Genomic DNA, 113,314 nt, shown 5'->3' on the forward strand with positions numbered 1-113,314 from the left:
GTCCGGAAATATCCAGCGCATCGGATGGTTCACCGAGAACACCCAGCGACCGCCCGGCCGCAACACCCGCGCAACCTCGCGCATCAACAGTTCGGAGTCCGCGACGAACGGGACCGCGCCGAAGGATGAACACGCCAGATCGAAGGATTCATCGGCGAATGGCAATGCCTCCGCCCCCGCCTGCACCAATGGCACCCGCGGGCCGCCGCGCGCCATCGCAGCGAGTCCGCGCGTGAGCATCCCCATGGACAGGTCGAGCCCGACCGGCTGCGCCCCCTGCCCGGCCAACCAGCGCGAACAGGGTGCGGATCCGCATCCGATCTCCAGGATCCGCTTACCCGCGACCTCGCCCAGGAAATGCATGTCGCCCTCATGCAAGCCCTCCGGGCACCAGATGAATTCGCCCTCGGGGGAGTCGACGCCGAGAAAGTCGGCGTGGGTTTCGTGATACTGGTCGGCATCGGCGTCCCACCAGCGCCGACTGGCCTGCTGACTGCCGGCCGAGCCGATTCTGGTCCGCGCGGTCGCAGTGGTCCCGAGCAGCGCATTTGCCTGCGCATGGCGATCTTCCGACACGCCGTCAGACTATCCCGGCGTGGCGTCGGGACCGGTTTGCCCGGCCGGACCAAGGTCGCGTACGCTGAACGCGCGAGTGTCTTGGGTACTGCCCGTACCGGTGCCACTGCAGTAACAATCTGCGGGGGCAACTGTACAGAAAGTAACGCCAACACCCGTGCTGGGTTTCACAAGCGTTTGCGTGCGGTACGTTCATTATGTCCGTCACGTCGCGTCATCGCGGTGAGATCGCAGCGTACCGAAAGTTCCAATGTCCGCAACCGACCACAATCCGTCCGGAGCAAACCGACATATGCCCACCACCGTCACCTCGCCGCAGGTAGCCGTCAACGATATCGGCTCCGCCGAGGACTTCCTCGCCGCCATCGACGCCACGATCAAGTACTTCAACGACGGCGACATCGTCGAAGGAACCATCGTCAAGGTCGATCGCGACGAGGTCCTGCTCGACATCGGTTACAAGACCGAAGGCGTCATCCCCTCTCGCGAACTCTCCATCAAGCACGATGTCGACCCCAACGAGGTCGTTTCCGTGGGCGATGAGGTCGAGGCTCTTGTTCTCACCAAGGAGGACAAAGAAGGCCGCCTGATCCTGTCGAAGAAGCGGGCGCAGTACGAGCGGGCGTGGGGCACCATCGAGGAGCTCAAGGAGAAGGACGAGGCCGTCAAGGGCACCGTCATCGAGGTCGTCAAGGGCGGTCTGATCCTGGACATCGGTCTGCGCGGCTTCCTCCCGGCCTCCCTGGTCGAGATGCGCCGGGTCCGCGACCTCCAGCCGTACGTCGGCAAGGAGATCGAGGCCAAGATCATCGAGCTGGACAAGAACCGCAACAATGTGGTCCTGTCCCGCCGCGCCTGGCTCGAGCAGACCCAGTCCGAGGTTCGCAGCGAGTTCCTGCACCAGCTGCAGAAGGGCCAGGTCCGCAAGGGCGTGGTCTCCTCGATCGTCAACTTCGGCGCGTTCGTCGATCTCGGTGGCGTCGACGGTCTGGTGCACGTCTCCGAGCTGTCCTGGAAGCACATCGACCACCCGTCCGAGGTTGTCGAGGTCGGCAACGAGGTCACCGTCGAGGTCCTCGACGTCGACCTGGACCGCGAGCGGGTTTCGCTGTCGCTCAAGGCGACCCAGGAAGACCCGTGGCGTCAGTTCGCCCGTACCCACGCGATCGGCCAGATCGTGCCGGGCAAGGTCACCAAGCTGGTTCCGTTCGGTGCGTTCGTGCGCGTCGAAGAGGGCATCGAGGGCCTGGTGCACATCTCCGAGCTGGCCGAGCGCCACGTGGAGGTCCCGGACCAGGTTGTCGCGGTCGGCGACGACGCGATGGTCAAGGTCATCGACATCGACCTGGAGCGTCGCCGGATCTCGCTGTCGCTGAAGCAGGCGAACGAGGACTACCACGCCGAGTTCGACCCGTCGAAGTACGGCATGGCCGACAGCTACGACGACCAGGGCAACTACATCTTCCCCGAGGGCTTCGACCCCGACACCAACGAGTGGCTCGAGGGCTTCGACAAGCAGCGCGAAGAGTGGGAAGGCCGCTACGCCGAGGCGGAGCGTCGCCACAAGATGCACACCGCGCAGATGGAGAAGATGGCGGCCGACGCTGCGGCCGAGGCCGCGAACGGCGGCGGCGCGTCGGGCAACTACTCCTCCGAGAGTGGTTCGCAGGCGTCCTCCGGCCAGGCCGAGTCCTCCGGCGGTTCGCTCGCCAGCGACGCCCAGCTCGCGGCCCTGCGTGAGAAGCTCTCCGGCAACGCCTGATTCTCGGGGACACCTGATTCAACAGCGCAGTAGCGAAGGCCCCGGTCCGATCGGACCGGGGCCTTTGTCTTGCTCGCGGGAGCGAGCGCGTTGGTTGTGCGTCAACTGAATTCGCCGGGTAGTTCACCGGATTCGCCGGTAGTGTGCCCGGACATGGGGAGCAATCCGGGCAAGAACGATTATCTCGACCAAGTGGTGGCGCAGCAGGCGGCGCTGGAGGGGGATCTGCGCACGCGCAAGTCGGTCGCACCCGCGCAAGCGTTCGCCGGGGCACCGGCGGCGCCGGGCGGTCCGGTGTCGCGCGGCGCGATCGCCAAGCGAGCAGATCGAGTCGGACCGACACCGCAGGGCAGTGCACCCGGCCCGGTGGAGGTTCGGGTCGCTGGATTTTGGCGCTGGCAAACGGTTTTGGTGCCGCCCAATGCCTTTGTGGTGCACACGCGCCGGGGTCGCGGCGAACCGCTGCACATCGGACTCGGGGTTTCGTTCCGCTTCAACCCCGCGACGGATTCGTATCTCGTCGTGCCGGGCGCGATGCAGACGATACTCATCAACGCCTACTGCATCTGCAGTGAACTGCAGGGCGTGCTGGTGCAGGGCTATGTGCAGTGGATCATCGAGGATTTCGCCACCGCCTATCGCAAGCTGGACTTCTCTGATGCCGAAGATCCCATGCGACTGGTCAACATTCAGCTGCGCGAGCAGGCCGAGGCGGCCATCAAGGACAAGGTCTCCACGATGGGAGTGCGCGATGTGCTCAGCGATAAGCAGCCGATCATCGAGGAGTTGACCGCACGGCTGCGGGCCGTTGCCGAGGGCAGCGCCGATCGTAGCTCCGGCGCGGACAGCGACCGTGGGCTCGGTCTGCGCATCGTCACGGTGCAGATCAAAGAGGCGGTGGTCAGCTCATCGACACTGTGGGAGAACCTGCAGAAGCCGTACCGCAGTGCGCAGAATCAGATTGCCCGGCTCGCGGAACTCGCTGCGCAGGAAGTACTTTCGGCGCGCGAAACCGAAGCGAATCGGGTCGCCGAAGAGCGCGGGATCGAGAACGAACGCGAACTGGCCGAACTGCGCGCCCGCAACGAGGCCGCACGATTCGACCGCGAGACGGCGGAACGGTTGCGGCGCACCACCCATGAGCACGACAACGAGCGCGCGGTCGCCGATCTCGCACAAGAGACCGCGTTGCGCGCGCTGCGTCTGGAGCGCGAGCAGCATGCCGAGCGGGCCGAAAATCTGCGCAGGAAGCTGGAATTGCGACAGCTCGAACTCGATGGCGAAATCGCCGTCGCGGCAAGGCGTTCGCGCGCGGCACACGACGACGCGCTGCTGGATCTGGAACGCGACCGGATTCGGATCGATAACACCAATCAGCGCTCCGCGTCGGCCACGCAAGCGCAACTGGTCGATTCACTGCCCCAGATCGTCGCGCAGTTGCCGACGCCCGCTGAACTGAAGACCTATCAGTTGGGCGGCGACCTGTCCGGACTGTCCGCGCTCATCGGCCAATTGACGCGTGTCCTCGAGACCTGGTCGGGGGGACGACCCGTCCCCGAGACGAGCAGGCCCCAACTCGACGAGTAGGACTGCGCCGCACATGGTCTCAACTACCCGCGGGATCGGGCGTCGACAGTGAGCGCCACGCCGATCGGAATCGCTTCGTACGACGTCGGCTCCCGCAGGCCCGGCGTCGCATACGGGAAATTGCTTCACTGACTAGTCGGACAATTGACCAACTTCGCCGGGAGGCGTGATCGACTTCGCGGTAGGGTGCATGCGAACATTCGGCACCCGGCTCGACCTAGCCCGTCGGACCTGGCCACGGAGAAAGTGAACACCACGCATGTGCGCAGCGAGTCCGTTCAGTGGTCTCAACCGTAGGCAGTTCCTGGCGAAGGCCGCCGCGGCAGGAGCGGTGGGCGCATTGGCGTCCTGGGCCGATCCGATCATCGAACGCGCCTATGCCGCCGATCCGGCCGGCACCGGCGGCCTCGGCGATATCGAGCACTTCGTGCTGCTCATGCAGGAAAACCGTTCCTTCGACCACTATTTCGGCACCATGTCCGGCGTGCGCGGCTTCGGCGAGGGTGCCAAGGCGTGGCAGCAGTACGGGTGGATGCCCGGTGTCGGTCCGACCCCGGACGGCTTCGTGAATCCGTTCCGCCTCGACACCACCCGTGGCACGACCCTTGACGGTGAATGCATCAACGATCCGGACCACAGCTGGGGCGGTATGCACCGGGCCTGGAACGGCGGCGCCAACGACCAGTGGATGCCGATGTCCATTGCCAGTGTCGGCCCCGCCAACGCCCCCGCAGCCATGGGCTACTACCTGCGCGAGGACATTCCGATCCACCACGAACTCGCGGATGCGTTCACCATCTGTGACAACTACCACTGCTCGGTCCTGGGCCCGACGGACCCGAACCGGCTGTACTGGATCAGCGCCACCATCGACCCGGACGGCGTAGCCGGTGGGCCCCTGCTGGAGACGCCCACGCTGATCCCACAGCACGTCTACAGCTGGCGGACCTACCCGGAGAACCTCTCCGAGGCGGGCGTCAGCTGGAAGGTCTACAACAATCGCGATGCGGGCCCGCTGTCCTCGGTGATTCTGGACGGCATGCTCGGCTGTTTCACCCAATCCTCGGATCCGAGTTGCGAATTGGCTCGGCGCGGTCTTGCGCCGGTGTATCCCAACGACTTTCAGACCGATGTCGCCAACGACACGCTGCCCGCCGTGTCCTGGGTGATTCCGTCGTTGATCAACTGCGAACATCCCGCGTTGCCCGCGGCGTTCGGCGCATACGGCATCGTGCAATTGCTCGATATCCTCACCTCCAATCCGAAGGTGTGGGAGAAGACCGCGCTGATCATCAGCTACGACGAGAATGGTGGCTTCTTCGACCACGTCGCGCCGCCGACCGCGCCCGCGGGCACACCGGGCGAATTCGTCACCGTGCCACTGGATCGGGTGAAGGCGTCGAACGGTATCGCGGGTCCGATCGGTTTGGGCTACCGTGTTCCCGGCCTGGTGATTTCGCCGTACAGCCGCGGCGGGCTGGTCGCCTCGGAGACCTTCGATCACACCTCCCAGCTGCGGTTGCTGGAGACCCGCTTCGGCGTGGAGGTGCCGAATCTGACGCGGTGGCGACGTAGCGTCACCGGCGATATGACCTCGGCCTTCGATTTCGGCTCGAACCCGGATGCGGCGAAGCCGGTCCTGAGTGATCCGAAGCCGAAGAAGGATGCCGCGATCGCCCAGTGCGGCCCGAATATCGCACTGGGCGCCGCAAACTCGGGTGTTCCGTATCCGGTGCCGCCCAACCAGATGCCGACCCAGCAATCAGGCTCCCGGCGCCGTCCGAGTGGCATCGTGCGGGGCTAGGCGGTGGCCTCGCCTGCGCTCGTCCAAGCGCAAGGGACTAGTGACGGACGAAGTCCGGCTGCGCCCGATTAGGTCGCGGGTATTCTTGCCCTGATGTCCGAGTCCGCCGTCGAGTTCACCGGGACCACCTGGGAACGCAGGAAGATCGAGGCGATGAGCCGCATCCAGCGTGTCGCGCTGGATCTGTTCGATGCGCACGGGTATCGCAATGTGACGGTGGAGCGGGTTGCGGCGGCGGCCGGGGTGTCGCCGAGTTCGGTGTACCGGTACTTCGGCACCAAGGAGATGCTCGTTCTCTACGACGAGGCCGATCCGCGGGTACTCGATGTGCTGCGGACGGTCGGCGGCGGCGATACCGTCGAACCGGCCGAGCTCATCCGCGTCGCGCGTTTGATCGTGCCGGTGCTGATCGAATCGCTGCTGACCGCCGAATCGGAGCGACGGATCCGCAGGCGGCTGCGGTATGTCGCGACGATCCCGGAGATCAAGGACGGGCAGACCAGGCAGATGCGGGATATGGCCGACCGATTCCGGGTGCTGTTCGCCGAACGGATCGGCCGCGGTGATCGATCGCGACACCGTTCAGCATCGGCAGCCCGACCACCGACAGCGCGCACAGCGAGATCATCACGATGAATCCCGAGGCCAGAATGGTGCGGCCGGTCGTATCGATCGCCGCGCCCACGGCCGCCGCGATGGCCTGCGTCGATCGTCGATCGCGCACTCCGTGCCGGGTCGACTCCTCGTTGAATCGGCTCACGATGAACATCGCGTAGTCGATCGCGGTGCCGGTGGCGATCATCGTGGCCACCGAGAGGACCAGCGAATCGAAGGTCAGAAAGGTAGTCAGGCCGAAGAGGACGCCCACGGCCACCGCGATGCCCGCCGCCGTGACCGTAATGGGCAGGGTGGCCGCGACCACCGCACCGAGGGCCAGCACCAGCACCGCGGTCGCCACGGGCAGGCCGAGGGCCTCGGCGCGTTGCATATCGGCGGTCTCGATTTCGATGAGATCGGCCTGTGCGGGCGCGAACCCGGTGATCATGACCTCGACGCCCGAGCCCGAAGGGGCAGCCAATTCGGACTTCATCTAAGGAGGCTCGCGCATAAAGTGCAAGCGACTGTCAGGAAGTCTCGGGTGGTGACGGCAGCACGAAGTGACCCAACCCCTGATGGGGCTGGGTCACCGGAAGTTTATGGCCGGATAGGCGGCTGAAATCAGCTGGCGGTCGCAGGCGCCCAGTACGCGGTCGCGGCAGCGGAGCGTTTTCGCATGGCCGCGAAGCTGTGCCGGGCGGGGCTGATCAAAGCGGTGAACCACGAGCGGCGGTGCTCGGCGAGCGCGGCCGCTACGGCGGGGTGCTTGATGCAGTGCATGCCCCCCGCCTTACCCAGGCGGTGGCGACCCGCCCGGTTGATTTTGGTGCCCAATGATGTTCCTTTGCTTGCGGGTGCTGGCCTGGATCGCCACGGCGAAGATTAGTCGAACGAAAGTGTTCGGCACAGTATTTTGCACGAGTAATTGCCTCGGCGTGTCGGAAAGTTGTGGTCCGGGGGCGGGAATCGACCGGAAATGTTGCGAGATGGTCTCGGCCTAGTCACGGATCGGGCAAATGGTGTTTCAGATGGTGGAATGTGCGGCGCGAGTGGGTAATCCGGCCAATTGGGTGGATTGCGCGCGCAGGGGGTTGCGTTCGGCGTGACATCGCGGATGCGAGACTGGTCGAATGTTGCGGATCGGCCTCACCGGAGGCATGGGAGCGGGCAAGTCGACGGTGGCGCGGATTCTCGCCGAGCTCGGCGCGGTGATCATCGATTCCGATGTGATCGCCAGGGAGGTCGTCGAGCCGGGTACCGAGGGCCTCACGGCGTTGGTGGCGGCGTTCGGCCCCGACATCCTCGCCGCCGACGGCAGTCTGGACCGGCCGGCGCTGGCGGCCAAGGCATTCGGAAACGACGAAGCCCGCGCCACGTTGAATTCCATTGTCCATCCATTGGTCGGTAAACGAACCACGGAATTGATTTCCGCCGCGCCATCGGATGCGATTCTCGTTCAAGATATTCCACTTCTGGTGGAAAACGGTCTCGCGCCGCTGATGAATCTCGTATTGATCGTCGATGTGCCCGCAGAAACTCGGATACGGCGATTGGTGGAATTCCGAAACGTTTCCGAAACGGATGCACGGGCGCGTATTTCGGCGCAGGCCACCGATGAACAGCGCCACGCCGTCGCGGATGTGCTGTTGGACAATAGCGGTGAACCGGGGGCTATTGATCCGGTTGTTCGGCAGTTGTGGAAGCAACGGTTGGTGCCGTTCGAGGAGAACTTACGCACGGCGACACCGGCGCGGCGCAAGGAGCTGCGCGTCGTGCCCGCGAATCCGGAGTGGGCGGCACAGGCGCAGCGGCTCATCGCCCGGCTGTGGGTGGCGTGTGGTCCGGCGGCATCGCGAATCGACCACATCGGCTCGACCGCGGTGCCGGAATTGCCCGCCAAGGATGTGATCGATGTGCAGATCACCGTCGCGGATCTGGCGGCCGCCGACGGGCTGCGAGATGCGTTGGGGGCGGCCGGTTTTCCGGTACGGCCCGATATCACCGCCGATAATCCGAAGCCGACGGCGGCGGATCCGGCGGGCGGCGATACGGCATTGTGGGCCAAGCGGTTTCACCAGAGTGCCGATCCGGGGCGGTTGGCGAATGTACATATCCGGGTGGCGGGGTCGCCGGGGCAGGAGTTCGCGCTGCTGTTCCGGGACTGGCTGATTGCCGATGCGGCGGTGCGCGCGGAGTATCTGGAGGTCAAGCTCGAGGCTGAGGCCAAGGCGGCCGGGCTGACCGGTGCGGCGGCGACGCTGGCGTATCTGGATGTGAAGGAACCATGGTTCGACGCTGCCTACCCGCGGGCAGCCGCCTGGCGCGGCAGCGTCGAACGCTGAGCGGCGGTACTACAGCCAGGTCAGGGTGATGTCCAGGGTGGCGAGCCAGCGATCGAGCGAGTAGCCGTTGGCGGCGATGCCATCGATCGCGATGGACGCGTGTTCGATGGCGGCCTGGGCTTCGCGGAGGGTGATGAATCCTGCGGTGTGCGCGGCGAGTAACTCGTCCACGTCGAGCAGTTCGAGCTCGCGCCCCGACCGCACCACGATATCGAGGTAGTGGTCCACCGACTTCCACTTCTTCGGATCGACCTGGGTGAATTGGCCGAGGTCGAGGTAGTAGTCCTGATCGCGTTGGTGCGAGGGGTGATAGTGGAAGATCGTCACCCGAATGGAAAGCCCGGGCAGTAGCCACGATTCGATGTAATGGAACTGCGGATGGTCCGAGGTGCGCGCCATGTACAGGCCCCACGGCTCGGTCCGGTAGCGCTCGACCGGCCGGACGAAGCCCTTCGGGTCCGTGTTGGTCAGGTCCGCGAGATTGAAGTACTCGACCTTGGGCCTGTGCACGTCCACTGATGGTGCCTGTGTCATGCAAATAGAATCTACCGCCGCTGCCGCGCCGTCGAGTGGTACGGCAGCGGTTGGGCAGATCGTCCGGCGGATCGGCTACATCCAGGTCAGTGTGATCTCCTTGGTGGCAAGCCAGGGCTCGACCTCGTGTCCGTGCGCGGCCAAGCCCTCCATCGCCTTGGTCGCCCGGTCCAGCGCGTGATGCGCATGCGTCGAATCGATCAGACCGGCCGAATGGGCGGCCAGCAGATCGTCCACCCCACGCAATTCGGCCGCGCGGGAGTGGCGCACCGCGATCTCGAGGTACTGATCCATCGACTTCCAGCGCTTGGGCTCGATCCGGGTGTACTCGCCGACATGCAGGCAATAGTCCAGGTCGCGGTGATGTCCGGGCTGGTAGTGCACGATCGTCACCCGCAACCAGAGTTCGGGCAGCAGCCAGGTCTCCATATATTGGATCCGTGGACCACCGACGGTGCGTGCCACGTACAGGCCCCACGGCTCGACGTGCACGCGGTCGATCGGGCGCACGAAACCCTTGGGATCGGTCATGGTCAGCTCGGCGATATTGAAATGTTCGATCTTCGGTCTTAGCTGGGTGGTAGTCATCGGCGATCCCGGTGCGGCGGTGGTGGTGGTTGGCTGGATCAGGGGCGCGACCCCCCGGAAGTCACGCGCAACGTAACCGGCGATACCGGTCACAGCGGGCGCGGCGGCAAGCAATGGAATCAGAGCGCTCATGGCCTCATCCTCATGTCCGACAACCAAATCAGGCTACACCTGCTGCGGCCGGTTCGCCGATGCTCAGAAAACGCCGAATCTCGTTGCGACAACGGACATTAATGTCCGTTTACCTGCCCTATAGGACAGGTAACAGATTGCGCATCAGCCCTGGTGCGGGATGGTGCGTCAGATCGCGAAAGGATACGCCGATCGTAATCCGGTGACGAGCCCCTTCGGCGGCGGATCCGCCGGGCCGCAGAATCTGTCGGTGCCTGCGCCTAGGCTGGTGACCATGGCATTCGCAACCGAAATCCCGGCGGAAGGCTACGAGGACCGGGGCACCCCGCTGGCGCATTCGGAGTTCCGGCCGGTCGGGGAGATCGAGCGGGCCGATGCGCAGTTCCAGGTCGTCAGCGATCACCAGCCGGCCGGTGATCAGCCCGCGGCCATTGCTGAACTCGAGCGTCGCATCAATGCGGGCGAGCGTGACGTGGTGCTGCTCGGCGCGACCGGCACCGGTAAATCGGCCACCACCGCCTGGCTGATCGAGCGGCTGCAGCGGCCGACGCTGGTGATGGCGCCGAATAAGACTCTCGCCGCGCAGCTAGCCAATGAGCTGCGAGAGATGTTGCCCAACAACGCCGTCGAGTACTTCGTCTCGTACTACGACTACTACCAACCCGAGGCCTACATCGCGCAGACCGATACCTATATCGAGAAGGACAGCTCGATCAACGACGATGTCGAGCGGCTGCGGCATTCGGCCACCTCGAGTCTGCTCTCGCGTCGCGATGTCGTGGTGGTCGCGTCGGTGTCGTGCATCTACGGCCTCGGTACACCGCAGTCGTATCTGGATCGGTCGGTGCAACTGGATGTCGGCACCGAAATCGATCGCGACGCATTCCTGCGGCTGCTGGTCGACGTGCAATACACCCGCAACGACATGTCCTTCACCCGCGGTTCGTTCCGGGTGCGCGGTGACACCGTCGAGATCATCCCGTCCTACGAGGAACTCGCGGTGCGCATCGAATTCTTCGGCGACGAGATCGAGGCGCTGTACTACCTGCATCCGCTCACCGGCGATGTGGTGCGGCAGGTCGATACCGTCCGGATCTTCCCGGCCACGCACTATGTCGCGGGTCCGGAGCGGATGGAGCGTGCGGTTCGCGATATCGAGAAAGAACTCGAGGAGCGGCTGGCAGAACTGGATCGCCAGGGCAAACTGTTGGAGGCGCAGCGGCTGCGTATGCGCACGCAGTACGACCTCGAGATGATCCGCCAGGTCGGATTCTGCTCGGGTATCGAGAACTACTCGCGCCATATCGACGGGCGTGCGGCGGGGTCCGCACCCGCCACGCTGCTGGATTACTTCCCGGAGGATTTCCTGCTCGTCATCGACGAGTCGCACAACACCGTCCCGCAGATCGGCGGCATGTACGAGGGCGATATGTCGCGCAAGCGCAACCTGGTCGAGTACGGGTTCCGGCTGCCGTCGGCGATCGACAACCGCCCGCTGACGTGGGAGGAGTTCGCCGGTCGGATCGGGCAGACGGTGTACCTCTCGGCCACGCCAGGTCCATACGAGCTCGGCCAGGCGGGCGGCGAGGTCGTCGAGCAGGTCATCCGGCCGACCGGGCTCGTCGACCCGAAGGTCGTGGTCAAGCCGACCAAGGGGCAAATCGACGATTTGATCCATGAGATCCGCCAGCGCACCGAGCGCGACGAACGGGTGCTGGTCACCACGCTCACGAAGAAGATGTCCGAGGATCTGACCGATTACCTGCTCGGACTCGGCGTCCGGGTGCGGTATCTGCACTCGGAAATCGATACGCTGCGCCGGGTCGAGCTGCTGCGGCAGTTGCGGCTCGGTGAGTACGACGTGCTCGTTGGCATCAACCTGCTCCGCGAGGGCCTCGACCTGCCCGAGGTATCGCTGGTGGCGATCCTGGACGCGGATAAGGAGGGTTTTCTGCGCAGCACTACCGCACTCATCCAGACCATCGGTCGTGCCGCCCGCAATGTGTCCGGCGAGGTGCACATGTACGCGGACAAGGTCACCGCGTCGATGCAGTTCGCCATCGACGAGACCGAACGCCGCCGGGCCAAGCAGGTCGCCTACAACGAATCGATGGGTATCGACCCACAGCCGCTGCGCAAGAAGATCGCCGACATTCTGGATCAGGTGTATCAGGAGGCCGATGACAGCGAGGTTGCCGTCGGCGGCTCTGGTCGCAACGCCAGCCGCGGCCGCCGCGCCCAGGGCGAGCCGGGGCGGGCGGTGAGCGCGGGGGTGTACGAGGGCCGGGACGTCAAGTCCATGCCGCGGGCCGAATTGGCCGATCTGGTCAAGGAACTCACCGCGCAGATGATGAATGCGGCCCGCGAGTTGCAGTTCGAATTGGCCGGTCGGCTGCGGGACGAGATCGCGGATCTGAAGAAGGAACTGCGCGGGATGGATGCCGCGGGGTTGAGTTGAGCGGCGGCGTCTTTCGACGCCGCCGGGCTCGGCATGGCTCAGCTCTGGGTGGCCATCCATTCGTTGACGCGGCGCTCGGCCTCTTCGCGCGAGACATTCTCGACCTTGGTCAGCACCGCCCAGCGGTGGCCGAAGGGGTCGAGGACGACGCCGAAGCGGTCACCGGTTACGAAGGTCTGCGGCTCCTCCGCACTGCGGGCGCCGTTTTCGATGGCCCGCTTGACGACCGCGTCGACATCGGGGCAGTAGTGCACGATCGAGGTGTGCACCCATTCGCCATTGGGAGCCAGGACATTGTTGTCCGGAATGGGCATGCCCAGTTGCAGTGTCGAGTCGCCGATCTTCAGTTCGGCGTGTGCGGGCTGACCGTCGGGGAGATCATTGCGGCTGATCACCTCGGCCTCGAAGACGTTGGTATAGAACTCGATTGCCTTATTGCCGTCGGGAACGGCCAGGAAGCAGGTGATGGAGTGGTAGCCGTCGGCGATGGGATTCACGGTGTTCGCTGTTTCGCTCATACCGATAAGCCTCGTCGAGCGCGGCGAGATGGTCTTGTAAGAAAGCGACAGCCGTGACCGGCGCAGCCGACGGGCCGGTCGCGGTGCCCGCGCTCGACAATGTGAAGGGCATTCTGCATCCCGACGAGCAGGCCAGACATCGCTCGTTGGCGCGGTTGTCGGCCGGGCCTGAGGTCGGAGGGTTCGTCGAGTGGTATTGGTCGGTGCGCTGGGATCTGACCGGTCGGCCGTCGTACTACGCCGAGGTGCTGCCGTTTCCGTGCGTGAATGTCACCTTCGAACGCAGCGAAACCCGCACCGGCGGTTTCGTCAACGGCGTCTGCACCACAAAGTTCGTCCGGGAGCTCAGCGGTATGGGGGAGACCTTCGGCGCACGCTTTCGCGCCGGTGGATTCGGTGCGTTCACCGGACTGGATGTCGGTGCGTTCCGGGACACCGCCGTGCCGCTCACGGACGTGCTGCCCGAGGCGGCCGGCCTGGCCGACCGCGTTTTGGCCGAATGCTCGGATATCAAGCGCCGCAGCATAATCGAGGAGTTCCTCATCGGCCGAAAGGCTGCGGCAGATCCCAACTACCGACTGGTGCTGCGCATCGTCACCGCTATGGAACAGGACCAAGAACTGACCAGGGTCGATCAGGTCACCGATCGGTTCGATATCCCGATCCGCACATTACAGCGGATGTTCCGGCGCTATGTCGGTGCCGGACCGAAATGGGTGCTGCGCCGATACCGGCTCCAGGACGGAGCCGATCTACTCGCACGCGGGCGCATCGAAGATCTCGCCGCACTGGCCACCGAGCTGGGTTATTTCGATCAAGCGCATTTCTCGCGTGAGTTCACGGCGGAAGTCGGAATGGCTCCACTGGAATACGCCAAGAATTCGCTACGCTTCCGTAACGAGGTGACTTCGAAGGTCGTCCCGACCAGAATGTAGTTTGCAGGTCCGCTCGCGTTCGACCCATTCGAGCACGAATCGGAATCGGCCCTCCACATCGGCGAATGAGGAGTTCGTGATGGATGTCTTGGTCTTGATAGGGCGAGTACTTTTCGTGGTGTTGTTCTTCAGTTCCGCGTTCGGGCATTTCACGCAGACCGACGCGATGACCGATTATGCGCGGAGTCGCGGCCTGCCGCAGCCGCGGGTCGCGGTGCTGGCCGGTGGCGTCGTTCTCGCGGTCGGCGGCCTCAGCGTGCTGCTCGGCGTGTGGGCCGACCTCGGGGCACTGCTACTGGTGATCATGCTGGTGCCGACGGCATTCCTGATGCACCAGTTCTGGAAGGAGACCGATCCGCAGGCCCAACAGGGCGAGATGATCCATTTCAACAAGGATCTCGCGCTCGCCGGCGCCGCGCTGATGTTGTTCGCCTTCTTCGCACATGTCGACGAACTCGGATTGACGATCACCGGACCGCTTTTCACCGGCCTGTAGGTACGACCGGACTTGTGCTGATCGCGCCGATATTGTGAGCCGTATAGACGCCGTCGGCTTTTTCGGGTCGACGGAGCTCCATCCCGGTAACTGTGGAACCGGGTGGATGGCGTCGGCCCGGCCGGGTACGTTCTTACCGGTCCCGGTCGGGCCGGCATTGCCAGCGTATAGCGGCCACGGTCGGGTATATGTGATGAATATCCCAGGGGGACAAGAACGCTCGCGCCGGTTGTGATGGATCACAAGTCGCGGACCCGGAAATTAGATCCGCCCAGGTCGCAAAGGTCCTGCGGCATTCGCCGCATCAACCTGTGTCGGTAAACCCTGAACGCCCGCAGTGTGATGTGTTGCGATTTCTGCTATTTCCGGCCGATTTGCCGCTATGGTCGACCCCAGTCGCCGCGCTGGTGCCACGACTCCACGTGGCACCGGCGCAGGCACCCGACACCACATAGTTGGAGGAGAAATGACCGCCTACCGGACCATTGTCGTCGGTACCGATGGCTCGGACTCGTCGTACGTCGCCGTCGACAAGGCCGCTTCGCTGGCCGCGGCCGCGGGTGCGACCCTGGTCGTCGCCTGCGCGTACTACCCGACCGACGATCGCGATGTGGCTGCTGCCGCCGATGTGCTCAAGGACGAGGCCTACCAGGTGCGCGGCTCCGCGCCCACCAACGAGATCCTGCGCGCCGCCCGCGACCGCGCGACCGCCGAAGGCGCCGAGGAGATCGTCGAGCGCGCGATCGTCGGTGAGCCCGTCGAATCGCTGCTTGCGCTCGTCAAGGAGGTCGAGGCCGATCTGCTGGTCGTCGGTAACCGCGGCCTGAACACCCTGGCCGGCCGGTTGCTGGGTTCGGTGCCTTCGGATGTGGCGCGCAAGTCCCGCTCCGATGTGCTGATCGTGCACACCGTCAGGTAAGCAGTAAAGCCGAAACGACAGCCGCACATTCCCAGGAATGTGCGGCTGTCGTCGTCAATCCAGTCCGCTGAGCACCGGCGGCAGGTCGCCGGTGTGCACCACACCGAGTCGCTGGGTCGCTCGGGTCAGTGCCACGTACAGGTCGTTCATCCCACGCGGCGATTCGTCGAGGATCCCCTGGGGTTCCACCAGATAGACCGCGTCGAATTCCAGGCCCTTGACATCGTGGACCGTGAGCACCCGGACGGATTCGCCCGCCAACTCGACGAAGTCCGCGACCATCTCATGCGGTGTGATGACGGCCGTGGTGCCGGGGCTGGTCTCCGCGGCTACCAATTGCGCTACCGCACTGCGTAATTCGCTCGCATCGACGGCATGGGCGCGGGGCCGCACACTCGTCTCCCGCACCGACCGCGGCACCGACGCGGCCGGATCGATCTCGGCGAGCACGTCCGCCGCGACCGCCATGATCTCCGCCGGGGTCCGGTAGTTCACGGTCAACTCGGTGAGCTTCCACCGTTGTGCCACATAGGGTTCCAGCATCCGCTGCCAGGACGAGGCACCCGCCGGATCGCCGGTCTGCGCGACATCGCCGACCACCGTGACCCACCGGTTCGGTATGCGGCGCATCACCATTCGCCAGGCCATCTCCGAAAGTTCCTGCGCCTCATCGACGATCACATGGCCGTAGGTCCAATTGCGGTCACCCGCCGCGCGTTCCGCGGTGGTCTGCCGGTTGCGCACATCCTGACGTTCGGCCAGCTGGCTGGCGTCGATCAGGTCGTAGGCCATCAGGATCTCCGGATCGAGGTCGTCCTCGAGATCCTGTGGTGCGGAACCGGTCAGGATGTCGAGCGCGTCCTGCGCCTCGGCCAATTGAGCCCGCCAGCGACGGCGGGCGCGTTCGCGTTCCTCGGTATCGTCGATGCCGAGCAGTTCGGCTAGTTCGTCCAGCAGCGGTGCGTCCGGCGCGCTGAATTCGCCGTTGTCCGAGCGCGCGAGTTCGGCTCGGTCGGCCGGATCCAGACTGCTCGCGGCCCGATCGAGTCGCTTCGGATCGGCCAGCAGATCCGCGAGCACCTCCTGCGGCGACAGGATCGGCCAGAGCTTGCCGATGGCCGCCTGGATCCCCGGATCGGCACGCATTTCGTCCCGGATCTCGGCGAGATCCGTTCGGCTGAGCAGACTTTCCTTACCCGCCCCGTCGGCTGCGCCTCCTGCCATCCCCCGGTGGCCGCCGGACAGATCCGCGCCCATGGTCTGGGCCAGTTGTTCGGTGAGCGCGTCGATGACCGAGGAGGCGAAGATCGGCCGGGCCAGATTGTGCGGGCGCCGCGAGGAGCGGGCCCGGCCGCGCGCCTTGGTGGCGATCTTGCGATCGAGTGTGACCGGATAGCCGTCGAAGGCAAGCCTGATCGGCTCGGACGGCACTTCTTGACGGTCGCGCACCGCCTGCTTGAGGACCTCCAGCATGGCCAGCGAGCCCTTGACCTCACCGGCGCGCAGCGAATCCTCGCGGGTGGCCTTCACTCCCGGGTACAGATCGCCGATGGTGGACAGCAGCACGCCGGTCTCACCGAGCGATGGCAGCACCTGACCGATGTAATCGAGGAAGGTGGCATTCGGGCCGATGATCAGCACACCGCTCTTGGCCAACTGCTGACGGTAGGTGTAGAGCAGGTATGCCGCGCGGTGCAGGGCGACGGCGGTCTTGCCGGTGCCCGGACCGCCCTGGACCACCAGCACGCTCTTGTGCTCGGAGCGAATGATCGCGTCTTGCTCGCTCTGGATGGTCTCGACGATGTCGTTCATATGGCCGGTGCGCGCCGCATTGAGCGCCGAGAGCAGTGCGCTCTCGCTGCCGACCCCGCCCGCGTCATCGGTCACACCGGCAGTCCGAGCGGCGTCGAGGTCCAGGTATTCGTCATTGATGGCAGTGACCCGCCGATTGCGGGACCGGATATGTCGGCGCCGGATCACCCCGTCCGGGGCGGCAGTCGTCGCGAGATAGAACGGACGGGCCAGGGGCGCGCGCCAATCCAGCAGCAGCGTCTCGTAATCGTCCTTCTCGTCGAGGATGCCGAGCCTGCCGATGTAGCGGTATTCGTCTTCTTGGCCGCTAGCGACTGCTTGCGGGTCGCTCGAAGCGGTACTGCCGTCGAGGTCGATGCGGCCGAAACACAGGCCGTGTTCGGCGGCGTCGTATTTGGCCAGATCCTCGGAATAGAGCTGGCTGAAGGATTCGCGTTCGGTGCGGGCCTGCGGGGTGCCACCGGTTTCCAGCAGGACGGTGCGCAGCCGTTTCGTGGCGTATTCGCGCATATCGTCGAGTCGTTCATAGAGCACGGACAGGTAGGCCTGCTCCAGGTCGATCTCGCGGTTCCGCTCGGGTGTGCCGTCGTGCGCGGCACGATCCTGAGTGAGGCGGTCGGGCAAACTGAACTCCTTGTCACCGCGATGAGCCGGTGCACACGCAGGTCACGGTGCACGCGAACGCCATTGAAAACAGAGTTGTCGAGTCTACTGCTGGTTCGGCGGGCTCGCTGTAACCGCAGGTAGCGGGTCCGTGGCCAAGACCGGCGTGAAATGTTGGACGATGGGGAACGGTTCGTAGAAGTGATGCAGCAGTTGCTTCCAGCGCTGATATCCGGCGGACCCGCGGAAGCCATCGACATGGTCGCTCAACTGTTCCCATCCCACCAGCAGCAAATAGGTGTCGGGCGCCTCGACGCACCGTGACAGCGACAGCGAGCGGAAGCCCGGCATACTCTCGATGATCGGCCTGGCCTCGGCAAACGCGGCCTCGAAGGCCGCCGCTTCGGCGGGGCGGACGGGCAACAGCGCGTGTTCGATGATCATGGGAAAACCTTCAGGAAGCGTGCGTGTTATTCGGTCTGCGGCCCAGGCCGGTGCCTTCCCGGTGTCCGGTCGGCTTGGCGCGGTACATCGCCAGATCGGCGTCGTGCAGCACCGCCTCGGGCGTCCGGTGGTCGCCCTCTACGAGTTCGGTCACGCCGATCGAGGCGTTCACCTCGATCCGGTGCCCGCGCGCGATGATCGGCTCGGCCATGGTCGAGCGCAGCCGCTCGACCAGCGAGTCGAGATCGAGGCGGCGGGTCCGGCCGGACAGCAGCACCAGGAATTCGTCGCCGCCGAGCCGGCCGACCAGATCGGTGCCGCGCAGTGCGCGCTGCAACCGCTGGGCCACGATCTGCAGCACGGTATCGCCGATCGCGTGGCCGAGGGTGTCGTTGATCGCCTTGAAGCCGTCCATGTCGATGAACAACACTGTCGTGACCGGCAGATCCTCGCTGGCGGCCAGCGCATTGGCGAGCTGGGACAGGATCAGCGAGCGGTTGGCCAGTCCGGTCAGCGAATCGTGCGTGGCCTGGAACTCCAATTGCCTTCGACTGGCCCGGAATTCGGTGATGTCGGCGAAGGAGGACACCGCGGGTGAATCCGGATCGCCCGGATTGAGCAGCCGCGAACTGCCGGAGAGCCAGCGGCGCTGGCCGTCGTGGCGGTCGACGCCGAAGATGTATCCGGTGATCGTTTCGCCGGTCGCCAGGGTGCGTGCGACCGGATGTCGGCTCGGCGGCAGTGGCTGGGCATTGGCGTCGAGCAGGATCAGCGGCAGTTCGTCGATGGTGGCGCCGATGAGTTCGCCGGTGCGTTCGTCGGTGCCGAAGATCCGCACTGCCGCGGGATTGGCCGATTCGATGCGGCCGTTCCGGTCGATCACCACCACCCCCTCCTCCAACTGCGAGACCACCGTGGTGAAGTGCTGTTCGGCCCGGCGCTGCGCGGCCTCGGCGGCGCGCTGAGCGGTGAGATCGTGGATGACCACCTGATAGGCGAGATGGTCGTGCCATGCGGTGAGCACCGAAACCGTCTCGACCGGGACGATCTCGCCGTCGACCCGGATCAGCTTCATTTCGGTGGGCTCGGAGGCAGCGCCCGCAATGGTCAGCTGGCTGATGCGATCCACCATGCTGGGCACCGAATCGGGATGGACGAACCGGGTCAGCGGCTGGCCGATCACCTCGTCGGCGCTGTCGGCGGCCAGCATGCGGGCGGTGGCCTGGTTGGCGTAGACGACGGTGCCGCGCTCGTGCACGACGATCCCGTCCGGGGTGTGTTCGACCAAGGACCGGTAGCGCTGGGCCAGCTGCTCGGCGTCGACTGCATTGTCCTGATCCACTGGAACCCCCGATCATCGACCCAATCATGGCCATTGGAACATGGGATTATTCTGGTCTCGACGTGTACAAGATCACACCGTCGACGCTATTGCTTCGCGCACAGTCCGGGCACTCCATCTCCCGCTATCTGGTGATCATTACAGAACCCGGATTTGTGAACATTTCTCGAGCCGAACGTCGCTTCGGCCCCGGGAGCCGGTGAAGGAGCGATGCCATGCCGGGTACCAACCCGAACAGTGAAAAGCACCATCAAGATCATATGACGATCGCCGGGATCGGTGCGGTCAGCGGGTACGGCTGGGGTCGGGAGTTGCTCTGGCAGGGACTGCTGAGCGGGAAATCCGCAGCCTCGCTACAACCAGGCTACGGCTTCGGCCGCGATGAGCACGCCTGGGTTTCGCTGATTCCCGATGGCGGTGATCCCATGGTGAGCACCAGCGTCTACGGGCGTGCCATGCAGGAGGCGGGTCGCGAGGCGATCGCCGACGCGTCCGCGCGTGGTTGGCGACCGGGCCGCACCGTCGGCCTGCTGCACGCCATCGTGCTCGGCGACGTCGCCAATTGGCGCGACTTCTATCTGATCGATGAGGGGCACCGGCGCTCGCGCGACTACATGCGACTATTGCCCTCCACACCGATCTCGGTACTACAGCAGGAATTCGGCTTCCACGGGCCATCGATGAATGTCTCGGCGGCGTGCAGTTCGGCGAATGTCGCGCTGATCACCGCCAAACTCTGGCTGCAGTGCGGTGTTGCCGATGACGTGATCTGCGTCGCCACCGATATGTCGGCCACCCCCGAAATGCTCGAACACTTCGTCCGGCTCGGCGCCGCGGTCGGCGATGCCGAACCACTGGCCGCCTGCCGCCCCTTTCAGGAGGGCAGCCGCGGTTTCAGCATGGGTGAGGCGTCGGTCGCCTTCGTCCTCACGCGCTCGGTCGAGCGGCCCTATGCCGCGGTGCTCGGCGGCGGTATGACCAATGACGCCTATCACGTGGTTTCGGTCGATCCCGGGCACACTCAGATCTTCGACTGTGCACGCCGCGCGCTCGCGGACGCTGCTATCGCCCCTGCGGACGTGCGGTATTTCAACGCGCACGGCACCGGCACCAGGCAGTGCGATGTGGCCGAGCGGGATCTGCTGCGGCGGATGTTCGACGACCGGCCGCACGTCTATTCGATCAAGCCGCTGGCCGGGCACTGCCAGGGCGCGGCGGCCGGTGTCGAGGTGGCCGCGGCGGCACTGGCCTACGACCGCGGCATCGTGCCCGCCGCACCGATCGTCGCACCCGCCTACGAGCGACTATTGGACGGGCCGACGCCCTTCGAGGGCGGGATCACGGTCAAGCTGTCACTCGGCATGGGCGGCAATAATTCGATGGTCGTGCTCGGTCCTGTCGATTGAGCTCACTTACGGAAGCGGCACCGACCAGGATAATTTCGTGCCCGGCATGTCCTCTGTTTCGTGCATACCCGCCACCGCGGGTCCGATGGTGAACTGCCCATCCGACTTATCGGCCCGCTGCTCCAGATTCCGCAATCCGCTGCGGATCACGTGATTCGGGATGCCCCAGCCGTCATCGGTGACCACGATGGTCAGATCATCGGCCACGCTGATCTCCACCGAGACGGTCGCCGCGCCGGAATGCCGCACCGCATTACTCACCGCCTCGCGCACCACCGCCTCCGCGTGATCGGCCAATTCGGCCTCCAGCACCGACAGTGGTCCGGTCACCTGCACGGTGGCCCGCAGCTGCGAATCGGTGGTCTGCTGGCGCACCGCATCCTCGATCCGCTGCTGCAATTCGATGCCGCCGCCATTGCCGCCGTGCAGATCGAAGATGGAGGTGCGGATCTCCTGGACCACCTCCTGCAGATCATTGATGACCGTCGAAAGGTGTTGGCGCACTTCGGGTACCTCGGCGCGCGGTACCGCGCTCTGCAGGGTGAGTCCGATGGCGAACAGCCGCTGGATCACATGGTCGTGCAGGTCGCGGGCGATGCGGTCGCGGTCGGCGAGGATATCGAGTTCGCGCATTCTGCGCTGGGTTTCGGCCAGCTGCATGGCCAGCGCGGCCTGGTCGGTGAAGGCGTTGGTCAGCTCGACGAGTTCGTCCGGGTAGGGCGGTGAGCCGACGGGACGCACCGTGACCAGCGTGCCGAGCGTGGCATCGGGTGTGCACAGCGGCAGGATCAGCGCGGGCCCGACATCGTGCAGCGGGACGCCGAGGTCGATCAGGGCGGCATCGTCGAAGCGCAGCGGTGTGCGGCGGGTGAAGGCCTCGCCGAGTGCGGTCCCGTCGGCGTCCACGATCAGTCCGTCGAATCCGCTACCCGGACCGGACCATTGGGTAATGACGAGTTCGGAGACCGCGGCGAGTTGGAGTTGCGGTACCGCGGTGCTGGCGAGAAACGATTGATGCGAGCCGGTCAGGGTGCGCGCATGGTCGACGACATGGGCGAGCACCAGATCGGGTTCGGTGCCCGCGAGGAATTCGGTGGCGATATCGCGGGTGGCCTCGATCCAGGCCTGTCTGGTGCGCGCCGATTCGTAGAGCCTGGCGTTGTCGACTGCGATACCGGCCGCGGCCGCCAGCGCCTGCACGAGTACGTCGTCGTCCTCGGTGAACGGCTGACCATTGGCCTTCTCGGTCAGATAGAGACTGCCGAAGACCTCGTCGCGAATGCGCACCGGGACGCCGAGGAAGGTGTGCATCGGCGGGTGGTGTTCCGGAAACCCCACGGACGCAGGGTGTTTCGAGAGTTCGTCGAGGCGCAGCGGTTTGGGTTGGGTGAACACCTCGCCGAGTACGCCGTGTCCGGCGGGAAGTCGGCCGATGCGCTTCCGGATGGTGTCGTCCATGCCCTCGTCGAGGAACTGGGTGACCTGCTGCTCGTGCCCGCGCACGGCCAGCGCGCCGTAGCGGGCGTCGACCAGGCTGGTGGCGGTGTGCACGATGGCGCGCAGCGTTTCATCGAGGTCGAGGCCGGAGGTGACGGTCAGCATCGCCTCGACCAAGCCGTCCATCCGGTCGCGTGAATCGATGATCAGCTCGACGCGTTCCTTGACCTCCGACAGCAGCTCCCGGAGCCGAAGTTGCGACAGCGTGTCGCGTACCGAATAGAGGCCGCTGCCCAACTCTTCGGTCATGACGGCATCCTGTTCTGGCAGGCGCGTAACAGCGCCTACGCCAGTCTAGTTGGTCGATCGAGGACTTTCGGCCCTGTTCGCGATGGCGTAGCGGTGATGGCATGGTCGCACACCGGGAATAGAAAGTAGGGTTGTCCTATGAATTCGCCGTTGCGTTCCTCGGAGCTGTGGGCCACTGCCGCCGACCCCGAACTTGCCGTGACCACCCGGGGTGCGGTGCCGCCCGCGGATGTGACCAGGGCGGTGCGGGGGATCGGCCGCGTACTGCGCAGGCACCACCTCGACGCGGCGGCACGGGTGCGGGTGACCGCGCCGGTGGATTCGGACGAACCCACGTTGGTACAGGCCAATATTCGCATACATGACACCCCGACCCGGGTGCAGGTCACCGGTCCGCGCGGCTTCGCGGTGACCTTCGCGGTGGAACGGCTGGACCGGCAGATCGCCCGGCTGGCGACCAAACAGTCACGCGAGTGGCCCGATCCGGCGCGTCCGCCCCTGGCCAGGGTCACCGAACCGCGCCCGATCGTGCGGAGGAAGCACTGCGCGTTGCTGACCGGTACGCCCGCTGAGGCGTTGGCGGTGATGGATACGATGGATTACGACTCGTACCTGTTCAGCGATGCCGAAACCGGTGAGGATGCCGTGGTGAGCTGGGCGGATCCGCTCGGCGTCCGGCTCACCAGGCAGCGCACCACACAGCCGCCGCAGGCTCCGGCGCAGCGGCCGCTCACGGTGAATTCCCTACCCCTGATCATGGATTCGGATCCGGCGCCGGTCCTGATCGAGGAGGCGGCGGTGACCCGGCTGTGCCGCAAGGGGCTGCCGTTCCTGTTCTTCACCGATGCCGACAGCGGCCGCGGCCGCCTGCTGTACCGCCGCTACGACGGGGATCTCACCATCGTCGTTCCGGTCGAAATCCGCTAGCTCTCACGCAGTTTGGAGGCCAGCACCGCGGCTTGGGTGCGCCGTTCCATGCCGAGTTTGGCCAAAAGCCGGGAGACGTAATTCTTGACGGTCTTCTCCGCCAGGAACATTCGCGCCGCGATTTGTCGATTGGTCAATCCCTCGCCGAGCAGTGCGAGTAGTCGGCGTTCCTGTTCGGTGAGGCCGGCCAGCGGCCCGTCTTTTTCGGTGCTGGAACGTAGCCGGGCCTTGAGTGCGGCGGCCGCGCGGTTATCCAATAGCGAACGTCCGGCGCCGACCTGTTTGATCGCCGCGGCCAATTCCATGCCCTTGATGTTCTTGACGACATAGCCGCCCGCGCCCGCCAATATCGCGTCCAACATGGCGTGTTCATCGGTGTAGGACGTCAGGATGAGGCAATGCAAATCGTCGATTTCGGCGAGCAGGTCGCGGCAAAGTTCGATGCCGTTGCCGTCGGGAAGTCGGACGTCCAGTACAGCGACATCGGGTCGCAGGGCGTGAATGCCCGCCATGGCGTCGGCGACATCGCCGGCCTGGCCGATCACGGTGAGTTCCGGATCGCTCTCCAACAGGTCGACAAGACCGCGCCGGACGATCTCGTGGTCGTCGACGAGGAACACTGTGATCACGCGACCTCCTGTGCGGTGCAGGGGATCTCGTGCGCCCCGGCGTTTGGTCCTACCCGACAAGGTATCCCTCGGAGGGCCGCATCGGTATGTCGGGAACGACAATTTCGAGTAATGGCGACTCGAATTCACCGACGAGCGCTATCGAAACACCGAGAGAAACCGACCGCTTGAATGGCATTGTGCGAATCAAGGTTCCAGGTATGCTGAGGCCGAAGTCATTCATAGCGGTCTTTGGCAGCGCGGCCTTGGAGGGCCCCATGCATAGGTATGTCGAACAATGACATATTCAGCGACGCTCGATTTCGGCAATATTTTCGGTACGCCGCGGAGCTGTCCCGATTGTGGTTCGCATGCTATCGGCACCTTCGTCGACCACCGGGACGCCCTGTTCCGGTGCCGAGAATGCGGCGTGCAATGGCGCTTCGCGCACGGCCGCGCCATTCGGGAGTTCCCCGCTATCGATCCCCAGCCGGGACCCGAAGAAGCGTGGACGTGTCCATGAAGATCGGGCTGATCGTGCCGCCGTGAGTGCCCGCACCGGTGGCTACATCGTCCTCGTCGGCCGGATGAATGCGGAGAACGGGTGCATCGGGCAGTCCGGATGGCCCGGCTGGCGCGCCGAAAACTGGTGATGATCACCAAGATCCGCGAACCGGAGCAGTGGCGCTACTACACTGAGCAGGTGCGTCCACTGATCGGAGCCGACGACCCCGAACCTCGCGAGGAGCCACTGGCGCCTCGGGTAGAGCTGGTGCGGTTCGGCGATGCGCCGGACCGGATCGCCACCATCGATCGCCGGGTCCGCCACCAGACCGCGCAGCGCCGGTTCGACCGGCCGCGGATGGCTCGCGACCACGACCGGCCGTATCGACGCATCCTGACCGGTGAGCGGACGACCCGGGCCATGCTGCCCACGCCGGTCGCTTGACGAGCCCCTGGGGTGACGGCACCGATCCCGGGGCGCCACGAGCGATCGCCGGGGTCACCTTGGTCGAGGGCTCGACCTTCTGCATCAGCGAGGACGGCGGTGTCATCAGCCCGAATCGTGCCGAGGGATTGTTCGTGCGCGATACCAGGGTGCTGTCGCGGTGGCGGCTGACCGTCGACGGGTTGGCGCCGCAACCGCTCACCGTCCAGCACACCGAGCCCTACAGCGCGACGCTGCTGGCCAGGACGCCGCCGCGGCCCGGCCGCGCCGACAGCACGGCACTGGTGACCGTCGCGCGGTATGTCGGCGACGGTATGCGCGAGGACGTGACCGTCCGCAATCTCTCCGGTGCGGCGATCAGCTGTGTGGTCGTGCTGGAACTCGATGCCGATTTCGCCGATCTGTTCGAGGTGAAGGAGGGGCGGATCGGCGACAGCGTGGTGGTCACCAAGAGCAAGTCGACGGCGGGCACGGTCGAGATCAGCCGCACCGATCTGCCGCTGACGGTGACGGTGACCGCCGCGGGGGCGACTGCGGTCGATCGCGAATTGCGGTGGCAGGTCGATCTGCCCGGTCGCGGGGAATGGTCGGTGTGCATCCAGTACCAGCCGACGCTCGGCTCGGTGGTGACGCCGCGACATCAGTGCGGGAATCCGATCTCGCACAGTGCGCCCGCCCTGCGGATGCGCGAATGGTACGAGAATTCGCCGTCGGTGCAGACCGACGATCAGACGCTCGCCGCGGTCTTGCGGCGCGCCGTCGTCGATCTCGGCGCACTGCGCATCTTCGATCCGGGTCATCCCGAGCGGGCGGTGGTCGCCGCGGGCGCGCCGTGGTTCATGGCGCTGTTCGGGCGGGACTCGCTACTCACCTCGTGGATGGTGTTGCCGCTGGACCGGCGACTGGCCGTCGGCACGCTGCAGAGTCTGGCGGGTCTGCAGGGCAGCGAGGTGCGCGCCATCACCGAGGAGGAGCCGGGGAAGATACCGCATGAGGTGCGGTTCGGGCGGGCGGCGACATCGCTGCTGGGCGGTGACACCGTGTACTACGGAACCGCCGATGCCACACCGCTTTTCGTGATGTTGCTCGGTGAGTTGCATCGGTGGGGACTGGATGCCGAGACCAGGGACGAACTGCTGCCGCATGCGGATCGGGCGCTGGAGTGGATCGAACACTTCGGTGACTCGGACGGCGACGGATTCGTCGAGTATCAGCGCGCGGCCGAGCACGGTTTGGCGAATCAGGGGTGGAAGGACTCCTGGGACGGGGTGAACTTCGCCGACGGCAGACTGCCCGAGGCGCCGATCGCGCTGGCCGAGGTGCAGGGATATGTGTACGCCGCGTATGTGGCGCGGGCGGCGCTCGCGGCCGATGTGGGCGATCACCCGACCGCGGATCGGTTCCGCGTCAAGGCGGCCGCATTGAAGCAAGCGTTCAACAAGGCGTTCTGGTTGCCTGAGCACGGTTGGTTCGCAATCGGTCTGGACGGGGACAAGCGTCCGATCGACGCGCTGACCTCGAATATCGGGCACTGCCTGTGGACCGGGATCATCGACGAGGACAAGGCGCGGTCGGTCGCGGACCACCTGCTTTCACCGGAGATGTTCAGCGGATGGGGTATCCGCACCTTGGCCACCAACATGGGTGCCTACAACCCGGTCAGCTATCACAACGGATCGGTGTGGCCGCACGACAACGCGATCTGCGCCGCCGGACTGATGCGCTACGGCTTCACCGAACACGCCAATCGTGTGATCGACGGGGTGCTCGACGCGTCCACCCGCTTCGGCTATCGACTGCCCGAGCTGTTCAGCGGTTTCGACCGCGCGGAATTCGACGCGCCGGTGCCGTATCCGACCTCCTGCTCACCGCAGGCGTGGGCGTCGGCGGCGCCGCTGCTTTTCATGCGGAGCATGTTGCGGTTGGAGCCGGGCACCGGGTCGGCGTCGGTCGCGCCCGCGGTGCCGGATCGGTACCTGCCCCTGCGGGTGAGCGGGGTCCGGGTGGGGTCGGATGTGCTCACCGTCACCGTGGACAATGGGGGTTGGCAGCTCAGCGGATTGGCTGGAAAGCTGCGTCGATCCGACTCCTGACCTGGACCGATGACCGGGGAACCCGGCGTGCGACGAAACTTGTCGGTGGGTCGGCCTAGCATGGCGCTGGGGGTATCACGTCTGTTGGACCGACACGATCGAGAAGGGACACCTGGTGGCGGAACGCCTCACTGTGCGCGGAGCTCGGGAGCACAATCTCAAGAGCATCGACCTCGATCTGCCCCGCGACAGTCTCATCGTGTTCACCGGTCTATCCGGTTCGGGCAAGTCCAGCCTCGCCTTCGACACGATCTTCGCCGAGGGGCAGCGCCGCTATGTCGAATCGCTGTCGGCCTACGCGCGCCAGTTCCTCGGGCAGATGGACAAGCCGGACGTCGACTTCATCGAGGGACTTTCGCCTGCCGTTTCGATCGATCAGAAGTCGACCAACCGCAACCCCCGGTCGACGGTCGGCACCATCACCGAGGTCTACGACTACCTGCGTCTGCTGTATGCGCGCGCGGGTACGCCGCACTGCCCGGTCTGCGGTGAGCTGATCGCCAAGCAGAGTCCGCAGCAGATCGTGGATCAGGTGCTCGCCATGGAGGAGGGCATCAAATTCCAGGTGCTCGCGCCGGTGGTGCGCACCCGCAAGGGCGAATTCGTCGATCTGTTCGACCAATTGAACAGCCAGGGCTATTCGCGCGTCCGGGTCGACGGGGTGGTGTATCCGCTCACCGATCCACCGAAGCTGAAGAAGCAGGAGAAGCACGACGTCGAGGTCGTAGTGGACCGGCTCCAGGTGAAGCCGAGTTCCAAACAGCGCCTTACCGATTCGATCGAGACCGCCCTGCGGCTGGCCGACGGCATCGTGGTACTGGACTTCGTCGACCGCGACGAGCACGCCCACGACCGGGAGCGCCGGTTCTCCGAACGCCTGGCCTGCCCCAACGGCCACCCTCTCGATATCGAGGATCTCGAACCGCGCTCGTTCTCGTTCAACTCGCCCTATGGTGCGTGCCCGGACTGCACCGGACTCGGCATCCGCAAGGAGGTCGATCCGGATCTGGTGGTGCCAGATCCCGAATTGAGCCTGGCCGAGGGCGCGATCGCACCGTGGTCGCGCGGACAGACCGCGGAATACTTCACCCGGCTGCTGTCGGGTCTGGCCGAATCCATCGGGTTCTCCATGGATACGCCGTGGCACGACCTACCGCCGAAGGCACGCAAGGCGGTGCTGGAGGGCAGTTCGGATCAGGTGCACGTCTCCTACACCAACCGGTACGGCCGGAAGCGTTCGTATTACGCCGATTTCGAGGGCGTGATGCCGTTCTTGCAGCGGCGCATGGAGAGCACTGAATCCGAGCAGATGAAGGAGCATTACGACGGGTACATGCGTGATGTGCCGTGCCCGGTGTGCAACGGTGCTCGGCTGCGTCCGGAAATTCTGGCCGTCACCATCGCCTCGGGCGGTGAGAAGAAGTCCATCGCCGATGTGAGCGAATTGTCGATCGGTGACTGCTCGGCATTCCTGAATGCCTTGACGCTGGGGGAGCGGGAGACCGCCATTGCCGGGCAGGTGCTCAAGGAAGTGCAGGCGCGCCTCGGCTTCCTGCTGGATGTCGGACTGGAGTATCTGAGCCTGTCACGGGCCGCGGCGACGCTGTCCGGCGGTGAGGCACAGCGCATCCGGCTGGCGACCCAGATCGGATCCGGGCTGGTCGGGGTGCTGTATGTGCTCGACGAACCGTCGATCGGTCTGCACCAGCGCGACAACCGGCGGCTCATCGAAACGCTGACGCGGCTGCGGAATCTCGGCAATACGCTGATCGTGGTCGAACACGACGAGGACACCATTCGGGCCTCGGACTGGGTGGTCGATATCGGTCCGCTGGCGGGTGAGCACGGTGGTGAAGTCGTGCACAGCGGTCCGTATCAGGAACTGCTGACCGACCCGAAATCGCTGACCGGCGCATATCTTTCGGGCCGCGAGCGCATCGAGGTGCCGATGGTGCGGCGGCCGGTGAGCAAGAAGCGCCAGCTCACCGTGGTCGGTGCGAACGAGCACAACCTGCGCAGTATCGATGTCAGCTTCCCGCTCGGCGTGCTCACCGCAGTCACCGGTGTTTCCGGTTCCGGTAAGTCCACGCTGGTCAACGACATTCTGGCGACCGTGCTCGCGAACAAGCTGAACGGTGCGCGGCAGGTGCCGGGCCGGCACACCCGGATCAACGGCCTCGACCATCTGGACAAGCTCGTACAGGTGGACCAGTCGCCGATCGGCCGGACGCCACGCTCGAATCCGGCCACCTACACCGGCGTATTCGACAAGATCCGGACCCTGTTCGCGGCCACCACCGAGGCGAAGGTGCGTGGCTACCAGCCCGGCCGGTTCTCGTTCAATGTCAAGGGCGGCCGCTGCGAAGCATGCTCGGGTGACGGCACTTTGAAGATCGAGATGAACTTCCTGCCGGATGTGTATGTCCCGTGCGAGGTCTGCCACGGCGCCCGGTACAACCGGGAGACGCTCGAGGTGCACTACAAAGGCAAGACCATTGCCGAGGTGCTCGATATGTCGATCGAGGAGGCCGCGGGGTTCTTCGAGCCGGTCACCTCGATCCACCGTTACCTCAAGACCCTGGTCGACGTCGGCCTGGGCTATGTGCGACTCGGCCAGAGTGCGCCGACCCTCTCCGGTGGTGAGGCGCAGCGCGTCAAACTGGCGGCTGAACTGCAAAAGCGCTCCACCGGACGCACCGTCTACATCCTCGACGAGCCGACCACCGGCCTGCACTTCGAGGACATCCGCAAGCTGCTGCTCGTCATCAACGGTTTGGTGGACAAGGGCAATACGGTCATCGTCATCGAACACAATCTGGATGTCATCAAGACCTCCGATTGGGTGGTCGATATGGGTCCCGAGGGCGGCTCCGGCGGCGGCACGGTCGTCGCCGAAGGCGCCCCGGAAGATGTTGCGGCAGTGGGCGACAGCTACACCGGCCAGTTCCTGAAGGAAGTCCTTGCACTGCCCGCCGCGACCAAGCCCAAGGCTCCGGCCAAGAAGGCGGCGGCGAAGAAGGCCCCGGCGAAGAAGGCGGCGAACAATTCGTCGGCCACCAACGCGACGGCGACCAAGATTCCGGCACCGAATGCCGCCGCCGCGAAGCGCGCATCGCGGAAGGCCGCCGCGCTCCGCTGATCCTGTTCGCACACCGCTTGTCTCGCCCGACACCGGCTACTCGGTGTCGGGCAAGACAACGGGTGCGGGCTCGGTTCCTGGGCCGACGCTCTGCGAGCTTGTCTTCCAGCCAAGCGACCAGCCAAAAGAGGACGAAAGCTCCTGCGGTCGCATGCATGAGGATCGCCGGGCCCGCGAAGCCTGTCTAGGCCGAGCGGTTCGCGATGGTGTGGATCAGTTCGGCGAGTTCCTTGTACCGGGACCACATCGGCCAATGGCCGGTGGGCAGATCGATGTATTCGGCGTCGATCTTGGCCAACTCGGCGAACAGTGGTTCCTGACCCGCGTCGCGCAGTTGTTTGACCAGGTCCGCGGTGATGCTGTTGCAGATCACCGTCGTCGGGATGGCAAGGCGCGCAGGGGAATCGCTCAGTCGCAGCGGAGCGGCAGCGACTCCGGCGGGTTCGGAAACGGCACGCTCGCGGAACCGGGCCAGGGACACCTCGTCCAGTCCGGTGAGGCTATTGCCGTCGGCCTCCAACTGATCCCAATCCGGCAGCGCGAGTTCGCGAACGGTCGCATCCAGTGCGGAATTGAGGATGAAGCCATTCGGTAGCGGAGCGGCGTCGACATAAATGCCGCGGCTGAAGTGTTCCGGGGCGATATCGGTGGCGAGATAGGCGGCCGCCGCACCGCCCGAGTGCGCGACGACCACCACCGCTTCATCCGGGGCGATTTCGTCGAGGATGGCCTGCGCCTGCATTTCCAGGGTCGCGCCGAGCCGGTCGTCATCGTCCGGGTCGAGTCCGGGCAGGGTCAGCGCCAACACATCGTCCCCCCGGCCGCGCAGATCGGCCGCGACGTCGTCCCATGCCCACGCGCCGAGCCAGAATCCAGGGATCAGAAGTATCCGTGCCATTCAGTGAGCATCGCATGCCGAGACCCGCGAAACCCAAATCCCCAGCCGTTTGCCGGGTCACCGAGATATCCAGGCGCGCAAAGCGTTTCATTGTTCATAAGATGAACTAAGAGCTGCCCGCGAAACTGTTCCGTGATAGCTGTCCTGTCCGGGTCTAGGTTTCGGTGTTCGGGGTTAGTTTTCGTGGGTGGTTGCGGAGTTCGGACATAGCTTTCGGGTTCTGAAGACGGGGGATGGGGTTGGCTGGCCCACTGCCCACTGCCCACTGCCCGCTCAGGTCGGGGATGGGTGTGGTGCCCGACGACGCGTCAGCGCCGCCCCACGACGGACTCGACGTCCGGGGCGGCAGGGAAGTGGCCCTGCGGCCAACGTGCTCGAGTTGACGGTGGTCGAACGCGTGCGCATCACTGCACCATTCTCCGGCTCGACGCCCACGGCCGTGTAGGTCGGCAACTTGACGAAGCTCAACCCGACGTGCACACTGCTCTCATTGGAGAGCGACGCTCTCGGAGACTCGCGGGAGACGGACATGCAGGAAGTCTGGAAATGGGCCAACCTCACGCTGGCATTCGGGATGGAGTTGGTTGCGCTCGGGGCGCTGGGACTGTGGGGCTGGAAGACCGCCACTGCGACTCCGGTCAAGCTCGTGTTGGCTGTGGGCGTGCCACTCCTCGCGGCGCTGGCCTGGGGCCTCTTCGCGGCGCCGCATGCGACATTCGACAACCCACTGCTCGCGGTCGTCACCAAGGTCGTGGTTTTCGGCAGCGCTGCGGTCGGACTGTGGGCCGTGGGCTACCGAGCGGTCGCGGTCGTCTTCGTCGCCGTCCTGGTAGCGAATCTGCTGGCGATCAGGTTTGGGCACCTGACCTCGTGAGCACGCCGCGAGTTCAGGAGATCTTTGCGGGAGGGGTGCGGTGACAAGCGCGGAACCCAAGCCTCGCCGCTCCGCCAGCGCCGTCGACGATGCCCTGTCAGGAGTTCCGGGCGGCGCCGAACCACCGCGACAGTGCTTCCCGCAGTCGGTCCTTATCGCCACCGGACTCGCCTGCCCAGGCTACGTATCCGTCCGGCCTGATCAGCAGCGCGTCTGCGGGGGCTTCGGGGCTGGTCGCGATAACCGTGTCGATCCGGTCGCGCCAGCGCTCGGCGGTGTCGGCGAAGCCGTTGTCGTCGGCGAGTACGAGTAGCACCGGCCGGGCCTGGTGGAGCAGCTCGGCGACGCGCACCTGTCGGGCTTCGGTTTCGATGGTGAGTTCGGGGACCAGGCGTCCGGCCAGGGGGTGTGGGTCGCCGAGGTCGTAGTGGACGTCGGAGCCGGCGAGCAGATGAGCCATATGGGCGGCGTTGGACGGGGTTTCGAGTAGTTCGGTGAAGAGTTTGCGCAGGGCGGTGATCTCCGGGCCGGGGGCCATCAGGGCGAGTTGGGACAGCGAGTGCATCATGACGCGCTCGCCGACGGGATAGCGCTCGGACTGGTAAGTGTCGAGCAATCCCGTTGGTGCCCAACCATTCACGTGCGCGGCGAGTTTCCAGCCGAGATTGGCTACGTCCTGCATGCCCAGATTGAGGCCGGGGCCGCCCATCGCGGAGTGCACGTGTGCGGCATCGCCGACGAGGAAGACGGCGCCGTCACGATAGCGTTCGGCCTGCCGGGTGTTCTGGCCGATAATCCGGCGCAGTGCGTGCGGTCCCGGACCGTGTGGCGGTTGGATCGGCACGTCCACGCCGAGCACCCGCCGCACGCTGTCGCGCAGTTCCGCCACCGTCATCTCCACATTATCGGGCACGGCTTCGGTGTCGAATTCGATGGTGGCGACCATCGGCCGGCCGGATTCGAGCTCGGCGAAGACGAAGCCGCCGCGCTCGAAGCGATTGTGCCCGAACGGAAGTCGGCCGAAGCTGGGAATCTCGAAGCCGCGGTCCTCGGTCCGCAGCTCCTCCGGCAGGCTCACATGCGCCATCCGGGTGACCTTGTCCTCGAATGTGCTTCCGGGAAAGTCGATTCCAGTGCGCTTGCGGACCACGCTCTTGCCGCCGTCCGCCCCGACCAGGAAGGTCGTGTCGATGTCGTAGTCGCCGTCTGGACCGGTCACCGACACCGTGACACCACCATCGTGCTGCACCAGCTCGGTCAGCTCATGTCCCCACCGGATCTCCGCGCCCAGCTCGACCGCCCGTTTCTCCAACAGGCGCACCAACTTCGGCTGCGGGAGCAGCAGCATGTACATCGGATTGTCCCGCAGTTGCGCGAACGACATCGGAATGCCGCTGAAGGCGTAGCCGGGCATGGCCCGAGGTGCACCGGGCTCGCCGCCGAATTCGTGATACAGACCGCGCATATCGAGTAGCCGAATCACCTGGCCGACAAGGCCGTTCGCTTTCGGCTCGGCACTGGGTTCGCTGAGTTTCTCCAGCACGATCGGATGAACTCCGGCCAGCGCGAGTTCACAGGCGAGCATGAGACCGTTCGGCCCGGCGCCGGAAATAATAACGTCGACAGAGTTTTCGGGCATGACTGATAGACCCCTTATTCCATTGTGTGATTTGTGGCGTGTCAGTCGGTCGCGGGCATCGGAAGACCGGCGGCCACGTCATCGATGGCCTGCCGCAAGAGGGTCGTGATCAACACCGGCGGATCCGCATGGATATAGGCTTCGGTCGTGGCCTGATAGATGGCGCCGAGCACCCCGGCGACCAGGCGTGGGTACAGGTCGTGCACCGGATCGGTGCCGGTGCGTTCGGCGATAACTTCGACCCAGTCGTCGAATACGCTCCTGGACAACGCGATTCGCGTCTCCGGCGCGTCCAGTAGTTCACGGATCATCGCGAGTTGTTCCGGGCGCGGCGGTGCGAGTCCGGCGCCGTCGGCCTCCAGCGGTTCGACGGCGGCCGCGAGGATCGCGTCCCACAGCGGTTCGTCGGCGGGCCGCGCGCGGAAGACGGCGAGGCTGCGCTTGATCCGCTCGATCTGCCGATAGACCAGCGCCTCGTGTTTGCCGGTGAAGTAATTGTTGAAGGTGCGCACGGATACGCCCGCGCGGGCGGCGATGTCGTCCCTGGTGATATTCCCGAGGCCGCGGGCGAAGGCCAGCTCCAGCGCGGCGTCGCTCAACGCTTGGCGCGTATCGCGCTTCTTCCGTTCACGAAGGCCGAGTTGTTCGTCCGACATGGCATAAGCCTAGCCGGAATCTTGCTCGCCGGGCAATGTTTCCCGATGGGCAATTTTTGCCAGAACTCAGTAGACCGGGCCGGTGTACTTCTCGCCCGGACCCTTGCCCGGCTCGTCCGGATGCGCCGAGGACTCACGGAAGGCGAGCTGCAACGACTTCAGGCCGTCGCGATACGGACCGGCATGCGGACCGAAGTATTCGATGGACGAGGTGACCAACCCCGCGAGCGCGGTGATCAGGCGGCGTGCCTCGTCCAGGTCGCGACGCGGACTGTTCTCCGGATCCTCGTCGGCGAGTCCGAGCTTCTCCGCCGCCGCGCTCATCAGCATCATCGCGGCGCGGCTGATGATCTCGACTGCGGGGATGTCGGCCAACTCGCGGACGTCGGTCGCGTCGGATGCCTCGTCACTCATAGCCACGAGGATGGCATCGTGGTGGGCGGGCGCGGTCGCCGGGCGGGGCGATTCGGCGATAGCGAGTGGGAATGTTAGACTTTCCGCTGACGACCGCCCCGGGCTTGCTCGGGGCTGATAAGTGGAGCCCGACTCCCACCGTTGCCGACGAGCGATCGTACTGGTTAAACGGTCCGGTCACCCGCCCTTTCGAGGCGGGTTTCTTGTGCGGGGATCTCTCAGGGGATCATCGGACAAGGTCGACGCGAGCTTGCTCGTGCTCGAAGGCCGGTCGACTCGGGCCTCGTTGCGGAATACCGCACCGGGGCTTTTGTGTTGAAAAGGGGTTGCCGTTATTGCGTGCGGTCGTCTGACGACACCGCTTGACCTAGGAGGCCCCATCAGCACTGAGACCCGCATCAACGATCGCATCCGCGTTCCCGAGGTCCGACTTATCGGACCGGGTGGTGAACAGGTTGGGATCGTGCGTGTTGAAGATGCACTACGCGTCGCCCTCGAGGCGGATCTCGACTTGGTCGAGGTCGCGCCGGATGCCCGTCCACCGGTCTGCAAGATCATGGACTACGGCAAGTTCAAGTACGAGACGGCGCAGAAGGCGCGCGAGTCTCGCAAGAACCAGGTGCAGACCGTGATCAAGGAGCAGAAGCTCCGTCCCAAGATCGACGACCACGACTATGAGACCAAGAAGCGCAACGTTGTTCGCTTCCTCGAGGCCGGCTCGAAGGTCAAGGTGACGATCATGTTCCGCGGTCGTGAGCAGTCGCGCCCCGAATTGGGCTTCCGGCTGCTGCAGCGTCTGGCCTCCGACGTCGCCGAATTGGGTTTCGTCGAGACCTCCGCCAAGCAGGACGGTCGCAATATGACCATGGTCCTCGCGCCGCATAAGGGTGCGAAGACGCGGGTGAAGGCGCAGGAGGATTCGCGGGCACCGCGTCCCGCTGCCACCGAAGCGCCTGCCGCTCCCGCACCTGCCGCGGGCGCACCGGCCGCCGAACAGGCCGCGCCGGCCGAACCGCAGTAATACCGATCAGAAAACCGGTGGTCCGACGCGGACCACCGGTACGAGACAGATAGAGGAATCCATGCCGAAGATGAAGAGCCACAGCGGCGCCTCGAAGCGATTCAAGGTTTCGGGCCGTGGCAAGCTGCTGCGTCAGCAGGCGAACCGTCGCCACCTGCTCGAGCACAAGTCCACCCGCCGGACTCGTCGTCTGGACGGCACGGAGGCCGTCGCGTCTGTTGACGTCCCTCGCGTCAAGCGCCTCCTGGGTCTCTGAGACCGCCGGCGACCACTGATAGATAGGTCGCTCGAATAGGCCAGCCCCGCGCGACCGGGATTCCGGACGCCGACCACCGACAAACATCCGGGCGCCACGCACGCGCCCCCTAGATCGACAAAGGACTGACCCATGGCACGCGTCAAGAGGGCCGTCAACGCTCAGAAGAAGCGCCGTTCCGTTCTCGAGGCTTCCAAGGGCTACCGCGGCCAGCGCTCGCGGCTGTACCGCAAGGCCAAGGAACAGCAGCTGCACTCGCTCACCTACGCCTACCGGGACCGCCGGGCGCGCAAGGGTGACTTCCGCAAGCTGTGGATCGCCCGCATCAACGCCGCGGCGCGCCTCAACGACATCACCTACAACCGCTTCATCCAGGGCCTGAAGGCCGCCGGTGTCGAGGTGGACCGCAAGATCCTGGCCGAGCTCGCCGTCTCCGACGCCGAGGCGTTCGCCGGTCTGGTCGCCGTCGCCAAGGCCGCTCTCCCGCAGGACGTCAACGCACCGGCCGCCTGATCCGCACCTGCGTGACGACACAGCATTCGGAACGACCCGTAGATGCGCTCTCCGAGCACAATCCGCGGGTCGTTTCCGCTGTCAAGCTCCAGCGCGCCGCGCAGCGCCGCAAGACCGGGCAGTTTCTGGCCGAGGGCGCGAATTCCGTTGCGGCGGCGCTGGAAGCCGGTCGGGTGCGCGAGCTGTTCTACTCGATGCACGCCGCGGTTCGGGAGAATCAGCTGATCGCCGGGGCCGCCGCCGCGGGCGTGCGCACCACGTTGGTGAGTGAGCGCGCCGCCGAACACCTCGGTGAAACCGTGACCGCGCCGGGGCTTGTCGCGGTGTGCGACCTGATCGATGTGCCGCTGGCGGACGTACTGGCCGAACGGCCGACACTGCTCGCCGTGCCAGTCGAGATCGCCGAGCCCGGCAATGCGGGCACTCTCATTCGAGTCGCCGATGCGGTGGGCGCGAATGGCGTTGTGCTGGCAGGGGATGCGGTCGATCCGCACAACGGCAAATGCGTCCGCGCGAGTGCGGGCAGTCTGTTCCATGTGCCGATCGCGCGGCATCGCGATATCGGCGAGGTGCTCGATGCCGTTGCGGCAGCGGGCATTACGGTTTTGGCGACCGCAGCTAAGGGGGAGGTCGATTTGGACGAGGCTGACGAATTGTTAGCCGGTCCGGTGGCGTGGCTGTTCGGTAATGAGGCGCACGGTCTGGATCCGTCGGTCGCCATCCGGGCCGACCACCGAGTGCGCATCCCGATCCACGGCCGCGCCGAGAGTCTCAACCTCGCCGCCGCGGCAGCTATCTGCCTGTACGCCAGCGCTCGGGTCCAGCACACGAAATAGGTCGGGCGCGAACCCACAGCGGAACGCTCCGGCCGGGGCTCGTACTCAGCGTGCCTGTACTTCCTCCCCTCGACTCGGCGATACACACAGCGGTTGGGCGAACCATCACACGGGGCCCAACCGAAGTCAGCGACGGTCACCAGATATCGGTCCATACGGGCCGTTTGGGAATGTCGAACAATGCGGAATTCTTGTGGACCACAACGGCAACCGAGGAGCCGACGCTCAGCCGCTCGGCCAGTGCTCGCGCTTTGACCTCGCGGAATTGAGGGTAGAGGTACTGCTTCTGCACGCGGGCATCCGCACCCGAGTCCGGGTGCGGGAACTGGACTGCGACCCGCACCCGCCACAAATCGAAGTTGAGCGTGCCCGAACGGTACTTGTATCGCAGATCCGACTCGACCACCAGCGCGGACATCGCGATCCCGGCCCGCCGCAGGTAATTCCGGCGCAGCCGCCATGCGGCGGCTAGCACGAGCATCCACGCACCTATGCCCAGCAGTACGCTCACCGGAAGAAACAGCGCCATGGCGACTTGCGAACCGGTCCACCGGGCTATCGCGGCACCCAGGTTCAGCGCGCCCGCCATGAAGGCCACCGCGGCTACCGCGACACCCAGCGTCCACACCAGCGACATCGGGCCGATCATTTTCCGAGACCGCCCCATACCAACTCCTCGAGCAACCGGCAGTAAGCCACCGAATCGAAGAAGTACCACACTACGGCGTAGGCCGCGTTGGCGCGCGTGGCTTTCATGCGCTCGTCCGATCCGGCAACTGCCATATAGAAGCTAAAACCCCTTGTGGGTCTTCGCTATTCACTTCCGCGCCACTTCTGATTGGGCTTACGCTGGGACACCTGCACCGGCCAGCACACAGCCCACACCAACACCGCCAACGGCACACCAGCCGCCAGCACCAGCCCGGCCGTGCTCCAACTCATCGTCCTCGCCTCCCCGACGAGAACGCGGTCCATCGAGCGAAAGACATTCGCGGAGCAACAGTTTCGACATCCGCAACACACATCACCGCATGCAACATCAGCACATCCATGTGCAGCGGCGACGGCATGATCACCGCATCCACATCCGCACCCCGAACCTGGTCGACCAGCGGCACCAGCGTGATGTCCGGCGGCCACACCAGCGCGTAGCCGAGCCGCCGCGCCAGCCGCCGCACCTGCGCCGCATCCCATTCCGGCATTCCGGTGACCACCGGGTCTATCCAACCCAGCGCGGTCGGACGCGGCCTCATCGCTGCCTTGCATCGCGGGGTGCGGCCGTCTGTGTGAGCCGTGCGGCGAGCGCCGCGGCATCCGCACCGGGGTCGGTCAGCCCATCCAGTACATCCAGCAAGGTCTGCATGTCGGGGCCGGGCGCCGCCGGTAGCTTGGGATCAACGAAATAGCGACAGTCCAGCCGCTCGGCGTGACAACGAGTCTCGATCACGCGCTCCGGCCCATTGGTCCGTTCGAGGCGGACGGCTTTCGGCCTTCTCTCGTAAGCATCGGCGGATGTGGATCGCCACGGCGTGTACTGCTGGCAGACGTCCATGTCCGGGCTCATTCCGTGCTGTTCCTCCTGATCGCGTATTGGTAAGCACCGCCGCCGAAGAGCAGTCGCCACCGGCCGGGCGGTTTGGCTGAATGGTCGATATGCCGATGCGAACACGGCATCATCCCGGCGGCGGAGCTGCGACGAACCATTGGTATGCCCGTGCCGGGGATGCGGCCCCCGGCTCCGGGACGACTGTGTGGGCACAGGCTGATTCGCCCATTCGCGGGGACCGCGTCCGCGAACCGTTCGACCACATCGGCTGGTGCGCCGCTGTAGACGGCCGGTCGACCGATGAACGGATCCGATTGCGGCAGGGCCGAATCGCGGTCCACCGCTCGAGATCGGCGGCGGTTCGGGTCTTCGGTGGTCACCGGCCATCCTGACCGGTGTTCTCCGCGCCCGGATCGGCGTGGAGTTCCCCACGGCATAGACCAGCCGCACTCCGTAAAGCAGGGTAGTGAGCACGACGATCAGAGCGGGCATTGGACAGCACCCCTCGGTTGTCCGGTTTCGGAGATCTGTTGTCAGGCAGAGGGTCTGGTACAGGTCGGGCAGTCAGCGGGCGAATCGGTGGGGTGCGGATGTCCCGTCTCGATCAGGCGTGTCCAACAGCCGCGCAACATCTCACACGTCCCTACCGTGCAGTCGGCGTGTAGATCGCGGGAGATCTCCCGATGCATCTGCGCCGGTGCCATCGCCTGGCTCGGATACCGGTGGTCGATGGGATCGGCGGCCATATCAGAACCCCTGGTGCGGAACATCGGCCGGGACCAACCGCCCGGCCTCGATCAGCCGTTTCTTTGCCTGCGCCTTGACCGGGCACATCGACGCAGCGCAGTCCAGATGGGCCTGCATCACCGCGTGGGCGTATTCGATTGTCATCACGGGTAATTCGCTGTGGTTCGTTACGGGCAAGCCATGCATACGGAGACTCCGAAACGTGGGTGTGATTGTCTGGAATGCCCGGTAGCCGAGGCCGAAACTGCCTGCGCGACACAGTGATTCACTGAGACGGTGGGTGCATCCCGGCTACCGGGGTGATTTCAGTAGTACGCTCCAAGGCACGCTTTGGAAGATGTCTATCTGCGATTCGCTGAACTTATTCCCGCACTTCCAGAGTGCCTTTCATAACCATTCCAAAATGCACACCAACGACTAGTGAGGCTACGTAATGACCGGTTCGGCTGTACCGCGTCGGATGTTGGGCCGTCAGTTGAAGAGGCTCCGAGAGGAGTCTGGTGTCTCGCCTACAGCAGCGGCCAAGGCCATCGAGGTGTCGCCGCAGACGCTATGGCGGATGGAGTCGGGCCAACGCGGGCCGAAACTGAAGGAGCTGTACATCGGCGTCCTGTGCAAGATGTACGGCGCTACTGAGGAAGAGAGTACGGCGCTGGCCGGCCTCGTCGCGGAGACGAAGAAGCCGGGCTGGTGGCACAGCTACGGCGATGCGGTTCCGGCTCATTTCGACCTGTTCATCGGGTTGGAGGAGTCCGCGAAGCGGATGACGACCTTCCAGCTGACCCTTGTCCCCGGACTGCTGCAGACACCGGATTATCGGCGGGCGCTCGCTTGGATCGAGTTCCCCGGCCATGCTGCGGCGGCCCTGGAGACACTGATCGAGGTCCACAGTCGACGGCAGTCGAGGTTGCGGGACAGTGCACGCGACTTCGAACTTCGGGTGCTCCTCAGTGAGTCGGTGCTACACCATCAGGTGGGCGGTCCAGCCGTGATGGCGGAACAACTCCGGCATCTCGCCGACGTCGGCCGGTGGTCGAACGTGTCGATCCGAGTGCTCCCTCAGCAGGTGGGAAGCCACCGGGGATTGATCACGGGATCGTTTGTGTTGATGGAATTTCCCGCGCATCCGACATCTCGGCTGACCGAGCCTCCCGTGGTGTATGTGCAGGGCTACACGGGGGCTCTCTACTTGGACCAAGAAGCGGAAATCACGCAGTACCGCACTGCGATCGCACAGATCCAGCAGGTAGCGTTGGATGAAGACACGAGCAGGGAACTGCTACTGAAAGTTGCAAGGGAGTACCAAGCGTGAGCATCGACCTGTCCGGCGCAGCATGGTTCAAGAGCAGCAGGTCAGCCAGCCAGGACACATGCGTGGAAATCGCACACCTCGACGGCGGCATGGTCGGGGTACGGGACTCGAAGGACCCTATGGGCCCGGCTCTTGTGTTCAGTCCCGCCGAGTGGGATGCGTTCACGGCGGGTTTGCAGAGCGGGGGGCTTGAGCTGTCCTGAGTGGCGTGTGCATGTGAAATTATAGGAACCCCAGGTGTGCTGGAGTTCTCCCATTCCCGGAGCTCCACGCCCGCGCGTCGATGACGGTAGGTGGACGTGCATCGGGTTCGCCTGCCGCTGGCGACATCCGACGCAATCTCGGCGTCGCATCCCGCGTCATCGTGCTCTGCGTGCGCGGCCCTGTAGACCCCAGTCTGCAGGATCACCAACGGCTTTGTGTGCTGGCGACCTGGCCAGTACGGTCTAGACGAGGTTATCGGGGGGCGGGGAAGCCGGTCCGGCCCCAGGTCTGGGATGGCACCGGTGCGAGAGGACGAGATGGCCAGCTGGAGTGGTTTGGTCCGAGGTGTGGTTCTCGCTGCCGGGCTGATCATGCTGATTTCGGCGTGCAATTCCGGTGGGGAGTCGAATGGCGATACGAACATTGCGTCGACGACACCGACCATCGCGGCGGATGTGCCAGCGGGTTTCGATGCATGTAAAGACCTCCCGCAGGCTCTCATTCAGTCGGAGAAGCTGAAGAACAAGGGGGCTGACACCACTGATAGGCCCGCCGGCTTCAAGTGGCGCGGCTGCATCTGGGTTCAATCCGGTGGCGACGGATACGCCGCCACGATAGACACCACCAACATCACCTTGGCGATGGTGCGAGCCAACAAAGACTTCGCGGTCGATGAGGAGGTCACTGTGGCCGGGCGGGCGGCACTGACGTCCCACGTCACCGGCCAGGATTCGAAGGCGGACTGCGCAATCAACGTCGACCTGAAAGGCGGCAGCCTCGAGATCAGCGTCGGCAATCCGCCTTCGGCCAAACTGACTGCCTCTCAACACTCTTGTGACATCGCTAAGCATCTCGCGGAGGGGATCGTTCCAGCGATACCGGCTACGCTCTAGGTTTGCATCGACCTCCGGTCGATCCAGGCCGGATGCTCTTGGGGAGGACACGAACTGTGAGCGCCGAATCCACGACACCGTCATCTGCGGGCCCACTGGCCAGCGCGATCAAGGACGCTCAGGACGGCAAGCTGACCGTCAGTTTCAGCAACGAAGTGCGCGTCAACGCCGACGAGTTCGTCTACATCGAACGCGACTGCGAAGCCTTCAAAGAAGAGATCCGGTACCTCCAACGAATCGCGGAAAACATCTCGCGCCGTGAGCACTGGGGTCTCGGCGAGACGACGGATGGTATGACCTCGGCCAGCACGCTGGTGGCTCGCTTTCGCGGTAAGGCCAAGATTGTCAATCCAGCCACGGACTCCAGCAACAATGTCCACGACATTCTGGAACAGCACTACCAGATCGTCGACGACATCCAAAACCTTCACCGCACAATCGCCCAGAAATACGTCGGGCAGGATCAAGAATTCGCCGCTCGCTACAACGAATTGAAGGCGAATGTAGAACCCAGCCAGATCGGTACCCCGACCCAACTAAGCGTAATTTCAGCCCCGGCCGTCGGTGCCTCGAAATGAGTGATTCGTATCATCCAAGGTCGTGCTGGCCAGCACGATCAAGGACGCTCTTCCGATTCAGCGTTCCTTCGGGACCGGCACCGCGATGAATGCATTGTGCGGTATCCAAATCAATGTAGTCGGGCGCGGCCTCATCGCTGCCCAGCGTCGTGGGCTGCGGCTGTCAGTGTAAACACACTCGGGTAGCCGACTTGCGGTAGGCCGGAAGTTCGACCTGCACCGTGGATGACGACGTTGTCGATGGGGGCATGGGCGTCAACTGTTCGACGTGATGGTCATCGTGGTGATCGAAATGCGGCCCGGCGGAACCGATCGTCGACTCCGTGCGTCAGCTGCCGCGCCGGACGAACGGCTGAACACGGCGCTTGGTATACCGTGATCTGATTGCGCCACCCGGCTTCCGCGAGCGACACCGCGATTAGCCGCGCGCCAAGCGCTGGCGGAATTATGACGGCAATCCTGTCTCAGGCCCCGGGCCCATCCTCGACCCACCATGCATCAGATCGCATCTCTTCGGGGACCCGTGGATCTTCCGGACCATCAAGTTCTAGAGCGAAGATACGCTCGAACCACTCACTGCGCAGGCTGGAGGGTAACCGTGCGCCACACCATGGACAGCAGTTCATCACAATACGGCTGTCCTGATCAGGAATGGCAATGTAGTATTCCCGAAATTTTGGATCATATCCGATAGGAATCGAATCATCGGCGAGCCAGGCATCCATTCCTTCGCAGGTATGGCGGAGCCGATTGGTTGACAATTTTACCCCACTTGTATCGTTCGTCCGGGAACTGCAGGCTTGTATATCTTACCGGTGATCGGGTCAATAGAACCCAAATGATTTCCCTTGCTGTCGTACGCTTCTATATCGTTGTGGGTGTAATCCCATTCGTAGTACTCGCGCGCCTTGCCATTTTTGCCGTTGGTTCTGGTTCTTCCCCGGTAAGGCTTGAGATCTTTCCAGACCGGAGATTCACCCGGACCTTGCGGGTTCTCCTTACGCTCGTTCGTATCATCCGGTGTGTCGTCAGCGGCAAATACCGTCATACCAATTATGGCGGCGAGGTTGGTGATGGCTTTGTCGAGGTCGACGGCGGGCAGAGCATGGAAGGCGTCGATGGTGCCGGCGGCGCCGGCTGCGAGGCTGGCGAGGCCGATGATTCGGACCATTTGGCTAGCGCGGTAGGAGGTTTGGATCGCGTTGATGGTGAGGGCAACGTCGGCGTCGATGGCGGCGGCTGCGGCGACGGCGGAGGAGCCGAGGCTGAACAGGAACGCGACTCCGGCGGTGATGGCGATCAGGCTGATCGACAGTTCGAGTGCGTTGATCGCGCTGGCGTTGTCGTTGCCGAGGGCGACGGTCGCGTCGTGATAGTCCTTGACCGGTGCCGCCATCTTCTGAGAGGCGGTGGCGACGGTGTCGGCGCCGGTTTTCAGGGTGGTGAAGTGGTCTTGGAGTAGTTGCCGGTTGGTGGGGTCGTCCATGCCGTCGAACAGGGCCGAGATGGCGGCGATGCGGGCGGCGGCGCCGGTGATGGTGTCGTGGTTGGCGAAGGTGTTCCAGGTGGTGTGGGCTTTGTCGAGTTTGGTGTGGTCGCCGTTGGGGAGTTTGCCGAAGGCGGCGAGGACTTTGGCGATGAGTTTGTCCAGGAACTCTTTGAGGCCGCCGTGGTCGGTGAAGCCGATTCCGTTGTCGCCCACCGAGGACGGGAAGCTGACCTTGTACTCGCCGACCTGGCCTACGTCGGGTCGCGGTGGGGCGGGGTTGCTCTTGTTGGCGGTGCCGTAGTTGTAGCCCGGTGGTGTGCCGGTTCACGTCGGTCTCGTCGGCGGGCCAGTCGAGGGTCACCACGACCGGTTTTCTGACCTTCCTTGGGGGCCATGGCGATACGGTATGGGCCGCTCCAACTCACCCGCGCTTGCGGCCCGGCCCCCAGCAGGCGATCGGCACTGCAGCGACCAGGACCACACAGCCCAGTGCGAACGTTGCCTGCGAAATGCCGTGTATGAAGGCGGCCTCGGCGATCTCACGGAGCGGTTGCGCGGCGGGACCCGAACGATCGGCCAGTTCCAGTGTGGCGGCGAAGGATTCGGAGACGGGGCCGCGAGCCGGCTCGGGTAGGTCGGCGAGCGCGGGCTCGATGCGGGAGCGGTAACCGGCGGCGAGCACACTGCCTGCCACCGCGATACCGATCGCGGCACCCAGTTCACGGGCGGCGTCATTGACCGCGGCCGCGACCCCCTGCTTCGCCTTGGGGGTATCGGCCATGATCAGAGCGGTCGGTGGTGCCATACCGAGTCCGATCCCGACGCTTATGATCAACAGCGGCCAGAGGACGTCGAGATATGTTGCTCCACTGTCCAATCGGCTGGCGGCGAACAGACCTCCGGCGAGAATGACCATGGCCACGGATAGCACTACTCGCGACCCGATCCGATCGGCCAGCCAGGGCGCCACCGCCGAAATCGCAGCGATCGGAACGACCATCGGCCCCATCGCCGAGGCCGCCAGCAGCGCGCTATAGCCCAGCACCAACTGCAGATACTGCACCAACAGCAGGAAGATGCCGAAAATCGCGAAAAACTCGATGGTGATAGACGCGGCGCCGGAACCGAATCCGCGCAGTGCGAGCAGCCGGATATCGAGCAGTGGATGCTCCGCCCGCAATTCGACCAGCACGAATGCCGCCAGCGCCACCGCGGCGCCCGCGAACAGGCCGAGCACACCGACATCGAGCCAGCCTCGCAGCGGTGCCTCGATGGTGCCGACCACGGCCAGTCCGAGCCCCACTGCGACACAAACAGATCCGATCGGATCCAGCGGTGGCCGGTCCACTTCCCGCGACTCCGGCAGGGCGAACGCGAGCACCAGCAGGACCGCTCCGACGCCCGCCAATGTGGCGAAAATCGAGTGCCACGACCACCATCGCAGCAATAGCCCGGACCCGACGATGCCGACCGCACCGGCAGCGCCCGCGACACCCGCCCAGATGCCGACCGCGCGACCGGTGCCCGATGACGGGAAGCTGCCGGTCAGGATCGATAGTGTCGAGGGCATGATCAAGGCTGCGCCCAGCCCCGCGCTCGCGCGTGCCGCGATCAGGACGATCGGGTCCGCCACGAGCAGCGGCAGCGCCGAAGCAACACTGAACACAAGCAAGCCGACGATCAATGCCCGGCGCCGCCCGTACCGATCCCCGAGTGCACCCGCGGGCAGCACCAGACACGCCAGCACCAGGGTGTAACCGTCGACGATCCAGGTCAATTGCGTCTGACTGGCGCCGATATCGACCGCGATACCCGGCAGAGCCGTGTACAGCGCCGCCATGGACGCGACGACCAGCGCGACGGCCAGGCAGGACACCGTCAGCATCCACCACAGTGATCGGGATGATCGCGGTGATTCCAGTATCTCCACCGTGTCCATTCGCACCTCCTAACGGAAAAACGATACTATTGGTATCGCTGCGCTACTATCAGTAGCATACGGTAAGGGCGTTGCGGTAGAATGTGCCTGCCATGCCCGACCAGCCACTCGAAGATCCACGAAAGATACGCTCCCGCAACCGATTACTGGATGCGGCGGCCGAATTGCTACTGTCCGGCGGCATCGAGGCTGTGACCATCGATGCCGTGACGCGCGCCTCGAAGGTCGCCCGCACGACCCTCTATCGCCACTTCGACAGCAGCACCCAATTACTCGCCGCGACCTTCGAGCGACTATTGATGCCGCCCGCCGCCACACCCACTGAGGGCACGCTGCGCACCCGGCTCATCGAATTGCTACACCAGCAGGCCACTTTCATCGATGAGGTGCCGTTGCAGCTCACCATGCTGGCCTGGCTGGCGCTGAGCTCCGCGGCCGCGAACCAGGACTCGGCGGTGGCCGCCCTGCGTCAGCATTTCCTCGAACAACACCGTGCACCATTCGACGAGATCCTCGGAGACCCCGATTTCGCGGCGCAGCTCGGCAACCTCGACCTCGACCTCGCGCCGCTGCAACTCGTCGGGCCGATCCTGACCGCCAAACTCGTCGACCTCAAACGGATCGAATACAGCGATTGCGTTCGCATCGTCGACGACTTCCTGACAGCCAGACAGGCGTCGTGATAGCTGTCGTAGCCATCGGAGATTGTGATGGGTTGGCGTGCAGGGATATTCGAGCACGGCTGGATCGCGCGCCCGGTCGCGGCCGACTTCGATCAGCCCAGTCCCATCGTTGGCTGGAAACCCTTTGGCGCCGCAAGTTCGGTGGGGCCGGTTCAGGGGACGGCCGGTGTGCCGCCCGGGACTACTGGCAGTCCGGCCGCGTGCCAGGCGCGGAAGCCGCCGATGAGGTCGGTTGCTCGGTGCAGGCCGAGTTCGAGTGCGTCCGCGGCGGCGAGGCTCGAGGCGTAACCCTCATTGCAGACCAGTACCACTGGAGTGTTCTCGGTGAGACCGGGCAGCCGATGTGTGCCGGTCGGGTCGAGTCGCCATTCCAGCACTATTCGTTCCACCACGACCGAGCCCGGGATTTCGCCCTCGGCGAGCCGGTTGGCGTGCGGGCGGATATCGACCACCAACGCGCCGTCGGCCAGTAGTGCCGCCGCCTGCTCCGGGTCGACGCGATTCAGTTTGACCCGCGCCCGGTCGAGCCTGTCCTCGGCGCTCATGACTGCGCCTCGCCAGCGCTCGGCTCCGTCATGACCACCATGGCGGCTGTGTTGAACGTTCGTTCGTTGCGCTCGCTCATGCGCCCACGAAATCGGTGAGCGCACGGTACTCGCGGACCGGTCGCAGCGGCGGGGAATACGCGTGTACCGAGGCGGCCGGGCGGGTGCTGTGATTGCGCAGCCGATGCGCCCGATCCGGTCCGAATGCGACCGTTTCACCGGCCTGCCATTGCGCCGTGCGGACCGGGCCATCCGGATGACGGTATTCCTCGCCGAGTTCGCCGATGGACACCGTGAACGAGCCGGAGGCGCCGCCGTGATCGTGCGGTTCGGTGCCTTGTCCCGGTGCCCACGACAGCAGCCACACCTCGACGCCCATGGTCAGCGCCAGCCGGGTCCACCAACGTTGCTGCGTATCGAACCGCACGATGTCCAGTAGCGGTGTCGCCATGGCATCGGCGACCGACCTGGTCAATTCCCGCAATTCCGTGGGCGACCACAGCGTCCGCTCCGGACACACGGCCTCGCGTATCAGCGGTATATCGACCGCGGGATGAATATCGTTGGTGTGCTTGAGATTCACCGGCAGTGATGTGGTCAAGCGAGATACTCCTGACATGGTCGTGGGGGACAAATCGACTGCGCTGCCAACAACCGCGACGAAGCGGTCTCGCGCATTGTCCGGCACCACGACGCCGTTGCCATCGGTCTCGATCACCATGAGCAAAACCCGCGTGCGCACCGGCATCGCCGAGGCGGGCGCACCCGACTGGCGGAAGCGGTGTGGGGTGCGGCAGTAGAGGCATCTGATGACCGCCACCGCCCGGGCTGTCGCCCTCGAACGCGCCCTTTGTATCCGACGCGCTAATCGCCCTCGGCGCGCAGGTTTTCGAGCAGTTCGAAGGCCCAGCGGACCTCCACCGCGTCGGGGCCGGCCACACCCATGGCGGTCATAACGGTCAGCAGCATGCCGGTGCTGAGGAATCTGCGGATATCCATGACGGATGCGCCGGTGAGTTCCTCGACCAATCGGCAGATGCCGCCGAAGCGGGCGCGGACTTCCGGACCGATGGCCGGATCGGAGGAGGCGGCGAAGGAGTGCAACAGGACCAGGAGTAGTTCGCGTTGGTTGAGGAATGTCTGGTAGCCGTTGCCGAGGGCGCGAATCTTCTCCTCCGGGCTGGACTCCGGCGTGATGCTCTCGGCTGCGGCCGCGCGGAACGTCTCCTCGATGCGATCGCAGACCTGGTGCGTCGCGGCAAGGAACAGTTGCTGTTTGGTCCCGAAGAGTCGGATCACATACGGCTGCGAAACCCCCGCCAGTCGCGCGATCTCATCGGTTTTCGTTGCGGCATAACCCGATTCGGCGAATGCGGTGACGGCCGCGCGCAATACTTCCGCGCTGCGTTCGGTCGCTGTCATCCGGGTTCGGGCTGAACTCGCCATCGTGCTCCACTTCGTTGTCGGCCTGTTGACATGTTATCAGTCGATGCATACTGTTCGGGCAGTTAGTTATCAGTCGATTACAACAAAGGCTGGACATGTCCGAGACACTCGAAACCGCCGCACCACCGGCCCTCGAAGAACAACGCATGAGCGGACGTCGATTCGCCACGGTGTTGGCCGCCGTCGGCATCCCGATGTTCATGGTCACGCTGGACAACCTGGTGGTGACCAACGCGCTGCCGGTGATCCGCACCGAACTCGGCGCATCGCTGGCCGATCTGCAATGGTTCGTCAACGCCTACACGCTGTCGTTCGCATCCTTGCTGCTCACGGCCACCTCGATCGGCGACCGGCTCGGCCGCCGCCGGGTCTTCCTGTCCGGTATCGCGCTGTTCACCCTGGCCTCGGCCGCCTGCGCGCTGGCCACCGAACCGTGGATGCTGATCGCCGCGAGGGCCGTTCAAGGCTTCGGGGCCGCCGCCGTCATGCCGTTGTCGCTGACCTTGCTGTCATCGGCCGTGCCAGAGAAGACGCGTAGCGCCGCCATCGGCATCTGGGGCGGCATCTCCGGACTCGGCGTCGCACTCGGCCCGCTGATCGGCGGTGCGGTGGTCGAGGGTCTGAGCTGGCAGTGGATCTTCTGGATCAATGTGCCGATCGGTGTGCTGGTGCTGCCGTTCGCGGCGCGGGCGCTGAGCGAATCGCACGGGCGGGTCAAGCGGCTGGATCCGTTGGGGCTGTTGCTGTCCGCGGGCGGCGTGCTTTCGGTGGTGTGGGGCGTGATCCACGGCGCTGACGACGGCTGGACCTCGACCGAAGTGCTGTCCACGCTCATCGGCGGAGCGGTGCTGCTCGGCTTGTTGGTCGTCTGGGAGCTGCGTACACCCGATCCGATGTTGCCGCTGCGGCTGTTTCGCTCCCGTGCCTTCCGGGTGAGTAATGCGACAGGCTTCACCTTCTCGGTCGGCGTTTTCGGTTCGATCTTCCTGCTGGCGCAGTACTTTCAGGTCGTCCAGGGCTACGGCCCCCTGCAGTCCGGTATCCGGACCATGCCGTGGACGATGGCGCCGATGGTGGTCGCTCCGCTCGCCGGTCTGATCGTGGACCGCGTCGGCGCGCGGACGCTGCTGACGGCTGGTCAGATATTGCTGGCGGTGGCGCTGGGCTGGATGGCGGCCGTCACGTCGGTCGATGCGAGCTACGGTGCCTTCGTCGGACCGTTCCTGCTCGGTGGCATCGGCATGGGGCTGACGTTCGCGCCCGGCTCCACGGTCGTGATGGCCAGCGCGAGGGCGGAAGATCGGGCGATGGCATCGGGCACCAACAGCACCATCCGTGAGGTGGGCGTCGCAATGGGTGTCGCGGTGCTGGCCTCGGTCTTCGCCTCACACGGCTCCTACACGGACCCGCAGAGTTTCGTCGACGGTCTGATTCCCGCAGTGTGGGTCGGCGCCGCGATCGTGGCGGTGGGCGCAGTGCTTACCCGGCTCCTGCCCAGCCGCGTCACCGCCGTGGACTGATCGTCGCGGCACTGATCGGTAAGCCGTGCGCCCGTTCCGCGTTCAGTGCGTGGGTCGGGTGCACGCTGTGTTCTGGTGTGGACGCCGTGGCAGGTGCGCGTCGCTTCTGGGTTGGAGTGATGTGGTGGGTGCGGCGCTTTTCCTGCTGCTGCCCAGCCGTGTTGCCGCCGTGGGCTGATTGTCGCGGCGCTGATCGGCAGTTGTGCGCCCGTTCCACGTTCAGCGCGTGGGTAGGGTGCACTGCTGTGTTCTGGTGTGGCCGCCGTCGCAGGGTGCGCGCCGCTTCTGGGTCGGATCGATGTGGTGGTCGCGCCTTCCCGGCAGCTGCCCAGCCGAATCGATGCCGGCGCGGATCATCCGCTGATCGGGACCCCGCCCCGGGCCGATCGCGTGGCCGGGCGCACTTCCGTGGTGCCGTCATTGCGGTGCGCATTCTGCGTGATCATCCGCGTGCACTGATCGGCTGCGTAGCCTTCGGCGGTCCCGCTCGGATGGCACTTCCGTCATCGCGGTACACGCGCAGCTGCCAGGCTGCGATCGCTGTGGTCCATCGAGTACGAGTGGTGTGCGGACCTATTGTGCCCGGTGACCTGCGGTGATCGCGGTTGCCATCGGTAGACTCGCGGCGTGGCAGGCCCAGACGGTGACGAGGTGCGTGGGCGCGTGCCCGTGGCGTTGCGGGTGGCGGGCGGCGTGGTCGCATTGGAAGGCGCTGGGTTGGTGGCCATGGCGGCGACGGTCGGCAACGGTTCGAGCATTGATATTCCGATCGTCTGGTTCGCGCCGTTAGGGCTCGTGGTCTTCGTCGCCGGTGCCGCGCTGTTTGCCGGCCGGAAGTGGGGTCTGTGGCAGGCGATCGCGATCATCATTCAATTACCCCTGCTCCTGGCGGCGTTCGGGTTGCTCTTCTCGTCTGATGACAGGGTCTATGGGGTCGCGCTCGGCGTGGTCGCGGGTGCCGTAGTCGGCCTGCTGTTCGTCCCGTCCACTCGGCGCTGGCTCGGGCCGTTCTGGTTCTGATGGAGTCGCTGTGGCCTGCGCGAAACCGCGCTGACACGCCCCCAGCAAGCGACACAGCGGTAATCCGGATGAATCGGCCCTCACGCATCGAATACGATTCGACCAGCAGCAATGTGGGTAGGCAATTACGCGGACCCGCGAACCGATCCCCAGGGGAGAGACGAACGATCGTGGCCGACGACAACGATGGAGTCGAGAACGCAACGCTGAGCGAGGAGGCATTGGCTGCCGCCGCGGCGGAGGCCGAGAAGGCGTTTGCTGCGGCCGCCGATCTCGATGCGCTCGCGGTCGCCAAGACCGAGCATCTCGGCGGTAAGGCGCCGCTGGCCTTGGCACAGCGCGCGCTGGGCAGCCTGCCGAAGTCGGAGAAGGCGGACGCGGGCAAGCGCGTGAACGTCGCGCGGGCGCGGGTATCGGAGGCTTTCGAATCACGCCGCACGGTCCTGCTCGCTGAGCGCGACGCGGCCGTACTGGTCGCCGAGACGATCGATGTGACGCTGCCCGCGCGCCGGGACGCCATCGGGGCACGGCATCCGATCACGGTTATCTCCGAGCAGATCGCCGATGTCTTCGTCGCGATGGGATGGGAGGTCGCCGAGGGACCCGAGGTCGAGACCGAGCACTTCAACTTCGACGCGCTGAATTTCCTGCCCGACCATCCGGCCCGCACGATGCAGGACACCTTCCATATCGCGCCCGAGGGTTCGCGACAGGTGCTGCGCACGCACACCTCGCCGGTCCAGGTGCGTTCGCTGCTCGAGCGCGAACTGCCGATCTATGTGGTGTGCCCCGGTCGGACCTTCCGCACCGATGAGCTCGACGCCACCCACACCCCGGTCTTCTCCCAGGTGGAGGGACTGGCGGTGGACAAGGGACTGACCATGGCGCATCTGCGCGGCACCTTGGACGCGTTCGCGCGCGCCCTGTTCGGGCCGGATACCCGGACGCGCATGCGCCCCAACTACTTTCCGTTCACCGAGCCCTCGGCCGAGGTCGACGTGTGGTTCCCGGACAAGAAGGGCGGCGCGGGCTGGGTCGAATGGGGTGGCTGCGGCATGGTGAACCCGAAGGTGCTGATCGCCAGCGGGATCGATCCCGAGGTGTACAGCGGGTTCGCGTTCGGCATGGGGCTGGAGCGGACGCTGCAGTTCCGCAACGGCATCCCGGACATGCGGGACATCGTGGAGGGCGACGTGCGTTTCACGCTGCCCTTCGGCATCCGGTCCTGAGCTTGTCGATTCCAACGAACCTTCGATCGAGAGAGCGAAACGTCAAGTGCGAGTAGCGCAGTCCTGGCTGACCGAAGTCCTGCGGCGGACCACCCCCGACTGGTCGGTGACGCCGGAGGAGCTCGATGCCGGATTCGTCCGCGTCGGGCTGGAGGTCGAAGAGGTCGACAAGCTCCAGCGGGTGAACGGTGATATCGATAAGCCGCTGGTGGTCGGTCGCGTCGCCGAGATCACCGAACTGACCGAGTTCAAGAAGCCGATCCGGTTCTGCAAGGTGGACGTGGGCAACCCGGATCTGCAGGAGATTGTCTGCGGCGCAACGAACTTCGCCGTCGGCGATCTGGTGGTCGTGGTGCTGCCGGGCGGGGTGCTGCCCGGCGGATTCCAGATCTCCTCGCGCAAGACCTACGGGCATGTGTCCAACGGCATGATCTGCTCGGTCGCCGAACTCGGTATCGGCAAGGATCATTCGGGGATTCTGGTGCTCGAGCCGGGTACCGCCGAACCGGGCACCGACGCCAATGAGCTGCTCGGACTCGACGATACGGTCATCGAGCTGAACATCACGCCCGATCGCGGGTACTGCTTCTCGACCCGCGGTCTGGCGCGCGAGCTGGCGTGCGGATTCGATCTCGAATACGCGGATCCGGCGGTGCGGACACTACCCGATGACGAGCAGGACGCGTGGTCGGTCCGGCTCGAGCCGGAGTCCAAGTGCACCCGTTTCGCGGTGCGCCGGGTCACCGGTATCGACCCGAATGCGGTGAGCCCCTGGTGGTTACAGCGTCGGCTGCTGCTGTCGGGTGTGCGCCCGATTTCACCCGCGGTCGATGTCACCAACTATGTGATGCTCGAGCTCGGCCAGCCGCTGCACGCCTTCGACGCGGCCAAGCTCAACGGCGGTCTCGTCGTGCGCACGGCCGAGAAGGGCGAGACGCTGCGCACGCTGGACGAGGTCGAGCGGGTGCTCGATGCCGAGGATGTGGTGATCGCCGACGATTCCGGCGTGGTCTCCCTCGCGGGCGTAATGGGCGGTGCGACAACGGAAGTCGGCGCGGAGTCGACCGATATCGTGCTCGAGGCCGCCACCTGGAATCCGCTGCTGGTCTACCGGACCGCACGCAGGCACAAGCTGGTCTCCGAGGCGGGTAAGCGCTACGAGCGGGTCGTGGATCCGGAGATCAATGTCACCGCGCTCGATCGCGCCGCCACGCTGCTGGCCGAAATCGCCGGTGGCACTGTGGAATCCGCGCTCACCGATGTTCGGGTGCCGGTGCCCGCCGCGCCGCCGATCCGGATCGATATCGATCTCGCCGACCGGGTAGCCGGCGTGGTGTATTCGACCGGAACCTCTGCGCGTCGGCTCGCGCAGATCGGCTGCACGGTCGAGGTGGGCGTCGACGAGGCCACCGGGCATGGGCAGCTCGTTGTCACGCCGCCGAGCTGGCGGCCCGACCTGGCCCAGCCCGCCGACCTCGTCGAAGAGGTGCTGCGGCTGGAGGGGCTGGAGCAGATTCCGTCCGTCATTCCGACCGCACCGGCCGGGCGTGGGCTGACCGCCACGCAGCGCCGCCGTCGCGCGGTGAGTCGGGCGCTGGCCTTCGCCGGATGCGTCGAGGTGCTGCCGCCGCTGTTCCTCGCCGCCGGGATTTTCGACATCTGGGGTCTGGACGCCGACGATCCGCGCCGCAACACCACGCGGGTGCTGAACCCGCTCGATGTGGAGCGCGCGGAACTGGCGACCACGCTGCTGCCGGGACTGCTGGAAGTGGCCGCGCGCAATATCTCTCGTGGCGCGCGGGATCTCGCGATCTTCGGGATCGCGCAGGTGGTGCTGCCCGGTCCGAATGTGCGCGCGGTGGAGGCGCTGCCGGTGGATCGTCGTCCGACCGATGCGCAGATCGAGGAACTGCTCGATTCGCTGCCCGCGCAGCCGGTACACATCGGCGCGGTGCTGACCGGTCGCCGGGAACCGCGCGGGCCGTGGGGTGCCGGGCGTCCGGCGGAGGCTGCCGATGCCTTCGCGCTTGCCGATGCCGTCGGCGATGCGGCGGGCGTGACGATCGAGCGTCGTCCGGCGGCCTACCTGCCGTGGCATCCGGGGCGGTGCGCCGAGCTGGTGGTCGATGGCAAGGTCATCGGGCACGCCGGTGAATTGCATCCGGCCGTTCTGGAGCGGGCGGGCTTGCCGCCGCGCACCTGCGCCGTCGAGCTCGATCTCGATGCTCTGCCGCTGCGCGAATCTCGGCCGGTCCCAGTGGTTTCCCCGTTCCCGGCGGTGCTGCAGGACGTTTCGGTGAGTGTGCCGAAGACCGTGCCCGCCGCCTCGGTGGAGTCCGCGCTGCGCACCGGCGGCGGTGCGTTGCTGGAGGATATCGCGCTGTTCGATGTGTACGAGGGCGCGCAGGCGGGCGAGGGCCGCAAGTCGCTCACCTACGCACTGCGGTTCCGTGCAACCGACCGCACCCTCACCGAGGACGAGGCAAGTGCGGCTCGCGACTCGGCCGTCGCCGCGGCCACCGACGCGGTCGGTGCGGTACTGCGCGGGTAGCCGGGCTTGATGTCGGCTCCGGGCGGTATTCCGTCCGGAGCTGATTTGCGTTGTGGCGCAGGTCATCACCGCATGGGCACGCCGCCGCAAGGCCTGGCAGTGCTCGCGACTCGCCGATGTGTCGTGCGCTTGGCTGATCGGCTGATTCGAGTCTGGGTGGTGTGCCGTCGGGGGTCGTTAGCGTTGTGGCGCAGGCCATCACTGCGTGGGCACGCCGAGGTGGGACGAGTGTCCTTGCGGCTGCAGGATTGCTGATGCCGCTGTCGCGACTGCGCTCGCTTGGATCCAGCGGAGCTGACGCACACCCTTCGGTTACATATCGACGCTCCACCTGACTCGCTGACTCGCTGACTCGAAAGTCGAAAGTTGTGCGAGTGCGGGTTTGGTGTGGCGGTTGAACTCTCCGGCCGGAATTGGCCGTGGGCGGGGCCGGCGCCGGTGTTGGCTTGCGTTGGGACTCGAGGTAGCACTGTGGGGGTAGGTCGGGGGTGGTGGGTGTTGATTCTGATGGGCGGTTGCCGGTGCCGGAGTGCGACGGTCGCCGCAGCCGTCGGCTTCGCAAGGGCAGCCGTTTTTCGCGGATGAACCGGCTCGGCACGCCGCGGCCTCGAGGTGTTTCTTGGTCTCCTCGTCGGCCGGGAAGAACGGTTCGATTCGGCTGAAGGGCCGGGTGCTCGTTTCGGGGCGGTTGATCTCAGGGGCCCAGCGCTGGGACTATTCGACGCGCGGCGGTGGGGATATCGTTTGATATGGTAAGGACCTCTGGACGGGTCGAGAGGGTGGGGATGGCGCACCGAGTGACGTTGATGCTGCGATCGATGGGCGGTTGATCCATGGGATTCGGCATGTTCGAGTGGAGCGCAGGTGATCTCGGTTCCGCGATGCTCGGAAGTCTGACCGATTGGATCGCGGGCGAGGAACGGAAACCGGGCGTCGATCCGGCCGCGGTGCAGACCAAGTACAACCAACAGCGAGATGGTGTTCGCAGTGCCGCCAATGGCATCGGATTTCACGGTGACTACCGACCGCGTTCGGTGAATAGCCGCGACGACTTCGATACGCCGACGACCGCACAGTTGCGCGAGAAGGTCGACAAGATCGACATCACCGCTGTCGACAACCTCGCTACCGCGTGGAATGAGATCGGCAAACGCGCCGAGACCTCCTTGGACACCTTCAATAAGGCGATGGAACGCGCGACTCATGAAAGCATCTGGAAGGGTGCGTCGCGCAATGCCGTCGCCAAGGCCGTCGGGGATTACAGCACCCAGGCGGTGCAGCTTGCCAACGCCGCCAAGCTGACCGGCAGCAAGGTCGCCGAACTCAAAACCGGTTTGGAACCGACCAAGGCGCTGGTGCCGCACGCTCCCGACCTCCGCTCCAATGTCGAGAACGCCAGGCATTGGATCGCGGGCCGTGGCTGGCGCGATAATGACGAGGCGGAGAGCACCGCGCACGCCGAGGCGGTTCGCGTGCTGCGCACTGTATACGCGCCGGTCATCGAGGAAACCGACACCAACGTCCCGGTCATCCCCAAACCCGATAACCCTGCGGCGAAGCCGGGGGACACTCCCGGCGCGGGGCCGGGAAACAGCCCTGGCGGCAGCCCATCCGGTACCAGTCCGGGTGGCAACCAGCCGACGGAAAAGCAGGAGAAGAGCACCGACGAGAGTTCGTCCACCGATCCGTCGAGCACCCAGTCGACGGATAGTTCGACGACACCGTCGACAACTTCCAGTACCGGGCCCACAACGACAAACCCGGATACCACCGCGACCAACCCGTCGTCGACGACAACCAGCACGGGCTCGCCGACCGGTTCGGGCACTTCGAGCGGCACACCCGGTACGAACAACCAGTCCCCGGGACGAACCGTCACCGGCACCCCCGCAGGCGCCGCTACCTCCGCCGCCGCGACCGCAACTACCGCCGCGGCCACAGGCCGCAACGGTATGTCCGGTATGGGCTCACCCGGCAGTCGCGGCGGCAAGGATGAGAACGAGTCCACCAAGGGCGTCCCGGATTACTTGATCAACCAGCAAAACGGTGAAGAGCTCACCGGGCTCGACAGCGCGCCGAAGACCGTCCCGCCGGTCATCGGCGAGTGACCGAGCGTCGCGAGGGCACTGAAGGCACAGCATCATCGGTCGCAGCGGAGCCGAGCGCCAGCGCGGCGGAGCCGAGACCGCCGGAAGACAGGAAAACCGCATGACAACCGCGCGGCGGTGGCGTTTCACCGCGCTCGAATTCCGAGTGCTCTGGGAGTCGACCGGACGGGATGTGCTCCCGTATCCGCTGCGGCACCGTTCCACCGAGGTCTTCCAAGAGGATTCGGATCGGCTGCGCCGGGCCGCCGCAGAGGTGGTGGTCCCGCAGTTGGATGACGATCTGGTGCGGGCTGTCGAGGTGCTGCTGGCACCGGAGGCGCGCGTGGAGGTGGCGGGATTCCGTGGTTCGCGCAAGGAGCAGAAGATCCGCGCACACGGAGGCGTGCATTTCCAGCACGGCGCGTTGGCGATTCAGCAGCCGGGCACCGATCACGAGCACGGCGGGGATGTGGACCTGCTGTTCCTGTCGGCCGATGATCTGGTTCCCGCCGTGGTCGATGTATTGCCGGAAACCCGTCCGGGACAAGGCAAACCGATGCAGGTCCCGGTCGAGGAATTGGAGAAGCCGCCGCCGGTGGTGCGCGACGCGTGGCGTCCGACGGTGCGCGAGGAGTTCGACAAGTTCTTCCGTCGGCCGACCACGGCCACCATGCATGTCGGCGTCTACCCGCTCGGATCAGTGGACAATCGGCATACCAAGGGCCGCAAGGACTTCCAGATCACCGATTTCGAAGATGATGGCCGTTACGTCAGTTTCGGCAGTCGAATCGTGATCGTGAAGCCGACCGATCGCCAGCGCATCACCGCGACGTTGCGCGAAATGATCAGCCGCACAGTCGAAGAGGTCCGCAACGGCGATCACGCGCGCTGAGTGCCCGCGCTCGGTCATGCCGGGCGCGGGCTCGCTGGATCAGCTGGTGGCCTCACCCAGGATGCCGAGCACCACATCCGAGGTATAGAACGGCTCCAGCCGCTCGCGAATCAGCTTGCCCAGCACGCCATTCCGCTTAGCGCCCTCGATGACGGCGGGGCCGTACCGCAGGATCTCCTTGGCGATATCGTCCCCGGACAAGCCGAGTTCCGGCAGCATCGCGGCCAGCGTGTAATCGCCGTATTTGGTGAAGAAGACATCCACGCACTCGTCGACGAGCAGCCCGAAATACTCCTTCTCCCTGGTGGTGATCGCGATCTCGTAGCAGAGCAGCACCAGTTCGTTCAGATCCTTCTGGGTCAGGTAGTCCCGCAGTCCGCTCACCGGCTCATCGGCGTGCAGATCCCAGAACTCCATCGCGGCATCGTGCACCGGCGCGTCGCGCAACATCTCCCGGATGGCATTGTTGGTGCGCTTGAGCGCGAATACCGCACCCTTGCCCGCCATATCGCCGATGAAGGTGCTCTCGGTGGCCTTTTTGGCGGTCTTGGCCGCCGACTGTCCCATGGAGATCAGCGATGAGACGCCCGGAATCTTGCCCGCGATCTGCCTATTCGCCTCCATGAAATCGGAGATGAGCTTATCCACGAATTTCGAGGCGACGGTGGCGACCAGCGGGCTCTCGGTGAGCCGCTCCAGGATGCGCTCCTGCGCCTGGTGCATGCCGAAGATCTTCTCCAGCAGCGCCTCGACCGGTTCGCGGTCGACCACCTGCCCCAGGGTGTAATCGTTGTTCGCGGCGATATGGTCGTAGATCGAGTCGGCGAATACCCCGACCATATCCGCGATGACCGGACTGCCGCCGATCAGGTCGATGACGGTGCGGACCGTCTCCTTGGCCTCGTCGGTGCCGACGATATCGCGGAAGACGAGGGTGTCGGCCACCCCGATCACCGATTCCACGTCCCGGACGACGACCTCGGTGAAGCGCTCGCCGCTCACCTCGGCCAGCAGGAATTCCACTTGGGCATCGAGTAGCCGTTCGGCGATCTCACGCGGCTCGCTCATCGAATATCACCATCACATTCGTAGTCCGTCGCGCTCGGTCAGCTTACGGATCGTTCGATTCGACATCGTTGCCGTGCAACGATTTCCGTATCTGAGCCAGACGCTCGCGCGCCGCTTTCTCACGCGCGTCCCATTGTTCGTCGGCGCTGCGGCCCGCAGGAGTCTGCCGGTCGAGGTCGCCCATGCCCTGCGCGGTGCCGAAACGCTGCTCGACCTTATCGCGAACTGACTCAAAAGTAGGTACGCCGCCGGACGAATATCCGCCCACCTCGGAGCCGGACGGGAGACCGGTCGGCGGTACCGGTACCGCTGGTACCGGAGAAAAGCCTCCGACCTGCCCGGATGCACCCACGCCCGACGCCTGGTCATGCGATTGCGGTGTCACAGTGGCGGGATTCACAGCCGCTTCGGAACTCGTATGACCGAGTACGGCGGCCTCCGCGACCGCGGTGTGCACCCACGAGAGCCGAGGTCGCCCTGCGGTGGCAGCGTCGAGTACCGCCAAGAGTTCGTCATCGGACAGTGCCGCGAGCCGCGCGGTGATCTCACCCAAATCGCTCATATCGCCAGGCTACGCACGAGCGCCGTCAGGGGTTGAGCAGATCACTCGCCCAAGTGCGGATCAGATCCGGCCAACTGACCCTGGCCGAGATGATCAGATCGTTGTGACCGCCGCCGGGAAAGACCACCAATCGCTTCGGTTCGGGTGCGGCCGCGTACAGCCGCTCGGCGTGCCGCAGCGGCAGCAGTTCGTCCTGGTCCCCGTGCATGATCAAGATAGGTGCGCGCAGCTTGCGGATGCGGCGCAGGCTCGGATAGGCGTCCGGGACGAACGGGCTGGGCAGGAATGGATATACCGAGCGGGCCGCGTCACGCAGACCGGTGAAAGTGGACATCAGAATCAGTCCTGTGGGCGGATGCTCGGTCGCCAGTTCGAGCAGCACGCCGCCGCCGAGCGATTTCCCGAGATAGAGCACTCGATCCGCATCGACGCCAGGCTGTTTCAGCAGCACCTCCCGCGCCGCGTGGGCATCGAGGTAGGTGCCGTACTCGGTGGGTCGCCCGGTGCTGCGGCCGTAGCCGCGGTAGTCGAAAGTCAGTACGTCCAAACCGATTTGGGTGAGCAGCGCGTAGATCGGCACCCGGTCGCCGATATTGCCCGCATTGCCGTGCGCGAACAGGACGTGCCCGATCGAGCGGGCGGCGGGCAACCACCACCCCTGCAGTGTCTCGCCGTCCGTCGTGCGGATGGACAATTCGGTGTAGTCCATCTCGAGGACCGACGGCGTCTGCACGATCTGCCGATCGGGCATGAAGGTCAGCGCATTGAGGATCGGACCGGCCGGATGTCGCATGCCATCGTTCTTACCCGGAACCTGCTATCGCTGCGCGCCGACTCCCCGAACGCACTACACCTCGACGACGTCGACGCCCTTCCAGAACGCGACCCGATCGCGCACCTGCTCGGCCTCCGACTTCGGATCCGGGTAGTACCACGCGGCATCCGGATTCTTCGCGCCCTCGACCTCGACCGTGTAATAGGACGCGAGCCCTTTCCACCCGCACACGGTATGCGTATCGCTGTCCCGGAAGTACTCCGTCTTCAGCGACTCCGCCGGAAAGTAATGATTGCCCTCGACCACCACGGTGTCAGCACTCTCGGCCAATACCGTGCCGTTCCATACCGCTCGTACGCTCATCGAATCTCCCACCGTCGCATCGGATTCCGCCGCATACAGACCACGGCTACCGTGTGTAACCGGGACCCGCACTCGCGGTATTCCCCGCCCTCTGTTTCGCCGCGCATTGATTTGCTCGGCCGATCACCGCGCGGTGCGAGAAGGTGCGTGGCGGCTGAGAAGGTGATGTCGCGCCCGGATTTGCCTGGCTGACCAGGGTGCGGCCTGCAGGAGGTGCGTGGCAGCCGAGAAGGCGATGTCGCGCCCGGATTTGCCTGGCCGATTGCGGCGCGGCCCGCAGAAGGTGTGTGGCAGCCGACCACGCGATGTGCTCGGAATTGCTTGGCCGATCACGGTGCGGTGCGCAGAATGTGCGCGGCAGCCGACCACGCGATGCCGCGCCAGGAATTGCCCGGCTGGTTGCGGCGCGGCCCGCAGAAGGTGTGTGGCAGCTGAGTGCGCGATGTTGCGCATCGGATTGCCCGGCTGACCGCGGCTTGGCGCGAAACGGTGTGTGGCAGCCGAGTACGCGGTATCGCGCTCGGATTTGCCTGGCTGACCAGGACGCGGCCTGCAGGAGGTGTGTGGCAGCCGAGAAGGTGATGTCGCGCCCGGACAGAATTGCCTGGCCGATCGAGGCGCGGCGCGAAACCGTGCGTGGCAGCTGAGTACGTGATGTCGCGCATCGGATTGACCGGCGGATTGCGGCGCGAAACGGTGCGCGACCGCCGACCAGCGATGTCGCGCACCGGGTCTCTCGGATGCGCTTTTATACGCCGAGGCCTGCTTTCAGGGCCGGCCAGGATTTGGGCAGTGCGGTCTTCCAGTACGGCCACGAGTGGACGCCGACGGCGGCGTAGTCGATGGAAAGGTCGGCGCCGAAGAGTTTCATGGCGGGCGAGAGGGCGAGGGTGCAGTCGTGCGATACCTGTTCGATCTCGTTCGCCCGGAGCGGGTCGTTGGGCCACGACCAGCGATCGTCGAACGGGGCGTCGTCGGGGCCGGGCACGCCGGTACCCACGTACAGGTGGACCGGTTTGCCGCGCAGCGCGTCGAGGTGTTTGCTCGGATCGTGCGCTGCCCACTCCGGGTTGCCCGCTTTGCCCCACATATTGTCGGGGTCCCCACCCTTTGATTCGACAACGGGGCGCACCGAGAGCTGTCCGACACCGTCGGTGGAGTAGCAACCGCTGAAGGCTGCCAGGGCTCGGAACATGTCGGGGTGCCGCACAGCGAGGATGGCCGCCGCTCCCGCTCCCATCGAAAGTCCGCCGACGGCGTAGACCCCGTTGCCTTTCAGTTCACGGTCGATCAGCGGCGGCAGTTCCGAGGTAAGGAAGGTTTCCCACTTCTGGTGTCCGATTTTGGGATCGTCCTGCAACCAGTCGGTGTAGTAGGTTCCGCCGCCGCCTACCGGCATCACCACATTGACCGGTTTGTCGGCGAAGAACTCCTTGGCGCCGCCGCGCAGCGTCCAGGTGCTCGCCGGCTGAGATTCCGACGCACCGTTTCCGTCCAGCAGCAGCAAAGTCGGCCGGGATGCCGACTGGTTCGCGGGCACCAGCACATCGAGGTGAATGGTCCGCTTCATGGCGGGGGAGTGGACGTACATCTGCCATTGCTGCGGCGAGGTGCGATCGATTCGCTCGACGGTGGCATCCGCGTTCGCCTCCGGCGCGACAACGAACAGCGGCACGATCGCGACCGCTACGGCCGCGGCGACAGACGCCATCCGCCGGTAGCCCCGGCGTTCTCGCAATACCGACACGCGCAAATCCATGTGCAACCTCATCGACGGGTTGGCCCCCATCGGAGGCCGTGAATTTTCGCGTCGACAATGTCATGAAACGTCATGTAACTGGTGGCGTCGGATTCCCACCGTTGGTGAGCGAGTCGGTCGCAGACTGCGGCATCGATGGGTAGCCACTCGGACAGCGCTGTGTTCTCCGATCGGGCGGCAACGTAAGTAGCTTGTGCTGCAACCGGATTCGTCTGTTGTTCCGACGCCTGCTACCGATGCAGCCTCAGTCCGTTGTAAGGTCTCAAAAATCTTGGCATCTGTAGGCTGGCTGACCTGGATGTTTCGGGTTTGTCTCATGTAGTGGCGAGCGGTGCTTGTCTCAGTCTGATGGCATCTTCTTCGTGATGTCCGCGTTGGGCGGCGGGGTTCGGTTGATGGCGCACCGAGGAAACCGATGAGCACCACCCGAATCCAGCGATGGTCGTGGCATGGAAGGACCTGCCGCGGGTGTCATGGCGTGCCGAAATTGTTGGCGGACAAGGACCTCAGTCGATGGCGCCGCCATACCAGGTCGGAAGCGGGCGCGCCCCGATGGCGACCTGGTGGGCGGCCGCAGCGAGCAGGCGAGTGGAATCCAGTGTGGGCAAAGGGGATACGTCCGGCATCACCAACAGCGGGATCTCGGTACAAACCAGGGCGACGGCGTCACAGCCCAGACTGTGCAGGCGGTTGATGATATCCAGGTAGCGCTGCCGGGATGTGGCCGTGAACACTCCTTCGCACAGTTCGGTGAAGATGATGTCGTCGATCAGGCGGCGCTCGTCGGAGTCCGGGATTTCGGCGTCAATTCCCTTGGCCGCCAGGACGCGCGGGTAGATCGGGCCGGTCATCGTGTACTTGGTACCCAGCACGCCCACCCGCCGATAACCTTCCGCGGCCGCCTTTTCCGCGACGATTTCGGCGATGTGCAGACCCGGCAGAGCCAGGTCTTCGCCGCGGCACTCCAGCGCCATATGCGCGGTGTTGTCGGGGCAGACGAAGAATTCGGCGCCGGCGTTGGCGAGGCGATCGACGCTGGTGGCCAAGGTCTTTCTGATCGTGCCGTGATCACCGGCCTCCCACGCGGGCATGCTGCGGCCCATTGCGATGCAATCCAGGGTCACATCGGCGTGCTCGTGCCTTCCGAGATCGCGGGCACCCTCCTGCGCCAGCGTCCGCAAGCACAGCGACGCGCCTTCGATACTGTGCGCCAAGATACCAACGTGCCTCATCGCGCTGCTCCTTGTTTGCACCGATCCATGCCGTCCATCCTCGGCGAAGATCATCCATCCTGAGCCGGTTTTTAAAAGACCGGCCGGTCGGTATCGCAGAGGTGGCGGCGGTCTCGTGCTGGGTCCCGGGGCGGCAGGCGCGGTCAGCATGCCGATGAGAGCGTTGACGGCCACAGCGATCTCGAGGTAGCGAGCCGAGTCGAGCATCGGCGGGTCGCCCAGGCGGCAGGAAGTTCTCGACGCTTATGCCGACCGCGATCATGGCCAGGTAGGCCACTGCGATCCGTCTCAATGTCGTGGCATTACTTCAGATGAAATTCCGATGCGGGGCGGCCTCGTACTGAGGGGATGAAACGGACGCTCCACGGGCTCCGAATCGTGTACGAGGGTCGGATCACCGCTGGTGAACTCCGCAACGAAACCAACGGCTCGACCAACCTCGCTGCCTGGAATCCGGTCGACGGCGTCGTCCACCTCGACCGAGTCGAACTCGTCAACGTCGGGATTGAGCTGTAGCGGACCAGGCCGGCTCTGGGCCGCGCAAGCGGTTGACCGCCGTCCGGTCAGACGGCCGGGAGCTGATTTCGCCGACCGGCTCGCCGGAGTTCGGCTCCGCGGACCGCAACTGGCGAAATCATCTGCCAACCCCGCGAGCGGGAGGGAGCGGAATCTCAAAATCGCGGCGGATCCGCCACATCACCGCCAAACATTCTGAGATTCCGTCACGACTTTTGAGACCCCTACATCCGTAGTGCCGGACCGAGGCTGCTGAACCGTATTTCAAATGTAGGGTCTCGCCGCTGACTTCGTCAGCCGATGAGGTGACCTGCGGCATTCGATTGTCTCACAACGGTTTCGCCGTCAGGTTGTCTCACGAGGTGCTTCATTTCCTCTGCATGGTCTGGTGGGCGTCGAGGACGGCTTGGCCGAGTGGGGTGAGGGTCATGGGTCGTCGGGAGCAGGCGCGGTTGAGCAGGCTGCCGCCCAGGTCGTATTCGAGTTCCTGGATTCGGCTTCTGAGGACCTGGGCGCTGACGGGGAGGTCCTCGACGCCGGAGGCATACCGCGAGGGCGGCTGGTGGGTCGGGATGGGCCACGGCAGCGGGCCTTCTGGTGGCGTTTGTGCTGCATGGTTGATCGGCGTTAGCGGCTAGCTGCTGCCGCGATCAGTCACCGCCACCGCCACCGCCACCACCACCACAGCCGAAACCCCCTCCGCAACTCGAGCCGCCACCGCTGCCGTCACTGCCGCCTGCTCCCCACTGGCCTCGTCGCCGAGGCGCAGGTTTACTCGCCTCCCGGAACAGCGCGAACACCACCAACCCCAAAACCAGTGCAACGAACGCGATACAGATGAATCCTCCCACCACATATCCAGTAGACCCGACGATTCGTCAGTCGTAAAGCCAATACTTTCGGGGCGATCGAGTCACAACATGATCAGGCCTGGCCAGCAGTCTCGGGGACCTCCGATTCGCCGAGGCCGAGCAGCCGTAGCAGAAAGCCCCGCACCTCGGCAATCAAACGAGGTGCGGGGCTGTAGGGTCTCGCTGCTGACTTCGTCAGCCGATGCTGTGACCTGCGGCATTCGATTGCCTCACAACGCGGCCTCGGAGACCTGATCACCGGTCACACGAGACCACGGGATCCGATCCACCCGATCACCGCCCTGGCGACGCACCGAAACCTCGGGCACTACGGCCGCAGCCTCACTCATCCCACCGCCGCCTCATCGAAACGTCGGACATGGAGCGACAGCCTGCCACGCCAGCCGAGCAAACGAGGGCGGTTTCAGCGATACAGTCTCACGAAGGCTTCGTAAACGAAGTCGACACGAAATCGAATGTGAGATTACGAAGCGCGCCGCGAGACCCTACATCAGAGGGGCGCCGCTAGACGAGTAAGTCCGAAGTCCGGTCAATGATCGTAGGCAATCAGTGACCGGGTGATCGGCGCGCTGGTGATGTGGTTGTGCCAGATCGCGGCGGCCATCGCGAGCACGCGCTGAGCGACCCGGATCGCCACACCCTCACAGGAGCGTCCGCCGTGGTCTTCGAGGTCGAGCTGGCCCTTGAGAGGGTCGTTGACCGATTCGATCAGCTGCCGCACCTTCTTCAGTAGCGGCTCACCGTAGCGGGCTTTCTCGTCCTTGCGCGACGGGCGCAGCATGGTGACCCCATATTCCCCGAGCAGCGTTTCGAACTCGCGGCTGGCGAAACCCTTGTCGCAGATCAGCAGGATGCCCTCGTGTTCGGCAGCGACGGCGGCGTCGACCTCGAGCATGGCCGAAAGGACCTCGCGTTCACCGAGTTTCGGGTCGGCGAGCGCCCAGAGGATCGGCATCCCCACCGGAGTGCACACCAGATACAGCTTCAGCCCCCAGTAGAACCGTGAATGGGAAGCGCAGTAGCCGTAGCCGGCCCACCCGGCCAGCTCCGAACGCGCGACAGTCGGGCGGGACATGCCGCACGGCACTGGGGTCTAGTCCACGATCCAGCAGTCGTCCAGCCAGTAGTCGCTGGAGCGGGCCAGCATCCGGATGACCCGCTTGACCAGCCCCAACGCAGCCCGCAGCCGCTTGTTGTAGCCGGACTGCTGCGGCAGGTACGGAAACATGCCGATCAGATGCTTACGCGCATACCGCAGCATTGCGCCTCGGAAGTGAATCCCGGCAGAGACTGGGCCACCGCCAAGCACACCAGCTCCGAATCAGTCAGCACCGGCGGCCGACCCGTCCAGCGGGAACCGGGCAACTCGTCATCGATCTTCACATACAGTGCGGTCAGAAGGGCGTCCAGATCGTTCGTCACGCAATGGTCTTAGATGCCCTCCGCCCACGTCCAAGCATCGCCGAGTCGTCGAACACAACCCGTCCGGCTAAGCCACCACGCCGAACGGGTTGTCGATGATGTAGCGCCAGAGGCCATCGGCACCCCGCCGCGCGACGTCGGTGGCGGTGCCTTCGATGTGAACGGGCTCGCCGTCGGGCCCGGTGCCGTCGATGACCCAGTCGACAATCAGCAGCGCGATGTCGTCGGCGACGTAGGTATGGCGCGGTGTGAGGGTGATAGGCAGGCCAAGCGCCAGAAAATCCGCTGTTGCGGATGCCAGTTCGGCTCCGGTCGTGGGTGCGCCGGGTTGCGGCACGAACACGGCCCGCGCCTCATAGACCTCGGCGACCGCCGCCGCCGACCCGGAGTTGAATGCCGCTGCGAAAACCATCGGGTGTTGCCGGGCGTCGCCAGTGAGAGCGACAGTGGACGGATGGACGGTGTCGGTTTCGAAACTCATGCCACCAGCCAAGCGTGCGCGAACGTGGCTCACCAAACGGAAACCCACAGGTGGGATACCGAATTGGTGCCGACCGAATCTGGTCGGACCCAGCGCCCGGACACCACCTGCCCGGTCGAGGTGGCGCTGTCGGCCGTCTCCGGCCGCTGGACAACCCTGGTGCTGCGGGAACTCATGCACGGCCCGAGCTCGTTTAGTGAGCTGGCCGAGCGGCTACCGGAGATCAGCCCGAAAGTACTCACCGACCGCCTCCACAGCCTGCGCGACAGCGGGCTGATCAGGCAGGACCGGCTGGCCGGATTCCCGATACGCACCCGGTACGAACTCACACCCGCCGGGGAAACCTTGCGGCCCTTGCTGATCGAACTCTATCGGACCGGGCAACGACTACAACGTCTCCATTAAGCCAACAACACTGGGCACCGCACTACACGCACTACCCAGCATTAGGACTTACTCGTCTAGTAGGGCCGGTTGAACTCGCCGTTCTGGAGGGCAGCGGTAAAGGCATCCCATTCCGAAGGAGTGAAGACGAGCGCTGGGCCGGTCGGGTTCTTCGAGTCACGCACTCCCACCATGCTGTCCTCGAGGTGCGCAACCTCGACGCAATCCGAACCGCTCGTGCTGCGGCTGCTCTTGAACCACTTCGCCTCGGACAAGTCGATGTTCATGCCGCTACTCCTAACGACAGTCGGACGCTATGCGGGCCAGTTGAACTCGCCGTTCTGGAGGCCAGCGGTAAAGGCATCCCACTCCGAAGGAGTGAAGACGAGCGACGGGCCCGTCGGGTTCTTCGAGTCCCGCATTCCGACCATGCCCCTTTGGAGGTGCGCGACTTCGACACAGTCCCTACCGCTGCTGCTGCGGCTGCTCTTGAACCACTTGGCACCGGACAGGTCGATGTTCACGCCGTGTGCTCCTTCGCTATTGCCTGGATGAGGCGTCGAGTGTCGTCTGGATCCAACGCTACTCGCTGTATGTCCTCACACGCTGCCTGATACTGCTCGATCTCGCTGGCCTTGTCCAAGTACAGGACACCCGTGAAGCCCTCCACGTAGACAACAGGCGGCTCGCTCAGCGCTGGGTTCAGATGATTAGGAAACTCCATGTATACGAAGTCCTTCGTTGTCAGTCCCAAGTGGTTTGGAGCATTGAACCGGACGGCCCGAATCGACACGTTCGGCAGTTTGCCGACCTCGATGAGATGATTCAACTGATCGGCCATGACGTCGGCACTGCCAATGCGATGGCGCAACACGGATTCGCTCAGCAGCGCTTCAAACGTGAACCCCTCCGAATTGTCAAGTCGGCCCTGCCGCTTCGTGATCAGATCAACGTCACCTTCGATATCCACAGGTTGACCCTGCGCTGCCCAGATGGCCCTCCGATAGCCGGGTGTCTGCAGCAAGCCGGGCAGTAGTGTCGATTGCCACGAAATAATACGACTGGCTGACTGCTCGAGCCCGAGGAACATCTGGATATCCGGGATCATCGCCCCGACATAAGACTGCCACCAACCATCTTTCCGGGACTCCTGGGCGAGCCACAGAAGTTCGTGACGCTCGTCGTCACTCGCTCGATAAAAGTCGCACAGAGCATTGATCACCATCTTCTTGACTTCGCTGCTACGCCCAGATTCCAAGCGCCACAGTGTTTGTGAGCCCATCTCGCACGCCTGAGCAGCGCGTGTACGGCTCAGGCTTCGCTTCTCCCGCAGCTCCCGGAGGCGTCGTCCGAGCACACGACGCGGCAGAGTTGTGTTGTTCGATTCGGTCGTCAAAGTAATGCCACCCACCCTTTCGTTAGCGTTACTCACAGTCATGTCAAGCTAGATGGAATAGTCAGCCTGTTTGGAGCGAATTCGATTCGGGCTGAATCGAATTGGAGTGCTCCCACCGTACCCGTTTGGTGTTTTACTAGCCATGCGCCAGACGGTCGGGTCGACCAACTATTCGCCTCCGCTCCGCCACCCCTCGCGGTGGCGAATTGGCGACGCCGCGTCCGACCGTCTGACGTTCCAAAATCGCCACCGTCACAATATCTTTCGGAGGTATCCAGTGCCCGGCCTGACAGCAATCGATCTCAATACGGTGCCCCCTGATTCGAGGACGACCGCGATCCGGCCCACGAGCGCCGAAGCGGGTGGGGCCGACCTCGCGCGGGAGCAGCCGAAGGCCGTGGGGTTCGTCCGCGGCGACGTATCCGGACTGCAAGCGCCTCGGCACGCGACCGCCGTGCAGCGGCATGCCTGCGCGCTGGGCTACCACTACGTGTACACCATCCGGCCGCCGCAGGACGCCGACGATGCGATCGGCTACGCGCTCGGCATCGCGGCGGGCTTGGGTGTGGCCGCGATCGTGGTCTACGACCTGGACCACGTGGACAATCAGCCCGCGCGGGTGTGTGAGGACTTCGACCTCGAAACCGTGTGTCCCGCAACGACATGGGCGCGCGTGGCAGGTCCGGGAGCGGCCGAGACGGGGGCCGCGTGAACGACTACGCGGTACTCACCCCGCCACGGGTCTGCGGGCATGCTGATGTGCGACTGGCGCATGAGCTGATGCGACAGCACCGGGTCTGCCGGGTCGATCTGTGTGTCTGGAAATCGGCGGCGTACTACACGCTGGTGGCCGCGGGGCATCTCGCGCCGCAGACATCGACGCCGCGCGAGCGTGCCGCGGCGCGCGGCATCGACTTTCCACCACTGGACGCGCAACCGCCGGTGTGCGACGGCCCGCCGTTGCGAACGCTGCGGGAGGTGCTGGACAGGTTGTCGGAGCTGGCGCTGCCGGTGCCCGACTCGAATGGCAATGCCAACCATAGGAATTGACTCACTACGGGGGCCGGATATGCGTGAGCGTCGCACCGAGGTCGACGGGTGGGTGGCCATCTGGGAGATCGACCACTGGCGCATCCGAATTATGCTCGTGCGCAGCCTTATCGATAGTGTGGGGCCATTGCTGAATGTCGATGGAGCGGCGGCTGCGCCCGACCTGGCCGATATGCGTGAGAAATACCCGAACCTGTCCCGGTTGTGGGATGTGGTGCGGCATGAGTATTGGGCGGAAGTGATTACGCCCCAGGAACATTCGGAGGGGACTATTTGATTGGTGACGAGAGCGGCGGCATTGGGGGGTTTAGCTGCTCGCTGATCCGGTGTTGGTGTTGAAGTGGATGGAGTTGGTGACGTCTTGGCCGGTAATGCGTTTGATCGATAGAGCCATGATCTCACCCATATCTTTGATGACCTCGATGTGCTCACGGATGATGGCATCGATCGAGTTGTTTTCACCGCTGGCCTGTCCCTTGAACATCTTGACCAGATCGTCGGACATGTGGAAAGCGCCGAAGCCGGAAACATTCTGGGCGTTTACCGACAAATTGAGCATGTCGTTGAGGTCTTCCAGACGTTGGTCGCATGCGGCCATACACTGCCTGGCCGCCTCTTCGCTATCCAGATAGAGCTCTCCAGACCGCGCCTGCGCGGCGAAACGTGTCCACTGCGCCAGTTCGGTTTCACTCATGGTGCAACCCCCTCGAATTACTGCGGTAGGACCGGAACGATCGAGTCACCGACCCGGTAGAGCTCCACGCACGGGTCCTCAGGGTTGTCCAAGGATGCTTTGTTCAGGACCCGAAGCTGGAGGACCCCCTGAGCCGCTGGAAAGAGGACATCGCAGCCCAGGTCCTTGGAAGCGCCGGCGACTTTGAACTGCCTGCCCTTGCGACCAGCGACAGTGACATCCTGGAAGTCGACGTTGCCTTCCTTGTGTTCGAACTCCGCGACGGTGCGCCCGGTCGAGAAGACGGTGACGTAGTACTTCGTCCCTTTCCAGTTGCAGATTTCCCAACCCGACTGGTGAACTCCCGCGATCCCGCTTTCCTTGGTCGCCGGGTCTACGCCTGCAGCCGTGAGCGCGCTATCGGGGATCTGCGTGCACGGATCGAACAGCTTGACCTGCGCCGCACTCGTCTCACTGCTCGCAGTCGGACTTCCGCTCGTCGAACTCCCACACGCGACCAACCCTGGCAGGACAGCCGCCGCGAGCAGCATCAACTTCAATCGGTGCGCCATCCCCACCCTCTCGACCTGCGACTATCCGGAGATCTTGACCATATCAAACGGTATCCCCGGCATTGGTGGGCGCAAGGGAGGCGTGCTCTGAAGATTCAGTGCAGAATCACGCACACCGATTCCTCGGCGAACCCGATTGCGACGGGTGTCACGTCACACTGGGCAGCGGCCCGTTGTGAGCGGATCGATACCGCGGAAACGCTGGATTACCAGCGTGTATACAAATGCGTCCGATGTCTGTTTTGTCCGGTTTTCGCATTGACAGTGCCATACGCCTGGAGCAGGCTGCTGCGTGACTTTCCGTGCGCTCGGGGTGGAGCGGTCACGGCTTGGCCGTCGGAGGAGCAGGGTGGTGCGTTTACGTAAAAGGTCGGAAAAATCCGGTGGCACACCGGATATGACTGCCGATCCCGGAAGTGAACGCCAGGTTGCCGGGAACAGAATAGTGCGACCGCGCACGATTCGGGGACAGTTGGCCCGAATCCTCGTCGTCTCATTGGTTTTGGTGCTGGGACTGCTCGGCGTGACAGTCGCCCGGGAGGTCAAGGCGTTCCGTGAGAGCGGTGACACTGTGCACGCGGTCTCGCTCGCGCTGGCCGTACAAGATCTGGTGCAGGAGGCGCAGCGCGAACGCGGGCTCAGCAATGGCCTGCTCGGCGGCGATACCCGCTTAGTTCAGACCGTGTCTGATCAGCGGGTCGAGACCGATCGGGCCATGCGCGCACTCGAGGCGGCGGCGGCCGGCAATGCGCCCGGCGCGGCCCAGGTGCGCTCGGCGCTCGGACAGTTCGACGCGCTCGACGCGACCCGCACGCAGATCGACGCCCACCGCACCAGCAGGCAGGCGGCCTTTCAGTTCTATACCGACGGCATCTCCGCGCTGAATCGTCTGACGCTCGGGCTCGATCAGGCGCGCGACGCCGAGGTTCGGCACGGCCTAGAGGCGCTGTATGCACTCGGGGAGGCCAAGGAGCAGACGGCCAAGGAGCGCGGATTCCTCAACGGCGTCTTCGCGGCCGATGAATTCCGCAATGGCGAGTACGTCGAGTTCCTCGATATCCGCGCCGCCAAGATGGCCGGACTGACCGCCTTCACGCGCGACGCGACCGCGGCACAGCAGGCCCAGCTCGATGCGGCGCTGCGGAGTGAGAATGCCGTCAGGGCAGGCGAATCGGAGCGAATCGCGATCGCATCGAGCACCGGTCCGCTGGTGCGTTCGGTGGATCCGAGCACCTGGTGGGCGCAGATGACGGCGGTCATCGATGAGCAGCGCAAGGTGCAGCAGGCAGTCGGTGACGATGTGCAGCGGCGTGCGGAGGCGCTGCGCAGGGATGCGTTCCTGACGCTCGGCGGCTTCCTGCTCGCGGCGCTGATCGCCATCGCCGCCGAGATGGCATTGGTCTTCGCCAGTGTGCGTGCCATCGTACGTCCGCTCGCCGCGCTGGCGGCAGAGGCCGATGATGTCGCCAATCACCGGCTGCCCGAGGTGATCGCGGCCTGGCAGGCATCCGATGACGCGCAACCGGATCCGCCCGCGCCGGTGCGGACGCCGCGCGGCGCGAGTGTCGAAATCGCCGCCGTGGCAGGGGCATTGGACGGTGTGCAGACCACCGCCTTCGAATTGGCTTCGGCGCAGGCGCTGGTCCGTCGCAATACCACCGAATCGATGGCGAATCTGGCGCGGCGCAACCAGAATCTGGTGCGCCGCCAGCTCGGCCTGATCAGTGAATTCGAACGCGAGGAACTCGACCCCAAGGCGCTGTCCAATCTGTTCGAGCTCGATCACCTCGCCACTCGCATGCGGCGCAATGCCGAAAGTCTGCTGGTGCTGGTGGGGGCGGCAAGCCCGCGGCGCTGGGCCGAGCCGATCGCGCTCACCGATGTGATTCGTGCCGGGTTGTCGGAGGTCGACGACTATCGGCGGGTGGTGCTGCGCCGGGTGGACGATATCGCGATCACCGGCGCGGTGGTCAGCGACCTCGCGCATATGCTGGCCGAGCTGATCGAGAACGGATTGGCCTTCTCCCCACCGGATATGGAGGTGGAGATCTACGGGCGCAAGCTGCCGGCCGGATATCTGCTCGCGGTGGTGGATCACGGTGTCGGCATGCCGGCGGAGCAATTGGACGAGGCGAATGCCCGGCTGCGCGGCCAGACCGATTTCGTTGTCGCGCCGACGCGATATCTGGGGCATTACGTGGTCGGCCGGTTGGCGCGGCGGCTCGGGATCGATGTCGAGTTGAATGTCTCGCCGGTCAGCGGGATCGTCGCGCGGCTACTGCTGCCCGTGGGAATCATTGCGGGAGAGAAGGATCGGCGCGCACTTGCTGCGGCTGGACAGCGAGGTGCGGCGGCTGCGGGGCCTGCTGGCGCGGTGCCCGGTGCGCACGGGCGCAGCGACTCGGCGGCGGCAAGGTTGGTCGGTTCCCCGGCGGTCTCCCTTGCGAATGAGAATGCTCGGCGGGCACCTGCGGCCGGGAACCGGGGTGAAGCGGCTTCGGTGCCTGCTGGTGCGCAGGGGTATGTCGAGTCGGCGGTGGGGTTTGCCGACGCCTCGGGGGGATCCCTTGCGGATGAAGCCGTTTCGGCGAGAGCGGTGCTCGGCACGCCGAGGCACAGTGCTCCGGTCAATGGTGCTCCGGTCAATGGTGCCCCAGTCGACGGTGCCTGGGTCAGCACTGCCCGGGTCAATGGTGCCGGAGCTGATGGTGCGCAGGGTGATGGTGCTCCAGTGGACGGTGCCTGGGTAAGTAGTGCCCGGGTCGATGGTGCCGGAGCTAGTGGTGCGCAGGGTGATGGCGCTCCAATCGACGGTGCCCGAGTTAGTAGTGCCCGGGTCGATGGTGCCGGGGCTAATGGTGCGCAGGGCGACGGTGTCTCGATACCTGGCGCGCCGACGCATGATGTGCGAATGACCGGCGGGTCCGAACCCGACGGCGTCGGACCTCGGCAATCGAGGTCCGGACCCGCGCATTCCCGACCGGGATTCGCATCGCCGACATCGGCACCCGCGCCGTTCGCCCACTTCCATTCCACGCCGGACGATTCCGGCGACGGTGTCGGATCCACCGGGGCCGGCGTCGATGGAGCCGTGTCAAGGGGCGATCGGGCTGCTTCCGAGGCGGACCCGACGGGTGATTGGGCTGCGCCTGGGGGCATCCCGACCGGCGACAGGGCTGCGTCCGGAGCCAACGGATCGCTGACGGGTGTGCCAAGGGCTGATGGAACTGGTAGCGATGGTGCCAGCGAATCTCTGACCGGCTTGCCAGCTGCCAACGGATCGCTGACGGGCCTGCCAAGGGGGAATGGCACTGGGAGCAATGGTGTCAACGGTTTCCTGACGGGCTTGTCCGCCGTCAGCGGATCAGGGAGCGATCGCTCAACCGACGCCGTACCCGCGACCGAGGGGCCGCAGCCCGCTGTCCCGTCTGCGGTGGGCGGTTCGTTGTGGCAGATACCTGAAACAGCAACAGCCGCAACGGAATCTGATTCCGCACCTATCGGTGTGCAGCGAACGAAGAACGGATTGGTCAAGCGCAACAAGCGAGCACGCACAGCCGCCAACGGAAGCGACAGCGCACCAAGGGCTCTCACTCAGGACCCACCCAGCGCTCCGGTCGTGGAACGCACACCGGCCGAAACCCGCAGCATGCTCTCGGCGTTCCGGGCCGGACACGAGCGCGGCGCTCCGAGCGCAACGCCGCCGAAAACATCCGAGAACGCTGGCGCATCCGAAAACATCCCGCACGCCACGGATTTGGCGCAATCCTCGGTTTCACCCACCATCGCAGAGGAGATTAGATGACCACCCACATACAGACCGCGGACCCGCACACCTTTAACTGGATGCTGGCCAACTTCGTGCGCAATACCGACGGCGTTCGCGACACCGTCGCCGTCTCCTCCGACGGCCTGCTCATCGCCATGTCCGAGGGGCTGGACCGCACCGGTGCGGATCGACTCGCCGCTATGGTCTCCGGTCTGTCCAGCCTGGCCCGAAGTGCTTCGCGCAGTTACGCATTCGACGGTCTCAAGCTGATCATGATCGAGATGAAGCGCGGCTTCCTGCTGGTCTCCGCACTCGGTGACGGCAGTTGCCTCGGCGTCATCGCCGACGGTGGTTGCGATGTCGGTCTGGTCGGCTACGAGATGGCGGTGCTGGCCGAACGCGCCGGTGCGCTGCTCGACCCGGCGCTCGTCTCGGAATTGCGAGAGTCGTTGCGCAGATGAGAGATCCATACCGGCCGCGGTTGCCGGACCCGCGGATGATCCCGGTGAACCAATCCTTCGGTTGGCTCGGAGCCAACCGGCCACCGAGGGATAGTCCGGATGTGCGGCCCACGGATGATCGATTCGTGCGCCCCTTCGTCGTCACGGCGGGGCGCACGACGCCGCTGATCGATGGGCTGCGCATCGAAACACTGGTACTGGCAACCCCTGCCGCGCTGTCCGCACCGCTGCACTTCGAACAGCGCACCGTCGTAAGGCTGTGCCAGCAGCCGCATTCCATCGCCGAAATCGGGACGGCGCTGCACGTTCCGGTGGGCGTCGCGAAGGTGATCGTCAGCGATCTCGCGGCCGCCGGGCATGTTTCGGTTCGGGACGCCCCCGAACTTTCCACCGCAGCCATCGAGAGGATCAGGGACCTTGTACGGGCACTCTGAATATCGGACACCACCGGTCGAGCCGTCCATGCCCGCCTCGGTCAAGATCGTGATCAGCGGTGGATTCGGTGTCGGCAAAACAACATTCATAGGTGCGATCTCCGAAATCGAACCGCTGGTGACCGAGGCGTCGATGACCGAGGTCGCCATCGGCGTCGACGATCCGGGCCGGCGCGCGGATAAGACCCAGACCACCGTCGCCCTCGACTTCGGCCGCATCACCCTCGACAACTCGCTCGTCCTCTACCTGTTCGGCACTCCCGGCCAGGACCGCTTCGTCTTCCTGTGGGACGATCTGGTCGACGGCGCACTCGGTGCGGTGATCGTGGTGGACACCGGCCGAGTCGAGGACTGCTATCCGGTGCTGGACTACTTCGAAGAGCACAACACGCCATTCGTGGTGGTGGTCAACCGATTCGAACAGGGCGAGCACTTCGAACTCGACGAGGTCCGTGAGGCACTGGAGCTCGACGAGTGGATTCCGATCCTGGAATGCGATGCGCGAAAACGGGAATCGGTGAAGGAGGTGCTCGTCGCACTGCTCGAACAGGTACTCGTGCAACGCCTTTCCACACCGCGGCTGCATGCCCGTGAGGTCGTCTGAGCCCGTAGCCTGGCGCTCGTGGGCGAGCAGAAGGAGCGGATGCTGCGCGGGGAACTGTACCGGGACAGTGATCCGGAGTTGGTCACCGAGCGCGTCCGGGCCCAGCGGTTGTGCGATGAGTTCAACCGCACCGGCCCGGAGGAAACCGAGCGGCGCGATGCAGTGCTGCGGCAGTTGCTCGGCAAGCTGGGCGAGGGGTCGTGGATCATGCCCCGATTCCAATGCGACTACGGCTATCTCATCGAGATCGGCGCGAATAGTTTCCTCAACTACGACGCGATCCTGCTGGACTGTGCGCCGATCGTGATCGGCGACGATGTGTCGATCGGGCCGCGGTGCCAGCTGCTGACCGCGCTGCATCCGATGGCGGATCACGCGGCGCGCAGGCAGCGCCTGGAGTCGGCGGCGCCGATTCGGATCGGGAACAACGTGTGGTTCGGCGGCGGGGTCATCGTGTGCCCCGGCGTCACGATCGGGGAGGACACGGTGGTCGGTGCGGGCAGCGTCGTCACCCGGGAGCTGCCGTCGCGGGTGTTCGCGGCGGGCAATCCGGCGCGGGTGCTGCGTGAGTTGTGAGCGCACCGATGCCGCGACCCGCGATACTGCTCGCTGAACGCGGCGGACCGGTCACGCGCGGACGACCGCGAGCAGGACGTGGTGTCGGATACCTGCAATCCGTCGACAACGTGGTGACTCCACGGACGTCGTAGCAACTCGTCCTGAACGAGCTCGAGACCAGCCCGCATCCGGACATTCTCGGCTCGCCCGTCCAGCTCAGCGTGTCGGTCTCCGAGCAGATCTTGTCGTGGTGGTGACACATGCGCAGCCGCTGGCCGGTACGACCGATTTGCAACGAGCGAACTTGGTCAGGGAGCCGGTGCGACCACCATCGCCGGGCAAGGCATGGTGGACGAACGCCCTGGTGTCGGCCGCAGCGAGAGATATTCACCGAGATCGCAGATTTTCGCGAGATCACCGAAGCCGGCGGCGATCGGCCACGGCATCGGCGAGAACCGCATTCACCGCTGGCCTGCGTCAGTATCGTGGTGGACCGATTGCGCTGCTGGCCCGCGTCAGTATCGCGACGGACCGATCAGGACCGCGATGAGCAGCTCGAGCGCGGTGAGCGCCTGGTAGGTCGGGACGTATGACCAGGGCATACCGCGTGCGGGCCAGGCACGTCGGCGTGCTCGGCGTCACCGCGAAGGTCTGATCTTGGCGCAGTAGTGTCGAGTCATGAGCGAGCGCATCGAGCGAATCAGCGACCCCGCGCCCTCGGGCGTGACAGAGCCGAACGCCGGCGAGCGACTGTCGGAGACGCCCACCGCACCGGAGGCGACCCGGCCGCTGCGGGACGATATTCGGTTCCTCGGCGGCGTGCTCGGCGACACCATCCGCGATCACGAGGGCCCCGAGGTCTTCGACCTGATCGAGCGGGTGCGGATCGAGGCGTTCCGGGTGCGGCGCGAGGAGGTCGAGCGCAGCGCGGTGGCGGAGATACTGGACGGCGTCGAGATCGCGGTCGCGCTGCCACTGATCCGCGCATTCACGTATTTCGTGCTGCTGGCGAATCTGGCCGAGGATATCCAGCGCGATCGGCGGCGGGCTGCGCATGAGGCGGCGGGGGAGCCGCCGCAGGATTCCTCACTGGCGGCGACCTACCGGAAGCTCGACGCTGCGGCCCTGGACGGCGCCGAGGTCGCCGATCTGCTCGCCGACGCCCTGGTATCGCCGGTGATCACCGCGCATCCGACGGAAACCCGGCGCCGCACCGTATTCGACGTGCAGACCCGCATCACCGAATTGATGCGCTTGCGGCAGCGATATACCGAGACCGAGCGGCCGCGTGCGGATCTGGAGCTGCGGATCCGCCGCCAAGTGCTCTCGCTGTGGCGCACCGCGCTGATTCGATTGCAGCGCTTGCGGATTCAGGACGAGATCGCGGTCGGACTGCGCTACTACGACATCACGCTCTTCGACGTTATCCCGGCAATCAACGCGGAAGTTCGAGCGGCGCTGCGTTCCCGGTGGCCGGGCGCGGAATTGCTGCCGCGGCCGATCCTGCGCCCCGGATCGTGGATCGGCGGCGATCGTGACGGAAACCCTTATGTGACAGCGGATGTCGTGCGTCAGGCCGCATCGCAGGCTTCGGCGGTGGCGTTCGGACGGTATCTGCACGAGCTGGTGGAGCTGGAGAAGTCGCTGTCGCAATCGGCGCGGCTGGTGCTGGTGACACCGGAAGTTGCCGCACTGGCCGAGGCCGGTTACCCCGATCCCGCGACGCATTCCGATGAGCCGTATCGCCGTGCGCTGCACCGGATTCGGTCGCGTCTGTCGGCGTCGGCACTTGCCGCGCTCGGCGAATTGCCCGCAGACGGGCTGGATATGGGTGCGCCGGCATACGCGACCCCGCAGGCGGTACTCGACGACCTGGACGCCGTGGACGTCTCGATGCGGGCCAGCGGGGACGGTCTGCTCGCCGACGATCGGTTGGCCGCACTGCGATATGCCGTCGAGACATTCGGATTCCATCTGCAGAGCCTGGATATGCGGCAGAACTCGGAGATGCACGAACAGGTCGTCGCCGAGTTGCTGGCGTGGGCGGGTGTACATCAGGACTACGCGAGTCTCGCCGAGCCGGAGCGGGTGCAACTGCTCGCCGCCGAGCTGCGAACCCGCCGTCCGCTGCTCGGCCCGCATGCGCGGCTCAGCGAACTCGCGGCCAAGGAACTCGATATCGTCCGTGCCGCACGGGATGTCGTCGACACCTTCGGCGTCGAGGCGGTGCCGAACTACATCATCAGCATGTGTACCTCGGTCAGCGACATGCTGGAGGCGGCGCTGCTGCTGAAGGAGGGCGGGCTGCTCGATCCCGGTGAGCCGGATGGGCCGCCGAGTTGCCCGGTGAATATCGTGCCGCTGTTCGAGACCATCGAGGATCTGGGCGCCGGTGCGGCGACCCTGTCCGCGGTACTGGACGTCCCGGTGTATCGAGAGCTGGTGGCCGCCAAGGGAATGCGGCAGGAGGTAATGCTCGGATACTCCGATTCCAATAAGGACGGTGGGTATCTGGCCGCCAATTGGGCGCTCTACCGGGCGGAGCTGGATCTGGTCGAGGTGGCGCGCAAGACCGGAATTCGCTTGCGGCTCTTTCACGGCCGCGGCGGCACGGTCGGTCGTGGTGGCGGACGCAGCTATGACGCCATTCTCGCCCAGCCCGTCGGCGCCGTGCGGGGTTCGCTGCGGTTGACCGAGCAGGGCGAGGTGATTGCGGCCAAGTATGCGGAATCCGGTGCGGCGCATCGTAATCTGGAGTCGTTGATCGCGGGCACCCTGGAGTCGACGCTGCTCGATGTGGAGGGGCTCGGCCCCGATGCCGAACCGTCCTATGACCTCATGGACGATCTGGCGGCACGCGCCCGTGCGGCCTATGCGCGGCTCGTGCACGAAACACCGGGATTCGTCGAGTATTTCCGGCAGTCCACGCCGGTCGCCGAGGTCGGCGATCTGAATATCGGTAGTCGCCCCGCGTCCCGTAAGCCGACGAATTCGGTCAGCGATCTGCGGGCCATTCCGTGGGTGATGTCGTGGAGTCAGGCCCGCGTCATGCTGCCGGGCTGGTACGGGACCGGTGCCGCGCTGGAGGAGTGGGTCGGCGGCGATCCCAACCGCTTGGCGATTTTGTCGGACCTCTATCGCCGCTGGCCGTTCTTCCGGACGGTGCTGTCGAATCTGGCCCAGGTCATGGCCAAGAGCGACCTGGATATCGCGGCCAGGTACGCCGAGCTCGTCGACGACGTGGCCTTGCGCGAGCACATATTCGGGATGATCCGCGACGAGCACGCCCGCACCATCCGCATGCACGCCGCGATCACCGGCAATGATCACCTGCTTGCCGACAACCCGTCACTGGCGGAATCGATCCATAACCGCTTCCCGTACCTGGAGCCGCTGAACCAAATGCAGGTCGAGTTGCTGCGCCGGCTGCGGGCGGGCGACGATTCCGAACTCGTCAAACGCGGCATCCTGCTGACCATGAACGGCCTCGCCACCGCCCTGCGCAACTCCGGCTAGTTACGCCGACACGATGGCGACCGCATCGATCTCAACCAGCATTTCCTCCCGCGGAAGGCCGGTGAATACCGTTGTGCGGCTCGGCAATACATCGCCGGTGGTGTTGGCGGTGACGAACTCGCCGTAGGCGTTGTTCATGACGGCGAAGTCTTCGCGCTTGGTCAGATAGACGCGCAGCATCACCACATCGTCGAAGGTGGCGCCGCTCGCCTCGACGATCGCCTTGACGTTTTGCAGCGTCCGAATCGTTTGGGCGGCAACGTCGCCGGGGAAGAGGTATGCATTTGTCGCCGGGTCGACCGGACCCTGGCCCGAGACCTGTACGAACGGGCCCTTGCGCACTCCCTGGGAGAAGGTGTGCGCGGGTGCGGGGGCGTCGGTGGTGCGGATGGCGATCTTCCCACTCATAACTGGCCTTTCGTCGCGGTGTGGCTGGGAGTCCAGCCGAGTTCGGCAGAGATGGCATCGGCCGCCGCACGGACCCGCGGCAGCTCCGCCAACACCTGGTCGTGGTCGAGCAGCATGTCCGGCACCGACATCGAGACCGCGGCGACCACGGTCCCGGTGCCATTGCGCACCGGGACGCCGATGCAGTTGACAAAGCTCTCGTGTTCCTCGTGATCTTCCGCATAGCCTTGTGTCGCAACGAGTTTCAGCTCCGCCAGATAGTGTTCCGGGGTGCGGATAGTGCGGTCGGTGAACTTGCGGTAGTCGAGGCGCTCGGCGATCGCGCGCCACTCCGTGCGCGGCTGTGCGGCGACGAGCACCTTCCCGACCGCCGTGCAGTGCAGCGGGGCGGGTCGGCCGATGCGGGAATACATTCGCACGCTCTGGATCGCGTCGAATTTGTCGATGTAGATGGCGTCACCGGATTCGTAGGTGGCGAGGTGAATCGTCTGTCCGGTAGTGGTATTCAGTGCGCTCAGGTGCGGGCGGGCGAGGGTGCGAACGTCACGCTGTTCCAAGGCGCGGTTGGCGAGTTCGAAAAGCCGGGAGCCGAGGACGTATTGGTGCTGACTGTCATGGGTGACGAAGCGCTGCGATTCCATGGTCTGCAGCAGGCGCAGCACCGTGGACTTGTGCACGCCGAGTTCACCGGCCAGCTGATCGAGCGAGCGCGCATCCTGCCCGAGCGACAGCAGGATGGTCAAGGCGCGCAACAAACTCTGGCTCATGACTGCGCCTCGCAGGCGCTCGGCTCCGTCATCGCCATGGGTGCTGTGCCTTCGCTACGCTCGCTCATGACGCCACATTCTCTGCTACGACATCTCTGCTGTAACGCACACGTCCCCAGGCGGACTCGTCGAGCATCGCCAATGCTTCCAGCGCGCCGGGTGAAGGCAGTTCCGCGACATCCCCGGTGCCGGTCAGCGCGGCGGCGGCGCATAGATGCCCGAAGCGCAACCGCTGCTCCAGCGGGCGTTCGTGCAGCAGGGCGGCCAGATAACCGCCCGCGAAGGCATCACCGGCACCGATTCGCTCGGTGATCTCGAGTTCCAGCGCGGGCACTTCGACGCGCTCGGTTCCGGAGAACCCGGTGACCGAATGCTCATTGTTCTTGACCACCAGGTGTTCCGGCTCGGGGAACAGTGCCCGCAATCGGTCGGCATCGTCGGTGCCGAAGACCGCATCGGCCTCGTCGGCGCCGAGGAACACCACATCGCAGCCGCGCACATGACGAGCCAGCACCTCGGCAGCCTGCTCGACGCGCCCCGCCCACAGCGCCGGACGGTAATTCAGATCGAAGCTGACCAGCTTGCCGCGGGGAAGTGCGACAAGGGTTTCCGTGAGGCGGGTCGCGGATTCCGAGAGCGCGGTGGTTATTCCGGTGAAGTGCACGAGGTCGGTGCGTTCGAGTAGTTCGGCCGCCGCCGCCAGATCGGCGGTGGACAGTGCGCTGGCGGCGGAGCCGGTGCGGTAGTACAGCATGCGGCTGGCTCCATCGGCCAGATCGGTCGCCTTGCCCGAGCCGCTGCCGCGCTCCTTCACATAGACGGCGGTGGGGCGTTTGGGATCGATGACAACCGCCGACACATCCACTCCGCGTGCCGCGAGGTGTCCGGTGAGATAGCGGCCGAATCCGTCATCGCCGACCCGGGAAATCCACGCGGCGTCCACATCGAGCTGAGTGAGCACGGTGGCCACATTCGCCTCGGCGCCGCCCGCGGTTCGCTGGAAGTTCTCCGAGTCCTCCAGCGGACCGGGACGTGCCACCAGCACGGCGAGCCCCTCACCGATGGTCACCGCCCGCGGGCGGGGCGACGTAGTAGGCCACGTCACATCGATCTCCCTTCTGCCCTTGCGGCCATCGGCCATCCAGTGCAGAATAACCACACAAAACACAATGCGCAACGAGCATTGCAAATTATGCAATGCAGCGGAGGTATGACTCGGCGGACGCGATTCCGCGGGAAGGAGCGACATGGCTATCGATGAGAAAGCCGTTGCCGCACTGGCGGATCGGACGCTCGGGCCCGAGCACAAGGGTCTGCCACCCGCGGCATGGGGCCGCACGGTTCGCGACTTCCTGGACTCCGCGCCGCACCTCGACGAGTTCGAAACCCCGGTATTGACCGTCGACCGTGCGGCCGTCGCGGCGAATGTCGCGGTAATGGCGGATTGGGCGGCGTCCGCGGGTGTGCGCCTGGCGCCACACGGGAAGACCACCATGGCCCCGCAGCTGTGGGCGCAGCAGTTGGCCGCCGGGAGCTGGGGGATCACCTTCGCCACCGTGTGGCAGGTGCAGGTGGCCCGGTCGTTCGGAGTCGGACGGATCGTGCTGGCCAATGCACTCGTCGATCCGGTCGGATTGCGCTGGGTCGCCGCAGAATCCGCGCGGGATCCGGAGTTCGAATTCTTCTGCTGGGTCGACAGTGTCGAGACCGTCGCGCTGATGGAGCAGCACCTGACGGGTGATGCGCGCATTCGGGTGATCGTCGAACTCGGTGGGCCGCACGGGCGTACGGGCGCGCGCACGGTCGAACAGGCGCATGAGATTGCGGAGGCCGTTGGCCGCGCGGAGCGACTGACCCTGGCCGGAGTCGGCGGTTATGAGGGTGCGCTCGCTCACGATCGCACCCCGGACGGGATCTCCGCCGTCCGGCACTATCTGGACGAAATCGCCCGCCTACACCGCGAACTCGCCGCGGCCGGACGCTATCCGGAAGGCGCGATCGTCACCGCCGGCGGCAGCGCCTTCCCGGATCTGGTCGTCGAATGTCTGGCCGGACTCGCCGATGAGCAAGGTGTTCCGACCACAGTGGTACTGCGCTCCGGTGCGTACATCATTCACGACGACGGCTTCTACGCGGGCATTTCGCCGCTGGCCGCGCCGCGCAGCGAACGACCGCTGCGTTCGGCGATGCACGGCTGGGCGCGGACCGTTTCGCGACCCGAGGCAGAACTCGCGCTGCTGGACGCCGGTAAGCGTGATCTGCCATTCGATGAGGGGCTTCCGGTCCCGCAATTCGTTGCGGGACCGGAAGGTTCGTTGAATCCGGCGGCACATGTCAGTGCGCTGAATGATCAGCACACTTTCCTGCGGCTACCGGGCGGCGCCGCCGGTGATCTGCCGGTCGGCAGCGTGGTGCGGCTCGGCCTGTCGCATCCATGCACCGCATTCGACAAGTGGCGGTTGATCCCGGTCATCGATGATGCCGATGCGGAACGGCCACGTGTTGTCGACCTCGTCCACACCTTCTTCTGACGAGCGGCCATGACGGACTTGGTGTTTCGCGATATCGACGTCATAGACGGCACGGGAGCGCCACGCTTCCGCGCCGATGTCGGCATCGATCGGGGACGGATCAGCACTATCGCCGACCCGCGAACGATCACCGAGGCTGCCCGGTTCATCGACGCGCCTGGTTCGGCGCTCGCCCCCGGCTTCATCGATATGCACGCGCACTCCGATCTGCATCTGCTCACCGAACCCGGCCATTTTCCGAAGATCAGTCAGGGGGTCACCACCGAGGTCATCGGACAGGACGGGCTCTCGTATGCACCGATCGATGACGTCGCTCTGGCGGTACTGCGGCGTCAGATCGCCGGATGGAACGGCAATCCCACCGATCTGGACTTCTCCTGGCGCACGGTCGCGGAGTATCTGGACCGGCTCGATCAGGGCATAACACCGAACGCCGCGTATCTCGTACCGCAGGGCACGCTGCGGCTCCTGGTCGTCGGTAGCGAGCAGCGGCCTGCGACCGTGGCGGAGATCCGGCGGATGCGGGAGCTGCTCGCGCAGGGGCTGCGCGAGGGTGCGGTCGGTATGTCGAGCGGACTTACATATACGCCCGGAATGTACGCGGACACAGGGGAATTGGCGGCGTTGTGCGAGATCGTCGCCGAATACGGCGGGTTCTATGCACCGCATACGCGCTCCTACGGTAAGGGTGCGTTGGCGGCATACGCCGAGATGATCGGCCTGGCTCGCAGCACCGGCTGCGCACTGCATCTCACCCACGCGACCATGAACTTCGGCGTGAACCGCGGGCGCGCACCGGAATTCCTGGCGCTGATCGATGCCGCCCGGGCCGAGGGATGCGATATCACCCTCGACACCTATCCATACTTGCCCGGCTCCACGACACTTTCGGCGTTGCTGCCGAGCTGGGCGATGTCCGGTGGCCCGGATGCGGCATTGGCTCGCATCGATGATCCGGAGATGTGTGCGCGAATCACGTTGGACGTGAACGTGAATGGTTCCGACGGCTGCCACGGCGTCACGGTCGAATGGGAGACCATTCAAATCAGCGGTGTCGCCAATGCGGAGCTGGGGGAGTACGTCGGCAAGACCATCGCGGAAATCGCGGCCGATACCGATCGCGCACCCGTCGCGGTGTTCTTCGATCTGCTGCGCAGAGATCAGTTGGCCACCACCATTCTGCAGCACGTCGGGCACGAGGAGAATGTGCGCGCGATCATGGTGCACCCGGTGCATATGGGCGGCAGCGACGCACTGCTCGTCGGTGATCGGCCGCATCCGCGCGCCTGGGGCACCTTCCCGCGCTATCTGGGCCATTACGTCCGCGAGCTCGGTGTGCTCGGGCTGGAGGAGTGTGTGCACCACCTCACCGGTCGGCCGGCCGAGCGGCTGCGGCTGAGCGACCGTGGACACGTATTCACCGGGTACGCAGCCGATCTCGTGCTGTTCGACCCGTCGACGATCACGGATACCGCGACCTTCGACAACCCGAAGCAGCAGGCACGCGGCATTCAGCACGTGCTGGTCAACGGCGAATTCGCCATCGAGAACGGTGCGCCCACCGGCAAGCTCGCCGGACGTGCGCTGCGCATGGATCCCACGCGGAAGGAGACATATTGAACGCCATCGGCGCTCTGGAAGTCATGCGCGCCGACCGCGTGCTGAGTGTGGTGCGTGCCCCGGAGATTCCGGATCCATTGGCGCTCGCGGATGCGTTGGCGCGCTCCGGGATTCGCACCTTGGAGCTCACCTTCACAACGCCTGGCGTGCTCGATTACCTGCGCATTGCCGCAACGGCTCCCGATGCTGTCGTCGGTGTCGGAACCGTACTGCATGCCGACCAGGCCGAGGCCGCGATCGATAACGGTGCACGATTCCTCGTCACGCCCGGTGTGCGTGCGGAGGTCGCGGCCGTCGCGGCCGAACGCGACATTCCGGTCGTCATGGGCGCCTTCACGCCCACGGAGGTGCTCACCGCACTCGACCTCGGCGCCGCCGCGGTGAAGATCTTCCCCGCCAGGGCGCTCGGTCCCGGCTATTTGAAAGACCTGCGCGGTCCCTTCCCCGATGTGGCGCTCATTCCCTCCGGGGGCGTCAATGCGGGCAATGCCGCCGAATTCCTCGCCAACGGAGCCGTGGCCGTGACCGCGGGTACCGATGTCGTGGCCCCATCCGACGTCACCGCGGGCCGATGGTCCGAAATCGCCTCGCGTGCGGCGTTATTCGTTCGATCCATGAATTGAGAGGTACCCACATGGGCACCACTGTCGACTGGCTGCGCACCACCACACCCGGATTGCTGGTGCTGTGCGGTCTCGCGATTGCCGTACTGCTGTTCACCATTATCAAGGTCAAGCTGGAGCCGTTCATCGCGCTGCTGCTCACCGGGCTCGGGCTGGCGCTCGCCGCCGGACTACCGGTGGCGAAGATTGTCGGTACGGCGATCAAGCCCGGTGATTCGCTGCTGGAGACCGGTTTCGGCGGCATCCTCGGGCATATCGCGGTGATCATCGGCCTCGGCACGGTGCTCGGCGCGATTCTCGAACGTTCCGGTGGGGCGGACGTTTTGACCGGCAAGCTGCTGAGCATCTTCGGCGAGAAGGGCGCACCGGTCGCCATGGGTCTGCTCGGGCTCATCTTCGGCATCCCGGTCTTCTTCGATATCGGCATCTTCGTGCTCGCACCGCTGATCTATGTGGCCGCCAAGCGCGGTGGGCGATCGCTGGTGCTGTATGCGATGCCGATGCTGGCCGGTCTGTCCATGACCCACGCGTTTCTGCCGCCGCATCCAGGTCCGGTGGCGCTGGGTGGTCTGCTCGGGGTGAGCCTGGGGTGGCTGATCATCATGGGATTCGTTTGCGGCATACCGGGTTTCATCGCCGCAGGCATCGTGTGGGGCACCTACATCGGCAAGCGGGTACAGGTCGAGGTGCCCGCCGAGTTCTTGGTCCGGCCGGAGGCGGAGCCTGCGGCGAAGGGCGAAGGTCCGGGCACCGCAACGGATCCGGAGGCCGTACGCACCGAGACTCGCCCGCCCGCGGTCGGGCTCATCGGCGGCATTATCGCGATTCCGCTGGTGCTCATCCTCGGTGCGACCTTCGGCAGCCAATGGCTGGACAAGGATTCGCAACTGCTGCAGGTGCTCACCTTCCTCGGCACACCGGCCGTGGCGCTGCTGATCGCGGTGCTCGTCGCCTTCTATCTGCTCGGAGTGCGGCGCGGTTCCAGTGTGCAGGAACTCAGTACGCTCACCGCGGAATCGCTGAAGCCGGTCGGCATGCTGTTGCTGGTGGTCGGTGCGGGTGCGTTCTTCGGAAAGGTCATCTCCGCCACCGGAATCGGCACCGCACTCGCCGACACCATGTCGGCCGCCGGACTGCCGGTGATCGTGCTCGCCTACATCATCAGCTGCGGCCTGCGCATCGCACAGGGCTCGGCCACCGTCGCCATTGTGACCACTGGCGGCATCGTCGCGCCGCTGGTCACCGGACACGGCTATTCGCAGATGGCTATCTCCCTCATCGCCATGGCGATCGCGGCGGGCTCGATCATCCTCAGCCATGTCAACGACGGTGGCTTCTGGATCATCTCGAAGTACTTCAACCTGACGGTAAAGCAGACACTGCAAACCTGGACGGTGCTCGAAACTGTGCTCTCGGTGGTGAGTTTCGCGGTCGCGGCGGTGCTGTTCGCGATTGTCAGCTGAACTCGGAGCGCTGGCTTCGGCCCGGCATCGGGATCGAATCCCCGTGCCGGGCTGGTCAATTGGTGCAGTACGAAGGCGGCCGTTCCGGTGCTGGCTGCGCGTCCAGGATCAGGGCGTAGCGGGCCATCATTCGGGGTGTATCGGTGCTGTCGCGCAGCGCTGGTCGCCGCGGTGCGGATTGCGGTCATGCGACTGGTGCTCCGTCGGCCAGTTGAAAGCTTCGGTGCATGATCGGAGTTGTTGACCGGATCAGTCGAAGTTGCGGAGGGCATTTGTGCAGCGGTCGGCTCGAGCCCGGAGGGCAGTGACGAGTTCGGGTGGGCCGCTGAGCAGTGTGAAGTCGATATCGACCGAAGTGATCATCCAGACCAGCGCCTCTGGCGTGTCCGCGCCGACGTGCAGTTGGCAGCTGTGGTCATCGACGGCTTCGATGACGCCCATGCCGGGCCAGACATTCACTGCGGCGTCCTCGGCGGACTTGTGCAGCAGGGCAATTGCTTGATACGGCCACGCCCGCGATGACAGTTGTAGCGAAAGGTAGGCCGCGACATCACCTTCCGGTAGCTCACGCGGAGTGAAGCGCGGGCCGGCGGGTATTCGAGGCGAGATGCGGTCGGCTCGGAAGGTACGCCAATCACCGCGATCGACATCCCAGGCCACGAGGTACCAGCGTCTACTGAAGTGCACCAGGCTGTGCGGCTCCACCGTACGACGGGTGGTGGCGCCGCTGTGTGCTCGATAGTCGAAGCGCAGGCGCTCGTGCCGTTGACATGCCTCGGCGACGGCCATCAAGGTGTCCGGCTCGACCGTTGCGCCCGGCGTCCCGACCCGGACCGTCGCGCCACGCAGCGTGCGGACCCGGTGGCGCAGCCGCGGCGGCAGCACCTGCTCGAGTTTGGTGAGCGCGCGCAGGGATGCCTCCTCGATGCCCGCGACCGTGCCGTCGGAGGCGCTGCGCAAGCCGACCGCCACCGCGACGGCCTCCTCGTCGTCGAGCAGCAGCGGCGGCAGTGCGGCCCCGGCGCCGAGCCGGTAGCCCGCGGTGCCCTGTGTGGCGTGCACCGGGTAGCCGAGTTCACGCAGCCGATCCACATCGCGGCGGACGGTGCGGCCGGTGACGCCGAGTCGTTCGGCGAGTTCGGTCCCAGTCCAGTCGCGGTGGGTCTGCAGCAGGGCGAGCAGTTTGAGCAGGCGTGCCGAGGTCTCCAACACGAATTCCAGAATGCCAGATGCTTAGGAACGATCCTGTCCTAAGCGGGTCATACCCTCGCTTTCATGAGCACCGAACAGGACATCCGCCCCTTCCGCATCGAGATCCCGCAGGCCCAGATCGACGATCTGCACGCCCGGCTGGCGAATACCTTGTGGCCGGATGAAATCCCGGGCGGCGGTTGGGATAAGGGCGCATCGATCTCGTATATGAAGGGTCTCGCCGAGTACTGGCGGTCCGAATACGATTGGCGCGCAGTCGAAGCGCGACTGAACGAGCTGCCACAGTTCGTCACCGATATCGACGGGCAGCAGGTGCATTTCCTGCATCTCCGCTCACCCGAACCCGATGCCGTGCCGCTGGTTTTGAGCCACGGTTGGCCCGGCTCGTTCATCGAATTCCTCGATGTGATAGGGCCTTTGAGCGATCCGCGAGCCCACGGCGGTGATCCGACCGATGCGTTCCATCTGGTCATCCCGTCGTTGCCCGGATTCGCCTTCTCGGAGGCCGGGCCGAAGGTCGGGGATGGTTCGACCGAGCAGTTCGCGCAGGTGGTGGCGAAATTGATGGCACGGCTCGGCTACGACCGATACGGGGCGCAGGGCGGCGACGCGGGCTTCTTCGTCTCGACCGAACTGGGACGGATCGCGACCGACCATGTGCTCGGCATCCATGTGAACGGGCCGATCACGCTGCCGTCCTGGAGCGATGACGGTACGGAACCGGAGTACAGCCCGGAGGATCGGGCGAAGCTGGACAAACTCACCGGGAGCGAAAGCTACACCCGCTTCGGCTATGCGATGGTGCAGGCGGGCCGTCCGCAAACCCTGGCGATCGGCATGCACGATTCACCCGCCGGTTTGCTGACCTGGATCGTGGATCTGTTTCAGCGCTGGACCAATCCCGCGCTCGAGTCGCCCGACGACGCGGTGGATCGCGACGCGCTGCTGACCAATGTCAGCCTCTATTGGTTCACCAGGTCCTTCGTCTCCTCGATCCGGCTGTACGGGGAGGGCGACTCGTGGGGGATGCCCGCACGGAATTCCGGCGTGCCGACTGCGGCCGCGGTATTCGCCGGTGACAATTCCATTCGTGTACTCGCGGAGCAGCAGCACAACATCGTGCGCTGGACGGAGTTCGACCGGGGTGGGCACTTCGCTGCGATGGAAGCACCGGACCTGCTGACCGACGATGTGCGCGCGTTCTTCCGCTCGCTGCGCTGAGCGCTCTGGCGACCGCATGCCCTTGCTGGGTGTGCGGCTTGCGCAAGGTCAGGGAGCGCGCGGACCTCGGTAGCGCTCGGCCATCGCGAAGGCCGTCGCGGCGAGCCGGTCGCGGAATTCCGGCGGGTCGAGAACCTCGCAGAATTCGCCGAGCGGCATGATCGCACTCGCCAGAACCTCGTAGGACTCCGAGGGAATGGTTACCTCGACCCAGCCCTCGGCGTCCGGTTCGGTTGCCGATGCCATCGCCTCGGCGACCGCGGCGGGCTCGTTCATCAGCCGGAGCAGCCGCAGCTGGGCGGCCGCGATCCGGCAGCGAGCCCGCACTCGCAGCATCGATCGGGCGAAATCATCGGCGGACTCCGACCAATGCTCGGAGAGGTTGAAATCATCTGGCCGCGCGAAGGATTCGCCGATCTGCTCGGCCGATGAGATGCGGCTCACGCGATATGAGCGGATGGCGGATCCGTCACGTGCGACGAGATACCAAATCCCGGCCTTCAATACGAGGCCGAGTGGATCCAAGCGGCGTTCGACGGCTCGATCCTTGCGCTGATACCGGATATCGAGTCGCCTGTCGTGCCACAAGGCATCGGCAACCGCTGCGAGCGTGGGTGTTTCGTCGGGGCGATGAAACCAGCCCGGCGCGTCCACATGGACACGTTCCGCGATTCGTGTTGCCCGGCCGCGCAATTCGGGTGGTAGCGCGGCGAGCACCTTGAGCTGCGCGGTCGCCAACACCGTGCCGAGGCCGAGATCGGCGGCGGCCCCGGGTTGTCCGGCGAGCAGAACCGCATCGGCTTCCTCGGTGGTGAGCCCGGTCAACCGGGTGCGGTACCCGTCGACCAGCCGCACGCCGCCGGTCCGACCCGGTTCGCTGTAGATCGGCACGCCCGCGGCGGACAGCGCCTCGATATCGCGATACACCGTGCGCACCGACACCTCCAACTCGCGCGCCAGCTCCGGCCCGGTCGTCCGGCCGCGGGTCTGGAGCAGCAATAACAGCTGCACCAGTCGACTCGCTCGCATGATTCGAGATTAGCCATAAAACCTGACAGAAGGTGTCAAGTTTTGCTCGTACCGTCGATCTCATGACCACATGGAGCCAATTCACCGAAGAAGCGCCACGCATCGCCACCGTCTTCACTCGTCGGCACCAGGCCGCCGGCAATCTCTGCATGCTCGGGACCCTGCGCTCCGACGGCTTCCCCCGCATCAGCCCCATAGAACCCCGGATCTTCGAGGGCATGCTGGTAATCGCGGGCATGCCGAACACCACCAAATTCAAGGATCTCGCCCGCGACCCGCGCTTCTGCCTGCACACCGCAACTGTCGACGCCCAAGTCGGCGACGGCGACGCAAAGCTCTTCGGCACCGCCATCGACCTCCCGGACAAGGAAGTCCACGCCCGCTTCGCCCAGCAACTGTTCGACGACACCGGCTTCGACATCCGCGGCCAGGAATTCGACCACTTCTACACGGCGGACCTGACCGGCGCCTCTATCGTCGAGGTCACCGACGATCACCTGGACATCACCATCTGGAAGCCCGGGCAGGGCGAGCGGGTGGTGCGCAAGCACTGATCGCTCGGCGGTGGTCACCGCCCGGCCAAGAACTTGTCTTCTGCTGGATAGTCGAAGAACTGGCGGAAGTAGGGGTCGTCGTCAGCGGGGAGTATTCCCGAGGTATCGCCTGAGCGGGCGGCGGAAATCAGCCAGTCGAGTTGTGCGGCAACTGTTGTCGCGTAGTCGCCTACTGTTTGATAGCCGAGGGCGATGGCTGCGGAAGTGTCGAGGGTGACGGGGTGGGTGGAGTCCCAAGGGGTATTGCCCAATGAATGATCGTCGAGCAGGATCTCGGTCCAGTCGTGGGCGAGGTGGCGGGCGACTGTGCGGGAAATATCGAGGGCGGTGGGGGTGTCCGGATCTGCGATATTGAGGATGCGAGTGCCGGGCTGGTGGGCGACGGTTTCGACCAGTGCCGCGATATTGGCTGCGGCGGTGGTGTGGACGATCCCACTGCCTCGGCGGCGCAGCAGGACCGAGTGGCGCCCATCGAGGATTCGCTTCACGAAGACCCATTCGCGTGGACGACGGTTGCCCACTCCATGGACTCGCGATGGTCGTAGCACGGTGACCGGGAGACCGCTGTCGAGCGAGACCTGCTCTGCGGCAACCTTGTTCGCTCCGTAGCCGGCGCGGGAGTGGTAGTCGATATCGCCCGGCGGCATTGTCGGTGCGGATTCGTGTAGTGGGCCATCGAATCGAGGCTCGACATCCGAATTCGCGTGGTTGCCGGCGGAATCGATATATACCGCCTTGCTGGACAGCAGTACCGTCGAGCCGGCTTCCGCCGCTAGTTCCACCAGAGCTCGAGCATGGTCGGCGGTATAGCAGGCGCAGTCGACGAGGAGATCTACTCCGGCGGCCAACTCCCGCTGCATGTCGGTGCGATCCGCGGCTATGAAACTCACACCGGCCGTGTGGAGTTCGGCGGGGAGGTGGGTGCGTCCCGTGACTCGCACCTGCCAGCCCGCAGCCGCCAGCCGCAATGCGATGGCGCGTCCGATCAGACCGGACCCACCCACGATCAGTGCATCAGGCACCATTCGAGCCTAGAGCACCGCCGTGTCTGTACCGGCCATCAGTTAGCTGAGGCGAGCTCATTCCTGCGCCGCCGCAGAAAGGTCTGTTCGGCGGTGTTGTCTGTGTGGGCGATGGCGGCGTCGTAGGCCTGAATTGCCTCTGGCGTGCGGCCGAGTCGGCGTAGGAGGTCAGCGCGAATCGCGTGGTACAGATGGTGATTCGGAATGTCGATTTCAGAGAGCAGCGTGAGCGCCGCGTCAGGCCCATGGACTTCACCGACCGCCACTGCGCGGTTCAGCGCCACCACCGGACTCGGTGCTATGGCGGCCAGTTGGTCGTAGAGCCGCAGGATTTGTTGCCAGTCGGTGGATTCCGGATCGGTCGCGTCGGCGTGCACAGCGTTGATTGCGGCTTGGATCTGGTAGGGGCCGGGTTGGTTGCGGCGCAAGCACTCTCGGACGAGGGCATGGCCCTCGGTGATGAGGGTGCGGTCCCAACGGTGACGGTCTTGCTCGGGTAGCGGCACGAGCGATCCGTCCGGTGCGGTGCGAGCCGCTCGACGTGATTCGGTGAGCAACATCAGTGCGAGCAGCCCACGTACCTCCGGCTCATCGGGCATCAGCTCGATGAGCAAGCGCCCCAAGCGGATTGCCTCGCTGCACAGGTCGGCCCGCACGAGGCGATCGCCCGAGGTGGCCGTGTGACCTTCGGTGAAGATGAGGAAGATGACGGCGAGGACCCCGCGGAGCCGGGCGGGTAGGTCCGCGTCGCTGGGGACCCGGTACGGGATGCGTGCGTCGCGGATCTTGCCCTTGGCTCGGACGAGCCGCTGGGCCATTGTCGATTCGGAAGTGAGGAAGGCGTGGGCGATTTCGGGGGTGGTCAGCCCGCCGAGCAGTCGCAAGGTGAGCGCGACCTGTGCGTTGAGCGACAGGGCGGGGTGGCAGCAGGTGAAGATCAGTCGGAGCCGATCATCCTGCACCGCACCGGAATCGGGCGGTTCGTCGGCGCGCAGGAGGGCGGCCTCGACATGCCGATCGTGCCGCGTTGCCTCGCGGCGCAGTCTATCGATGACGCGATTGCGGGCCGTAGTGATGATCCAGCCCGGTGGGCTCGGCGGCAGTCCGTCCGACGGCCAGCGCTGCACCGCGGCCGTAAAGGCATCCTGCACCGCGTCTTCGGCGACGGTGATATCGCCGAAGACGCGGATCAGGCTGGCGACCGCGCGACCGTAATGTTCGGTGAAGACGTCCTCGATCACGGCCGGGGTGACCTCAGCCATCGGCGAGCGGTCTGATCTCGATCGGCAGGGTCACCACCGCCGCCACCCTGCGACCCCATTCGAGTGCTTCATCGAGATCCGCCGCCTGGATGATGGTGAATCCGCCGATGTGCTCCTTACTTTCGACGTACGGCCCATCGGTGATGAGCACGTCGTCGGCGTTGGCCCGCAGCACGGTGGCGGTGCTCGGCGGATGCAGTCCGGCGGCGAAAACCCATGCGCCCGCGGCCCGCATCTCGTCGTTGACGGCCTCCAGGTCGCGCATGATCTCGTCGAGATTGTCCGGCGGCGCGACGTCGTCGGGCTGGTAGATGCTGAGCAGGTACTGCTTCATCGCTTCTCCTCATCCCGCTGATAGGTGACGATCACCACGCCGGTGGTGGTCGCGACGCTGTCGACGAGTCGCAATTCGCCGAGGTCGACCCCGTCGAACAGCCGCTGCCCGCCGCCGACCACGATCGGGTGGATCAGCAGCAGAAGCTCGTCGACCAGATCATGCCGCATCAGTGATCGCAGCAGGTCGCCGCTGCCGAGCACCACGAGATCCTGGCCCAGCTCGGCCACCGCGGGGACGGCATCGGCAAGCAGCGTGGAGTTCTGCCAGGGCAGCGGCTCGGTCAGCGTCCGGGACGCCACGAACTTCTCGGTCTTGTTCAGCACCTCGGTGAACGGATTGTCGGTCTGATGCGGCCAGAAGCCGTAGAAGTCCTCATAGGTCCGCCGCCCGAGCAGCAGCGCTCCGTGGTGGGTCGCCATATGTTCGCCCATCACCCGGGCCTGCACCGGATCGTCATGGCGATGCGCCCAGCCGCCGTACCGGAAACCGTCCCTGACGTCCTCGTCGGCCCGGCCGGGGGCCTGCATGACGCCGTCCAGGGTGACGTGCTCGACCGCGATGATCTTGCTCATGCGGAAGTCCTTCCTGTTGCTGGCCGGTCCGCTACCGGCTTCACCTCCTATACGAGCGGCTACCCGCTGAATCGACATCGCGGACGGAAATCTTTCGGCGGTTTCTTACGACCCCGTGATCGCCTGGATTTCGCGGTAGCTGGGAATGCCGGAACGAATGGCCCCGCCGTCGCGCACCGCCCGCGCTACATCCACGATCCCGGCCAGCGCCGCGCGATACAGCAGCGATCCCGTACTTATGCGCCGCACACCCAAGGCCGCGAGTTCCGCGATCGACGGCCCGGCGACCGAGTACAACACGTTGACCGGCAGCGGCACCGCCGCGACGATCCGGCCGATCTGATCCGGATCGGTCACGCCGGGCACGAAAACCCCATCGGCACCGGCCTGCACATATTCCTCGGCACGAGCCAGAGTCGAATCCTGTTGCAGCCGCAGCCAATACGTATCGACCCGGGCATTGACGAACAACTCGGGCGCGCGCGACTTGATCGCGGCGATCAACTCCGCCTGGTGCCCGGGCTCGGCCAGCGCCGTATCCGCCCGCCCATCCTCGAGATTCACTCCGGCGATGCCCAAACCGGCCAGCTGCGCGACATATTCGGCAACCGTCCCAGGGTCTTCGCTGAACCCACCCTCGATATCGACGGTGACCGGCACCGGTAGCCGCGCGAGTCTCGTTGCCAGCGCAAGTGTTTCATCGCGCGTGACACCGGCGCCATCGGTGAGACCGGCCGCCACCGCGACACCCAGACTAGTGGTCCCGATCGCCGCAAACCCCTCCGCGGCCAGCACGGCGGCCGACCCGAAGTCCCATGCATTGGGCAGCACCAGGGGTCCGGCCCCGTGGTGCAGATCGTGAAAAGCCTTCGTCTTGTTCATCATGACCCCTCGATGATTCCGATGGCGACGGCGAGGGCATGGTCGCGACCGGGGCAGGCATGCGGCCCCGCGCCGAATCCCAGACCCGCGCCGGTGAGGTCGAGTTCGACCAGTTCATCGTCGAGAACCCGGCGGGTGCGGCGCACCGGCGGATCCTCGACCAACGTTCGCGCGACGATCTCATCGGCGGTACCCGCACCTGCGAGCCGACGTGCGTTGTCCACCAGCGCACCTGTCGCCTGACAAGCCTGGATCAGCAGACCGATCCGCGCGGCCGTCCGCTCATCGGCCACCCCGCCGCAGGCGCCGACCAATTCCGTGACGGCCCGATCCGCCTCCGGGCTGTCGGGTTCGTGGGGCTGGTAGTGCGCGGCGGCCACGGCAACGGACGATAGCGAGATATCTTGGAGCCCAAGCGCTTCCGCTAGCACGCGAACATGCGGCAGTTTCCCGTCGGTCATCCTGGCCCGTGCGCGCAGCACCTCGGGAGACAGCCGCGCCAATTCCGCCACGACCAGGCCTCGCCGCCGATCATGTTCGGCCCCGTCACAGAATCGGGCGACGGTGGCGCGCAGCCACGCGATCCCGGCCGGTGGCACATCGCGAGGAACCGCGGGCATCGGGGCATCGGCCAATACCGACCGCACCCGATCGGGATCGGTGATCACAGGACTGTTCATGTCGCGACGCTATCCCGCCGACGTTTCGGTGGTCGCCGAAACAACCCGGCGCGATCATAGGGTGGTGCACACCCGAGGAGCCGAACTGGCCGGACTGGCCACCCTGCTGGCCGACCGCACCCGCGCCGATATGTGCCTGGCCCTGGTCGACGGCCGTGCCTGGACGGCGGGGGAGCTGGCGCGCCATGCCGGAGTCGCGCCATCCACCGCGACCGAGCATCTGAACCGGCTGCTGGACGGCGGCCTGCTCGTCGAACGCCGTCAGGGCAGGCACCGCTATGTGCAGCTGGCGAGTCCGCAGGTCGCCGAGTTATTGGAGTCGATGGTCGCCCATCTGGAACCGGCACGCCCCGAGCCGACGACACTGCGCGCGTCGACCGCCGCCGCGGCCCTGGCCCGTGGCCGGACCTGCTACGACCACCTCGCGGGCCGACTCGGCGTCGCCATCACCGATGCCATGACCCGGCGTGAACTGCTCGATGACGACAGCGGCTTCGCCCTCACCGAGGCGGGTTTGGCATGGCTCACGGGGCCGATGGGCATCGAGTCGAACACATTGCGGACTCGTCGCCCGATCGCCCGCCCCTGCCTGGACTGGACCGAACGCCGCACCCACCTCGGCGGTGCCGCGGGAGCGCAGTTGTGCCGCCGGCTACAGGCACTGGATTGGGTGCGACGCGTCGGATCCGGCCGAGCCGTCCGCCTCACCGCGACGGGTGAGATCGGTCTGCGCGAGACGCTCGGGATCGATCCGGCAACGGTTGTCTGACGTAAGGCTTCGTCTCGCGCGGAGTGAAGGACGCCGAGAGCGCGCCCAACTCGATCATGTGTCTCTTCAGGTCGCGACCAGCACGGGTCCGACCGGTGGGAGCTAGCCTCGACCCTGGTCACCACCACGATGCCGGGCATCGCCCGGTGGCTCGGAGCGTGTGCCGAATCTCATCAACCTGATTGAGGCGGCTGCTTGCCGGGTATCACGGCACGGCAGCAACAGAACGGCCTGGTGACCAGGTCCAGCCATACGATGCGGGACCCCGTTCATGAATGGGCTTGCATAATCGTGCATAATCATCACATGGTTGATTCGTCGAGTAACCCAGTGTTGCGGGTTGCTGTGGCCGGTGCCAGTGGATACGCCGGCGGTGAGGTGCTGCGTCTATTACTCGGTCATCCGGCCTACCGCGACGGGCGCCTCGTCATCGGGGCGCTGACCGCTGGATCGAATGCGGGCAGCACGCTGGGCGAGCTGCAGCCGCATCTGCTGCCGCTCGCCGATCGCGTGCTCGCGCCGACCACGCTCGATGAGCTGGCCGGCCACGACATCGTCTTCCTCGGCCTGCCGCACGGTCAGTCCGCCGCCATCGCCGAGCAGCTGCCGGAGTCGACGGTGATCATCGACTGCGGCGCCGACTTCCGGCTGACCGATGCGGCGGCCTGGGAGAAGTACTACGGCACCACCCATGCGGGCAGCTGGCCGTACGGCCTACCGGAGCTGCCGGGTGGGCGCGAGCGGTTGCGCGGCGCGCACCGGATCGCCGTTCCCGGTTGCTATCCCACGGTCGCCAGCCTCGCGCTGGCACCGGCGATCGCGGCCGGAATCATCGAACCGAAGGTGAATGTTGTTGCGGTGAGCGGCACTTCGGGCGCGGGCCGCAAACTCGACATCGGCCTGCTCGGGTCCGAGGTGATGGGTTCGGTGCGGGCCTACGGCATCGCGGGCGCGCACCGGCACACCCCGGAGATCGCGCAGAACTTGCAGGCCGCCGGTGGTACCGAGGTCGCCGTATCGTTCACCCCGGTGCTGGCGCCGATGCCGCGTGGCATCCTCGCGACCTGCACCGCCCCGACCCGAGTCGACGCCGAACAGGCTCGCGCGGTCTATGAAAAGGCTTACGCCGATGAACCATTCGTGCAGCTGCTACCGGAAGGCACACTGCCGCAGACGGGTTCGGTGCTCGGCTCCAATGCCGTGACCCTCCAGGTCGCGGTGGATGCCGATGCCGGACTGCTCGTGGTGATCGGCGCGATCGACAACCTGACCAAGGGCACCGCGGGCGCCGCGGTCCAATCCATGAATCTGGCCGTCGGATTCGACGAGACGGCAGGACTCTCCACCGTAGGAGTGGCACCGTGACGACGATCGAAACTCCGGCAGGAAAGCTGGTCCGGAGCCAGGGCGTGACCGCACCGCTCGGCTTCCGGGCGGCGGGTATCGCCGCTGGTATCAAGGCCAGCGGAAAACCCGATCTGGCACTGGTATTCAACGAGGGGCCGGAATACGCGGCCACGGGCGTGTTCACCCGCAACCAGGTGAGGGCCGCACCGGTGCTGTGGTCGCAGCAGGTGCTCACCGCTGGCCGCTTGCGTGCGGTGATCCTGAATTCCGGTGGGGCCAATGCATGTACCGGTCCGGGCGGATTCCAGGACACCCACCAGACCGCCGAGGAGTTGGCCAAGGCGCTGAGCAATTGGGGCACCGAAACCGGCGCGGGTGAAATCGCTGTCTGCTCAACGGGTTTGATCGGCGACCGGCTGCCGATGGACAAGGTGATTCCGGCCGTCACCGAGATCGTGCACGAAATGGGCGGCGGATTGTCCGGCGGTCTCGACGCGGCATACGCGATCATGACCACCGACACCGTGCCCAAGGAAGCGGCCTTCCACCACCGCGACAAGTGGAATGTCGGCGGCATGGCCAAGGGTGCGGGCATGCTCGCCCCATCGCTGGCGACCATGCTGGTAGTGCTCACCACCGATGCCGCCGCAACTGCCGAACAACTGGATCGCGCGCTGCGCAACGCGACTCGGCTCACCTTCGACCGGCTCGATGTCGACGGCTCCTGCTCCACCAATGACACCGTGCTGCTGCTCGCCAACGGGGCGAGCGAGGTCACGCCGTCACAGGAGGACCTCGATGCGGCGGTGCTCGCGGTCTGCGACGATCTGGCCGCCCAACTGATGGCCGACGCCGAGGGCGTCACCAAGCGGGTGCAGATCACCGTGGCCGGTGCGGTCTCCGAGGACGAGGCGCTGATCGCGGCGCGCGCCGTCGCCCGCGACAGTCTGGTCAAGACAGCGCTTTTCGGTTCCGACCCGAACTGGGGTCGGGTGCTGGCCGCCGTTGGTATCGCACCGATCACTCTGGATCCGAACCGGATCTCGGTGTCGTTCAACGGAAATCCGGTCTGCATCGACAGCGTCGGCGCGCCGGGTGCGCGCGAGGTCGACCTGTCCGGCGCCGATATCGAAGTGCGGATCGAACTGAATGTCGGTGACGGTGCCGCCACTGTGCGGACCACCGACCTGTCGCACGGCTATGTCGAAGAGAATTCGGCCTACAGCTCATGACTAGCGATGCGGTGCAGGAACTTTCGGCACTGGACAAGGCGCACGTCCTCGCCGACGCATTGCCGTGGCTGCAGAAGTTCCGCGACAAGATCGTGGTCGTCAAATACGGCGGCAACGCGATGGTCGATGCGGACCTCAAACAGGCCTTCGCCGCTGATATGACGTTCCTGCGCACCGTCGGCGTGCATCCGGTGGTGGTGCACGGCGGCGGACCGCAGATCAGCGCGATGCTGAAAAAGCTCGGTCTGCAAGGCGAATTCCGCGGCGGCTTCCGTGTCACCACGCCCGAGGTGATGGATGTCGTGCGGATGGTGCTGTTCGGTCAGGTCGGCCGGGAACTGGTCGGGTTGATCAATGCGCACGGTCCGTACGCGGTCGGCATCTCCGGTGAGGACGCACGGCTATTCACCGCGACCCGGCGCACCGTCGATGTCGACGGCGAGGCCACCGATATCGGTCTGGTCGGCGATGTCACCGAGGTGAATGCCGACGCGGTGCTCGACCTCATCGGTGCGGGTCGCATTCCGGTGGTCTCGACCATCGCCCCGGACGCCGACGGTGTGGTGCACAACATCAATGCCGACACCGCCGCCGCCGCACTCGCCGAGGGCATCGGCGCGGAGAAGCTGGTGATATTGACCGACGTGGAGGGCCTGTACACCAACTGGCCGGACCGTTCCTCGCTCACCTCGCACGTCGACGCGGCCGAACTGGCCGAGTTGCTCCCGCGTCTGGATGCGGGCATGGTGCCCAAGATGGAAGCCTGCCTGCGCGCCGTGCAGGGCGGGGTGCCGACCGCACATGTCATCGACGGTCGCGTCCCGCATTCGGTGCTGTTGGAACTGTTCACTGGAGAAGGAATCGGAACGATGGTGACGCCCGCCCCGCTGCCGACGAGCGCGGCGGACACACTGAACGGAACGAAGATATGAGCGACACAGCAGAGCTGCAAGAGCGGTGGTCCGCCGCGTTGATGAAGAACTACACCACCCCCAAGGTCGCGCTGGTGCGCGGCGCGGGCGCGGTGGTCTACGACGCGGACGGCAGACGCTACCTCGACTTCCTCGGCGGTATCGCGGTCAACAGCCTCGGCCATGCCCATCCGGCGATTCTGGAAGCCGTTACCCAGCAGCTCGGCACGCTGGGCCACACCTCGAATATCTACGCCAACGAACCGGTCATCGAACTGGCCGAACGGCTGCTCGCGCACTTCGGCGACGGTGAATTCGGGGACGGCCACGGCCGCGCGTTCTTCTGCAACTCCGGCACCGAGGCCAATGAGGCGGCGTTCAAGATGGCGCGGCTGACCGGGCGGCACAAGATCATCGCGACCGACGAGGCATTCCACGGCCGGACCATGGGCGCGCTGGCGCTCACCGGACAGTCCGCCAAGCGGACGCCGTTCGAGCCGATGCCTGCGGGTGTCGTCCATGTGCCCTACGGTGATGCGGCGGCGCTCGAGGCGGTTGTCGACGAGGACACCGCGGCCGTATTCCTCGAACCGATCATGGGGGAGAGCGGCGTTGTCGTGCCGCCCATCGACTATCTGGTGAAGGCGCGGGAGATCACCGCGCGTCACGGTGCGCTGCTGGTGCTCGACGAGGTGCAGACGGGTATCGGCCGGTGCGGAAAGTTCTACGCGCACCAGGCATTCGGCATCGTGCCGGATGTGATCACCCTCGCCAAGGGGCTCGGCGGCGGGCTGCCGATCGGTGCGGTGCTGGCCACCGGACCGGCCGCCGATCTGCTGACGCCGGGTCTGCACGGCACCACGTTCGGAGGTAATGCGGTCTGTGCCGCAGCGGCTTTGGCGGTATTGCGCACCATCGATGAGACCGATCTGCTCGCCCATGTCGAGTCTGTCGGCAAGCGGCTCAGCGACGGTATCGAACTGCTCGAGCACCCGCTCATCGATCATGTGCGCGGCGCGGGCCTGCTGCTCGGTATCGTGCTGACCGACGATATTTCGGCCGAGGTCGAGAACCGGGCGCGCGAGGCCGGCTATCTGGTGAATGCGCCCAAGCCCAACATCATTCGGCTCGCGCCGCCGCTGGTGCTCACCGAGACCCAGTCCGACAATTTCGTCGGCGATCTGCCCGAGATCCTGGACGGTGCGATCGCAGACGCCAAGGGGGCCAAATGAGTACAGCATCGCGGAGCGATTCCATCAGGGGTGGCGGCGGGCCAGTCCGGCACTTTCTGCGCGACGATGACGTCACGCCTGCCGAGCAGGCCGAAATTCTGGCGCTCGCAGCGGAATTGAAGAAGGATCCGTTCGCGCACCGGCCGCTGGAAGGGCCGCGCGGGGTCGGGGTGATCTTCGAGAAGAACTCCACCCGCACGCGGTTCTCCTTCGAAATGGGTATCACTCAGCTCGGTGGGCATGCGGTTGTGGTCGACGGTCGTGACACCCAGCTCGGTCGCGAAGAGACGCTCGGTGATACCGGCAAGGTGCTCTCGCGCTACGTCGATGCGATAGTGTGGCGGACCTTCGAACAGGTGCGGCTGGACGAAATGGCCATCACCGCAACGGTTCCGGTCGTCAATGCTTTGTCGAATGAGTTCCACCCGTGTCAGGTGCTCGCCGATCTGCAGACGCTGGTCGAGCGCAAGGGCAATCTGGTCGGGCGCAACCTCACCTACTTCGGTGACGGTGCGAACAATATGGCGCATTCGCTGCTGCTCGGTGGTGTGACTGCGGGTTTGAACATAACCATCGCCGCGCCAACGGCTTTCGAGCCGCTGCCGTGGATTCTGGAGGCCGCGCGCAAGCGGGCCGCCGAGACCGGTGCGACCATCACCCTCACCGACGATCCGGTTGCCGCCGCGGCGGGCGCCGATGCTCTGGTGACCGACACCTGGACCTCGATGGGGCAGGAGAACGACGGCCTCGACCGGGTCGGACCGTTCCGGCCGTTCCAGCTCAACGACGATCTGCTCGCGAAGGCGCAACCGGATGTCGTTGTGCTGCACTGCCTTCCGGCACATCGCGGCGAGGAGATCACCGACGAGGTGCTCGACGGACCGCACAGTGTGGTCTGGGACGAGGCGGAGAATCGGCTGCATGCGCAGAAGGCGCTGCTGGTGTGGTTGCTGGCCAAGCGAGGTGAGGCGCAGTGAGTGAGTGTGGCGTGCGACCCGGTGCCGCGGGAGCGGCGGGCCAGAAGGCGGTAGCTTGGTGCGACCGCACAAGTCCTCGACGCAACACGGCCTTCTTTCGCCTCGCTGCCAGACGTGGCGGTGAGGCTCGGCCATGACCGTCCAGCCCGACGCGGGTAAGTCCGCCCCCGCTATCGCTCGAACCCGCGCCGGCCGCCAGTCTCGCATCATCGAACTACTGACGGCACACGCGGTACGCAGCCAAACCGAACTCGCCGCACTGCTTGCCGCCGAAGGTATCGAAACCACTCAGGCCACTCTGTCCCGCGACCTCGATGAACTCGGCGCCGTGAAATTGCGTGCCGCCGACGGCGGCGCGGGCGTCTACGTGGTGCCCGAAGACGGCAGCCCCGTCCGCGGCGTCACCGGCGGCACCGACCGCCTCTCGAAACTCCTCGGCGACCTCCTCGTCTCCACCGACGCCAGCGGCAATATCGCAGTCCTGCGCACCCCACCCGGCGCCGCCCACTACCTGGCCAGCGCCCTCGACCGCGCCGCCCTCCCCTTCATCGTCGGCACCATCGCCGGCGACGACACCATCGCCGTAATAGCCCGTGAGCCCCTCACCGGCGCCGCACTAGCCGCCAAAATCGAAGAACTCGCCTGAGCCCGCCCTGGCGTCCTCAGCGCGGTCACGCTTGGTGACGCATACCCAGTGCCTACCTCGCATCGGGCGCGACCTATGCGATGCGATCGCAGGGGGCGCGTCAGCCGAAGGGGTATTGGCCGCCGCCGTGGGGGGAGTTGCCTGGGGTGCCGACGTTGATGATGTCTTGTACGAGGTCGACTAGGGCGCGGCCAATGTCGAGGACGTCGTTGCCGAGGGTGCTGAATTCGCCTGCTATGAGGTGCAGCAGCATGGGGTCCGTCCTTTGCCCGCTCCGATACTTAACGAATAAAGCGTGACATAGGGGGAAGGGGGTGCCAAGGTGCTACCGGGAAGGTGGAACCCGGACCCGGTTGTGAATGGGCTTGCATCATCGTGCATAATCATTTGTATGACGGTGCGGGCCGCCTGACGTGCGATTTGGTGCGTCGGCGGGCGCCGCACCCCGCCGCCCGCGGATGCGGGCACGACCTGCAGACAAGCACGAAACCAAGGAGCACAAAGACATGTCCGAGCGCGTCGTACTCGCCTACTCCGGTGGGCTCGATACCTCCGTTGCGATCAGCTGGATCGGCAAGGAGACCGGCGCCGAGGTCGTGGCGGTCGCCATTGATCTGGGCCAGGGCGGCGAGGACATGAATGTGGTGCGCCAGCGCGCGCTGGACTGTGGCGCCGTCGAGGCGATTGTGGTCGATGCGCGCGACGAATTCGCCATCGAGTACTGCCTGCCGACCATCCAGGCCAACGCCATGTACATGGGCCAGTACCCGCTGGTCTCGGCGATCAGCCGCCCGCTCATCGTCAAGCACCTCGTCGAGGCCGCCAAGTTCCACGGCGCGAGCACCGTCGCGCACGGCTGCACCGGTAAGGGCAACGACCAGGTCCGCTTCGAGGTCGGCATCGGCGCGCTCGCCCCCGACCTCAATGTGATCGCCCCGGTCCGCGACTACGCCTGGACCCGTGAGAAGGCCATCGCCTTCGCCGAGGAGAACCAGCTCCCGATCAACGTCACCAAGAAGTCCCCGTTCTCGATCGACCAGAACGTGTGGGGCCGCGCGGTGGAGACCGGCTTCCTCGAGGACCTCTGGAACGCGCCGACCAAGGACGTCTACGACTACACCTCGGACCCGACGGTCAACTTCGAGGCGCCCGACGAACTCATCGTCACCTTCGACAAGGGTGTGCCGGTCGCCATCGATGGCCGCCAGGTCAGCGTACTCGAGGCCATCGTCGAGCTGAACCATCGTGCGGGCCGCCAGGGTGTCGGTCGCCTCGATATGGTCGAGGACCGGCTCGTCGGCATCAAGAGCCGCGAGATCTACGAGGCCCCCGGCGCCATCGCGCTGATCACCGCGCACCAGGCCCTGGAAAACGTCACCATCGAGCGCGAACTGGGCCGCTACAAGCGGCAGGTCGAGCAGCGCTGGGGCGAGCTGGCCTACGACGGCCTCTGGTTCTCCCCGCTCAAGCGTGCGCTGGACGCCTTCGTCGCCGAAACCCAGCAGCACGTCACCGGCGAGATCCGGATGGTGCTGCACGGCGGTTCCATCGTGGTCAACGGCCGCCGCTCCGAGCAGTCGCTCTACGACTTCAACCTGGCCACCTACGACGAGGGCGACACCTTCGACCAGTCCCTCGCCAAGGGCTTCGTGCAGATCCACGGCCTGTCCTCCAAGGTCGCGGCGCGTCGCGACCTCAACCAGAAGTAGGCGGTGGCTGAGCCTTCGCAAGGGGCAAGGGCCTGTCTCGAAGTGACTCTCCGAGGCCACCATCCGGCGTCGAGCCGAGTCGAAAGGCGGTTGCGGACAGTGTGCCGTACCGCCATTCGACTCGGCTCGATGGACGCCCCGCCACTTCGAGACAAGACCTAGCGACGGACTTTCCTCCGGCTGCGCCCATTAGGCTCGATCGGGTCGGCGCCTGCGAGTCGCGTCGACCCGGAAGGAGCGCTGTGCGGACCGACGACGACAGCTGGGATATCGAATCGAGCGTGGGCGCCACCGCCCTCGGCGTCGCGGCAATGCGAGCCGCCGAGAGCCGCCGCCCGGACGCGCTGTTCCATGACCCGTACGCCGAAGTGCTGGTGACCGCCGTCGGTTCGGAATCCTGGACGCGCATCGTGCGCGGGGAGATCCCGGATCTCGAAGAGGCCGCGATCGCGACGATGGGCCCCATTATCTCGGCCCTTATCGCGCGTACCTGCTACCTCGACGCCTACGTCCAGGAGGCGGCCGCCGACGGTATCCGGCAGCTCGTCATTCCCGCCGCCGGCCTGGACGCCAGGGCCTACCGGTTCGAATGGCCGGTCGGCACAACGGTTTTCGAACTGGATCTGCCGAAGGTTCTGGAGTTCAAGGAGAGCGCGCTGGTGGATTTTCCGCCCGCGGCGGACCGCCGCGCGATCGCGGTGGATCTGCGCCAGGATTGGCCGACGGCGTTGCGGGACAATGGATTCGATCCGGCCGCGCCGACCGCATGGCTGGTCGAAGGCCTCTTGCGTTACCTCCCCGCGGATGCTCAGGACCGGCTGTTCGACAACATCGTGGCATCGAGCGCACCGGGCAGTCGCGTCGCGATCTACCGCTCATCCGGTTCCGCGCCGGACTCGAAGGCATTGCGGGAGGCGCGATCGTCCGGGGTCGACGTCACGGTCGATGTCGGCGAACTGTGGTACTCCGACGAGGGCCGCAGCGATCCGATCGACTGGTTCACCGAACATGGCTGGACGGTGTCACGCGCCGATCCGGCCGAGGTGCTGCGCAGCCGGGGCCGGGAGGTATCCGACGCGGCCGCCGCCCACCTGAAGACCCACATTTTGTTCACCGCCCGACGACCCGGAGGAGACAGCACACGATGACGCAGAGCGGCAGCACCAACGAAGGGGCGCTCTGGGGCGGACGTTTCGCGTCCGGACCGGCCGCGGCAATGGCCGCGCTGAGCAAGTCGACCCATTTCGACTGGGCGCTGGCCCCCTACGACATTCGCGCGTCGAAGGCACACGCGCGCGTGCTGCACAAGGCGGGACTGCTGTCGGAGAGCGACCTCGCCGCCATGCTGGCCGGACTGGATCGCCTTGCGGCGGACGTGGATTCGGGAGCGTTCGCCCCCGCCGAGGCTGATGAGGACGTGCACGGCGCGTTGGAGCGTGGGCTGATCGATCGGGTCGGCGCCGAACTCGGCGGACGACTGCGGGCCGGGCGCTCGCGTAATGACCAGGTGGCCACACTCTTTCGGATGTGGCTGCGCGATGCGGCCCGCCGGGTCGCCGCAGGACTCCTGGATGTGGTCGACGCGCTGGTAGCCCAGGCCGCCGCGCATCCGGACGCGGTAATGCCCGGCAAGACGCATCTGCAGGCCGCCCAGCCGGTGCTGCTCGCGCACCATCTGCTCGCCCACGCGCATCCGCTGCTGCGCGATATCGATCGGCTGCGCGACTTCGACAAGCGGGCGGCGCTGTCGCCCTACGGTTCCGGCGCACTGGCCGGGTCCTCGCTCGGACTCGATCCGGAAGCCATTGCGGTCGAACTGGATTTCGATGCCGCGGCGGCGAATTCGATCGATGCCACCTCCGCACGTGATTTCGCGGCCGAGGCTGCGTTCGTGCTCGCCATGATCGGCGTCGATCTGAGCCGGATGGCCGAAGAGGTGATCATCTGGAGCACACCGGAGTTCGGCTACATCACTCTCGCCGACGCATGGTCCACCGGCTCGTCGATCATGCCGCAGAAGAAGAATCCGGACGTCTCCGAACTCACCCGTGGCAAGGCCGGTCGTCTCATCGGAAACCTGGCCGGACTGCTGGCGACCCTGAAAGCCCAACCGCTGGCTTACAACCGAGATCTGCAGGAGGACAAGGAACCCCTGTTCGATTCGGTTGCCCAGCTCGAACTGCTGCTCCCGGCCATCGCGGGCTTGGTTTCGACGCTCACCTTCCACACTGACCGCATGGCCGAACTCGCCCCCGCCGGTTTCACCCTCGCCACCGATATCGCCGAATGGCTTGTCCGGCAGGGTGTTCCGTTCCGCGTCGCGCACGAGGCCGCGGGTGCCTGCGTGCGCGCCGCCGAGGCGCGCGGTGTCGGCCTCGACGAGCTGACCGACGAAGAATTCGCCGCCATCGACCCGGCATTGACCCCACAGGTCCGCGAAGTGCTCACCGTGCAGGGCTCGATCGCATCCCGCGACGCCCGCGGCGGCACCGCAGGCGTACAGGTCACAGCGCAACTCGACGACATCCGCAACACCGTCACCACCCTGCGCCCCCTCTTCCCGTAGCTCCCCCTCAACGCCCCTCGCGCAGGCGCTCCGCCTCAGCGACCAAGATCAGGTGGAACTGGTGGCGGCATAGCCCGAGAAGGCCCGCCACCAGTTCCACCTGATCTTGATCCAGACTGTCGCGGGCTCGCTTTTGCGCCAAGTGGTCTGCCCGGGATGGCCGGTTTGTATCGATCAACGAGCCACAAGCACCAGCGGCGCGGCGATTGTGAGGATCGCGGACGGATCCACGCAATTGGGGCGCCCGATAGGTCAGCAACTTCTGCTCGACAACGTCAGCGCCCCAACAGGTCCGCTACATGTGTGAGCGGTGCGGTAACTGCCGGTATCGCGTTCGGATCGCGCAGCTGGCCCGGCCGATAGGTCAGCAGCTCCTGTCCGGCCAGGCTCCAATTCGGTACTACTCCGGCCAGACGGGCAGCGATCAGGGGCTTGTTCTGGTGATCTTTCGGTCCACCGGTGCAAATGCTCAAATACCGCGCGGTTTACGCTGCGCCGATGACCCTGCTGTTGCTGGCGCTGGCCATCGCCTCTGAAATCACCGCGACCGTATCGCTCAAAATCTCCGACGGTTTCACCAAATTGGTGCCTTCGATCATCGTGGTCATCGGCTACAGCGCGGCCTTCTTCTTCCTGTCCCAAGCACTGAAGCGCGGCATGCCGATCGGCGTTGCCTACGGCATCTGGTCGGCGGTCGGCGTCGCGGCTATCGCCATCATCGGTGTCCTGTTCCTCGACGAACGACTCTCGTTGATCCAGGTCGGCGGTATCGCATTGGTGATTCTCGGTGTGCTTGCCCTGGAACTCGGTGGCGCACACTGACATCCGCGGTACAAGATGTCGGTGGGTGGCTGTTGAATGACGGTTCATGAAGAGAGACTTCGAGGCGGGGACCTTCACCGCGGATCGACCGGCGCAGCCGGCGGCGGTGCCCTTCGCGGGCAATGATCCGGCGGAAGCGTTGGCGGCGTACGGGATCGAGCTCCCGGCGGCGTTGATGGTCGAGCGGACGGTGTCGGGGGCGCCGGTGTGGGTCGTGTCGACCGAGCCCGGTTATGCGGCGGCCGGGCTGTGGGAGCAGGTGCGGGAGGTGCATCCGAAGACCGGATTGTGGCCGGTGCTGACCCAGACCCATACCTGGTACCAGACCGGACTCGAGCGCGGCTGGGAGCAATCGCGTGAGTTGTCGATTCCAGAACCCGTCGCCGTAACCGACGCGGCGGACTGGTTGCGCGAGTGGCTCGCGGTCGCACACGAGCCGGAGCTGACCGAAGATGCCGCGCTCGCGCAGGCATTGGAGGCGTATCTGTACTGTCCGGATGCGGCTGAACAGGATCGCGATTCACTCGATGAACTGGCCGAATCTCTGCTGCGGCAGCTGTGGCGCTTCTGGTGGGACTGATCGGTCTCGTTGCGCCCTGCGCATTTTGTCGAATTCGTCCCATGGGAGGTGGCGGCGAACGTAGCATCGGCCGATGGATCGGACGTTTGCTCAGCTGAGTCGACGCGGGTGACGGTATGGCATCGGAACCGGGCGATGTAGTACTCGAGGCCCAGTCGTTGGTGAAACGCTACGGCGGTGTCGAGGCGTTGCGGGGAGCCAACTTTCAGGTCCGCGCCGGTGAGGTCGTCGCATTGATCGGCGATAATGGCGCGGGCAAGTCCACGCTGGTGAAATGCCTTTCCGGGGCGGAACAACCGGATTCGGGGACCATCCTGCTCGACGGTTCGGAAACGGTGCTCGGCTCACCGACCGCCGCACGCAAGCTCGGCATCGAAACCGTGTACCAGGACCTCGCCGTCGCACCCGATCTGGACCCGGCCGCCAACCTCTTCCTCGGCCGGGAGCTGGTTCGCCGCGGATTGGCGGGCAGACTCGGCATGCTCGACAAGCGGGCGATGCGGACCCAAGCCGTCGAACACTTCCGACGCCTCGGCGTGACACTGCAGAGCACCGATGTGCCGATCGGCGCCCTGTCGGGTGGACAGCGCCAGAGTGTCGCCGTGGCGCGTGCGGTGCTGTGGGCGAGCAAGGTCGTCTTCATGGACGAACCGACCGCGGCCCTCGGCGTTGTGCAGCGCGAACGGGTGCTCGAGGTGATCGGCAATGTGCGCGACCAGGGCATTGCCGTCGTCCTGATCAGCCACAATATGCCCGAGGTGCTGGCCGTGGCCGACCGGATCGAGGTGCTGCGTCTCGGCAAGCGGGTGGCCCGATTCGTCGCCGCCGATGCCACGCTGGAGCAGTTGGTCGGTGCGATGACCGGAGCGTTGTCACATGGGGACGCTGCATGACGAAAGCAGAACCGAACGGCGGCTCCGATCTGCCGGAACACACTGTGCTACAACGGCTTCTGGGTGCGAGCACGCTGTGGATCGGTGTTGTGCTCGTCGTATTGTGCGTCGTTTTCAGCATCATCCGCCCCGACGCCTTCCCGACCCGTTTCACCCTGCAGACGCTGCTGATCGAAACCTCGGTGCTGCTGGTGCTTTCGGTTGGCATGACGTTCGTGATCATCACCTCCGGCATCGACCTGTCAGTCGGCATGGTGCTGATCTTCGCCGGAGTGCTCGGCGCGAAAACGATGGAATGGCTGAGCCCGGACGAGAACGCCACCGGCGCGGGGTGGGGGATTATCGGTGTCGGCCTTCTGATTTCCGTTGCGGGCGGTGGCATCTGGGGACTGCTCAATGGAATTCTGGTGGCAAAGGCCAAGATTCCACCGCTGATCGTCACACTCGGCTCGTTCGGCGCGGCACTCGGTGCGGCACAACTGATCACCGGCGGTGTCGACACCAGGACGGTGCCCGATAAGCTGCGTAACTCCCTGGGTTTCGGGACGTCGCTGGGTGGCGTACCGAATCTGGTGCTAGTCGCGGCGGCGGTAACGGTGCTCGCCGCTTGGGTGCTGCACACGACCCGATTCGGTCGCTACACCTACGCGATCGGCTCAAATGAGGAGGCCGCGCGGCGTTCGGGCATCGCGGTCACCCGCCACCTCGTGCTGGTCTATCTGATGACCGGATTACTCGCTGGACTGGCCGGATTCATGAATCTGGCCTACTTCGGCACCACCACCATCGGCGGACACGGCACGGACAATCTGGATGCCATCGCCGGTGTAGTCATCGGCGGGACAAGCCTTTTCGGCGGAATCGGCACCATTGTCGGCACGGTTATCGGCGTTTTCATTCCGTCGGTGCTGCGCAAGGGATTCGTCATCGCGGGGGTGCCGGTGTTCTGGCAGCCGATCGCGGTGAGCGCGGTTCTGGTCGGGGCGGTGTGGTTCGACCAACTGCGCCGCCGAGCCCGGGACCGCAAGTAGAGAGGTAAGCAGTTACAGCACTGCGCGATAAGAAAATAAGGCGGAGGTAGCCAAATGAGGGTGGCGAAGCGGACCGCGGTGATGATCGGCGCGATGGCGGCGGTCGGCACGCTGGTGGTGGGATGTGGTGGCTCGGTGAACAATTCCGGCGGCACGGATGCCAAGAAATTGGTGCTGATTCCCGGTGTCGCCGACGAACCGTTCTACATCTCCATGCAATGCGGCGCGCAGGACGAGGCGAGCAAACTCGGCTACAAGCTGGAGACGCAGGCACCGACGAAATTCGATGCGGGCGCGCAGACTCCGGTGCTGACCGGTGTGATGGCCAATAAGCCCGGCGGCATCCTGATCGCCCCGACACATGCGCAGGCGATGGCGAATCCGATCAAACAGGCCAAGGATGCCGGGATCAAAATCATCGAGGTCGATACGGCACTGGACGACACCTCGATCGCGCTGTCGTCGATCGCATCCGATAACAAGAAGGGTGGCGAGCTCGCGGCACAGACGCTGGCCAAGCTCATCGGTGACAAGGGACCCGTGCTGGTGATCAACACCAAGGCTGGAACCTCCACCACCGATGCGCGTGCACAGGGCTTCGAAGATGCGGTGAAGGCCTACCCGAGCATCACCTCGCTCGGCGTGCAGTACAACAACAATGAAGCGGCACAGGCGGCTTCGATCGTCACCGCGACGCTGGCCGCCCATCCCGACCTCGCCGGGATCTTCGCGACCAATCTGAGTTCGGCCGAGGGCGCGGCCACCGGATTGCGCAATGCCAATAAGCTCGGCCAGGTCAAACTGGTCGGCTTCGATGCGAGTCCGAAACAGGTCGAAGATCTGAAGGCCGGCACCGTGCAGGCACTTATCGCGCAGGATCCGGCCGGGATCGGTGCGAAGGGCGTCGACGAGGCCGCGGCCGCGCTCGAGGGTAAGCCGGTCACCCGCAATATCCAGACCGATATGGTGGCGATCACCCAGGCCGATATGGATGCCAACTCGAAGTACTTCTACAAGCGGAAGTGCTGACGGGGTCGGCGCCGGGTCCGAGCACGCTCGGACCCGGCTAATCCTCCACTCGCACCGCGTACCCCGAATTCTCCAGCGCGGCAAGCACGTCGTCCCGATGCGTGGGACCCCGGGTCTCCAACGTCAGCGACACCTCGACCTCGTCAACCGCGAGCCACCCGCCGGTCCGCGAGTGCACCACATCCACCACACTCGCACCGGTCTTCCCGACCACCGCGAGCAATCCGCTGAGCGCGCCCGGCCGATCCGAAATCGTCACGCGCACAGCCAGATAGCGCCCAGCGGCACCGAGGCCATGACCGATGATTCTGGTCAGCATCATCGGATCGATATTGCCGCCGGACAAGATCGCGCACACCGGCCCCTGCAATCCGAGTTCCGTTGGCTCGCAACTCATCAGGGCCGCCACCGCGGCGGCACCGGCGGGCTCGACGATCAACTTCGCGCGTTCCAGACACAGCAGCAGCGCCTTGGACAGCGCATCCTCGTCCACCGTCACCACCGCGGGCACATGCGCCGCGACGTGCGCGAACGGCACCTCACCCGGCAGCCCGACGGCAATACCGTCGGCCATCGTAGACATCCGCGCCACCCGCACCGGCTTACCCGCCGCCAGCGAATCCGGCCATGCCGCCGCCTCCGCCGCCTGCACGCCGACCACCCGTACGTGCGGTGCAACATGATGCAGGGCAATGGCGATCCCGGCGAGCAGCCCACCGCCGCCGGTCGGCACGATCACCGTCCCGACCTCGGGCATCTGCTCGATGATCTCCAAGGCCACCGTCGCCTGCCCAGCGACGATATCGGCGTGATCG

General features: G+C 65.4%; 113 protein-coding genes and 2 pseudogenes (2 of these 115 running past the window's edge). 63 read left to right on the plus strand and 52 right to left on the minus strand.

Going from position 1 to position 113,314, the window contains the following annotated elements:
• On the minus strand, positions 1-576 hold the 5' portion of the coding sequence (locus OIE68_RS46200) for a class I SAM-dependent methyltransferase (RefSeq protein WP_327097190.1). Its footprint begins 279 nt before the window's first position; the window shows 576 of its 855 coding nt (coding positions 1-576); it begins with the start codon at positions 574-576; its stop codon lies off the left edge, out of view.
• Between the two features lie 292 nt (positions 577-868).
• Between OIE68_RS46200 and rpsA the strand changes: the two genes are divergently transcribed.
• The 4 genes and pseudogenes from rpsA to OIE68_RS46220 form a co-directional block, all read left to right on the plus strand.
• Positions 869-2,338, plus strand: coding sequence for a 30S ribosomal protein S1 (rpsA, locus tag OIE68_RS46205; protein WP_327097191.1), 1,470 nt, complete (start codon positions 869-871; stop codon positions 2,336-2,338).
• A gap of 153 nt (positions 2,339-2,491) precedes the next feature.
• A complete protein-coding gene (locus OIE68_RS46210) occupies positions 2,492-3,925 on the plus strand; it encodes an SPFH domain-containing protein (protein ID WP_327097192.1) in 1,434 nt (477 codons plus the stop codon).
• 259 nt (positions 3,926-4,184) lie between these two features.
• Positions 4,185-5,729: a phospholipase C gene (locus tag OIE68_RS46215; protein ID WP_327097193.1), complete on the plus strand. Its 1,545-nt coding sequence runs from the start codon at positions 4,185-4,187 to the stop codon at positions 5,727-5,729.
• Between the two features lie 153 nt (positions 5,730-5,882).
• Positions 5,883-6,014: pseudogene (locus OIE68_RS46220) on the plus strand (TetR/AcrR family transcriptional regulator); the annotation flags it as partial.
• Between the two features lie 199 nt (positions 6,015-6,213).
• Here the strand turns inward: OIE68_RS46220 and OIE68_RS46225 are convergent.
• Positions 6,214-6,819, minus strand: coding sequence for an MMPL family transporter (locus tag OIE68_RS46225; protein ID WP_327097194.1), 606 nt, complete (start codon positions 6,817-6,819; stop codon positions 6,214-6,216).
• Positions 6,820-6,947: 128 nt separating this feature from the next.
• Positions 6,948-7,160 (minus strand): hypothetical protein, encoded by a 213-nt coding sequence (locus OIE68_RS46230; protein WP_327102057.1) that lies wholly within the window; start codon positions 7,158-7,160, stop codon positions 6,948-6,950.
• A 296-nt stretch (positions 7,161-7,456) separates the two neighbouring features.
• On the opposite strand from OIE68_RS46230, the gene coaE reads away from it, so the two are divergent.
• Entirely contained in the window at positions 7,457-8,668 is a 1,212-nt protein-coding gene (gene coaE / locus OIE68_RS46235; protein ID WP_327097195.1) for a dephospho-CoA kinase, read from the plus strand.
• Positions 8,669-8,677: 9 nt separating this feature from the next.
• Here coaE and OIE68_RS46240 read toward each other — a convergent pair whose 3' ends face one another.
• Together OIE68_RS46240 and OIE68_RS46245 are read right to left on the minus strand one after the other, a co-directional pair.
• On the minus strand, positions 8,678-9,202 hold the full coding sequence (locus OIE68_RS46240) for a DUF402 domain-containing protein (protein WP_327097196.1): 525 nt from the start codon (positions 9,200-9,202) through the stop codon (positions 8,678-8,680).
• A 75-nt stretch (positions 9,203-9,277) separates the two neighbouring features.
• Positions 9,278-9,922 (minus strand): hypothetical protein, encoded by a 645-nt coding sequence (locus OIE68_RS46245; RefSeq protein WP_327097197.1) that lies wholly within the window; start codon positions 9,920-9,922, stop codon positions 9,278-9,280.
• Positions 9,923-10,196: 274 nt separating this feature from the next.
• On the opposite strand from OIE68_RS46245, the gene uvrB reads away from it, so the two are divergent.
• Entirely contained in the window at positions 10,197-12,380 is a 2,184-nt protein-coding gene (gene uvrB, locus OIE68_RS46250) for an excinuclease ABC subunit UvrB (protein WP_327097198.1), read from the plus strand.
• Between the two features lie 38 nt (positions 12,381-12,418).
• Here the strand turns inward: uvrB and OIE68_RS46255 are convergent, their stop codons facing one another.
• On the minus strand, positions 12,419-12,898 hold the full coding sequence (locus OIE68_RS46255; protein WP_040688990.1) for a VOC family protein: 480 nt from the start codon (positions 12,896-12,898) through the stop codon (positions 12,419-12,421).
• Positions 12,899-12,951: 53 nt separating this feature from the next.
• Between OIE68_RS46255 and OIE68_RS46260 the strand changes: the two genes are divergently transcribed.
• From OIE68_RS46260 to OIE68_RS46270, 3 genes are all read left to right on the plus strand, one after another.
• Positions 12,952-13,833 (plus strand): helix-turn-helix domain-containing protein, encoded by an 882-nt coding sequence (locus tag OIE68_RS46260; RefSeq protein ID WP_327097199.1) that lies wholly within the window; start codon positions 12,952-12,954, stop codon positions 13,831-13,833.
• Between the two features lie 79 nt (positions 13,834-13,912).
• On the plus strand, positions 13,913-14,329 hold the full coding sequence (locus tag OIE68_RS46265; RefSeq protein ID WP_327097200.1) for a DoxX family protein: 417 nt from the start codon (positions 13,913-13,915) through the stop codon (positions 14,327-14,329).
• A gap of 466 nt (positions 14,330-14,795) precedes the next feature.
• The gene (locus tag OIE68_RS46270) at positions 14,796-15,248 is read left to right on the plus strand and encodes a universal stress protein (protein ID WP_327097201.1); all 453 of its coding nucleotides are present in this window, start codon (positions 14,796-14,798) and stop codon (positions 15,246-15,248) included.
• Between the two features lie 54 nt (positions 15,249-15,302).
• On the opposite strand, the gene OIE68_RS46275 is transcribed toward OIE68_RS46270, so the two are convergent.
• The 3 genes from OIE68_RS46275 to OIE68_RS46285 form a co-directional block, all read right to left on the minus strand.
• On the minus strand, positions 15,303-17,684 hold the full coding sequence (locus OIE68_RS46275; protein ID WP_327097202.1) for a HelD family protein: 2,382 nt from the start codon (positions 17,682-17,684) through the stop codon (positions 15,303-15,305).
• Between the two features lie 84 nt (positions 17,685-17,768).
• A complete protein-coding gene (locus OIE68_RS46280; protein ID WP_327097203.1) occupies positions 17,769-18,107 on the minus strand; it encodes an antibiotic biosynthesis monooxygenase in 339 nt (112 codons plus the stop codon).
• Between the two features lie 10 nt (positions 18,108-18,117).
• Positions 18,118-19,449 (minus strand): diguanylate cyclase domain-containing protein, encoded by a 1,332-nt coding sequence (locus OIE68_RS46285; RefSeq protein ID WP_327097204.1) that lies wholly within the window; start codon positions 19,447-19,449, stop codon positions 18,118-18,120.
• Between the two features lie 215 nt (positions 19,450-19,664).
• Here OIE68_RS46285 and OIE68_RS46290 point away from each other — a divergent pair, with 215 nt between their 5' ends.
• Positions 19,665-20,855, plus strand: coding sequence for a beta-ketoacyl synthase N-terminal-like domain-containing protein (locus tag OIE68_RS46290; RefSeq protein WP_327097205.1), 1,191 nt, complete (start codon positions 19,665-19,667; stop codon positions 20,853-20,855).
• A gap of 6 nt (positions 20,856-20,861) precedes the next feature.
• Here the strand turns inward: OIE68_RS46290 and OIE68_RS46295 are convergent, their stop codons facing one another.
• Positions 20,862-22,601, minus strand: a complete 1,740-nt coding sequence (locus OIE68_RS46295; RefSeq protein ID WP_327097206.1) for a GAF domain-containing sensor histidine kinase — start codon at positions 22,599-22,601, stop codon at positions 20,862-20,864.
• Between the two features lie 138 nt (positions 22,602-22,739).
• Between OIE68_RS46295 and OIE68_RS46300 the strand changes: the two genes are divergently transcribed.
• On the plus strand, positions 22,740-23,528 hold the full coding sequence (locus OIE68_RS46300) for a sigma 54 modulation/S30EA ribosomal C-terminal domain-containing protein (RefSeq protein ID WP_327097207.1): 789 nt from the start codon (positions 22,740-22,742) through the stop codon (positions 23,526-23,528).
• On the opposite strand, the gene OIE68_RS46305 is transcribed toward OIE68_RS46300, so the two are convergent.
• Positions 23,525-24,157 (minus strand): response regulator transcription factor, encoded by a 633-nt coding sequence (locus OIE68_RS46305; protein WP_327097208.1) that lies wholly within the window; start codon positions 24,155-24,157, stop codon positions 23,525-23,527. The genes OIE68_RS46300 and OIE68_RS46305 overlap by 4 nt on opposite strands.
• Before the next feature lie 583 nt (positions 24,158-24,740).
• Here OIE68_RS46305 and OIE68_RS46310 point away from each other — a divergent pair.
• From OIE68_RS46310 to uvrA, 3 genes are all read left to right on the plus strand, one after another.
• Positions 24,741-25,085, plus strand: a complete 345-nt coding sequence (locus OIE68_RS46310; RefSeq protein WP_327097209.1) for a hypothetical protein — start codon at positions 24,741-24,743, stop codon at positions 25,083-25,085.
• Positions 25,082-27,178, plus strand: coding sequence for a glycogen debranching N-terminal domain-containing protein (locus OIE68_RS46315; protein WP_327097210.1), 2,097 nt, complete (start codon positions 25,082-25,084; stop codon positions 27,176-27,178). The genes OIE68_RS46310 and OIE68_RS46315 overlap by 4 nt, the downstream gene beginning before the upstream one ends.
• 115 nt (positions 27,179-27,293) lie before the next feature.
• A complete protein-coding gene (gene uvrA / locus OIE68_RS46320) occupies positions 27,294-30,317 on the plus strand; it encodes an excinuclease ABC subunit UvrA (RefSeq protein ID WP_327097211.1) in 3,024 nt (1,007 codons plus the stop codon).
• Between the two features lie 184 nt (positions 30,318-30,501).
• Here the strand turns inward: uvrA and OIE68_RS46325 are convergent, their stop codons facing one another.
• Positions 30,502-31,215, minus strand: coding sequence for an alpha/beta hydrolase (locus OIE68_RS46325; protein WP_327097212.1), 714 nt, complete (start codon positions 31,213-31,215; stop codon positions 30,502-30,504).
• A gap of 529 nt (positions 31,216-31,744) precedes the next feature.
• Between OIE68_RS46325 and OIE68_RS46330 the strand changes: the two genes are divergently transcribed.
• Positions 31,745-32,089 (plus strand): YrdB family protein, encoded by a 345-nt coding sequence (locus OIE68_RS46330; protein WP_327097213.1) that lies wholly within the window; start codon positions 31,745-31,747, stop codon positions 32,087-32,089.
• A 97-nt stretch (positions 32,090-32,186) separates the two neighbouring features.
• Here the strand turns inward: OIE68_RS46330 and OIE68_RS46335 are convergent, their stop codons facing one another.
• The 3 genes from OIE68_RS46335 to OIE68_RS46345 form a co-directional block, all read right to left on the minus strand.
• Positions 32,187-33,728 (minus strand): FAD-dependent monooxygenase, encoded by a 1,542-nt coding sequence (locus OIE68_RS46335; protein ID WP_327097214.1) that lies wholly within the window; start codon positions 33,726-33,728, stop codon positions 32,187-32,189.
• 41 nt (positions 33,729-33,769) lie between these two features.
• Positions 33,770-34,384: a TetR/AcrR family transcriptional regulator gene (locus tag OIE68_RS46340; RefSeq protein WP_327097215.1), complete on the minus strand. Its 615-nt coding sequence runs from the start codon at positions 34,382-34,384 to the stop codon at positions 33,770-33,772.
• A 66-nt stretch (positions 34,385-34,450) separates the two neighbouring features.
• The gene (locus OIE68_RS46345; RefSeq protein ID WP_327097216.1) at positions 34,451-34,798 is read right to left on the minus strand and encodes a DUF1844 domain-containing protein; all 348 of its coding nucleotides are present in this window, start codon (positions 34,796-34,798) and stop codon (positions 34,451-34,453) included.
• 334 nt (positions 34,799-35,132) lie between these two features.
• Here OIE68_RS46345 and infC point away from each other — a divergent pair, with 334 nt between their 5' ends.
• From infC to OIE68_RS46365, 4 genes are all read left to right on the plus strand, one after another.
• Positions 35,133-35,819: a translation initiation factor IF-3 gene (gene infC, locus OIE68_RS46350; RefSeq protein WP_084484190.1), complete on the plus strand. Its 687-nt coding sequence runs from the start codon at positions 35,133-35,135 to the stop codon at positions 35,817-35,819.
• A 61-nt stretch (positions 35,820-35,880) separates the two neighbouring features.
• Entirely contained in the window at positions 35,881-36,075 is a 195-nt protein-coding gene (gene rpmI / locus OIE68_RS46355) for a 50S ribosomal protein L35 (protein ID WP_040689021.1), read from the plus strand.
• Positions 36,076-36,207: 132 nt separating this feature from the next.
• Positions 36,208-36,588, plus strand: a complete 381-nt coding sequence (gene rplT / locus OIE68_RS46360; RefSeq protein WP_040689024.1) for a 50S ribosomal protein L20 — start codon at positions 36,208-36,210, stop codon at positions 36,586-36,588.
• A gap of 11 nt (positions 36,589-36,599) precedes the next feature.
• Positions 36,600-37,424: an RNA methyltransferase gene (locus tag OIE68_RS46365; protein WP_327097217.1), complete on the plus strand. Its 825-nt coding sequence runs from the start codon at positions 36,600-36,602 to the stop codon at positions 37,422-37,424.
• A 136-nt stretch (positions 37,425-37,560) separates the two neighbouring features.
• Here OIE68_RS46365 and OIE68_RS46370 read toward each other — a convergent pair whose 3' ends face one another.
• The 5 genes from OIE68_RS46370 to OIE68_RS46390 form a co-directional block, all read right to left on the minus strand.
• On the minus strand, positions 37,561-38,091 hold the full coding sequence (locus OIE68_RS46370; protein ID WP_327097218.1) for a hypothetical protein: 531 nt from the start codon (positions 38,089-38,091) through the stop codon (positions 37,561-37,563).
• A 146-nt stretch (positions 38,092-38,237) separates the two neighbouring features.
• Positions 38,238-38,366, minus strand: coding sequence for a hypothetical protein (locus OIE68_RS46375; protein ID WP_327097219.1), 129 nt, complete (start codon positions 38,364-38,366; stop codon positions 38,238-38,240).
• Positions 38,363-38,677 (minus strand): hypothetical protein, encoded by a 315-nt coding sequence (locus OIE68_RS46380; RefSeq protein WP_327097220.1) that lies wholly within the window; start codon positions 38,675-38,677, stop codon positions 38,363-38,365. Before OIE68_RS46380 ends, OIE68_RS46375 begins: the two co-directional genes overlap by 4 nt.
• Positions 38,674-38,988, minus strand: a complete 315-nt coding sequence (locus OIE68_RS46385; RefSeq protein WP_327097221.1) for a hypothetical protein — start codon at positions 38,986-38,988, stop codon at positions 38,674-38,676. Before OIE68_RS46385 ends, OIE68_RS46380 begins: the two co-directional genes overlap by 4 nt.
• Before the next feature lie 729 nt (positions 38,989-39,717).
• A complete protein-coding gene (locus tag OIE68_RS46390; RefSeq protein ID WP_327096467.1) occupies positions 39,718-39,861 on the minus strand; it encodes a hypothetical protein in 144 nt (47 codons plus the stop codon).
• Positions 39,862-40,177: 316 nt separating this feature from the next.
• Between OIE68_RS46390 and OIE68_RS46395 the strand changes: the two genes are divergently transcribed.
• The 4 genes from OIE68_RS46395 (at position 40,178) to OIE68_RS46410 (ending at position 42,704) form a co-directional block, all read left to right on the plus strand.
• Entirely contained in the window at positions 40,178-41,029 is an 852-nt protein-coding gene (locus tag OIE68_RS46395; RefSeq protein ID WP_327102044.1) for a helix-turn-helix transcriptional regulator, read from the plus strand.
• Entirely contained in the window at positions 41,026-41,232 is a 207-nt protein-coding gene (locus OIE68_RS46400; RefSeq protein WP_327097222.1) for a DUF397 domain-containing protein, read from the plus strand. Before OIE68_RS46395 ends, OIE68_RS46400 begins: the two co-directional genes overlap by 4 nt.
• Positions 41,233-41,580: 348 nt before the next feature.
• A complete protein-coding gene (locus tag OIE68_RS46405) occupies positions 41,581-42,126 on the plus strand; it encodes a DUF3558 domain-containing protein (protein WP_327097223.1) in 546 nt (181 codons plus the stop codon).
• A 56-nt stretch (positions 42,127-42,182) separates the two neighbouring features.
• A complete protein-coding gene (locus OIE68_RS46410) occupies positions 42,183-42,704 on the plus strand; it encodes a hypothetical protein (protein ID WP_327097224.1) in 522 nt (173 codons plus the stop codon).
• A 464-nt stretch (positions 42,705-43,168) separates the two neighbouring features.
• Here OIE68_RS46410 and OIE68_RS47380 read toward each other — a convergent pair whose 3' ends face one another.
• From OIE68_RS47380 to OIE68_RS46420, 3 genes are all read right to left on the minus strand, one after another.
• On the minus strand, positions 43,169-43,465 hold the full coding sequence (locus OIE68_RS47380) for a DUF6980 family protein (RefSeq protein WP_419150657.1): 297 nt from the start codon (positions 43,463-43,465) through the stop codon (positions 43,169-43,171).
• Between the two features lie 2 nt (positions 43,466-43,467).
• Positions 43,468-44,406, minus strand: a complete 939-nt coding sequence (locus OIE68_RS46415) for a colicin E3/pyocin S6 family cytotoxin (protein ID WP_327097225.1) — start codon at positions 44,404-44,406, stop codon at positions 43,468-43,470.
• Positions 44,407-44,614: 208 nt separating this feature from the next.
• Entirely contained in the window at positions 44,615-46,132 is a 1,518-nt protein-coding gene (locus OIE68_RS46420; protein ID WP_327097226.1) for an MFS transporter, read from the minus strand.
• Positions 46,133-46,224: 92 nt separating this feature from the next.
• Here OIE68_RS46420 and OIE68_RS46425 point away from each other — a divergent pair, with 92 nt between their 5' ends.
• On the plus strand, positions 46,225-46,815 hold the full coding sequence (locus OIE68_RS46425) for a TetR/AcrR family transcriptional regulator (protein ID WP_327097227.1): 591 nt from the start codon (positions 46,225-46,227) through the stop codon (positions 46,813-46,815).
• 152 nt (positions 46,816-46,967) lie between these two features.
• On the opposite strand, the gene OIE68_RS46430 is transcribed toward OIE68_RS46425, so the two are convergent.
• Positions 46,968-47,360: a rhodanese-like domain-containing protein gene (locus OIE68_RS46430; protein ID WP_327097228.1), complete on the minus strand. Its 393-nt coding sequence runs from the start codon at positions 47,358-47,360 to the stop codon at positions 46,968-46,970.
• 76 nt (positions 47,361-47,436) lie between these two features.
• Complete coding sequence (locus OIE68_RS46435; protein WP_327097229.1) at positions 47,437-47,961, minus strand: cysteine dioxygenase family protein; 525 nt, start codon at positions 47,959-47,961, stop codon at positions 47,437-47,439.
• Between the two features lie 16 nt (positions 47,962-47,977).
• Between OIE68_RS46435 and OIE68_RS46440 the strand changes: the two genes are divergently transcribed.
• The gene (locus tag OIE68_RS46440) at positions 47,978-48,160 is read left to right on the plus strand and encodes a hypothetical protein (protein ID WP_327097230.1); all 183 of its coding nucleotides are present in this window, start codon (positions 47,978-47,980) and stop codon (positions 48,158-48,160) included.
• Between the two features lie 64 nt (positions 48,161-48,224).
• Here the strand turns inward: OIE68_RS46440 and OIE68_RS46445 are convergent, their stop codons facing one another.
• Entirely contained in the window at positions 48,225-48,806 is a 582-nt protein-coding gene (locus OIE68_RS46445) for a helix-turn-helix domain-containing protein (protein WP_327097231.1), read from the minus strand.
• Between the two features lie 95 nt (positions 48,807-48,901).
• On the opposite strand from OIE68_RS46445, the gene OIE68_RS46450 reads away from it, so the two are divergent.
• The 6 genes from OIE68_RS46450 (at position 48,902) to OIE68_RS46475 (ending at position 58,105) form a co-directional block, all read left to right on the plus strand.
• Positions 48,902-50,326 carry an MFS transporter gene (locus OIE68_RS46450; protein WP_327097232.1) on the plus strand — a complete coding sequence of 475 codons (1,425 nt, stop codon included), beginning with the start codon at positions 48,902-48,904 and terminating at the stop codon, positions 50,324-50,326.
• A 627-nt stretch (positions 50,327-50,953) separates the two neighbouring features.
• On the plus strand, positions 50,954-51,346 hold the full coding sequence (locus OIE68_RS46455) for a hypothetical protein (protein WP_327097233.1): 393 nt from the start codon (positions 50,954-50,956) through the stop codon (positions 51,344-51,346).
• Between the two features lie 170 nt (positions 51,347-51,516).
• The gene (pheS, locus tag OIE68_RS46460; RefSeq protein ID WP_327097234.1) at positions 51,517-52,575 is read left to right on the plus strand and encodes a phenylalanine--tRNA ligase subunit alpha; all 1,059 of its coding nucleotides are present in this window, start codon (positions 51,517-51,519) and stop codon (positions 52,573-52,575) included.
• A 46-nt stretch (positions 52,576-52,621) separates the two neighbouring features.
• Positions 52,622-55,126 carry a phenylalanine--tRNA ligase subunit beta gene (gene pheT, locus OIE68_RS46465; protein ID WP_327097235.1) on the plus strand — a complete coding sequence of 835 codons (2,505 nt, stop codon included), beginning with the start codon at positions 52,622-52,624 and terminating at the stop codon, positions 55,124-55,126.
• A gap of 845 nt (positions 55,127-55,971) precedes the next feature.
• Entirely contained in the window at positions 55,972-57,234 is a 1,263-nt protein-coding gene (locus OIE68_RS46470) for a hypothetical protein (RefSeq protein ID WP_327097236.1), read from the plus strand.
• A 100-nt stretch (positions 57,235-57,334) separates the two neighbouring features.
• Positions 57,335-58,105: an ESX secretion-associated protein EspG gene (locus OIE68_RS46475; RefSeq protein ID WP_327097237.1), complete on the plus strand. Its 771-nt coding sequence runs from the start codon at positions 57,335-57,337 to the stop codon at positions 58,103-58,105.
• Between the two features lie 39 nt (positions 58,106-58,144).
• Here OIE68_RS46475 and OIE68_RS46480 read toward each other — a convergent pair whose 3' ends face one another.
• The 6 genes from OIE68_RS46480 to OIE68_RS46505 all read right to left on the minus strand — a co-directional run bounded on the left by OIE68_RS46480 (position 58,145) and on the right by OIE68_RS46505 (position 63,918).
• Positions 58,145-59,173 carry a hypothetical protein gene (locus tag OIE68_RS46480; RefSeq protein ID WP_327097238.1) on the minus strand — a complete coding sequence of 343 codons (1,029 nt, stop codon included), beginning with the start codon at positions 59,171-59,173 and terminating at the stop codon, positions 58,145-58,147.
• A 43-nt stretch (positions 59,174-59,216) separates the two neighbouring features.
• Positions 59,217-59,735 carry a hypothetical protein gene (locus OIE68_RS46485; protein ID WP_327097239.1) on the minus strand — a complete coding sequence of 173 codons (519 nt, stop codon included), beginning with the start codon at positions 59,733-59,735 and terminating at the stop codon, positions 59,217-59,219.
• 25 nt (positions 59,736-59,760) lie between these two features.
• Positions 59,761-60,528, minus strand: coding sequence for an alpha/beta hydrolase (locus OIE68_RS46490; RefSeq protein WP_327097240.1), 768 nt, complete (start codon positions 60,526-60,528; stop codon positions 59,761-59,763).
• A 54-nt stretch (positions 60,529-60,582) separates the two neighbouring features.
• On the minus strand, positions 60,583-60,873 hold the full coding sequence (locus OIE68_RS46495; protein ID WP_327097241.1) for a DUF427 domain-containing protein: 291 nt from the start codon (positions 60,871-60,873) through the stop codon (positions 60,583-60,585).
• A gap of 748 nt (positions 60,874-61,621) precedes the next feature.
• Complete coding sequence (locus OIE68_RS46500) at positions 61,622-62,632, minus strand: alpha/beta hydrolase family protein (protein ID WP_327097242.1); 1,011 nt, start codon at positions 62,630-62,632, stop codon at positions 61,622-61,624.
• Between the two features lie 506 nt (positions 62,633-63,138).
• Positions 63,139-63,918 (minus strand): aspartate/glutamate racemase family protein, encoded by a 780-nt coding sequence (locus OIE68_RS46505; RefSeq protein WP_327097243.1) that lies wholly within the window; start codon positions 63,916-63,918, stop codon positions 63,139-63,141.
• A 294-nt stretch (positions 63,919-64,212) separates the two neighbouring features.
• On the opposite strand from OIE68_RS46505, the gene OIE68_RS46510 reads away from it, so the two are divergent.
• Positions 64,213-64,380 carry a hypothetical protein gene (locus tag OIE68_RS46510; RefSeq protein ID WP_327097244.1) on the plus strand — a complete coding sequence of 56 codons (168 nt, stop codon included), beginning with the start codon at positions 64,213-64,215 and terminating at the stop codon, positions 64,378-64,380.
• A gap of 1,401 nt (positions 64,381-65,781) precedes the next feature.
• Here OIE68_RS46510 and OIE68_RS46515 read toward each other — a convergent pair.
• Positions 65,782-66,674 (minus strand): annotated as a pseudogene (locus OIE68_RS46515) (IS982 family transposase).
• 67 nt (positions 66,675-66,741) lie between these two features.
• Positions 66,742-67,086, minus strand: a complete 345-nt coding sequence (locus tag OIE68_RS46520; RefSeq protein ID WP_327097245.1) for a YybH family protein — start codon at positions 67,084-67,086, stop codon at positions 66,742-66,744.
• Positions 67,087-67,179: 93 nt separating this feature from the next.
• On the opposite strand from OIE68_RS46520, the gene OIE68_RS46525 reads away from it, so the two are divergent.
• Positions 67,180-67,560, plus strand: a complete 381-nt coding sequence (locus tag OIE68_RS46525; RefSeq protein ID WP_327097246.1) for a helix-turn-helix domain-containing protein — start codon at positions 67,180-67,182, stop codon at positions 67,558-67,560.
• A 56-nt stretch (positions 67,561-67,616) separates the two neighbouring features.
• Here the strand turns inward: OIE68_RS46525 and OIE68_RS46530 are convergent, their stop codons facing one another.
• The 3 genes from OIE68_RS46530 to OIE68_RS46540 are packed head-to-tail and all read right to left on the minus strand — an operon-like array spanning position 67,617 to position 68,935.
• The gene (locus OIE68_RS46530; protein ID WP_327097247.1) at positions 67,617-67,826 is read right to left on the minus strand and encodes a DUF397 domain-containing protein; all 210 of its coding nucleotides are present in this window, start codon (positions 67,824-67,826) and stop codon (positions 67,617-67,619) included.
• A 27-nt stretch (positions 67,827-67,853) separates the two neighbouring features.
• Positions 67,854-68,063, minus strand: a complete 210-nt coding sequence (locus OIE68_RS46535) for a DUF397 domain-containing protein (protein ID WP_327097248.1) — start codon at positions 68,061-68,063, stop codon at positions 67,854-67,856.
• On the minus strand, positions 68,060-68,935 hold the full coding sequence (locus tag OIE68_RS46540) for a helix-turn-helix transcriptional regulator (RefSeq protein ID WP_327097249.1): 876 nt from the start codon (positions 68,933-68,935) through the stop codon (positions 68,060-68,062). Before OIE68_RS46540 ends, OIE68_RS46535 begins: the two co-directional genes overlap by 4 nt.
• Positions 68,936-69,212: 277 nt before the next feature.
• On the opposite strand from OIE68_RS46540, the gene OIE68_RS46545 reads away from it, so the two are divergent.
• From OIE68_RS46545 to OIE68_RS46555, 3 genes are read left to right on the plus strand one after another with little or no spacing between them, the layout of a single operon-like run.
• Positions 69,213-69,647: a hypothetical protein gene (locus OIE68_RS46545; protein WP_327097251.1), complete on the plus strand. Its 435-nt coding sequence runs from the start codon at positions 69,213-69,215 to the stop codon at positions 69,645-69,647.
• On the plus strand, positions 69,644-69,985 hold the full coding sequence (locus OIE68_RS46550; RefSeq protein WP_327097252.1) for a hypothetical protein: 342 nt from the start codon (positions 69,644-69,646) through the stop codon (positions 69,983-69,985). The genes OIE68_RS46545 and OIE68_RS46550 overlap by 4 nt, the downstream gene beginning before the upstream one ends.
• Before the next feature lie 19 nt (positions 69,986-70,004).
• Entirely contained in the window at positions 70,005-70,262 is a 258-nt protein-coding gene (locus OIE68_RS46555) for a hypothetical protein (RefSeq protein ID WP_327097253.1), read from the plus strand.
• 30 nt (positions 70,263-70,292) lie between these two features.
• Here OIE68_RS46555 and OIE68_RS46560 read toward each other — a convergent pair whose 3' ends face one another.
• Both OIE68_RS46560 and OIE68_RS46565 read right to left on the minus strand, forming a co-directional pair.
• Entirely contained in the window at positions 70,293-70,679 is a 387-nt protein-coding gene (locus tag OIE68_RS46560; protein WP_327097254.1) for a hypothetical protein, read from the minus strand.
• A 17-nt stretch (positions 70,680-70,696) separates the two neighbouring features.
• Positions 70,697-71,209, minus strand: coding sequence for a DUF3558 domain-containing protein (locus OIE68_RS46565; RefSeq protein WP_327097255.1), 513 nt, complete (start codon positions 71,207-71,209; stop codon positions 70,697-70,699).
• A gap of 466 nt (positions 71,210-71,675) precedes the next feature.
• Here OIE68_RS46565 and OIE68_RS46570 point away from each other — a divergent pair, with 466 nt between their 5' ends.
• From OIE68_RS46570 to ppc, 6 genes are all read left to right on the plus strand, one after another.
• The gene (locus tag OIE68_RS46570) at positions 71,676-75,035 is read left to right on the plus strand and encodes a nitrate- and nitrite sensing domain-containing protein (RefSeq protein WP_327097256.1); all 3,360 of its coding nucleotides are present in this window, start codon (positions 71,676-71,678) and stop codon (positions 75,033-75,035) included.
• Entirely contained in the window at positions 75,032-75,460 is a 429-nt protein-coding gene (locus OIE68_RS46575) for a roadblock/LC7 domain-containing protein (protein ID WP_327097257.1), read from the plus strand. The genes OIE68_RS46570 and OIE68_RS46575 overlap by 4 nt, the downstream gene beginning before the upstream one ends.
• Positions 75,461-75,561: 101 nt before the next feature.
• Positions 75,562-75,894 carry a DUF742 domain-containing protein gene (locus OIE68_RS46580; RefSeq protein ID WP_327097258.1) on the plus strand — a complete coding sequence of 111 codons (333 nt, stop codon included), beginning with the start codon at positions 75,562-75,564 and terminating at the stop codon, positions 75,892-75,894.
• A gap of 49 nt (positions 75,895-75,943) precedes the next feature.
• The gene (locus OIE68_RS46585) at positions 75,944-76,498 is read left to right on the plus strand and encodes a GTP-binding protein (RefSeq protein WP_419150859.1); all 555 of its coding nucleotides are present in this window, start codon (positions 75,944-75,946) and stop codon (positions 76,496-76,498) included.
• A 39-nt stretch (positions 76,499-76,537) separates the two neighbouring features.
• Positions 76,538-77,074, plus strand: a complete 537-nt coding sequence (locus OIE68_RS46590) for a sugar O-acetyltransferase (protein ID WP_419150860.1) — start codon at positions 76,538-76,540, stop codon at positions 77,072-77,074.
• A gap of 660 nt (positions 77,075-77,734) precedes the next feature.
• Positions 77,735-80,572, plus strand: a complete 2,838-nt coding sequence (gene ppc, locus OIE68_RS46595) for a phosphoenolpyruvate carboxylase (RefSeq protein WP_419150658.1) — start codon at positions 77,735-77,737, stop codon at positions 80,570-80,572.
• On the opposite strand, the gene OIE68_RS46600 is transcribed toward ppc, so the two are convergent.
• The 3 genes from OIE68_RS46600 to OIE68_RS46610 all read right to left on the minus strand — a co-directional run bounded on the left by OIE68_RS46600 (position 80,573) and on the right by OIE68_RS46610 (position 82,888).
• Entirely contained in the window at positions 80,573-80,980 is a 408-nt protein-coding gene (locus OIE68_RS46600) for a RidA family protein (protein ID WP_327097260.1), read from the minus strand.
• Complete coding sequence (locus OIE68_RS46605) at positions 80,977-81,747, minus strand: IclR family transcriptional regulator (RefSeq protein ID WP_327097261.1); 771 nt, start codon at positions 81,745-81,747, stop codon at positions 80,977-80,979. The genes OIE68_RS46600 and OIE68_RS46605 overlap by 4 nt, the downstream gene beginning before the upstream one ends.
• A 64-nt stretch (positions 81,748-81,811) precedes the next feature.
• Positions 81,812-82,888 carry a sugar kinase gene (locus tag OIE68_RS46610; RefSeq protein ID WP_327097262.1) on the minus strand — a complete coding sequence of 359 codons (1,077 nt, stop codon included), beginning with the start codon at positions 82,886-82,888 and terminating at the stop codon, positions 81,812-81,814.
• A gap of 106 nt (positions 82,889-82,994) precedes the next feature.
• Here OIE68_RS46610 and OIE68_RS46615 point away from each other — a divergent pair, with 106 nt between their 5' ends.
• From OIE68_RS46615 to OIE68_RS46630, 4 genes are read left to right on the plus strand one after another with little or no spacing between them, the layout of a single operon-like run.
• On the plus strand, positions 82,995-84,278 hold the full coding sequence (locus tag OIE68_RS46615; protein WP_327097263.1) for an amino acid deaminase: 1,284 nt from the start codon (positions 82,995-82,997) through the stop codon (positions 84,276-84,278).
• Positions 84,279-84,287: 9 nt separating this feature from the next.
• Positions 84,288-85,898 carry a D-aminoacylase gene (locus tag OIE68_RS46620; RefSeq protein WP_327097264.1) on the plus strand — a complete coding sequence of 537 codons (1,611 nt, stop codon included), beginning with the start codon at positions 84,288-84,290 and terminating at the stop codon, positions 85,896-85,898.
• 5 nt (positions 85,899-85,903) lie between these two features.
• Positions 85,904-86,521: a bifunctional 4-hydroxy-2-oxoglutarate aldolase/2-dehydro-3-deoxy-phosphogluconate aldolase gene (locus OIE68_RS46625; protein WP_327102047.1), complete on the plus strand. Its 618-nt coding sequence runs from the start codon at positions 85,904-85,906 to the stop codon at positions 86,519-86,521.
• A gap of 11 nt (positions 86,522-86,532) precedes the next feature.
• On the plus strand, positions 86,533-87,984 hold the full coding sequence (locus OIE68_RS46630; protein WP_327097265.1) for a gluconate:H+ symporter: 1,452 nt from the start codon (positions 86,533-86,535) through the stop codon (positions 87,982-87,984).
• 249 nt (positions 87,985-88,233) lie between these two features.
• Here the strand turns inward: OIE68_RS46630 and OIE68_RS46635 are convergent, their stop codons facing one another.
• Positions 88,234-89,196, minus strand: coding sequence for a YafY family protein (locus OIE68_RS46635; RefSeq protein ID WP_327097266.1), 963 nt, complete (start codon positions 89,194-89,196; stop codon positions 88,234-88,236).
• Positions 89,197-89,259: 63 nt separating this feature from the next.
• Between OIE68_RS46635 and OIE68_RS46640 the strand changes: the two genes are divergently transcribed.
• On the plus strand, positions 89,260-90,417 hold the full coding sequence (locus OIE68_RS46640) for an epoxide hydrolase family protein (RefSeq protein ID WP_327097267.1): 1,158 nt from the start codon (positions 89,260-89,262) through the stop codon (positions 90,415-90,417).
• Positions 90,418-90,465: 48 nt separating this feature from the next.
• On the opposite strand, the gene OIE68_RS46645 is transcribed toward OIE68_RS46640, so the two are convergent.
• Positions 90,466-91,446 carry a YafY family protein gene (locus tag OIE68_RS46645; RefSeq protein ID WP_327097268.1) on the minus strand — a complete coding sequence of 327 codons (981 nt, stop codon included), beginning with the start codon at positions 91,444-91,446 and terminating at the stop codon, positions 90,466-90,468.
• Between the two features lie 62 nt (positions 91,447-91,508).
• On the opposite strand from OIE68_RS46645, the gene OIE68_RS46650 reads away from it, so the two are divergent.
• A complete protein-coding gene (locus OIE68_RS46650; protein WP_327097269.1) occupies positions 91,509-92,000 on the plus strand; it encodes a pyridoxamine 5'-phosphate oxidase family protein in 492 nt (163 codons plus the stop codon).
• 14 nt (positions 92,001-92,014) lie between these two features.
• Here the strand turns inward: OIE68_RS46650 and OIE68_RS46655 are convergent, their stop codons facing one another.
• The 6 genes from OIE68_RS46655 to OIE68_RS46680 all read right to left on the minus strand — a co-directional run bounded on the left by OIE68_RS46655 (position 92,015) and on the right by OIE68_RS46680 (position 96,755).
• Positions 92,015-93,022: an NAD-dependent epimerase/dehydratase family protein gene (locus tag OIE68_RS46655; protein WP_327097270.1), complete on the minus strand. Its 1,008-nt coding sequence runs from the start codon at positions 93,020-93,022 to the stop codon at positions 92,015-92,017.
• Positions 93,023-93,060: 38 nt separating this feature from the next.
• On the minus strand, positions 93,061-94,284 hold the full coding sequence (locus OIE68_RS46660; RefSeq protein WP_327097271.1) for an RNA polymerase sigma factor: 1,224 nt from the start codon (positions 94,282-94,284) through the stop codon (positions 93,061-93,063).
• Positions 94,277-94,618, minus strand: coding sequence for a YciI family protein (locus OIE68_RS46665; RefSeq protein WP_327097272.1), 342 nt, complete (start codon positions 94,616-94,618; stop codon positions 94,277-94,279). The genes OIE68_RS46660 and OIE68_RS46665 overlap by 8 nt, the downstream gene beginning before the upstream one ends.
• Positions 94,615-95,193, minus strand: a complete 579-nt coding sequence (locus OIE68_RS46670; protein WP_327097273.1) for a dihydrofolate reductase family protein — start codon at positions 95,191-95,193, stop codon at positions 94,615-94,617. Before OIE68_RS46670 ends, OIE68_RS46665 begins: the two co-directional genes overlap by 4 nt.
• 105 nt (positions 95,194-95,298) lie before the next feature.
• Positions 95,299-96,075, minus strand: coding sequence for an isocitrate lyase/phosphoenolpyruvate mutase family protein (locus OIE68_RS46675; RefSeq protein WP_327097274.1), 777 nt, complete (start codon positions 96,073-96,075; stop codon positions 95,299-95,301).
• Positions 96,075-96,755, minus strand: coding sequence for a hypothetical protein (locus OIE68_RS46680; protein ID WP_327097275.1), 681 nt, complete (start codon positions 96,753-96,755; stop codon positions 96,075-96,077). Before OIE68_RS46680 ends, OIE68_RS46675 begins: the two co-directional genes overlap by 1 nt.
• Between OIE68_RS46680 and OIE68_RS46685 the strand changes: the two genes are divergently transcribed.
• The 7 genes from OIE68_RS46685 to OIE68_RS46715 all read left to right on the plus strand — a co-directional run bounded on the left by OIE68_RS46685 (position 96,754) and on the right by OIE68_RS46715 (position 103,869).
• Entirely contained in the window at positions 96,754-97,524 is a 771-nt protein-coding gene (locus tag OIE68_RS46685) for a winged helix-turn-helix domain-containing protein (protein WP_327097276.1), read from the plus strand. The genes OIE68_RS46680 and OIE68_RS46685 overlap by 2 nt on opposite strands.
• Positions 97,525-97,830: 306 nt before the next feature.
• Positions 97,831-98,889, plus strand: a complete 1,059-nt coding sequence (argC, locus tag OIE68_RS46690; protein WP_327097277.1) for an N-acetyl-gamma-glutamyl-phosphate reductase — start codon at positions 97,831-97,833, stop codon at positions 98,887-98,889.
• Positions 98,886-100,103 (plus strand): bifunctional glutamate N-acetyltransferase/amino-acid acetyltransferase ArgJ, encoded by a 1,218-nt coding sequence (gene argJ / locus OIE68_RS46695; protein WP_327097278.1) that lies wholly within the window; start codon positions 98,886-98,888, stop codon positions 100,101-100,103. The genes argC and argJ overlap by 4 nt, the downstream gene beginning before the upstream one ends.
• Positions 100,100-101,035 carry an acetylglutamate kinase gene (argB, locus tag OIE68_RS46700; RefSeq protein ID WP_327097279.1) on the plus strand — a complete coding sequence of 312 codons (936 nt, stop codon included), beginning with the start codon at positions 100,100-100,102 and terminating at the stop codon, positions 101,033-101,035. The genes argJ and argB overlap by 4 nt, the downstream gene beginning before the upstream one ends.
• A complete protein-coding gene (locus OIE68_RS46705; RefSeq protein WP_327097280.1) occupies positions 101,032-102,246 on the plus strand; it encodes an acetylornithine transaminase in 1,215 nt (404 codons plus the stop codon). The genes argB and OIE68_RS46705 overlap by 4 nt, the downstream gene beginning before the upstream one ends.
• Positions 102,243-103,223, plus strand: a complete 981-nt coding sequence (argF, locus tag OIE68_RS46710; RefSeq protein ID WP_327097281.1) for an ornithine carbamoyltransferase — start codon at positions 102,243-102,245, stop codon at positions 103,221-103,223. Before OIE68_RS46705 ends, argF begins: the two co-directional genes overlap by 4 nt.
• A 133-nt stretch (positions 103,224-103,356) precedes the next feature.
• Positions 103,357-103,869, plus strand: coding sequence for an arginine repressor (locus OIE68_RS46715; protein ID WP_327097282.1), 513 nt, complete (start codon positions 103,357-103,359; stop codon positions 103,867-103,869).
• A gap of 100 nt (positions 103,870-103,969) precedes the next feature.
• Here the strand turns inward: OIE68_RS46715 and OIE68_RS46720 are convergent, their stop codons facing one another.
• Positions 103,970-104,122, minus strand: coding sequence for a hypothetical protein (locus OIE68_RS46720; protein ID WP_327097283.1), 153 nt, complete (start codon positions 104,120-104,122; stop codon positions 103,970-103,972).
• Between the two features lie 253 nt (positions 104,123-104,375).
• Between OIE68_RS46720 and OIE68_RS46725 the strand changes: the two genes are divergently transcribed.
• The 8 genes from OIE68_RS46725 (at position 104,376) to OIE68_RS46760 (ending at position 112,499) form a co-directional block, all read left to right on the plus strand.
• Positions 104,376-105,578, plus strand: coding sequence for an argininosuccinate synthase (locus tag OIE68_RS46725; RefSeq protein ID WP_327097284.1), 1,203 nt, complete (start codon positions 104,376-104,378; stop codon positions 105,576-105,578).
• 242 nt (positions 105,579-105,820) lie between these two features.
• A complete protein-coding gene (locus OIE68_RS46730; RefSeq protein WP_327097285.1) occupies positions 105,821-106,726 on the plus strand; it encodes a class I SAM-dependent methyltransferase in 906 nt (301 codons plus the stop codon).
• Positions 106,723-108,144, plus strand: coding sequence for an argininosuccinate lyase (argH, locus tag OIE68_RS46735; protein WP_327097286.1), 1,422 nt, complete (start codon positions 106,723-106,725; stop codon positions 108,142-108,144). Before OIE68_RS46730 ends, argH begins: the two co-directional genes overlap by 4 nt.
• Before the next feature lie 465 nt (positions 108,145-108,609).
• A complete protein-coding gene (locus tag OIE68_RS46740) occupies positions 108,610-108,966 on the plus strand; it encodes a multidrug efflux SMR transporter (protein ID WP_327102048.1) in 357 nt (118 codons plus the stop codon).
• A gap of 46 nt (positions 108,967-109,012) precedes the next feature.
• A complete protein-coding gene (locus tag OIE68_RS46745; RefSeq protein WP_327097287.1) occupies positions 109,013-109,546 on the plus strand; it encodes a DUF4253 domain-containing protein in 534 nt (177 codons plus the stop codon).
• 116 nt (positions 109,547-109,662) lie between these two features.
• A complete protein-coding gene (locus OIE68_RS46750; RefSeq protein WP_327097288.1) occupies positions 109,663-110,439 on the plus strand; it encodes an ATP-binding cassette domain-containing protein in 777 nt (258 codons plus the stop codon).
• A complete protein-coding gene (locus tag OIE68_RS46755; RefSeq protein ID WP_327097289.1) occupies positions 110,436-111,470 on the plus strand; it encodes an ABC transporter permease in 1,035 nt (344 codons plus the stop codon). The genes OIE68_RS46750 and OIE68_RS46755 overlap by 4 nt, the downstream gene beginning before the upstream one ends.
• A 54-nt stretch (positions 111,471-111,524) precedes the next feature.
• On the plus strand, positions 111,525-112,499 hold the full coding sequence (locus tag OIE68_RS46760) for an ABC transporter substrate-binding protein (RefSeq protein WP_327097290.1): 975 nt from the start codon (positions 111,525-111,527) through the stop codon (positions 112,497-112,499).
• A 37-nt stretch (positions 112,500-112,536) separates the two neighbouring features.
• Here the strand turns inward: OIE68_RS46760 and ilvA are convergent, their stop codons facing one another.
• Positions 112,537-113,314: the 3' portion of a threonine ammonia-lyase gene (ilvA, locus tag OIE68_RS46765; protein WP_327097291.1), read on the minus strand. 443 nt of this gene lie beyond the right edge of the window; the window shows 778 of its 1,221 coding nt (coding positions 444-1,221); its start codon lies off the right edge, out of view; its stop codon occupies positions 112,537-112,539.

The sequence above is a fragment of the Nocardia vinacea genome (genome assembly GCF_035920345.1).
Classification (GTDB): Bacteria; Actinomycetota; Actinomycetes; order Mycobacteriales; family Mycobacteriaceae; genus Nocardia; species Nocardia vinacea_A.

Excerpts from the sequence above, each read along its gene's own strand:
- OIE68_RS46215 (WP_327097193.1), top strand. The coding sequence starts at position 4,185 with ATGTGCGCAGCGAGTCCGTTCAGTGGTCTCAACCGTAGGCAGTTCCTG.
- OIE68_RS46665 (WP_327097272.1), bottom strand. The coding sequence starts at position 94,618 with ATGAAGCAGTACCTGCTCAGCATCTACCAGCCCGACGACGTCGCGCCG.
- OIE68_RS46470 (WP_327097236.1), top strand. The coding sequence starts at position 55,972 with ATGTTCGAGTGGAGCGCAGGTGATCTCGGTTCCGCGATGCTCGGAAGT.
- OIE68_RS46265 (WP_327097200.1), top strand. The coding sequence starts at position 13,913 with ATGGATGTCTTGGTCTTGATAGGGCGAGTACTTTTCGTGGTGTTGTTC.
- OIE68_RS46510 (WP_327097244.1), top strand. The coding sequence starts at position 64,213 with ATGAAACGGACGCTCCACGGGCTCCGAATCGTGTACGAGGGTCGGATC.
- OIE68_RS46555 (WP_327097253.1), top strand. The coding sequence starts at position 70,005 with ATGCGTGAGCGTCGCACCGAGGTCGACGGGTGGGTGGCCATCTGGGAG.
- OIE68_RS46750 (WP_327097288.1), top strand. The coding sequence starts at position 109,663 with ATGGCATCGGAACCGGGCGATGTAGTACTCGAGGCCCAGTCGTTGGTG.
- argH (WP_327097286.1), top strand. The coding sequence starts at position 106,723 with ATGACGCAGAGCGGCAGCACCAACGAAGGGGCGCTCTGGGGCGGACGT.
- OIE68_RS46380 (WP_327097220.1), bottom strand. The coding sequence starts at position 38,677 with ATGAGGCCGCGTCCGACCGCGCTGGGTTGGATAGACCCGGTGGTCACC.
- OIE68_RS46740 (WP_327102048.1), top strand. The coding sequence starts at position 108,610 with ATGCTCAAATACCGCGCGGTTTACGCTGCGCCGATGACCCTGCTGTTG.
- OIE68_RS46560 (WP_327097254.1), bottom strand. The coding sequence starts at position 70,679 with ATGAGTGAAACCGAACTGGCGCAGTGGACACGTTTCGCCGCGCAGGCG.
- coaE (WP_327097195.1), top strand. The coding sequence starts at position 7,457 with ATGTTGCGGATCGGCCTCACCGGAGGCATGGGAGCGGGCAAGTCGACG.
- OIE68_RS46720 (WP_327097283.1), bottom strand. The coding sequence starts at position 104,122 with ATGCTGCTGCACCTCATAGCAGGCGAATTCAGCACCCTCGGCAACGAC.
- OIE68_RS46345 (WP_327097216.1), bottom strand. The coding sequence starts at position 34,798 with ATGAGTGACGAGGCATCCGACGCGACCGACGTCCGCGAGTTGGCCGAC.
- OIE68_RS46255 (WP_040688990.1), bottom strand. The coding sequence starts at position 12,898 with ATGAGCGAAACAGCGAACACCGTGAATCCCATCGCCGACGGCTACCAC.
- OIE68_RS46330 (WP_327097213.1), top strand. The coding sequence starts at position 31,745 with ATGCAGGAAGTCTGGAAATGGGCCAACCTCACGCTGGCATTCGGGATG.
- OIE68_RS46340 (WP_327097215.1), bottom strand. The coding sequence starts at position 34,384 with ATGTCGGACGAACAACTCGGCCTTCGTGAACGGAAGAAGCGCGATACG.
- rplT (WP_040689024.1), top strand. The coding sequence starts at position 36,208 with ATGGCACGCGTCAAGAGGGCCGTCAACGCTCAGAAGAAGCGCCGTTCC.
- OIE68_RS46615 (WP_327097263.1), top strand. The coding sequence starts at position 82,995 with ATGGCTATCGATGAGAAAGCCGTTGCCGCACTGGCGGATCGGACGCTC.
- OIE68_RS46385 (WP_327097221.1), bottom strand. The coding sequence starts at position 38,988 with ATGAGCCCGGACATGGACGTCTGCCAGCAGTACACGCCGTGGCGATCC.
- OIE68_RS46420 (WP_327097226.1), bottom strand. The coding sequence starts at position 46,132 with ATGGACACGGTGGAGATACTGGAATCACCGCGATCATCCCGATCACTG.
- OIE68_RS46280 (WP_327097203.1), bottom strand. The coding sequence starts at position 18,107 with ATGATCATCGAACACGCGCTGTTGCCCGTCCGCCCCGCCGAAGCGGCG.
- rpsA (WP_327097191.1), top strand. The coding sequence starts at position 869 with ATGCCCACCACCGTCACCTCGCCGCAGGTAGCCGTCAACGATATCGGC.
- OIE68_RS46295 (WP_327097206.1), bottom strand. The coding sequence starts at position 22,601 with ATGACCGAAGAGTTGGGCAGCGGCCTCTATTCGGTACGCGACACGCTG.
- OIE68_RS46575 (WP_327097257.1), top strand. The coding sequence starts at position 75,032 with ATGACCACCCACATACAGACCGCGGACCCGCACACCTTTAACTGGATG.
- ppc (WP_419150658.1), top strand. The coding sequence starts at position 77,735 with ATGAGCGAGCGCATCGAGCGAATCAGCGACCCCGCGCCCTCGGGCGTG.
- OIE68_RS46640 (WP_327097267.1), top strand. The coding sequence starts at position 89,260 with ATGAGCACCGAACAGGACATCCGCCCCTTCCGCATCGAGATCCCGCAG.
- OIE68_RS46520 (WP_327097245.1), bottom strand. The coding sequence starts at position 67,086 with ATGGTTTTCGCAGCGGCATTCAACTCCGGGTCGGCGGCGGCGGTCGCC.
- OIE68_RS46485 (WP_327097239.1), bottom strand. The coding sequence starts at position 59,735 with ATGAGCGATTTGGGTGAGATCACCGCGCGGCTCGCGGCACTGTCCGAT.
- OIE68_RS46210 (WP_327097192.1), top strand. The coding sequence starts at position 2,492 with ATGGGGAGCAATCCGGGCAAGAACGATTATCTCGACCAAGTGGTGGCG.
- OIE68_RS46325 (WP_327097212.1), bottom strand. The coding sequence starts at position 31,215 with ATGGCACGGATACTTCTGATCCCTGGATTCTGGCTCGGCGCGTGGGCA.
- OIE68_RS46225 (WP_327097194.1), bottom strand. The coding sequence starts at position 6,819 with ATGAAGTCCGAATTGGCTGCCCCTTCGGGCTCGGGCGTCGAGGTCATG.
- OIE68_RS46270 (WP_327097201.1), top strand. The coding sequence starts at position 14,796 with ATGACCGCCTACCGGACCATTGTCGTCGGTACCGATGGCTCGGACTCG.
- OIE68_RS46240 (WP_327097196.1), bottom strand. The coding sequence starts at position 9,202 with ATGACACAGGCACCATCAGTGGACGTGCACAGGCCCAAGGTCGAGTAC.
- OIE68_RS46760 (WP_327097290.1), top strand. The coding sequence starts at position 111,525 with ATGAGGGTGGCGAAGCGGACCGCGGTGATGATCGGCGCGATGGCGGCG.
- OIE68_RS46425 (WP_327097227.1), top strand. The coding sequence starts at position 46,225 with ATGCCCGACCAGCCACTCGAAGATCCACGAAAGATACGCTCCCGCAAC.
- OIE68_RS46600 (WP_327097260.1), bottom strand. The coding sequence starts at position 80,980 with ATGAGTGGGAAGATCGCCATCCGCACCACCGACGCCCCCGCACCCGCG.
- OIE68_RS46450 (WP_327097232.1), top strand. The coding sequence starts at position 48,902 with ATGTCCGAGACACTCGAAACCGCCGCACCACCGGCCCTCGAAGAACAA.
- OIE68_RS46335 (WP_327097214.1), bottom strand. The coding sequence starts at position 33,728 with ATGCCCGAAAACTCTGTCGACGTTATTATTTCCGGCGCCGGGCCGAAC.
- OIE68_RS46680 (WP_327097275.1), bottom strand. The coding sequence starts at position 96,755 with ATGAACAGTCCTGTGATCACCGATCCCGATCGGGTGCGGTCGGTATTG.
- OIE68_RS46605 (WP_327097261.1), bottom strand. The coding sequence starts at position 81,747 with ATGAGCCAGAGTTTGTTGCGCGCCTTGACCATCCTGCTGTCGCTCGGG.
- OIE68_RS46480 (WP_327097238.1), bottom strand. The coding sequence starts at position 59,173 with ATGAGCGAGCCGCGTGAGATCGCCGAACGGCTACTCGATGCCCAAGTG.
- OIE68_RS46390 (WP_327096467.1), bottom strand. The coding sequence starts at position 39,861 with ATGACAATCGAATACGCCCACGCGGTGATGCAGGCCCATCTGGACTGC.
- OIE68_RS46300 (WP_327097207.1), top strand. The coding sequence starts at position 22,740 with ATGAATTCGCCGTTGCGTTCCTCGGAGCTGTGGGCCACTGCCGCCGAC.
- OIE68_RS46475 (WP_327097237.1), top strand. The coding sequence starts at position 57,335 with ATGACAACCGCGCGGCGGTGGCGTTTCACCGCGCTCGAATTCCGAGTG.
- OIE68_RS46500 (WP_327097242.1), bottom strand. The coding sequence starts at position 62,632 with ATGGATTTGCGCGTGTCGGTATTGCGAGAACGCCGGGGCTACCGGCGG.
- OIE68_RS46630 (WP_327097265.1), top strand. The coding sequence starts at position 86,533 with ATGGGCACCACTGTCGACTGGCTGCGCACCACCACACCCGGATTGCTG.
- OIE68_RS46755 (WP_327097289.1), top strand. The coding sequence starts at position 110,436 with ATGACGAAAGCAGAACCGAACGGCGGCTCCGATCTGCCGGAACACACT.
- rpmI (WP_040689021.1), top strand. The coding sequence starts at position 35,881 with ATGCCGAAGATGAAGAGCCACAGCGGCGCCTCGAAGCGATTCAAGGTT.
- OIE68_RS46610 (WP_327097262.1), bottom strand. The coding sequence starts at position 82,888 with ATGGCCGATGGCCGCAAGGGCAGAAGGGAGATCGATGTGACGTGGCCT.
- OIE68_RS46685 (WP_327097276.1), top strand. The coding sequence starts at position 96,754 with ATGTCGCGACGCTATCCCGCCGACGTTTCGGTGGTCGCCGAAACAACC.
- argF (WP_327097281.1), top strand. The coding sequence starts at position 102,243 with ATGAGTACAGCATCGCGGAGCGATTCCATCAGGGGTGGCGGCGGGCCA.
- OIE68_RS46590 (WP_419150860.1), top strand. The coding sequence starts at position 76,538 with ATGCTGCGCGGGGAACTGTACCGGGACAGTGATCCGGAGTTGGTCACC.
- OIE68_RS46445 (WP_327097231.1), bottom strand. The coding sequence starts at position 48,806 with ATGGCGAGTTCAGCCCGAACCCGGATGACAGCGACCGAACGCAGCGCG.
- OIE68_RS46530 (WP_327097247.1), bottom strand. The coding sequence starts at position 67,826 with ATGAACATCGACTTGTCCGAGGCGAAGTGGTTCAAGAGCAGCCGCAGC.
- uvrB (WP_327097198.1), top strand. The coding sequence starts at position 10,197 with ATGGCATTCGCAACCGAAATCCCGGCGGAAGGCTACGAGGACCGGGGC.
- OIE68_RS46290 (WP_327097205.1), top strand. The coding sequence starts at position 19,665 with ATGCCGGGTACCAACCCGAACAGTGAAAAGCACCATCAAGATCATATG.
- OIE68_RS46495 (WP_327097241.1), bottom strand. The coding sequence starts at position 60,873 with ATGAGCGTACGAGCGGTATGGAACGGCACGGTATTGGCCGAGAGTGCT.
- OIE68_RS46660 (WP_327097271.1), bottom strand. The coding sequence starts at position 94,284 with ATGGCTGAGGTCACCCCGGCCGTGATCGAGGACGTCTTCACCGAACAT.
- OIE68_RS46670 (WP_327097273.1), bottom strand. The coding sequence starts at position 95,193 with ATGAGCAAGATCATCGCGGTCGAGCACGTCACCCTGGACGGCGTCATG.
- OIE68_RS46565 (WP_327097255.1), bottom strand. The coding sequence starts at position 71,209 with ATGCTGCTCGCGGCGGCTGTCCTGCCAGGGTTGGTCGCGTGTGGGAGT.
- argC (WP_327097277.1), top strand. The coding sequence starts at position 97,831 with ATGGTTGATTCGTCGAGTAACCCAGTGTTGCGGGTTGCTGTGGCCGGT.
- OIE68_RS46650 (WP_327097269.1), top strand. The coding sequence starts at position 91,509 with ATGACCACATGGAGCCAATTCACCGAAGAAGCGCCACGCATCGCCACC.
- OIE68_RS46645 (WP_327097268.1), bottom strand. The coding sequence starts at position 91,446 with ATGCGAGCGAGTCGACTGGTGCAGCTGTTATTGCTGCTCCAGACCCGC.
- OIE68_RS46375 (WP_327097219.1), bottom strand. The coding sequence starts at position 38,366 with ATGAGTTGGAGCACGGCCGGGCTGGTGCTGGCGGCTGGTGTGCCGTTG.
- OIE68_RS46395 (WP_327102044.1), top strand. The coding sequence starts at position 40,178 with ATGTTGGGCCGTCAGTTGAAGAGGCTCCGAGAGGAGTCTGGTGTCTCG.
- OIE68_RS46245 (WP_327097197.1), bottom strand. The coding sequence starts at position 9,922 with ATGAGCGCTCTGATTCCATTGCTTGCCGCCGCGCCCGCTGTGACCGGT.
- OIE68_RS46725 (WP_327097284.1), top strand. The coding sequence starts at position 104,376 with ATGTCCGAGCGCGTCGTACTCGCCTACTCCGGTGGGCTCGATACCTCC.
- OIE68_RS46370 (WP_327097218.1), bottom strand. The coding sequence starts at position 38,091 with ATGGGGCGGTCTCGGAAAATGATCGGCCCGATGTCGCTGGTGTGGACG.
- OIE68_RS46440 (WP_327097230.1), top strand. The coding sequence starts at position 47,978 with ATGGTCGTGGGGGACAAATCGACTGCGCTGCCAACAACCGCGACGAAG.
- OIE68_RS46505 (WP_327097243.1), bottom strand. The coding sequence starts at position 63,918 with ATGATCTTCGCCGAGGATGGACGGCATGGATCGGTGCAAACAAGGAGC.
- OIE68_RS46705 (WP_327097280.1), top strand. The coding sequence starts at position 101,032 with ATGAGCGACACAGCAGAGCTGCAAGAGCGGTGGTCCGCCGCGTTGATG.
- argB (WP_327097279.1), top strand. The coding sequence starts at position 100,100 with ATGACTAGCGATGCGGTGCAGGAACTTTCGGCACTGGACAAGGCGCAC.
- OIE68_RS46620 (WP_327097264.1), top strand. The coding sequence starts at position 84,288 with ATGACGGACTTGGTGTTTCGCGATATCGACGTCATAGACGGCACGGGA.
- OIE68_RS46490 (WP_327097240.1), bottom strand. The coding sequence starts at position 60,528 with ATGCGACATCCGGCCGGTCCGATCCTCAATGCGCTGACCTTCATGCCC.
- OIE68_RS46715 (WP_327097282.1), top strand. The coding sequence starts at position 103,357 with ATGACCGTCCAGCCCGACGCGGGTAAGTCCGCCCCCGCTATCGCTCGA.
- OIE68_RS46430 (WP_327097228.1), bottom strand. The coding sequence starts at position 47,360 with ATGAGCGCCGAGGACAGGCTCGACCGGGCGCGGGTCAAACTGAATCGC.
- OIE68_RS46675 (WP_327097274.1), bottom strand. The coding sequence starts at position 96,075 with ATGAACAAGACGAAGGCTTTTCACGATCTGCACCACGGGGCCGGACCC.
- OIE68_RS46745 (WP_327097287.1), top strand. The coding sequence starts at position 109,013 with ATGAAGAGAGACTTCGAGGCGGGGACCTTCACCGCGGATCGACCGGCG.